We start from the raw sequence: 115343 nt of genomic DNA on the forward strand, positions 1-115343 counted from the left end.
GCAACGTAACCAATGCCAGAGCTAAGCCTTCGGAGCTCGTCCATTTCTATCCCAGAGGTCAAAAAAAACTGCATTCGCTATTCAAAAGATTCACAACCGCCGACATGGTTGAGTGGTTAGAGAAACGAAGGGTGAAAACCAAAGCAGAAGAAGATCTTCGCCTGTTTCCAATCACCGATTCATCTCAAACGGTGATTGATTGTTTTGAAAAAGAAGCCAAAAAACACGGGGTAAATGTTATTAACAACTGTGCATTAAAATCTCTAAAATTTACAGCAGGAAAATGGAATCTTGAAACAACTCAATCAACCATGGATGCTAATAAAGTAGTCGTTGCAACAGGTTCTTCTTCAGCCATGTGGAATCTGTTGAAGGAAACAGGGCTTGAAATTACAGATATAGTTCCTTCCCTTTTTACATTCAATATCAAAGACGAACGAATCAAAGATCTTCAAGGAATTTCCTTTACCGAAGCTCAAGTAAAAATCGCTGGAAGCAAATTAGATGAAAGTGGTCCTTTGCTGATTACACATTGGGGACTCAGTGGACCAGCAATACTGAAGCTCTCATCTTGGGGTGCCTATGAATTGGGCGCGAACAATTATCATTTTGATATTCTAGTGAACTTCACTGGAACCTTAAAGCCAGATGAATTCAGCATGCATCTTTCTCAATACAAAGAAGCAAACCCCAAAAGAAAGGTGGTCAACTATCCTCTCTTCGATCTACCCAAACGTTTTTGGGAACGGATAACAGCCTATTGCGAGATAGGCCCAGGAACGCCATTTGGCGAACTGTCTAAAAAACAGGCCAACAAGCTTGTGGAAGAATTATGCCAGGGCAAGTACGAAGTTACAGGCAAGAGTACCTTCAAAGATGAATTTGTAACCGCTGGTGGCGTTGACCTCAATGAAATAAACCTTGACACATTTGAATGTAAACGGTTTCCAGGACTGTACCTTGCTGGAGAGGTGTTGAACATTGATGCACTTACAGGTGGATTTAACTTTCAGGCCTGCTGGAGTGGTGGCTGGGTTATTTCCGAGAACATAAACGAATAAGAACACTTGACGCTAGAATCAGCTCCCTGTGGGTTGATTCATCAACAAAAAGGAGTCATTCTTCAGTACGTAAGTTTTTGGTGATCTTGATGCATCTTCAGGGTACGAGATTGTGACATAAACCTCCTCACCTTGCTCTTTTACATTCATCTTCGCTCCCTCTCTCACCTCTTTTCGCGATAGCACCAGCGAATTGGTATAAGGAATACGTTGCTTAGGAGTCACCAAGTCGCCATGGAAGACAGGAGAATTCTCAATCATTTCTCTCTTTCCAATATGATAAATACGAACCCAGGAACTTGGAACATATGGTCTGTATCGAACCAATAAATAGTTACCTGCTGAATATGAGCTAACATAATCATCATACTCTTCAAACATGAAATCGACCGTTTTTCCGGCTGTTCGATAGACCATAGTTCCATCATAGGTTGGCTCAAGATCACCGTCTATCACTACTTTTATGGTAATGAGTCCTGTCATGTCATCATAATCTAACGAGAGGCTTGCGTCCCTGGAAACAGAATCTCCATATTGGAAAATAGTGGTTAAACCCTTTTTCTTGTATTGCTCTGCATAGTCTACCTCTTCTCTTTCAAATCCACCACCAAAGAGATCCAAATAGTATTCAATAGGCTCTGGTCTTTCCAAAAATAGGCTTAAGGCTCCTTCGGGAACCCACCCTGATAAAGAAGAGCTATCAGACTTCACCTTGTACCAAGTCTTAGATTCCACAAAAACCTGATCAATTACTTCCAGGGTCTCCCCATAATCAAGATTATCAACAAACGCAGTTGACGTCACTGGATCTTCACGAAGTACAACATGATCATCTTCTACAATGGCAAATTGAAATGCAAATGGCTCTGGAGCTAACTCCTCTTGTTGCTCTTGAGTGTCCTTTTCTGAAGGTTTATCTTCTGTCTTTTCGGCACTCTTCTCGACCATCTCCACTGGTTCGGTTCCAGATTCATTTGATACGTTAGATTGACATGCACTGAACAAAAGTAACAGTGCGACGGTTGGTGAGATTTTATTCATATCACTTATAAAAATAAATCATTCCTCGTTTATTTGACATCACTAGATTGACACGCTGAACAAATCAACAATAATAGGCGAGAGTATCTTTAAAGAAGAGTTTGTAGCTGCCGGTTGATTCTACTTACAGGTCTGCTGGATCGGAGGTTGGGGGTTTTCAGAAAACATTTTATTAAATACTTATAGTCGACTATAAGTATTTAATAAAATGGATAATAATCACAAAGTAAATCAAGCAAAAGCCCCGTACGGCACCAGAATAAGCAAAAGAGGTATATTTGAAAGGTAGATAAACGACATACGTTGTTTACATTAATGTTGTACTTAATTGGAAACCATATATGAAATCCATTTTTGATCGGAACGGAAAAACGATAGCTTGGCTAAAAGAGAGTGAAATCTTCAACCTCGGTGGGACTAACATTGGATTTCTTGACAAGGAAGCAGTCCATAACTTACGAGCTAACTATAAAGGGACATTTACTAATGGGTTTTTCAGAGATAAAAGAGGCAACTCAGTAGCCTTTGTAGATGGCGCATCTAACGGACCAATCCCTCCAATACCAAACATTCCTCCGATACCACCAATACCAAGTATCCCGCCAATTCACCCTATACCACCAATTCCACCGATTGCACCAATACCAAGCTTTAGTTGGTCAAATATTGATTGGAACGAATTCATATCTTAACACAGAAAATCAAATGGCAAGAATCAAAGTAGAAGACATAGTTGATCACCTAGACAGGGAATTTAGAAAAGCTCTTGAAAACACGCTTGAAGAACACTTCCCCAATGAAAATTTTGATGCTAGAGATGTATTCAGAACTTTCAAAAGAAAGATAAGACGGAAATGTAACACTTGGGAAAACGTACCAGATCGATTTGTAGAAGATTAAACTAAGTACAACAAACTGTATGAAGGCATGTGCTTGAGTGCTTTCTACAAACTGCATCGGGACTCGCCCGTTTCGTCTGCCGCCGAGAGAGTTTTGAGCTGTTTGATGACTTTAGTTTGCGGGAGTTTTTCACTTCAGAACGCAGTGCTTTCTACAAACTTTGGATGCACCGGCAGACTTCACTATTTTAGTGCAGTCCACAAAGTGAGAGCACACGCCTCATACATGGACGTTAGAGCCTATTAACCGTTACACATGGCAACTCAAGAACAATTAGAACAAATAATCACCCAAATCAACGATAAACTTGAACAGTTGACGGGACTAGACATTAACGAACTGACGAAAGAGCAAGAACTTGGAAGCCAACTTTCATTCAAGGATTACGAACCGTGGTTTATAAAAACAATTGAACTTTTCAAAAGAGTAAAATCAATCAACCTAGAACAGGTTCCTCATAATCTTTTGCAAGCGTTCAATGGGCAGTTGACTAATGCAATGAGTCATCTTGATCAGGTAAAAACTTTCCAGCCAAATCAGAATAATCCAGCAAGCGTAAGAGACCAGCTTGGTAATCAAGTTCGAGATCAATATGATTCATATTATCAGGGGACTTTACCGGTTCTAACTGTTGGTTTACTTCTTGGGAACGACTTGTCAATCCAACAGGCAAAAGTTGCAGAACTATTGGACGAAATCAAAACGAACCAAGAGGAAGCAAAAAAAGAAAGTGATTTAACCCTGAGTGAACTACAGGACACGTTAAAAACAGCTGAAGAAGCGGCTGCCAAAGTTGGTGTTTCTAAACACTCTAAGGTTTTTCAACTTGAACATACCGATCAAGAGAAGAAAGCAAAAACATGGCTGACAACAACGTTTATCATTTTAGGTGCGATAGCCGTGGCGGCAGGTCTTTTAATTTTGTTTATGCCAGAAGCGAAGGATACTTACTCCATTGTTCAGTACACAATAACAAAACTTATAATACTGTCTGCTCTGTTTTATGCCCTTTCTATCAGCAACCGAAATTACAAGGCATATATGCACAACTCAGTTGTTAACAAGCACCGACAAAATGCCTTAACAACTTTCGAAACGTTCTCGAACGCTTCTGGTTCTGATGTACAAACTAAGAATGCCGTCTTACTGGAAGCAACCAGAACAATTTTTTCGAACCAACAAACTGGCTATTTAAATGCTGATAAGGAGCAAGAATCATCAAACAAAATAATTGAGATTATAAAAGGTGCTGCAACTGTTAAGAAAGATTAAAACAGGCTCTAACAGGCACTAGCGAGAATATGCCTGATTGCTTTCTTCCAGTTTCAGTACAACTTGACCGCAAAACTTCCCATTCTGATACTTTATCGCTCGTAGAAATTTCTGCGGTTCTGGATTTTGATTTTCAGAATGCACTTCTTCGTAGATACTGTTGTAGTGGTTGGACAGTTTCGCTAGTTTAGTGCTCTTTATAACTAGTGGGCATACTCTCGCTAGTTAGTCGTTAGAAGCCATAATCCCCAGAACCATTTGAGAAGCATTCGAACATTCATCCTTCTAACTCTTCTAGGCCTAACTAATGTATCCATTGGTCAACAGGAATTCTTGAATGAACTGGGAACTGAAAAAGCAGAAAGTTTCCGGAAACTAATAGATTCCTACCAAAGATTTTTGAGTTTAAATTATCCCAACGCTTCTAGTTTAGGCGAACAAACAAGGTCATTCATGATGCAAATGGTGAACGGTGAAAAACCTCTTAATTATGATAGCCTTGATGCAATTAATGTTATTAGTTCACTTGAACAGTCAGGATTAAGAAAGGAAATTTATTTGTACAATGAAGAAGAGTACGAAGGTAATTATGAGCTTCGAGAGTTTCTTTCAGAGGTAGAAGCAGATGAAATTGATGAAAGTATAGCTTTTGATAATCGAGAAATTATTGTCAATGATTCTCTTAAGAAAAAATGGGACGCAATCTTTCAAGAGCGTTTTGAACAACTATCACCAGAACAGAAAAAGATAGAAGAAGAACTAGAAAAAAGACGCAAAGAAAGAAAAATATGGGGCTCAACTCCAACTCCTAAAGGTTTGTTTCATTATACTCTGCTTAAGACTGATACTTCATTTTACGCATACTGTCTCATTAGATCAATGGATAACTCTCCAGCCATAACTCCAGCTTTGACCGAACTGTCAAATGATGAACTTGAACTTTGGAACATACAGATCATATTCATGATTGACTACTATCTCAGAGATATTCTTTTTCGATACCGTAGACATATGAAACCGGCTACTAACAAACGCTAAAATGCATATGTCAAACTGCATCTAACCACTCTCCTGCTACCCGTCGCAAAACTTCGCCTCTGCTGCTGGCGTCATATTTTCAGACCGCATGTTTCATAGAAGCCGCCCGCCTGGATAACGCCTGTGGGACAGGTTGTAGGTGTTGGACAGGTCCATTATTTTAGTGCTATCCATAAAGTGGGAGCACCCTTTTCATACATGGACGCTATGCCCCACAGACCCAAAACTATCACCCATGAACTACGAAACTTTTGCCCCCCATCCAAACTTAGACGCCATTGTAAAATGCCATTGGATTTTGGAGGTCCCTGGTGACATGGAAGCTCCTAAACAACGAGTGATTCCTGATGGATGCATAGAAATGTGTTTCATTCTAGGCGATGATGTTAAAAGATTCAACTCCGAAAATGAATTCATTATTCAACCCCGAGCCATGGTCTTTGGGCAAATCACAAAACCCTATTTTGTGAAACCGACTGGTTATGTTAATACTTTTGCTGTTCGATTCTATCCCTATGGCTTTGCTAATTTCATAACCCAGCCAATTCATGAATTGGCTGACAAGGAAACACCCCTCACGTCTTTATTTGAAGAGAGTTCGATCAAAGAACTGGAACAAAAAATAATCGAAGCAGCATCCACTAAATCAAGAATAGCAATCATTGAAAGTTTCTTGCTCAGCAGGTTAACCGATAAATCAATTATTGACAATATTGTCACGTCCACCATCGACTCCTTGTCCCAAACCAAAGGCAGTGCATCGATTAACTCAATCCTGAAAGACGACCTTTCTAAAAGACGAAATCTTGAGAGGAAATTCTCAAAACAAGTTGGAATTAGCCCCAAACAACTGGGTAGAATCATAAGGTTACAGGCAGCTCTAAAAATGATGCTGAACAAACCAGGAGAAAACCTAACTCAGGTTGCGTATGAAAACGAATACTATGATCAAGCTCATTTCACCAAGGATTTCAAAGAATTTACTGGAGTCAATCCAAAACAATACTTGGATAACGATCAAATGATGCTTTCGTCTCTAATCTATTCTAAGGATTAAGGTTGTCGCACTTTTACAATTTATGTCGTTAAAACTGATGTAATTATGCATCACATCAGAGACTATAAAAATGAAAGGCAGAATACTCAAATCGGTGATGGCACTCACAATAGCTATAGCCTGTATTTACCCAAACAACGCGAAAGCTCAAACAGAAAACTTAACGAACCAAAATAAAGAAAGCATGAAAAGTTTTATTTCCATTTTTGAAATTCCCGCAACGGAAATTTCACGAGCAGTCAACTTTTATCAGGCAATTTTGGATATTGACATTGAGAAAATGAAAATGCCAGGTATGGAAATGGGTATACTGCCCTACGAAGGACAGATGGTTACCGGCGTTATCGTGAAGGGCGAAGGATATCAACCTTCGGCAAATGGTGTCACTATATACCTGAATGGAGGAGACAACCTTCAAATTATTTTGGATAAGATTGAGAAAAACGGAGGCAAAATAATCGTTCCAAAAACACCTCATGCTGATGAGAGTGGCTATTTCGCTATGTTTCTTGATTCCGAAGGGAATAGAATGGGGTTGCATTCCCCTCATTAAAGCCCAGGTAACCAACACTAACATCACTCAACTTACTCAGTTGTTTGCAGAGGATTCTATGATAAGATTCTTTTTAACTTTAAACATTGGATTGCTAGTTAAAAGGAAATGGACAGAAGAGAATTTAATAAAGGACTTTTGGCAACAGTCGCCAACTTTGCGCTAATAGACTCTCTCTTTGCTTACAATGCTTTTGGGAGTAACATTAAACCTATTGCAACCCATTGGGCAATTAAGTTAAATGAGTTTTGTTCAGATTTGAAAACCGAATCCATCACCGCAAACCAGTGGCAGAAGCATATCGAGGAACTTTATGCAAAAATCGAATTAAACGAAATTTTGAAATTCATAGATTTCAACAAACTATACAAAGGATTTGAATATCCGGATCTTGGAGTCAATACTAGACTTGTAAAATTTCCAACACTAACTGATCTCCCAGAGAAAACTGCTTTTGTCAAAAAGGTTTTCGGAATGAAAAAAGATCGAGCAATTATTCCTCACGGACATAGCAATATGGCTTCTGCACATTTGATTTTGAATGGAGAGATGCACCTACGCCATTATGAGAAAGTAAGACAAGATCAAGACAACTTAATCATAAAACCGACCATTGACAGAATTGCTAAAATTGGAGATAGTTCTTCAATTTCTGACGAAAAAGACAATGTTCATTGGTTTATTGCCAATACCGAGACATCCTTCACTTTTGATGTAATAATGCTAGATCTAAACAATAAGTCTTATGATATCCATAATTTGGATATTCACGAAAAACAAGATCTAAGTGACGGGACATTGAGAGTGCCGATTTTAGACGTTGAAAAAGCGTTAAAGAAATATGGAAAAGAAACACACCATTAGAGTAGAGCTGATCAATTCTACGATATTTGGGATACATTAGAGAAATATCAATCAAGGCTTAAGAAAAAAGCTGAGAATTAACTGTAAACGATCCTATGAACATCAAGTCAATAAGAGCTTTTATCGGAGCGAAAGATTATCAGCTTTCCAGAGAATTCTATAAAGACTGGGGATTTGAAGAGCTTCAAATCTCTGAAAAAATGTCTTTTTTCAGAATGGATCAATTCGGATTCTATTTACAAAACTATTATGCCAAAGAATGGGTAGACAACACGATGCTTTTTCTAGAAGTAGACGATCTAGGAAGCTATTGGAAGGAACTTACTCAAAAAGGTTTGGACAAGAAATATGGAGTCAAGTTCGTAGATCCCAAAAATCTAGATTGGGGAAGTGAAGGGTTTATTTACGACCCCTCAGGCATATTGTGGCATGTAGGAGAGTTTAATCAATAAGTTATTTAATTTCCACCTCCTGCTCTTCGAATTTCACCTTATCTCCTTTTCTCAGCTTCTTTCTACGCTGTGTTTCTACTTCCCCGTTTACCTGCACCAGACCTTCATCAATAAATTGCTTGGCCTCCCCTCCCGACCCCACTAACTGCATGATTTTCAGCAGTTTGTTCAGCTCGATGAAATCGTGCCCTTCCAGTTTAAATGCTTCCATTCAGCAAATCTAATCAAGTAGTTTTATTATTTATTCTTAAAAATAGAAACATATTAGATATACTTGCCGTATGATTAATTCTTAAAAGTAGAAAGTAATACATATTTTCACTTTAAAGCCATTCTGAATTTATTTTAGAATCTAGACTCTGAAACAAATTCAGGGTGACTTGAACTCATCAAATACGAAATTATGAAAGGATACATTGGAGAATTTGAAGAGTTGGTGCTTCTCACCATAGCCAATCTGGCCAAAGATGCCTATGGGGTTGCCATACTCAATGATATCTCAGAAAGAGCCAATAGAAAGCTCAGCATCGGAGCACTACACTCTACGCTTACCCGGTTGGAGGAAAAAGCCTACATCTCTTCCTATCTGGGAGAGCCAACCAACGAACGTGGTGGCCGGCGTAAGCGATACTTTGAATTGACTGACAGTGCAATTACAGAACTGAATAATATGAAAGCACTCAGAGATCAGTTGTGGTCTGGTTCAAAAATCAACCTTTCACTTAAGTGAAAAGTAATCCACATCCCCCAAGGTTTGCTGAGCGGCTACTCAAATGGTATGCAGGCAGAGCGGATATGGAAGATATTCAAGGAGACCTGGATGAAGTCTATAGGTTAAACCTAAATCAGAACGGGGGACTAAAAGCTGACATTATCTATTGGCAACAGGTGCTTTCCCTTTTATTTTCTTATGGACTAAAGAAGCGTAGAAAGGGTGCATCATACTCTTTCCATTATCATAAAAACTCAGCGGCTATGTTTAAAAATTACTTCAAAATAGCAATACGCAGTTTCTCGAAACACAGGCTATTCACGACCCTCAACGTATTTGGACTTGCGCTTGGGATGAGTGTATGTCTAGTTGTACTTTCAATTGTCGTAGCTATCTATCAATCTGATGGATTTCATACGCATAAAGATCATATTTATCAGCTCAACACCAACATAGCTAATGAATCTGAAGAAAAGACCTATGGCTCCTCTTTTCATGCAACAGGGAACTACCTTAAAGAAAATTACCCTTTCATTGAAGAGGTGGTTAGCATACAGTCTGATTTTAGGCCAATCGTTAATCATCATGGAAATGATCTAAACTTCACAGGATACTTTGCAAGTGAGGCTTTCTTTGACGTCTTCAGTTTCAAATTGATTAGTGGTGATCCACACTCTATATTGAAAAAGCCTTTTAGCGTAGTACTAACAGAAAAGACTGCTAACAAGCTTTTTCGAGATGAAAATCCAATTGGAAAAACGGTAGAAACAGACATGGGAACTTTCACTGTGACTGGTGTTATGGAAGATTTGAAGCAGACCCATTTCTTTTTTGAGATGCTTGCCTCTTATGAAACGTTTAAGGAGATGGGATCCTCCGACCTCAATAATGATTGGGTGAATTACAAGAACAACTATGCCTACATTTTATTGCAAGAAGGCACTAAACAAAGTCAACTGGATTTTGCTCTTTCTGAGATAGCTGAACATGCTTCCATTTTTCATCTAAACAAAAAAATCGATCTGGAATCTATCGAACTGCCCCGTGTAGTTCCCAGATGGAATATCAACAATCCAATAGGCATAACCTGGGATAAACCCTCACTCATTTTCTTTCTTGCAATTGGAATTTTAATGCTGATGCCTGCCATATTTAATCACACCAACTTATCCATTGCCAGGGCATTGAAGCGGGCAAAAGAGATTGGTATTCGAAAAGTGGTTGGTGCAGAAAAAGTACAGATTAAAATTCAGTTCATTGTAGAGACTGTACTCATGGCACTATTAGCGCTTGGGGCTTCTTTCCTGATAATGAAACCAATGAAACGAGGCTTTCTGGATATGGTCTATTTTTCAGAGGTCCTTGACACTGACCTAAACATCTATCAAGCTTCTATTTTCCTTCTATTCTCTTTATTGGTAGGCTTATTTGCAGGAATCTTCCCTGCTCAATATTTTGCCAGATTAAATCCGATTCAGATATTGAAAGGTGAAATAACTAAAGGGAAGAATGGCGCATCAGGATTCAAAAAAGGGCTCTTCGTCTTTCAATTTTTCATGTCACTGGTATTCATTATTGGAGTAGCGGCAATCAGCAAACAGTACAGCTATGTGTTGAACAATAATCATGGGTTTGAGTCGGACAATATTCTTACTCTTCCTTTCAATGGAATTGACAAACAAGTTGCTATCAATGAGCTTGGCAATCATCCGGATGTAAAAGCCATCACAGCGTCATCTAATCTACCAGGAGTATTCTTACCCGATAGAATTCAAATCACATCAAATGATGTAGATACAATAGAAGCAATACAGGTATACATATCAGATGATTTTGTTAAAAACATGAAAATGGAGCTGAGTTGGGGTGAAAGTGAGTCCATCAGTCGGTCCCATCAGAATGAAGAGTTAGTACTGGTCAATCAACAGTTTATCAACTTATTGAAAGTGTTTAATACGCAAAAAGATACGCTCCGATTCAACTTGTCAGATGGTACTCATTGTAGAGTTGTTGGGATACTAAAAGATTTCAATTTTGAGCCGCTGAGTGAGTTAATTAGTCCACTAATGATGCGCTACTCATTAGCAGAAAGCAACTATGCTTTACTTACTATCAATTCACCTAATATCAAACGAACTATTTCAGAGTTGGATGATATCTGGAAAGCCATTGATCAAGACGAGGGTTTTCAGGCCTCTTTCCTGGATGATGAAATCGAAGAAGCTTATTACATCATGGTTGCTCAGATCAAATTCTTTAGTGTATTGAGTCTATTGGCTATCACCATTTCTTGCTTAGGATTGCTAGGAATGGTCTCATATACCACAGAGAATCGCACAAAAGAAATTGCTGTTCGGAAAATTATGGGTGCAACGAATGGAAGCCTTTACTATTTACTCACCAAAGATTTTATCAAGCTCATTGGGATCTCCTCATTAATCGCTATCCCTTTTTCTTATCTTTTTTATGACAAGGTATTTCTTCATTTCCTTATCAGATATGGAACTGGATTGGGAGTGATTGAAGTGATTGCAAGTATTGTGTTTTTGTTCATTGTAGGTGCAGCATCTATTTACTGGCAGACATCCAAAGTAACTAAGGCCAATCCAGCAACAAAGCTGAGGTATGAATAATCATTTAGCTAAAAAGGACAAAATGACTAAGCAGAACTACCCTCCCATTCTTGCCGAAAAACTACTCAAATGGTATGCTGGCAGAGCAGAAATGGAAGATATTGAAGGAGATCTGGATGAGGTTTATCAAAACCAATACCAACAAAAAGGAAAACTAAAAGCCGATCTCAAATATTGGCATCAAATATTCTCACTACTCTTTTCCTACGGACTAAGGAAAAGAAAATCAAAAGCAGACTATTCTTCATACTACTTTAAAAACTCAATGACTATGTTCAAGAATTACTTCAAAATCTCCATCCGAAATCTTAAAAAGCAAAAGGCATTCACCATCATCAATGTCCTTGGTTTATCCATAGGAATGTCTATAGCCCTACTTGCATTAGCAATGTACTTAGAGCTCAATCAGTTCGACACTTACCATGAAGATGCTGAAAATATTTATCGCGTGACTACTGAATTAACATACAGTGGAGATAGAGAAAAGTATGCTTCTGCACCACCAGCGCTCACTTATCGAATGGATGAAGAAATACCTTCAATCTATAAATCCGTTCATATAGATGAGAATTTCTCTGCTCTAATTGATCACAATGGAAACAATATTCGAACATACGGATATCATACCGAACCTTCTTTTTTTGATGTATTTGCCTTTGAACTGGAGTCTGGAGACCCATCCGTTCTAAATGAACCAGGAGTTGTTATACTCACAAAAGAATTAGCGACAAAACTATTTGGTGAGCAGTCTGCTCTGAATCAAATCATCGAAACTGAAGAGTGGGGGCAGTTGCGTGTGGCAGGTATTTTGAAAGAATTTCCAAAGCTTACTCATCTAGCTTTTGACCTTCTTGCAGGCTTTCCTGTTTCTAAGAAATTTAATGCCAATTACAAAACATCTCAATGGACAGATTTTACTGATAGCTATTATTATTTCGCTATACCAAATGAGTTTAAAAGTCAGTTAATAAGTCGAATGAATGAAATAGGTCAAGCTGGCACACTTGATTTTCAGGCAGAAGATGAAACGGTAACCTATGACTTACAAGCACTATTAGACATTACACCGGGAGAACTTATCAATGATGGAATTGGAGTGCAGTTTGATATGCCTACTATGCTTCTATTTTTTGGAATCTCATTACTTATTCTAGTTCCCGCATGTCTTAATTATTCTAATATGTCCATTGCTATTGCACTAAAGCGAGCAAAAGAAGTAGGGATAAGAAAGGTAATGGGTAGCTATAGAAAGCACATCATCAATCAGTTTTTAGTCGAAACGATACTCATATGCTTGGCTTCACTCTTAATCTCTAGCCTCGCTTTCATTCAGCTCAAAAAGGAGTTTTCAAGTATGCTCGCGGGCGGTACATCTCTCCTGTTCGAAGTGACTCCTGTCTTGATCCTCGTGTTTATTGGTTTTGCCATTCTAACGGGCATTTTAACAGGCATAGGACCGGCACTCTATTTTGCGAAAATATCCCCCATTCAAGCTTTGAAATCAGATTCCTCCAAGAAAGTCACCATCTCAGGCATCAGAAAAGGATTGCTCGTATTTCAATTCGCCATGACGTTGAGCTTCATGATTGGAACGGGAGTATTACTTAAACAATACCAGGAAAGCAGGTCTTTCAAGCTTCCATTTACCACAGAAAACACATTCATTGTTTATACTCAAAAAACAGATGTCCAACTTCTGAAAAACGACCTCTCGAATCAGTCCAACATCTCGGCGTTAAGTTTCAGTTCCAGTATTCCAGGCACTTCACTCACGAAAAGCACATTCGTCTTTAATGACGATTTGCAAGATTCAGTAAGAATCAGAGAAGTATTTGTAGACGATCAATTCATAAATAACATGAATCTCAGCATGATTTGGGGAGATAAATTAAGCGAAAGTGGACAACAAGTCGATGAGGTAGTTGTCAATCGGGAGATGATGAGAAGACTGGATCAATTAAACTTTAAAGACACCACATTCATTTCTCTGAAAAACGGTCAATATGCAAAGATTGTAGGAGTCATTGAAAATTATAATCATGAACCTCTCAATGAAAGCATTGAGCCTATGATGTTAAGAATTGATGATAGCGAGCTCGCTTATGCTATAGTCAGTCTTCAGAATGAAAATCATATTGCTAGTACTCAGTTCTTGCAAAATAGATGGGACGCATTGTTTCCGAATGTCCCGTTCAGAGCTACTCTCTTAGAAACAGAAATAGATAACGCCTATGATTTCTTTATCATTGGCTTAAGAATATTTGGATTTTTAGCGGTTTTAGCGATTACAATATCCTGCTTAGGTTTATTGGGAATGGTTGTGTATGCAACAGAAAACAGAACGAAAGAAGTAGCCGTTAGAAAAATACTTGGGGCTAGTAAGAAAAGCCTTTACAGAACACTCGCCGGACTATTTATTAAACTCTGGTCTATTGCATTACTTATAGCCATACCAGCTTCCTATCTCTTTTATGACAATTTTCTAGTAACCATTTTTAACAAATTCGGAGATGGTGTTGGCCTTGTTGAGATTGCTTTGAGTGTATTAGCCACGCTCCTCCTAGGTGGAAGTGCGATCATATGGCAAGTCAACAAAATAGCCAATGTAAATCCCTCAGATAATTTGAGATATGAATAGGTAATTTCAATCTTATTAATTTTTACTTTTATCAGGAATCTGACAACATTTCAATGAAATTTATATTCCATTTGCAGCGTTAAACTGCACAATGACCAGAACACTAATATCTACTTTCATTCTTTTCGTTATAGTCTTTTCATTGGATGCGCAGCAGACTGTCGTATCTGGAAAAGTAACCGAGGTTGAAACTGGCGCTCCAGTACCTTTCGCCACCGTTGTTTTTCAAGGAACAACGGAAGGTGCTGTGACCGATTTCGATGGAAACTTCACTGCGTCTACAAGTCTAAATGTAGATTCTATTTATGTCACATATGTAGGCTTTCTTAAGCGAGTTAAGGGCTTAAAGCGTGGTGAAAATCAAGTGATAAATTTTCAGCTTGCTGAAGACATCATGACATTAAACGAAGTAGTGGTGACGCCAGGAGAAAACCCAGCTTTTGCTGTAATGCGCAAAGTCATTGAAAACAAAGACAAGCACGATAAACGAAAGTTGGCAGCCTACGATTACGAAAGCTATACACGTACCGAGTTTGATTTAGACAACATCTCCGATGAGATGCGTGATCGCAAACTCATGCAGAAGGTATTGGATGTTATGGATAGTATTGATCAGATTGCAGGAGAAGATGGCAAGCCCATTCTTCCATTGATGATGTCGGAAGCTATTTCACGGTTCTATTTTAGGAAAGCACCTTATGCAAAGCATGAGCAAGTCATACGCACCAAAGTAAGCGGCATTGGAGTTACCGATGGAACCCTCACTTCTCAATTGATTGGAAGCACTTATCAGGAATACAATTTCTACCAAAACTGGTTAAATATCGTAGGCAAAGAGTTTGCAAGCCCAATAGCCAATGGATGGAAACTCATCTATGAATATGAGCTAGTGGATAGTCTCTACATTGGTGATGATTATTGCTATAAGCTGGAGTTCTTCCCAAAACAAGAGCTTGATCTTGCCTTCACAGGCTCCATGTGGATTACGAAAGACGATTATGCGTTAAAACAAATTGATGCTTTCGTTCCTAAAACGGCTAACCTCAATTTTGTTGAAAAAATCAAGATCCAACAAGAGTTAGCACCTACCACTTCCGGGCCGTGGTTACCAGCCAAAATTCGGGTAGTTGTAGATCTGAAACCTGTCACAAAGAAAACAGCAGGTATTTTAGCCAAGTTCTACGTCTCCAACAAGGACTTTGTGGTTGATCAACCAAAAGACAATGAATTCTATATGAATGTCATTTCTCTTGATCCCAATGTGAGAGAGTCTGACGAAGAATACTGGGCAGAAGCACGCCATGATTCACTTACTGCGATTGAAGTGAATGTATTTTCTATGATTGATTCACTAAAGAAGATCCCTGTTGTTCGAAACATTACAGAAATAACGAAATTCATTACGACAGGCTTCATCAAAGCAGGACCGATAGATATAGGACCTTACACTACTTTCTTTGGTAACAATGATATTGAAGGGATAAGGTTGGGAATGGGCCTGAGAACAAATATTAATTTAAGCAACAAATGGACGATCGGTGGCTACACAGGCTATGGCTTTGATGATGAACGATGGAAATACACAGCGTACGTTTCCTTTTTAGCCAATAGGAATCCTTGGACTGAAATAAAATACGAACAGCAGCGTGAAGTTGAGCAAGTCTGGTTGTTGAATGAAGACATTGGTGCGAATAGTTTGTTCTATACTTTCAGTCGTTTCGGCACTCTCATTCAGCCTTTTCTAAAGCAGAAATACAAACTTAGTTTTCAAAGGCAGCTAGGCCAAGGCATTAATAGCACGCTATCCTTCAAACATGTAGAGATTCAGCCTTTGTTTGACTTTAGCTTTTTCACCGATGATGCCAGAACGGTTACTCAAACAGATTATTCCGTAAATGAAGCAACCATCAAAACGCGATACGGAAAAGATGAAATCATCCTCGTAAATGACAATCAACGAATCAACCTGGGGCCGATTAGATTCCCCGTCTACGAATTCACCTACACCTATGGTTCAGATATCGCAGGAGGTGATTTTGAATATCACAAACTGAAACTCTCTTTTCAGAAACAACAAAAAATGGGGCTTTTCGGAGTATCTAACTTTAACCTGACTGGAGGTTACCAATTGGGCACTGTCCCTTATACCTTACTGTTCAATCCCATTGGAAATGAAACTCCTTTCTATGTAGGCTTTGCATATAACCTCATGAACTTTTTCGAGTTCTCGTCAGATCGGTATGTAGAACTAAAATATAGGCACTCATTTGAGGGATTCATTTTTAACCGAATTCCCCTACTGAAGAAATTGAAGTGGCGACTATTTGTAAATGCCAATGGATTATTGGGTGATATTCGAGAAGAAAATATTGCTATTTCAAACTTTGAACGAGACGCAAACGATAATCCTATTCTACCATTTCGTCAATGGGATGGCACACCTTATTTAGAGGCTGGTTATGGCATTGAAAATATTTTTAAAATCCTTTCTGTTCAAGCCTTCCACCGACTGACTTACATAGATGATAACGCATCTAAATTTGGATTGAAATTTAATGTTTCGTTCAGTTTGTAATACCTAATAGCTTCAATGTCCAACGATTACTTTCAATTCAAGCAGTTTCTAATACAGCAGGCCAATTCCGGAATGAAAGTAACTACCGATGGATGCCTGTTTGGAGCCTGGGTGGCGAGTGAGATCAATGCTAATGCCGAACCTAAAAAGATACTGGATATTGGAGCTGGTACTGGACTACTCTCACTTATGCTGGCACAAGCAACGCAGCAAAGTCAAATCGAAGCAGTTGAGATTAATACGTCAGCATTCGAAGAAGCCTTATCAAACTTTTCAGATTCGAAATGGAGTGAGCGACTGAAGATCTACCAATCTCCTATTCAAGATTTCTCTGTTGACTCTACCTATGATTTAATTCTATCCAATCCCCCTTTTTTTACTGATAGTCAGAAAGGAACAATAGATGATAAGAATCAAGCACTGCATTCTTCTGATCTACCTATGCAAGCTCTACTCAAGGCAGTGCTTGCATTGTTGTCCAAAGATGGAACGTTCTATGTACTGTTTCCTGAAAGAGAAATGGATCGGTTCATTGAACTGGCAAATAAGTCACAACTCTGCCTGACCGAATCTCTTGAAGTGAGAAACCAATCGGGTAGTAAGGTTTTTAGGAAAATGGCTGCTTTCAGCTTCAGAGAAAAAGAATTTAATCAAAGAGAGATCATAATCAGGAAGTCAGATGGTAGATACACAGACGAGTTTTGGAGCTTATTGGAAGAATTCTACTTAGAGTACAATGATCCATATTTTAAAACATTCTGAGCGAGTAGAATATTACTCACTCAGAATGTAAGGCATTCGATCTACTCTATCGAAATTGCCATAGGCACTCCTCTCCTTACCTCACGATATTGTTGTTTTGCCTTCTCACTTGTTTTTTGTGCTCTATTGATATCATAGAAGCTTTTGCCATAAAGCTCTTGAGCTTTTTCTTCATAATAGTCATAGTAACCTTGCTTCATTGAATTCAGACTAGTTAAATATTCCTCATATGTATCATCATCTTCATACCTTCCTCTAACTACGAAGGCAGACTTGTCAATCATTGGATCATGAAGGGATTTATAAATAAGCTCTGAATATTGTTCCTGAGTTTTCCCCATATCCACATCAAGAAGTTGAATGCCGTTCTCTTGAACAAACTTATCTGTCAATTCTGGTACTGTGATTCCTGATTTACTATTGGGAGCGGGGGGTAACATCATTGGAATATTCAGAAGCTCACCGGACTCATTTTTTCCAACATAAACGATCATCCTCAGCTCTTTTTCACGAAGCACGTCTTGCACATTTCGCACAAGTTTCATCTGCTGGTTCTTGTCCACCTTTAGAATCATTTGTGCTTTTGGATGAAAATCCCCATCAAAGCTTGAGAGCTCTTTCAACGTCATTAGTTCGTCTTTGAAATAAATTAGATCATTTTTAATGATTATATCAAAACGCACCTCTGAACTGATGTTGAAAACGTACTTAGTATCCTGAATTACCGGGAAGTCAACTGAAAACTCTTCTGTCAATGAAAGATCCTGCTCTTCCAGCTTTGAATTGCATTGGACAATGACCAAACTAAATAGTACTGTCAATGTGATTACTGTGGCTACCTTGAACTTTCCAAGGTTACCGATCTTTTGTATGTTCATCATGGTTATTCTTTTTTTAATGAATGATAAATTGAAATTGTGTACTAACCCGAATGAGTTGTTGCTGATCAATTGTCTCAAAAGCAAAGTTTGATACTCAACCAAGGAATAACCCTTTTTAATCATTTTTCTATCTGCTATATATTCATGTGTAGTTTTTAAAGATTTATTGAGCCACCAGATCACTGGATTAAACCAGAGAATAGCACTCAGAAGTTGAACAATAATCAAATCAAAGGAATGTCTTTGTTGAATATGAGTCTTTTCATGTTCCAGTATATGGGCAAACTCATCACTATCCAACATTTCTATTGAAACAAAGACACTATTCAAAAAGGAAAATGGTGCTATCGGCTGTGGAACCTTCACGATAGTTAGCCCACTCACAATCTCTTTCGAGTTTCCCGACTTCAATTTGAAAATCCACCTCAACATCCAAATGAGTCGAAAAATAGAGACAATCAAACCAATGGCGTAAACAATCAAGAGTATATCAAAAAACAGATTTCTGTGTTTTCCCTCTTTTATAGATGTTATCGAAGATGAGCTAAAATTCTGATCTATTATTCCATAAGACCAGTTCTTCACTATATCCTGATAACCAACACGTGCATCACTCAGCTGCTTAATTGGCTGATCAATTATACCTCCCTTGTCAGAAGTGAAATCAATACTTAAAAGTGGTAAAGTAAATGAGCAAACAAGAACACCTAACAAATAAAATCTGTTGAAATTGAGGGAAGCTTCTTTTCTCAGTAATGCGTGATAAATAAGATACAGAATACCCAGAGTCGCGCTTGATTCTAATAGAAATAAGATAGCTTCATTCATCTTTCTTAGACTTTAGTTCCTTAAGCATTTTCATTACTTCATTTAATTCCTCTTCATCAAGATTTTTACTTTCTGAAAAGAAGTTCACTACCTGCTTCAAGGAGTTATTATAGTAGTCTGAAACCAATCGAGACAACTGCCCCTTGCTATACTCTTCCTTGGATACCATCGGATAATATTGATAAGTCTTGCCATAGGCATTATAGCCTACTATCTCCTTCTGCACCAATACCCTTACAATTGTTGATACAGAGTTGTATGGAGGTTTAGGGTTGGGATATTGCTCAAGGATATCCTTGATAAAACCTTTTTCAATATCCCAGAGAATCTTCATAATCTTCTCTTCTGCCTTGGTTAAAGTAGTCATACTTCTAAGAGTTAAAATTGATCAGCTACACAAACTTACAACTTAATTTTAAGTTAAACAACTTATTATTAAGTTTTATTATTTAAAACTAAGTTGATAATTGCAGTCCACATCTGTAATAAATTGGAGTTTTCAGTAACTCACCTTACATGAAACTTATTCTACCGAAAGACAGATCTTCTCTTACAGAGAAGCAAGACAAAAAATATCAGTCGCTAAACAATCTCATTAATTCACTGAATGAGAAAGAATTAACTACTGATTTTATCTCTATAAGCAACTCTGAATTAGAAGCGCTGAATGAAATTCAAGACTCAGATCAGCACCTTTTAAAATTGACTACAAAAACATATGCTAAAATCTATAATAGGGCCGTGACCAAACTCAAATACACAACCAAAAGCTACTACATGACACTATGGATGTCTCTAGGCATGGCAGTTTTCGGCATTCCTTTCGGAATGATCTTTAGCATGAGTTTAGACAATTTCGCTTTTCTTGGATTGGGTTTACCAATCGGTATGTCCATTGGTCTTGCGATTGGAGCAGGACTGGATAAGAAGGCGGAGACAGAAGGAAGGCAACTTGTCGTTTAGTATATCTTAGACAATCCATCCTAATAAACGTTCTGGAACCTCTTAACTTCTCTTTTCGAGTTGGAGAAATTAAACATAGATCACTTCTTTATCCTTCAAATACATCTTTTCATCGAATCTCAATCCCCTAGCACAGGAATTTAGTCTTTTCATCGTCTAACCTTAAAATTCAAAGACGATTATGACTAAACTGCTGATACCACTCGCTTTCCTTTTTCTATTTTCTTCTTGCGACAGTTCTGAAGAAGAAGTAATTGAAGTTGATATTGAACAAAGCGCAATACTGGTTCAATTCGAAAATCGAATTGATTTAACTAATCTTCCAAATTACGCTAACCAGGAAATTCCATCGTATATATCGAAAGATAATACAACAACAAATCCAATCACGGATAATGGATCTATTCTTGGAAGAGTACTTTTCTATGATAAGAATTTATCCATAGATAACACAGTAGCCTGTGCAAGTTGTCATCAACAATCTTTTGGATTTAGTGATGGGGATATTGCATCTACAGGTGTGAATGGAAGCACTGGCAGACACTCTATGAGGCTGGTGAACGCACGCTTTGCAGATGAAGTGAATTTCTTTTGGGATGAACGCTCAACTAGTCTAGAAAGTCAAACCACTCAGCCCATTCAAGATCACATAGAAATGGGATTTAGTGGAGAAGAAGGAAATGATGACATATCACGTCTTTTCGAAAAGCTAGAGTCCATAGACTACTACAATGAGCTTTTCACATTTATATATGGAGATACTGAAGTGAATGAGCAACGAATGCAAAATGCCTTAGGTCAGTTTATCAGAAGTATTCAATCATTTGACTCAAAGTATGATTTAGGTAGAGCTCAAGTAAATAACGAAAACACAGATTTTCCTAATTTCTCAGAACTTGAAAATGAGGGAAAAGCGCTTTTCATGGATCGGGTTGATTTTAATAATAACGGAGTTAGAGTAGGTGGTGGAATAGGATGTAATGCTTGCCATCGAGCTCCAGAGTTTGACATTGATCCAAGAAGCGGAAACAATGGAATCATCGCGTCTTTAAGTGGTGGAACAGATACAGAAGTAACCAGATCTCCATCGCTAAGGGATCTATTCAATACCTCGGGGGAGGTCAATGGCCCATTTATGCATACAGGGTTTTCTGAAGATTTCGAAGATGTCTTAGATCATTACGATAATATCCCTGCTGCCGGAAATGGTTTGGATAGACGTCTGAATCCAATGGGCAATACTCAAAACTTAAATATGACTCAAGGAGAAAAAGATGCAGTAATTGCTTTTATAAAAACCTTAACGGGATCTGACATCTACTCCAATGATAAATGGTCTGATCCGTTCAATTAAAAGTGAGGGATGAACTTTAAGCGATCTTATAGAGTTGAAGTTTATCAGATTGCTTTTAGTTTTAAAGAAAAAAATCATGCTCGGATTCCTCACCGGAAAGAATAAAAAAGTTCAGCAATACTTAAATGAAGGAGGAATCATCGTAGATGTTCGCTCTAAAACTGAATACGAAGAAGGACACCTCAGAAATTCTACAAATATTCCATTAGACTCTTTGCCAAAATTTATAGGTCAGCTTGATAAGTCTAAACCTATAGTGACATGCTGTGCTTCTGGCATGCGAAGTGGTTCAGCTAAACGCATGTTAAAAGCAAATGGCTTTAGCGTAGTTAATGGTGGTGGCTGGATGAATCTTCAGAAGTACGAGTAAAACCGTGAGCTGCTTGTCCAACGAAATTTTCAGGGAAATTTTCATCGCCTGGAAAACCTAGTTCTATGTCTCTCCCATTTTCAGGTATGTAACTTGTTTTGAAGAGATAATCCCAGATACTCAAAGTCAACCCAAAATTCACACCATAAGATCGATCTTCTGGCAATGCTTTCACATGATGCCAAATGTGCATTTGTGGATTGTTAAAAACATATTTCAACGGACCTAGATTGAGTTTGAAATTGGAGTGGTTAAAATGGCCAACTACTAAGGTGAAAATATGAATTACGAAAAAATCCCTTAATCCAATTCCAATTAATGCAAGTGGGATATATTCAATCGTCCTGTAGATAATTGTCTCCATCCAGTGGTATCTTAAATGTGCAGCAAAGCCCATCTCTTTGACACTGTGATGTACCTTATGAAATTCCCATAAAAAAGCTGACCGGTGCAACAAGCGATGTGTCCACCATTGCACAAAATCCCTCACTATAAAGCCGAGAAGTAAATGAGCCCAAACTGGCCAGTTCATTACTTCAAAAGCCACCAAGTTCGTAATGCCTATTAAAGCCAATACATCATTAAAAAAAACAACCACCACATCAGACGCTGCATTGAATACAATCAGGGAAAAAAGAAAGAAGTTAAAAAACATATAAAAGAGATCAAGCCAAAAATCTTTCCTAAACTTTGCTTGATTTTTCCTCCATGGCTTTATCCATTCTAAAACTAAAAAAAAGGCAGAAACACCCAATAGCCAATAAAAATAGCTATGCCATTGAGGCATAGAAATTTCTTGCCATAGATAGTTAGCATATCCAGAATATGCATTTTTAATAATCTGCCAATAGTTCATGATTTATTAAGCTGGTGATGGACCAAAAAGTTCACAACAATTTTATCAAAGCTAAACTTGTTAAATACTTCGTATGTTACAACATTAGATTACCAATCAGAGAAATAATATATGCCAAATACAGATGGTAGGCTTACGTTAGATATAAATGCTCCTGCCCCACTTTTTAAAATCAATGACATTTTTGATAGAGAAATAGATTTATCCAAATACAAAGGAAAAAAAGTACTCATCGCCTTTTTCAGGCATGCCGGATGTCCTTTTTGCAATACCAGAGTTCACAATCTTCAAAAGCATTACGAAAATTTAAAAGCGAAAGGTCTTGAAATGATTTTCTTTTTCGAGTCAAAAAAAGAATTAATGGTTTCTAGTGATTTTCACAGTAGTATCTCTCCTATTCCCTTAATCTCAGATCCTGAAAAAACTTGGTATGATGCATACGGCGTGGAAAGTTCAGGATTGAAATCTGCAAAAAGTCATTTCAAATCCTTCTTCCAGCAAGTCATTGAAGCAAAAAAAAGCAAAGTTCCAGTACATTGGATGTCAGGAAATGAGTCTATAAAAACAATCCCTGCGGAGTTCCTAATGGATGAAAAAGGGATCATAAGAGCGGTACATTATTCAAAAGGACTAAGAGATCGGATGTCAATTGATGCAATCATCGAATTCGCCGGATAAACTATAATCAGGTTCCTCTTTCGATAGCCAATTCAATAAGCTCATTAATTAAGTCCGAATAGCTCATCCCCTCCTGCTCCCAAAGTTGGGGATACATGCTAATACTTGTAAAACCGGGGATGGTATTTACCTCATTGACCAAGATTTCTCCATTATCCTGAAAAAACATATCTACACGTGACATTCCTTGACAGCCCAATGCTTTATATGCTTTGATTGCTGTTGCTTTTAATTGATCTACATATTTAAGATCAACATCTGCAGGTATCCTAGTCGTTGCTTTTGATGAAGAGGCGTATTTTTCTTCATACGAATAGAAATTACCTGATATCACTTCCCCAACTCCTGAGGCTTTTGGATGATCATTACCTAAAACCGCGCATTCTAATTCCTTACCTTCTACCTTTTTTTCTACGAGTACTTTTCGATCATACTGCAGCGAATCTTTGATAGCAACATTCCATTCGGATTCATTTGTCACTCTATGTACACCTACAGATGACCCCATATTTGCTGGTTTCACAAATACCACAGAACCAAGGAAAGATACCTCAGCATAAGTAGGTATTTCATCACCACGGATGATCAAGATCCAATCCGCTACCTTAATCCCACTATCTCTTAAAAGGCGTTTTGCTACGTCTTTGTCCATTGAAGCTGCAGAGCCAAGCACATCAGAGCCTACAAATGGGATTCCCAATAGACACAGAAGTCCCTGAATAGTACCATCTTCTCCTTTCGGACCATGTAGGATAGGAAACACTACATCAAATCTTCCAATTGATTTATTGTTAGAAACAAAAAAATCTTGACCTCCGGGATGAATAGAAACCAGTTCTCCTTGAGTCGTAATTTCCTCTGCCAGCTCATCCTCTCTCACCAATCTCCAACTGCCTGCTTTAGATATTCCTATTATTGAAAAATTATATCGAGACTTATCAATTTCCTTAATGATGTTTTTTGTAGAACGAATTGATATTACATGTTCTGGTGATTGGCCACCACAAAGGATTAAGATATTTTTCATAAGGGTACGTTAAGTAACATATATTCAATCATAAATCTCTCTCAACTCAAAATCATCTCCTTTTCCATACTGAATAAGCTCGCTCATCAAGTAATTCTCCATTGAAAAAATATCCTTCAAACGGTAATCATTTCTTCCAATTACCTCGAAAAGAATAAACTCGTTCACTTCGCCATAATTGATTAGACGATACTTCTTACCTACACGCATGCTAGAAAATGCCAATCCACTCATATTGATAGCAATATTATTATGCGATTTTTGATTTACTTTTACTTTATGAAAAAAATTCTTCCATTCCTTCTAATTACAGTCTTTTACATCGTTAGTTGCAAGGATGATGATCGCTTAACTGAAGTACTTACTGGTACCTGGATAGGACAAAGAATTGATATTACGAACTGTTCTGACGATGCACGAAATATTTCGGAAGAAGTGGACTGTGGTGATGTCTCTTGTTTTCGTTTAATCCTCAATAGTAATACTTACTCATTTCAGCAAAGAACAAGTGTAACAGAAGGCACATGGAGCGTAGGAGATGTATTAAGCTTATGTGTAGAAGAGGAAAACGAAATTATTTGTGATGAATACCTATTCACATTAACAGGAGCCAGTCTTATACTTTCTGCAGATACCACCTCGGCGAGATGTGTCACCACCTTCACCTTTGATAAGTTGTTCGAACAAGACACAACATCTTCATAAGTCAATAGAATTACTAGCTAAGATTTTTAGGAACCATCACTGATTAGCTCCCCCATATCATACTCATATTCAATCTTTAAATTTCCTTCCTGATCATACCATTTAGCTAATCCATGGATCTTTCCATTTTCATAATTGGACTCCTCCATCGTTTTTCCATCCACATAGAACTTCTGTTGCAATCCACTCAGCACTCCATTACTATAATTTTTGCGTTCTACTATATTTCTACGCTTATAAATAAGGTATTCGCCATTTAGCACATCGTCATTGTAATAGGCTTTGGTTTCTACATACCCAAGATTGTCAAACACAAGCTCAACTCCTTGCTTTTTCCCATTAAGGTATGTTGTAATTGACTGTACCTTACCATGGGTATCATAAGCGGTCCAGGTTCCATGATACAAGCCATCAAGAAAGTCGCCTTCTCCTATGGTGATTTCATCTGATCTTAATGTAACTTTTTGAAGCCCTTGCCTTCCCTGATAGTCAGAAACAATCGCATTGGGTGGAATTTGACTTCCTTCAATAGGTTCAGAATAAGTGTTTGTTGATCCTCCGCAAGCACCAGATATAGTTGCTAAAATCAAAAAAATCTTTTTCATTATCTCTTAAATATTTTGGGTAAAACATCTTTAAAGATTTTATCCTTATTCGTAAAAATAACATACAAACCGCATAGAAAAACGATAAGAGCATAATAGAAAAGCTGCCCTTTATCATTCATAATTTCTATTCCCAATATTGTTAAGTGCATTCCTATAGCACCAATCATTAGCCCAACAGCCAAGACACCCCCTACCCATGCAGTGCGAGGTATTATCAACAAGACAGCAGCTATCAATTCCATTATTCCAATTAACCATCTTCCCCATGGCTCCATTCCCACCATCTTGAAGATGTACATAGATTCTGGAGATCCAGTAAATTTGAAATAAAGCGTTTGTGCCATTATAAAGGCGGCAGCTAGTCTAGCAATGATATAGGCAGTTTTCGTCAGCATAAGAGTGATTTTAGATTGATAATATATAAAGATTTTGAAAAAGCTTAAGAAATTAAATAGAATCTATTGGGTATACGGTGGCATTATGGGCCTCCTAATGATTTCCCTACAAGTCGTGCATTACAAGACAATGGTTAGGGACATTAAGGTGGAATTGTTTGGCGGAATTATAGGAGTTCTTTTTCTTGCATTTGGTATTTGGTTAGGCACATCAAGTTTCAAAACTAAAAAAGCTTCAGATAAATACGATGCTTTGAAGCTTGGTTTAAGCAAACGCGAAGTACAGGTGCTTGAATTATTAGCACAAGGATTTTCAAATCAGGAGATAGCAGATAAGCTATTTGTTTCATTGAATACCGCCAAAACTCACATATCAAATATATACGCCAAACTCAATGTACAACGAAGAACGCAGGCTATTCAAAAAGCGCGGAACCTAGCCTTGATAGATCATTCTTTCGAGGGGAAAGCATAAAATCACCCGAAAGAATGAATAAAAAACGAATCATTTAATCGTGATTTGAAAGAAAAAAGATATGAAAACTAAAATAGCATTGAAGTATGGGTTGATAAGCGGTTGTATGATTGTCAGCTCTTGGTTTATATTATTAGGTTTTGAAGATAATCCAGATTTTGCACTAGCCGAAATACTCGGTTATGCTATTATGATAGCTGCGCTTTCAGCAGTTTTTGTAGGCATCAAACGAATTCGTGATGAAAACGGATCTCTTTCATTTAAAGAAGCTTTCTTAAATGGCTTAGGTATAACGCTCGTTGCTTCCACCATTTATGTAATTGGATGGATGATCTATATGCCTAATTTCGCTCCAGACTTTGTAGATAAGTATACCGCATCACAAGTAGAACTGATAGAGCAGATGGATATTGAGAATGAAGAAAAACTAGAACAAATAAATGACATCAACGAGTGGATGGAAACCTATAAACAACCTCATATAATGGTAGCTATGACATTTGTTGAAATTTTCCCTGTTGGCTTAATAGTCACATTGATTTCGGCTTTAATCTTGAAGAGGAAGTAGATTCTATCTAATTTCACTGAATGATTAAGAAACTAGCTCTTCTTTTTATTTCTGGATACTTTCTTTCCTGCAGCACTACAGAAAAAGAAGAAAATACATCAACAAGTGAAAGACAAGGTTCTCAAAGCAACTACGTCCCATCAGGCTTTCATGCATCAATAAACCATGGTAAGAAAAATCAACCGGTAAGTCTATTATTAGAGGATTCACTTTATCACCTTTATTATACCACTGGTACAGATGAATTGGGTCATTTGAAAAGCGTAAACTTACTTGACTGGGATTATGATCAATCCATCTCTATAGGTGATTCCTATGGGAAAGTACAATACGACCTATTCAATAGTAGTGGTCTCTCTGAGCCTTGGATTAAGTATTGGGTAGATGACAATGAATTAATCATTTCGACAAGTGCGGATGGAAAATCTAATTGGAACGACAGATCTGTTCTCAAAACAGAGGGCTTCAATCCAAGTATATCGTGGGACAGCAATCTGGAACAATGGATTCTTGTATTAACCAATGGAAACAAACTAGAAATACACACTTCTGTAGATTTTCTTAGATGGGAAAGTAGTTCGGAAATAGTTTATGAAACTCCTTTACAAAGTGCCTCATTATCACAAATAGGTAGCCAATGGTTGTTTGTCTTAAATCAGGAAGAGATAAAGTACCAAATAGGTAGCTTTGATGGGGCATCTTTTATTCCCTTAGGTACTCCATCTTCTTTGTTTGAAGGGAGTAATTTTCAATCTGCCAATCTATTTCATACTGGAGATAAAACACTCCTGATTGCGCAAAGTGAAAAAAACACAAACTCAACTTCTCCAACATTCAGTTTGCCTTTAGAAGTTGACATCAAAGATGAAAATATCCTCTTATTTCCTACATCTCACTTTAGATCGAAATTCACAGGAAAGAGAAGAGGAAAGCTTAGTAAGCTCGTAGCTGAAGGTCCTTCATGGTATTCTTTTACCATAGATCAAAAATTTTCAAACTTAAAAATGATCCTAAATGATCCCGCTTCTTCCATGAATATGGAATGGGATACCGAAAGGAAAATCATTAAATTCGATAGATCTAAATCAAGCATTGGTGATCTTGAAATTATTGAATCTAATCTTTCGATTGATCCAGACAATTTAAAAGTTGATATTCTTATTGATCATGATGTTATAGACATTTTCTTCAACGATGGTGAAGCGTATTTTTCCATTTCTGTCAAACCATTTTCATTTTTTAGTGAAGTGCAAATCTATCTGGATGACAAAAAATATGATGCAAGGGGAGTTTTGTTCAATATTGGCATCTAAGTAAATAGATGTTATCACCTATAACATAAAACATAGAAAGACAGAATTTTTAGTCCAAAAAACCTTAAACTTGAATTACGAAGTTATTAAACTAACCCTATGAAGTCACCATATAAAGTCATAATCCTATTAACTCTTGTTTCCTTTTTAGTTGGATGTACATCCAGTACAAATCAAAATGAAAAGTCTAGAGAAGAGCTAAAGGAAGAGAAAACCATACATGATTTAGAGCAACTTTTAGAGGACTTACCACCTCCCTCTTTGGTTCCTTTCACACTCAAATCCATTGAAGCAGAATTCGATAAAGGGCACATCAATTCACTTGAAGGCATAGAATCTTATAAAAGTAATCGTGACAAAATGGCTCTTAATATGGGTGTATATGCTTCAGATATAAGCTACATGGCCGCTTATGGTCATGAAAATGATTGTATTGAGTACCTAAAAGCTTCTCATGAAATGGCTGAATTCCTCGGGGATTCTGCAATCTACAATGAAGATGACTTGAATGAATTTAGAGGTCACATAGCCGCACAAAACGAAGATGAAATCTCCCGGATACTTGGAAAGCTTTTTCTAGAGACAAGCGTAAAAATGGAAGAGGATCACCATTTAACAATGGCAGGTCTTGCACTTACTGGAAGCTTTGTTGAAGGTTTGTATCAAGCAGTCATTACCTTAGAAACTTACCCTGAAACACCGGAAAACGAAAAATTACTTGAGCCATTAGTGAAAATAGTCCTTGGCGAAGAGCAAGCATTGCTAGATATTATTCAAGTATTGGAAGATCTTCCATTCGATGATACCATCGCTGACATGATTGCAGAATTATCAATTCTAGATAGGCTCTATAAAGGAGACATGAAAAACATTGAAGAGAAAATGAAAAACGATCCCAATTTTATTTTGACCAAAGAAGTAATGAGGGATGTTACATTAGAAGTAAAAAGAATCAGAGGAAAAATTACAGTTATGTAATTAGCACTTAATCCCTAATCCTTAGGCACTGACTAGTCAGTGCCTTTTTTGTTTATACATAAAAAAACCTCTCGAAATTTCGAGAAGTTCTGTTTGTCTTAATAAATAAGGATACTTATTTATCCTCTTTTTTCTTAGCAGCTGGCTTTTTAGGAGCAGCTTTCTTCGTTTCTTTTTTTTCTGCCTTTGGCTTTGCTTCTTTTTTCTCAGCAACTTTTGCTTTCGGCTCTGCCTTCTTTTTAGGCGCAGCTTTTTTCACTTCCTTCTTCGGAGCATCAGCTACCTCAGCTTTTGGTGCAGCTTCTTTCTTAGGCGCTATTTCTTTTTTTGGAGCAGCTTTTTCAGCCTTAGGTTCCTCTTTTTTAGACTTAGCCTTGTTTGCAAACTCAGCCTTAATCTCCTCAATATCAACTTGTTTAATAGAAGGAACAGCGTTTAAACGCTTCATTGTGTTCACTCTATTTTTAGCGACATTTTTATTTTTTCTTCCTTTTCTTTCTAATCTTGTTACGGCCATTTTCTTGGTCTTCTTACGTGAAATGAGCCGCAAATTTAGGTTATTATGTAGTTTTGTCCAAAACAATATTTAATGTCTAAAAGTAAGCCTTCACTTCCTCGTGGAACCAGAGATTTTGGTCCTACCATTTCTGCGAAACGTAGCTACATCATTGAAAAAATTAAGAAGAATTTTATAAAATATGGTTTTAGTCAATTAGAAACTCCAGCAATGGAGAACCTATCTACCCTTACAGGAAAATATGGCGATGAAGGTGATCAACTGCTTTACAAAATCTTAAATAGCGGGGATTATCTAAGCAAAGCAACAGAAGACGATTATAAGGAAGGAAGTAAACATTTATCTAGCAAAATTTCAGAAAAAGGTCTTCGATATGACCTGACAGTCCCGTTCGCCAGATTTGTAGTCATGAATCAAAATGAAATCCCTTTTCCATTTAAGCGCTATCAGATTCAACCTGTATGGAGAGCAGATCGACCTCAAAAAGGCAGGTACAGAGAGTTTTATCAGTGTGATGCAGATATTGTTGGGAGTAAAGGAATATGGAACGAAGTAGAACTGACACTTCTATTCCATGATGTATTCAATGATTTAGCCCTTGAAGATTACATAGTTAAAATCAATCATAGAGAGATATTATTCCTTTTAGCTGATTATGTAGGGTTAAAAGAAAAAGCCATTCCTTTTACGGCCGAAATTGATAAGCTGGATAAGATTGGACGAGAGAAGGTTGTAGATAATGTCCTTGCCTTAGGAGGAGATTCCTCTAAAATAGATGAAGTAATGGATCTCATTATTTTAAAAGACAGAGACCAACTTCTGAATAAAGTCAAATCAATAGACGACTCAAATACCGGAGTAATAGAGCTTTTAGGCTTTTTTGAAAGACTCAACCAGTTTAAGGAAAGAAATTTAAGAGTAGAACTAGACCTTTCGCTTGCCAGAGGCCTCTCCTACTATACAGGAATGATCTATGAAGTAAAACCCACTAGTGTGAGAATGGGTAGTATTTGTGGAGGTGGTAGATATGATAACCTTACAGGAATCTTTGGATTAGATGGAGTATCCGGAATAGGAATATCATTTGGATTGGATCGAATCTATGACGTAATGGATGAGCTTAATTTATTTCCTGAAAAAATAACTCAGCAGATTGAAATCCTTATTTTACACTTCAACGAAGAAAACCTGAGACATGGTCAATCCATTGTGATGCAATTGAGAGCTGCTGGAATCAAAGCAGACCTCTATCCCGAATCTGTGAAAATTCAAAAGCAGTTTACTTACGCCGATAAAATTCGGACTCCTTATGCACTCATTATTGGTGATAATGAAATGAGTTCTGGAGAGTACATGATTAAAAACATGCAATCCGGTGAACAGAAACCAATGAGCATTGATAAAATAATCCAGCTCTTTAAAGGTTAACTTTACAGACTTTGTTTGTATTTCTAATTGATGCCGCGCTGGATACATATTGCTTTACTTATTATCCTGCCTGCTACTGCTAGTAGCCAGGCATTCAGCAGTAAAGGACGTTTTTCTGTTGAATTTGATCGTGGCTGCTCGCCAGTTACCATAAATATTACTGAACATGATGGTTTCGGTGACGTAACAAGGCAATATTTTTATTTTGAAGGAGCTGGTATCACAAGTAGTCAGACATTTACCTATCAAGAAACTGGAACGTTTGAAATTGTTCAAGTCATTGGAAGTGATTTACCTGATGATAAAACAGACACTTTAATTGTTAATGTTCTTGAATCAATTAAGCCTCAAATAGAAATCACTAAATGCAGCAATTTAGATATTTCTGTTACTTCCAAAGACTCATATTATGATAGCATCCGAGTTTATTTCACTACAACAGACTCAGTGACTCTTGTAAATAATCAAAAATCAGAGTTCAGTTTTTCATCACCGAATCTGGTCGCCATTGGTCTGAAAGGTTTTTTTGATAATGCAGATGAAGTTTGCTCAACCTATTTTGAAGAATTACTTCCAATTTCATCCATAGAAGCACCTCAAATTCTCTCTGCCTCGATAAAAGAGACTTGTAAAGATATCTTCTCCATGTATCTTGAGCTCGCTGAAGTAGATACATTGGTTCGCTATAGAGTAATCTTAGATCAATCAGGAGAAACGACTCTTTTTGACAACTATCTTTTTCAAAGCACCTTGGTTCTTAGTGATATACCCTTCACAAAATCAAATTATTGTATTCAGGTTGAATCTTATGATCCATGCAATGATGTTACCCAAAGAAGTTCTGCGATTTGCGCTGAACCAAGTCAACTATCCCTATCCCCTTTTGAGACGCTGTATTCCACATACGATTCAGCAGGGATTTTCATCAATTTGGATGAAGTAAATGTTGGAACTTTTGATGTCTACAGACGGATTCAAGGCCAGGAATTTGAATTGAGATCGCAAAACTCTTCCTCTTTTACAGACCCAATTGGGTCATTAAGTCGGCAATATTTTTATAAGATTGATTATATCGATAGTTGTGGACAAGTGCTCTATTCAGCAGAAACCAATCCCCCTCTGATAGAATCAGATGAAATTGAACCCAATCAATACCTTGCAAGATTTACCCAGCCGGTTAATTCCATTGACTTAGGTATTTCAAATGAATACAGAACCGGCACGACATTTTCTCAATCCACGGGTGATATCAATTCCCCAGAGTTTCCCGTTTCCCTCAATGCAAAAGACGGGAGCCCAAGGCAGTTCATAAGCGCTACATCATCATATACAAATGGACTCATATTAACTTCAAACTCAGAGGCGGTCAGATACGAGCTTATTATTTATGTCCCAAAAGCTTTCACTCCGAATGGTGATGGATTAAACGATCACTTAGAATTATTTGGTTTGCCTACAGAAGATGCTGTCACTAATATCTATTCAAGATGGGGACAGCTTGTTTATTCCTCGGATCAACCAAGTCCAGGGTGGGATGGTACAATCAGCGGATCTTTAGCCGATGAAGGAACTTATCTTTATGAAATAATCTTTGAAACAGTGTCAGGTGAAAAACGCAGGCAAAAAGGTACCTTTACATTGATAAAAAAATAGAGAGACATGTTTGATATGATGAAAATGATGGGCAAAGTGAAGGAGATGCAATCCAAGATGAAAGAAGCTCAAGATCAGCTAAAAGACATCACAGTAACAGGTGAATCTGGAGGAGGACTGGTGAAAGCCAGCGCTAATGGAAACAAAGAATTGATTGCATTAGAAATCGATGATTCTCTGGTTAATGGAACCGATAAGGGGATGATGCGGGATTTAATCATCGCTGCTGTAAATAAAGCCGTGAATGAAGCAGATATCAAAGCAAAAGAGCATATCAAAAACTCTACAGAAGGGTTAATGCCTAATATTCCAGGGATGGACCTTTCAGGAATGATATAAATGATTAAAACTTCTGTTGTTATACTTAATTATAATGGGAGAAACTATCTGGAAAAATTTCTCCCTTCCGTTATCGCTCACTCGAAAGATGCAGAAATCATTGTAGCAGACAATCATTCCAGTGATGATTCAATTGAATTTCTTTCTACAAAATTCCCTCATGTACGATTGATCAAACTCCATAAAAATTATGGATTTGCTGGAGGATATAACGAAGCATTAAAAAAAATTGATGCAGAATATTTCTTACTTCTTAATTCGGATGTTGAAGTAACGGAGAACTGGCTTCAACCTATGGTATCCTTTCTGGATAATAATGAGCTCTATGCAGCATGCCAACCTAAAATCAAGGATTATAATCATAAAGCTTTATTTGAGTATGCAGGTGCTGGCGGAGGGTTTCTTGATTTTTTGGGATACCCTTTCTGCAGAGGGCGGATTTTCAATCACTTAGAAATTGACTCAGGACAGTACAATAACCCCATGGATATTTTTTGGTCTTCAGGTGCATGCATGTTGGTAAGATCAAATGTTTTCTTTGAGGCAGGTGGATTCGACTCAGATTTTTTTGCTCATATGGAAGAAATCGACTTGTGTTGGCGTATTAATAGCCTTGACCTCAAGATCAAATCGATTCCAGAATCCACGGTTTATCATGTTGGTGGCGGTACTTTAGATAAATCGAATTCATTCAAAACTTATCTTAACTTCCGTAATGGGCTTTTTCTACTTCTGAAGAATCTTCCACTTAAGAAATTATGGCAAAAAATTCCCGCAAGGGTACTACTCGACTGGGTTGCTGCTATGAAATTCCTTATTGAAGGAAATCCCAAACACAGTCTTTCGGTTTTAAGAGCACATGTATCTGTGATTGCTAACTTCAATAAAACATTAAAAAAACGTCGGTTAACGTCCCCAATTCCTAAGTCTAAATTGATGCTTTTTGAATATTTCTTAAAGGGAAATAAAAAATTTAGTAATCTTTAATAATACCAAAGTGTATTATTTCGCCTTCTGAGGTGTTTTCTGAAATTCATTACAAAAGCTAAGCCCAGATAAATAATGAGTGGCGAACCGAAAGTCAAGAAAGAGGTGTAAATAAAAAATAGTCGTATGCTGGAAGTAGGTATGCCTAGTTTCTCACCTAACCTGGTACAAACACCGAACGCATATTTCTCTAAATACTCTTGCATGATTTACTAATTAGCTCAAAGATATACAATACTAGTTTTAGATAGTTCAATTATTAGTACTCCAAAACAATAAATTCGATTAATTTTGCGTGGATATAACTAAGAATTATACTATTTATTGTTTGTACAATTAAAAAAACAGAATCAAATGAAAAAATTTAACCTAGCCATGGCATTTGCTGCCGGAGCAATTTTGCTTTCCGGTTGTAAGCTTGACAAGATGATAAAATTGGCTCAGGAGAGTGATCTTCAAGTGAATCCTAATCCACTTGAAGTACACGGAGGAAACGTACCATTCGAGGTGAGTGCGGTTACTCCGCCAAAAACTCTTCCACAAAATACAATGCTCACTTTAAATACAATTTACGTATACGGTGATCAGGAAGTAACTGTTGGATCAATAGAAATGAAAGCTTCTGATTTTCCAAATAGTTCTTCAACTACTTCAAGGAGAGCAGAAAACTTCACATTCCCTTATCAGGAAGGAATGAATCCAGGTACGCTTTATATACAGGCTGTTGCAACTGATACACGAAACGGAAAGACAAAAGAGTCTGAGCGTCTTTCAGTTGCTCAAGGCCTAATCATGACTTCTGGATGGGTGAAAGATGTGACAATGGCATCTTACGCAGCTCATGGATATGATGATAGAGAAGAATTAGTTCCAACAAATGTAGATTTCTACTTCGACCAAGGAAGATCTAATTTAAGAACGTCCTTAAAATATGATGGTGTATCTAATGCATCTAAAAGAGATGAGCTAAGTGCATTCATCGCTGAGAAGAATGTTACAAGAACAGTTACCATCACAGGTACTCACTCACCAGAGGGTACTGAAACAATAAACAGTGACTTATCTGAAGATAGAGCTTCAACAATCGAGAAATACTACAGAGCTAGAATGGATCGATATGATTATAAAGGAGCCGCAGATTCAATTGATTTCATCCTTAAGCCAGTTGTTCAGAATTGGGCTTCATTCAAAGCTGCTTTAGCTTCTTATGATGGGATTACTTCTGAGGAAAAGTCTCAGTACAACAACATCATCAATGGATCAGGTTCTTTCGTAGAAAAAGAGAAAGAAATGAAAAAGCTTTCTACCTACAAGAAAGTATTCAAAGATGTATATCCTGGTTTAAGAACAGCACAAACGAATGTTCTTACAGTAAAGCCTAAGAAATCTAATGCTGAGATAGCAGTTTTGGCCAAGTCTATCGTAAATGGAGATGCTAATGCGGATACATTGACTATAGAAGAGCTTATGTTCAGCGCTACCTTGACTCCATCTTTGGAAGAAAAAGCGTCTATCTACAAAGCTGCTGCTGACAAATCAGGAGCATGGGCTGCTCATAACAATCTTGCTGCTGCTCACATTGAGATGGCAAAAAGAGGAGATGCTTCTAAATTAGACGGAGCTGCAACTCAACTTGAAATTGCTATGAACAAAATGGGCGATGCTGCTGAAGTACAAGCTAACATGGCTGCTGTTCAAGTTATGCAAGGTGAGTACGAAGCTGCTTATGAAACACTTAATGGTGTTAGCTCTTCTTCCAATGATATCAATGGAAAAGTAAGTGCTATGAAAGGCGCTGTTGAAGTGAGAATGGCTGAATACGATAAAGCTAAAGCTACATTTGCTTCCGCTACTAACGGAGAGAATGTAATGATCGATAGAGGTCTTGCATACTTGCTAAGTGGTGATTACAAAATGGCAGATGCTGAATTCAATCAAGTAGAAAGAGCTGATGCTTATTACTTGCTTGCAGTTTCAGCAGCTAGACAAAGTAATGCTGCTGGTGTAGGTTCTAATCTTAAGAAAGCTGTTGATGCTGAGCCGTCTTACAAAGACATGGCATTAAATGATCTTGAATTTACCAACTTCGCTGAAGCTGTAAACGAAGCAGTGAAATAATTAATATTCTCACTAGTAATAAAAAAGCCCTACCAGATTGGTAGGGCTTTTTTATTTAATCATATATCTGTAATTCGATCATACTCATCGTTAAAAACCATCCGGAAAACGATCAATAATAAGGCATTCATCATTAATTTAGCAAACCGAAAAATACAACTTTTACAATGAGAGAAATCCAATTCAGAGAAGCACTTGGCGAGGCAATGAGTGAAGAAATGAGAAGAGACGAAGATGTCTTTTTAATGGGTGAGGAAGTAGCTGAGTATAATGGTGCTTATAAAGTAAGTCAGGGTATGCTTGATGAATTTGGAGCAAAACGAATAATAGATACCCCTATTGCTGAGCTAGGCTTTGCTGGAATTGGTGTTGGAGCTGCAGCGAACGGCCTACGTCCTATCATCGAATTCATGACGTTTAACTTTTCACTTGTAGCAATAGATCAAGTTATTAATAGTGCTGCAAAGATGCTTTCCATGTCTGGAGGTCAATATAGTGTTCCAATTGTATTTCGAGGGCCTACAGGAAACGCCGGACAACTAAGTCAACAACATTCTCAAAATTTTGAAAACTGGTATGCAAATACCGCTGGACTAAAAGTAGTCGTTCCTTCCAATCCATATGATGCTAAAGGACTTTTAAAAACGGCCATCAGAGATGATAATCCTGTAATCTTCATGGAATCTGAGTTGATGTATGGAGACAAGGGTGAAGTTCCTGAAGAAGAATACTTATTAGAAATAGGTCAAGCAAATGTCGTAAGAGATGGATCAGATGTTACAATCGTTTCATTTGGTAAAATGATGAAAGTGGCTAATCAGGCTGCTGAAGAATTAACTAAAGAAGGAACCGAAGCTGAAGTGATTGATCTTAGATCAGTGAGACCAATAGACTACCAATCAATTGTTGAGTCTGTCAAAAAAACAAACAGGCTAGTGATTGTAGAAGAAGCATGGCCATTGGCTTCAATCTCCTCTGAGATAAGTCACCATGTACAACGAAATGCATTTGATTGGCTTGACGCTCCTGTACACAGGATCACCAACAAAGATGTATCCCTTCCATATGCTCCAACATTAATTGAAGAAGTTCTTCCTAATGTTGCAAGAACTATTGAAGCAGTAAAGACAGTTACCTATCAGAAGTAATTGACACAAAATATTGTAATCAAAAAGGCAGACAACTCGTTTGCCTTTTTCATTTACGGCTATAAATGTCATAATTCAACTCGTAGACGGAAGCGTATTTACCATGCTTCTGAACATATTCAATTAAGTTGGTAAAGAAAGAATCAGATCCTAGAGTTGCTGAATCTCCGACGATTACCAGCCTGTGTCTGGCTCTTGTCATAGCTACATTCAACCTTCGGTATTCTTTCAAAAAACCTATTTCACCATCCGAATTAGATCTGGTAAGTGAGATGTAAATAGCATCACGTTCTTGCCCCTGAAATGCATCCACACTATTGATATTAATGTGCTCTCGATAAGAAGCTACTTCCTCTGACTCGTTTACCTTCTTGTTTAGCACCTCTACTTGCGCCTTATATGGAGCAATAACTCCAATGGAGAGTCCATCAGGTTTATCATCAGCAATGAGATTGATAAGTAAGTCTGCTTCATCTTCGTTATATGTGCTAAGAGTTTCCTTTTTGACTTTTTCGGTATATCCTGCCCCTGCTGTATCAACGAAATAAATGGCTGGTTCAAACATCTTATCTCTCGAAGTAACAGAGGAAGATGCCTTCAACTTACTATCGTAGAATTGAACACTTGAGAAATTCATAATAGATGCCTCCATCCTATATTGAGTTTCTAACATCACTTTAGCATCAGCTTGATTATCAACTCCTCTGTAGAACAATGTATCTTCCAGTCCTTCTTTAGCAGCCTCTCTGGACTTAATGGTAGGCGGTAGTTGATGATGATCACCAGACATGATAACTCGTTGAACACGATTTAAGGGTATCCAACATGCGGCCTCCAAAGCTTGCGATGATTCATCAATAAATATGGTCTTAAACAGGCGATCTTGGATTAATGAATGGCAAGATCCAGTAAGCGTACATGCAATTACTTGAGCTTTATCTAAAAGGCTTTCTGAAATGTAGTTTTCTAAAAACCTGGACTCTCTCTTTAAACTTTTAGCCTCTTTGTACAACATTTCACGTTGTGTCTTTTCCTGCTTCCCAAAATTTCGTTTGTATTTGCTTGCAAGCGTTCGAAATTCTTCAGATTGCTTTCTCATCTCCTTGAGTCTTCCAAAATCTGCATGCTGACTGATTTTTACATCCAAGCTGTTTTCCACTACTTCTGGAGTCAATCTTGCTGGATGTCCTATCCTCAATACACTTATGCCCTCATTAGCGAGTCTTTCTACAAGGAGGTCTACCGCGGCATTGCTCGGAGCACAAACAAGAGCCTGCCTTTCAATTTCCACAGTTTCTTTAATGCACTTAACTAAAGTGGTTGTTTTACCTGTACCTGGAGGTCCATGAACGAATGCAACATCCTTTGAGCTAGCAATCTTTTCAAAAGCACTATTCTGTCCTTTATTCAATGAAGGGACCTCATACATGTATCCTCCACCAAATTGTGCCTGCCGATTTCCATAAAAAACATCTCGTAGTTCTGATAAGCGATCATTTTTTGCATTTAATACCAGATTCAATGCTTTATTCATTTCCCGATAGGTAGAGTCATCAAACAAGAGATTCAATCCTAATCTATCTTCTTTAATCCAGTCAGGTAAAAATGATTGGTTAAGCACAACTCGCATCGTATACTCTTTTAAGTAGCCTACAACTCCGTTGATTGTCTTTTTCTCATCGCTTCCAGAAAATATTCCAACTACAGATCCTACGTGAAATGAATGTTTTTGCTCCCTATTTTTAGACTTAGATAATTCGAGTGTAAGTCGTTCACCGGTACTAATAAAGTCCTTTTCTATTTGAATAGGATACCATGTAATCCCATTCTTTTCTCTGTCCTGAATGGTAGTAAGAGTCATTCGCTCTTGAAATTGAGTATAGTCAGCTTCCTTTTCTTTTTTAAGTAAAGCTATCTGATGCTCTAACTGATGGGTGATTTCTTCTGAGGTCAAGTGATTCAATTTTATGCAGCAATTAAACACAAATCACTGAGTTTGGTTAATACTATAACAAGAATAAGTTTATGCTATTACAACCTGCTCCTCCCAACTTTCGAAATCATCAACACAAGTTTTCATTTGTCATAAAATCAGATGAATCAAAAGTTTGGCAATGGCTAAATGATCCTAAGACATTTATGAACAATCAAGTTTGGCCATATAAAGTAGAATTCTACAGCCCCCATCCTCCACAAATACAGAATGGATTTCACGAAGGGGTATTAACTAATCACACAGGGCCATTAATCAATTTTGCTGGGCAGTTGGTTTCGATTAAAGAAAACTATCGTGACTTACAGTACTTCTACGGTAGCTATGCTATTCGTTTTAGTTGGATAAGGCCCTACAGACTTGAATTTTGGACAAAGAATATGGAAGGTCATACAGAATTAACCTGTGCAATCAGTTCGTATGTAAAGCCTAGCATGTATTCACTTTGGAATAAAAGCCAGAAATTTTTCTGGAAGCGATTTAAAAAATGGTCTACTCAAAGTATAATGAAAATTTGAGTTATTTCATTCCTCCTAACATATTGGCAAGAGCTCTCTTCCCTCCTGATTTGTTCATCATCTTCATCATCTTCCGCATCTGCTCAAATTGCTTCAAAAGTTGATTTACTTCCTGTATTGAGGTTCCACTTCCTTTTGCTATCCTTTGCTTTCGGGTGCCATTTAATACCTCTGGTTGTGTACGTTCTTTGGGAGTCATGGATTTAATAATCGCCTCGATAGGCTTAAGTGAGTCATCATCTATATCAATATCTTTGATTGCTTTTCCCATTCCAGGGATCATACCCAAGAGATCTTTCATGCTTCCCATTTTTTTCATCTGCTCCATTTGAGCTAGGAAATCATCAAACCCGAATTGATTCTTCCGAATCTTCTTATTTATACGACGAGCTTCGTCCTCATCATAATTCTGTTGCGCCCTTTCAACCAAGCTTACAACATCTCCCATCCCGAGAATTCTGCTAGCCATCCTATCTGGGTGGAACAGATCTATGGCATCCATCTTCTCTCCTGTTGAGATATACTTGATTGGTTTCTGAACTTCTTTACGAATAGAAAGAGCCGCACCACCACGAGTGTCACCATCTAGTTTTGTTAATACAACTCCATCAAAGTCCAATCGCTCATTGAAGGTTGCCGCTGTATTAACTGCATCCTGACCAGTCATTGCATCAACCACAAATAGCGTTTCTGCTGGCTTTACTTCCTTTTTGAGCTCAGATATTTCATTCATCATCTGCTCATCTACTGCCAATCTACCCGCAGTATCAATAATCAGTGTTCGTTTTCCATTATCCTTTGCATGCTTGATTGCATTTTTCGCAATCTTCACTGCATCTTTATTTTCAGGCTCAGCGTACACTTCAACACCTACTTGTTCGCCTAAAACCTTGAGCTGGTCAATTGCCGCAGGACGATAAATATCACAAGCTGCGAGTAAAACAGTACGCCCTTGCTTCTTTAAAAGACTAGCAAGTTTACCTGTAAAGGTGGTTTTACCAGAACCTTGAAGTCCTGAAATAAGGATAATGTTTGGATTGCCATCAAGACTAATCGGAACATTAGTATCTCCCATGAGCTTAGTAAGCTCTTCAGAAACAATCTTCGTTAATAATTGACCAGGAGAAACCGAAATAAGTACATCTCTTCCTAACGCTTCTTCTTTAATGTTATCAGTGACATCTTTTGCTACTTTGTAATTAACATCTGCATCGACTAGAGCTCTTCTGATCTCCTTGATCGTAGTTGCAATATTAATTTCTGTAATCTGCCCTTGGCCTTTCAGGTTCTTGAATGCCCGGTCCAGTTTTACACTTAAATTATCAAACATAATCGTACTTCAGTTTTCAGGATACAAAGGTATAAAATAGTGTTCAGTGAATGATAGCTCTTTTGAAATGAAACCTTTTTTTACAGATAGAGTATAACTAGTACCTTGCATAACAAAATACAACCAACATGAAAAAGACTATTTTAATACTAGCCGTAGCGCTTTGTTTTTCTGTAGTAGGTCAAGCTCAGAAAGTAACGAAAAAGGATATTGTAGGCACATGGAAATTGGTGATTGATATCGAAGAGGAAATGGAAGAAGAAGCTGAAGATGCTGACACTATGCTTGAAGAAGTGTTTATTAAGGCAATTTCTGGTTTCGTTGGAGGAATTATGGAAGATGTTGAGATCTATTTTGACTTTCAGAGTGATAATGATGTAAAGATTACAGTAAATGCTTACGGCGAAACTGAAACTGAACGAGGTTCATGGTACATCAATCGTCGCGGTTACCTGGTAATTGAAGACATAGAAGACGATGACGATAGTTTTCATATCTCTGCGGACGATGACGAATGGAAATTAGTTGATGGGATTCTCGTAAGTGACGAACATGAGAGAGACAGAAATGTGTACATGGCTCGTGTAAACTAAGAACAATTAATCACCACTCTACTGAAAGGGCAATCTTCTAAGACTGCTCTTTTTTATTTATCAATACATCTAAGCTGATTTTACCAGCTCCATTTAGCATCAAAAAAACTGAACCTGCAAGCATAGAAATAGCTGGATAAGTACTCGGGTATGTATCGCCTACATGAACTAAAAGGATGGCTACAATAAAGTTGACAATCATCAAAATACTAGCTGGTCGAATTTTGAATCCCAAAAAGAAAAAAACACCACAAGTGAATTGAATATACACCGACATTATTGCCGAAAAGAGAGGTAATGGCATTCCGTAGGCTTCAAGAAAGTTGCTAAACTCTAGCATTCGCTCCCAAGAAAATATATTATCTATCGTCCCGTAGATAAGGTGAAAACCTACAGTCAGCCTAATGGGTAAGTCTGCGTAACCTTTTAGTTTATTCATTTCCAAAAATCGTATCAATGATAACTTTCGCTGCTAGTCTACTGCCTTTAGGTGAAGGATGAAATCCATCTGATCCATAAAGTGAATAGTCTTTTTGGCTTTCGAAGTAATCTTTCCATACCTCTCCTACCGGGCATAAAATTGCGTCATTTTGAGTAGCTACTTCTCTATGATTTCTAATAACTCCATCAAATGTGTAATAATACGTTTGAGATGGCCAGACCATAAAAAAGACTAATTGAGTGCCGTTCTGCTTGCAAAGCATTTTTAGTGTTTTCCCACTTTCCAAAAGCATTCTTCTCCCTTCTTCTTGTGATGAAGGTCCCTGCTGCACAATTACATAGTCAAATTTTCCATTTCTTATACGCTTTTGTACTTCGCCATCCTTCAGGTGATCAACTAAAGCATAGTTTGGGTAAGCCAACATTGTATTTTTTAACTTAATCCCTCTGATCTTCGCTTCATTGCTGACAAGCTCTGGTAAATTGTTAGTGTAGGTAAGACTATTTCCTACAAAGAGGATTTTTTGAATCCCCTGAGCTAGACATCCTTCAAATAGGAACAAGTAGACTAACGATAAAAAAAAGTGTTTCATCTTTCAACCAAAACAATGGTAAAGTTGATGACCCTACATAACTAAACAGGCAATTGCCTTGACTAATAAGAATGCATCAAATCCATTTATATGATGTGCAAAAAAGATCATTCAAAATTGCATGACCTGACTCTTCAGAATCTATCAATGAATAATCTTTCTTAGCTAAGAGAATGAGTCTTAAATCACAATGCCAATCAAGGACTTACTCGAATAGCATTCCTTTTAAATCTGCTGGGGAGTAATTAATCGACTTTAAAGTTTTATTGTCTCCGACTCGATACACAAGCCACTTACCATCACGTTCTTCATAGAATGCATCTGTATCTTTTTCCGTTTTATAGTGATCCACTGTCTTTTTTGCCTCTTCCTCAGTTTCGCAGGCCTTACTCATATTGGATCGTTGAACCTCATTGAATAGCTTCCCAAATTTTTCACCCATTCCGAATTCTAAGATCGCTCCCGATAAAACATATTGAATATCACAAAGTGCATCTGCAATTTCTACGAGATCTTTATCGTCTATTGCTTCTTGGAGCTCCTTAAGCTCTTCAGCAATTAAGGATATACGCAACTTACACCTGTCTTCTGATGGAATCTGTGGTTCTTCAAGAACTGGATGGCGAAAGGTTTTATGAAATTCAGCTACTTGATTTAGTGGGTCAATCTTATCCATTGATGTCTTTTTCTTTTCTTATTGCTTTAGTTAAAAAATATACAAATCCTCCCATCACCATTGATAGGATTATGATCATACTTATGATTGCTCCAGTGCTCATGACTTTACAAATTTCTTGTATAGATATCCATTTAATATCAATCCAGCAATGATTACGATCCCCCACTGAGTGATCGTGGAAGCATTGCTATAAACTCCAAATAAATCCCATTGCCCTTCCTCATTAAACCATGTAGCACTGTAATCTTGAGACAGCCACCAATATATTAGGAAAACCCCTACAGCAATATTGGTGAATATCGCAAATCTGAAAAAGCTAGATGGAAGAATCATATCAGATCCTACATCGATATTTTGTTCTTTGAATTTCACAGGGTTATTCATAGCTACAGCAATCAATATGAATAGTCCAGTAACTATCAATCCTACACCCCAAACCCAATCCTGATTTGAGAAAAAATCCAAAGACCAGGCTGATGGGAATCCAAATACTACAAAGCAGACAATGACAATAACCAATGTATTCTTTTTGGTGATATTGAGATCCGCAACATTTTGAAGAAATAGCTCAATCATAGGAAGTAAAGAACTAAAAGCCGCAACAAACAAGGCTAGAAAAAATAACACAGACAAGTAGTCCCCTCCAGGAACATTTGCGAAGAGCATTGGGATAATGGTAAATGTTAATGCCTGATTACCTGTTTGTAAGAAGGTAATCGCTTCTGTATCTGATGCAGATAAAGCGAAAACAGCTGGGATTATCGCCATACCTGAAAGTAATGAAGCTGTATTATTTCCAAACGCTCCAATAAAAGTATTGAGTGTTACGTCTTCATTGTCTCGTGAAAATGCAGAAAGTGTCATCATTAATCCCCAACCAGCTCCCGTACTCCAAGCTGACTGAGAGAGTGCTTCGATCCAAATAGTAGGATTACTAAAAAGCGACCAATCAATTGCGAACATATACTCGAGACCTCTTATTCCTCCCTCCATATTCAACGAAACAAACACGATAACCACTAGAAGGATAAACAAGCTTGGTATCAGTAATTTATTGGCTTTTTCAAGTCCATTTTTAACCCCTCTAATAAGAATTATAACAGCTAAAAAAATCACACATATGTAGACAATGACGGTAGTCCAATCACGGTTTGATATTCCATTCCAAAAATTTGTTAAGTAGTCAGGGTTTGACTGAAGTGTTTCAAGAAGTGTCTCTGTCTTAAAGATGTTACCAACTGAAAATGTGAGATATCTAAAAGACCAGGCTGTAACAATTGCATAGTAGAAGGCAATTCCTAATGTGCAAATAGTAATAAAGAACCCCATCCAGGTATACTTCTTACCTGCAAATCGCGCGAAACTTCCTATAACTCCACTTTTAAATTTCTTACCAATTGCAAACTCAGAGAGTAATAAAGGAATTGACCAAATAAATAGGAAAAGTATCCAAAGGAGAATGAAGGATCCACCATACTGACCTGCCAGCCTGGGAAATCGCCAAAGGTTGCCCGCGCCAATAGCCATACCTAATGCAGCTAAAACAATACCCCAGCGATTACTAAACTGTTCTTTACTCATAAATGACTTTTTGCGAATTGCGAATCTGTCAAATATATGTAAAGTTTATCACGTCGTTTATACCCTTTTTCATAAAGGGTATATCCCGTGGAAGAGCTCTATATAGGATGAACCGAAAAACTGAATTATTCGTCCTTCAAAGTAGTGGCTGGATTGATTAACGCTGTAGATATTGTACGGTGACTGACCGTTATGACAGCAACAACTAACGTAGCTATAAAGGCTAATGCAAAGAAACCAGCCCCCATTTCTATTCTAAATTCATAATCATTTAGCCACTCATTCAGTACCAGATATGCTGCCGGTGCAGCAATAACAAAAGCAACAATTACCAGTATTAAAACTTCGAATGTAAACTTGCTAATAATGCTCATCACGGATGCTCCCAATACTTTTCTGATGCCCACCTCCTTAGTTCTATTAGCTGAAATGAATGCAATCAGTCCGTAGAGTCCTAAGCAGCCGATAATGATAGAAACTGCTGAGAAAGTAGTCATTAGGGTTGCTATGCTCTTCTCTCTCTCATAGTTTTCTGCCAGTTCTTCATCAAAAAACTGCCAGTTCTTCACAAACTCAGGATACACTTGCTCCCACACATTTTCAAAGTGCGTAATTGCTGTTTTAACATTTGCTCCTTCTCTTGTCTTATATGCTACTTCATAGAATACATCAGGATCATTTAATATGACGATATATTGAAATCCTTCGCTTAGATTTTGTGAATGAAAATCTTTCATTACTCCTACAATATTCAGTTCCAACCCTCTCCAACCAGAAGTCAATTTTTCTTCCAATGCTGCATTATAATTATCATTAAAGCCCATCAGGTTAGCAATTTGTTCATTGATAACCACATCAATTATACGCTTTCCATTTGCAGTCTCCTTAATAGTGTCACTTCTACGAATATTTCTTCCTTCAAGTAACTCCAAGCCATATAAACTCACATAGTCTTCATCGGCTACTTTAAAACTTGCATTGTAGGAATCCTCAGATTCAAGTGGCGGATAGTTGAAATTGGAATGAGAGTTAGAATTTCCTGTTGGAGAGCTTAGTGAAAATGATACCAACTGTATGGAAGGGTCTTCTAACATCATTCTTTTGAAGCGTTCATTCTTAGTTTGATTTCGTTCTGGTAAATAACTCTTGATAATCGCTTCTTTTTCGAAACCTAAATCTTTATCTAAGAAATAGTTCATCTGCGCAGAAATGATCACTGTTCCAATGATCAAAAATTGAGAGATGGTAAATTGAGCAACTACGAGTGCTTTCCTTAAATTCAATCCTCCAGAATGATTCTTTGCGGTAATCTTACTTTTCAATGCCTTCACCGTATTCATATTACTTAAAAGAATAGATGGGTAAAAGCCTGAAAGGAAGCTCACAAGAACAAGTAATAAAGCCAAAAATCCTATGGTCTCAAATCCATTAAAAAGATCGAGCGATAAGCGACTACCGACTACATCTTCCAATCGGATAAACAAAAATTCTGCAATCGCCAGTGAGCAGAATAAAGCTATTAAGGTTATAAGAGTGATTTCAGTAAAAAACTGAACTACCAATTGAGTGGAATAACCACCAATTGCCTTTCGTATTCCAATTTCTTTCGATCGATTCGCAGCTTGGGCTGTGGCCAGGTTAATAAAATTGATACATGCCGTTAATACAAGAAACAAAGCAATAACTGCCAAAGCTTTCGTTAATGCTGCAGGTGTAGAATATGCGTAGCTACCATAGTCTTCATCATAATGAATATCTGACAATGGCTGAACCACAAATCTGGTTTTTTCTGAAGCTCCTTCATCATAGTATTTCTCAACAAAGTCAATAAGTTTTGTATTCATTGCCTCTGGATCAAAGGTGTCACCCACAAGAAAGTAGGTGTTTGTACTTGAACTGGTTGAGTTCCATTCTTTGCCTTCGTTGTAGTAAGGATTAGACTTTGCTTGCCCGCTGTATTCACACAAAATCGTGAATGGGAAGTTCGTGGCTTCAACAGGATCTTCAATCACTCCTACCACTTTCACATCTAATAGATTCCCTAGATTAAAATCCATTCCCATGGCCTCCGCCTCATTTCCTTCTTCTAATCCGAACAATTTTCTAGCCTCCGACCCTGAAATAACACCGGTGTTTGGTTCTGTTAATGCTGTTTTTTTATCTCCCGCAATAAAATCCACAGAAAAAATGTTGAAAAAAGCATTTTCTGTGTAGACAATTCCTTCCTCCAAAAGGAATTTATTCAGGTTATCACCATCTCGCACATTCACTTGATCACCATAAACATAATGAGTACGAACCACCTCTAAGATATCTGGGTAGTCCTCCTGGAGCGCAGGACCTACTGGATGCGGGTTACCTGCTCCTTTACTTATGTCATTAGGTCTAATATTGTTACGAACTACTCGATAGATATTCGAATAATTTTCTTGATGCTCATCAAAGCTATTCTCGAACGATATCACTTTAAAAATCACAAGAGCACATCCAATACCAAGGGCAAGTCCAACAATGTTGAGAATGGTATAAACCTTATTTCTTGACAGGTTTCTAAGTGCGGTTTTAAAATAGTTCTTGAACATGGATCTATCTGTTTTGTGTTACTAGCGGCAAAATCATGCCATTTTAGTTAACTCCTTGATAGACAAAAAAATACACCTGACTTAACACTATGAAGTGAAGCCAGGTGTACACCTAATTCGTTCGTAATTGAACAGTTTAATCTTTTTCTTTGGATACTTTTACTACTGATCTATAAATGAAAAATATGATCGCTGCGAAGATGATTAACCCTGGCCAACTAGAGGATTCTTCAAGAATTCTCATGGAGTTTGGATCACCTCCGGACTTCATTATTCCTACAGTCAATCCAGCACCAAGAATTCCCATTAGTGCTTCTCCAGTGATTAACCCAGAAGCTAGTAGTAATCCTGCATTATTTCCTCTTTCTACATTTTTATTACCCTTAGTAGCTTTGGTTAGAAAGTATGCCAGTACTCCTCCTACAAAGATTGATGAATCCAGCTCAAATGGAAGATATAGTCCTACGGCTACTGCCAAAACTGGCATTCTGAAATTAGATTCCTTAGATTTTAAGTACTGATCAATTAAGATGATAGCAACAGCAATTCCCGCTCCAACATATATGATATTCCATGGTAAGCCACCGCTAAAAATCCCTTGAGCAACACTCATCATCAATGTTGCCTGAGGAGCGGCAAGTGATTCTGGATGCTCAGGCGTAGGCGCTCCAATGCCGTTTCCAATTAATAGAATGTTTAGTACAAGTGGAATTACCAATGCTCCGGCTACCACTCCCACTACTTGCATTATTTGTTGCTTATATGGAGTAGCTCCCAATACATGCCCAGCTTTTAAGTCTTGCATATTATCTCCTGCAATAGCAGCCGCACAGCATACAACAGCTCCAATTAAAATCGCTCCAGCTGCACCTGACAACTCATTGCCAGTTCCCATTAAGGTCAGCAATAAAATAGAAGCGAATAGAATCGTTGCGATAGTTACTCCGGAAATTGGATTATTTGAGCTTCCTACTAAACCGGCCATATATCCAGCAACGGCAGCAAAAAGGAAACCAGCTACGACCATGATAAGTGTCATGGTGATACTTACGGTAACATCGCTAATTGCTGATAAGTAAATCATGAAAATGGGAACAACGAGTACTCCGATACCAATAAGTACCCAAGACATAGGCGTATCCATTTCTGTTCTTATCTGATCTCTCATTGAAGTCCCACCAGATTTGAATGCTTGAAGACCCGCCTTAAATGCTGTACCCAGTGAGTTTGCAAGGCTCATTAGAGCCCAAAGTCCTCCTACTACCATTGCTCCAACACCTAAGTATCTCATCTTAGCACTCCAGAGTGCTCCACCAATGTTATCTGCATTTACATCACTTACGCTCGTGAATTTACCCAACTCAACAAGTTCAGCAGCAACTGATTCAAACCCATTCGTACCTATATAAATAGGCATTCCAATCCACCATGTGATCACGCCTCCAAGGAATACTAAAAATGCAATATTAAGGCCTACAATGTAGCCTACTGCCACCAGAGCAGGTGATAGATTTAAACTGAAGTATCCATAAAATTTCTGGCCTACAAGAGTTGCTTTTTCAAAAAGTCCACTCCACAAATTGAATGTAGAATCTGCTAGTTTGAAAAGGCCTCCAAGTAACGAGCCCCAAACTAAATATTTCACGGACTTGCCTCCCTCTTCTCCTGTCTTTAATACTTCAGCTGTAGCAACTCCTTCTGGAAACTTCAAATTTTCCTCTACAATTAATGCTTTTCTAAGAGGTATGGTAAAGAGTATCCCTAAAACGCCTCCGCAAAGTGCGATTGCCATTGTTTCGAAATAATTAAACTCTTCCCAGTATCCCATAATAACAAGAGCCGGAATAGTGAAAATAACACCTGCTGCTAGAGATTCTCCAGCGGATGCTGCTGTCTGTACAAGGTTGTTCTCAAGTATGTTAGAGTTTTTGAATACTTTCAATAGCGCCATTGAAATTACTGCTGCAGGAATTGAGGCTGACACAGTTAGTCCTGCAAACAATCCGAAATAAGCATTGGCAGCAGAAAGCACCATTGATAAGACAGCACCAAGTAGTACAGCCTTAACAGTAATCTCTGGTAAACTTGTATTTGAATCAATATATGGTTTTTCCATTATGATAATTTTGGGTTAGGTTTTTAGTTGATCACTAACAAAAATGTCTATTTGCATCCATAAAACAAAAAAGGGTAGCTATTAGCTACCCTTATCTATTTCCATAGTTATTTGAAATCAATCATACTCTTGATCGCCACTGGACGTTGTACCTGTAACCTTGATACCTCCTCGACTAAGTACCAGTCGCTTTTCTCCAGATTTACTTCCTACTTCTAAGTCTCCTGAAGTTGCCGTTAGATCGAAGCTCAAATCATTCAGATCATTGACAAAATCAATTTCAATATTTCCTGAAGTAGCATTAAAATATGAGTTATCAGTTAACTCAATACCATAACCATCGATTTCGCCAGATGAAGTACGTGCTCTAAGGGCTCCAATTCCTTTTCTAAACTCTACATCACCTGAAGTTGCCTGAACTTCAATTTTTCCCTTAAATCCTGAAATAGTGATATCGCCAGAGCTGGCTCTTGTCTCAATATTTCCTTCGGTATTGTATAGTTTTTGATCGCCACTGGTTGATTCGATATCTGAATCACCTGTCAATCCATCTATTTCTATATCACCGCTGGAGGTCTCTACTTTCAGATTAGCAACGATACTTTTAAGTGTAATATCTCCGCTTGATGCTTCAATTCTTGACTCATTCGCACGCAGGTTTGCCACATTAACATCTCCCGACGAATTATCGATATCTAATTTCACTCCATCTGTAATAGTCAAATCAATTCTGGATTCGGTTATCCGATAGTTCTTCCAACCACGATCAGTTTTTCTGTCTACTTTAATTACTAAAGTAGATCCAACAATGTCTGTTTCAAACCTATAATCTCCTTCATCGCCATTACCTGTGATCTCTCCTTTAAAGTATACACGATCTCCAGTATTGACGTATACATCTACAAAAGATCCTTCGATTCTAACTTCGTTAACGTTTTCAGCTTCTAATTCAGCCTTGGCTAAAACATTTTGTGCGACTGACTCTAGAGAGATGAGTGCGAGAATTACAGCAATTGATTTCTTCATACAAATAATATGTTTTTATTAAAGATGAAGATTTTTCCAAATAGTTGCCTAGCCAATCTTGAATTTTTTCATAGCAGCTAACAAACGTAACCCTTCTTTCAGGTAAGGATCGTTTTTCAATTTTTCATCAATCTTATCTTTCTCCACTACTTCAGAATTATCAACAGCTGTTGCTAAATCATCTTCATCCGTACTTGTCGCAGCTTTACGAGTTTCCAGATTTAGAGAAACTGATTTTCTATTTCTACTTTCTTTCGCTTTTTCAATATCGCGAACTAGCTTTTGTAAATCAGGATCAGAGTTAAGATCACTTCTGTACAGGTCATTCAAATGATCTAAAAGTCCTTCCGTAATTGAGTTGGTTGGTGTAAAATTAGCACTGGCTATTTCATCCCATGGAAGTGCATTCTCCCTGCTTGCTTCGCCATAATCCTCCTGTGAATAAATAGATGGAAACTGAACATCCGGTGCTATGCCTACTCTTTGGTTACTGCTACCTGTAACCCTGTAAAATTTAGCCAGGGTCATCTTAATTTGTCCCAAGTTGAGTTCCGGATTTCTTATATACCTACTTAAATCAATCACATTCTGAACTGTCCCTTTCCCAAAAGTACTTTCACCAATGATCACACCTCTTTTATAATCTTGAATGGCTCCAGAAAATATCTCAGATGCAGATGCACTCCCTCTATTTACCATAACGGCAAGTGGTCCATCATAGAAAACTTTTCCGCCATCTTCATCATCCATCTTATCTACGGATTGATCATAATTTCTTACTTGAACCACTGGTCCATCTGGAATAAATAATCCGCTAAGCTCAATAGCTTCTTGGAGGGATCCTCCTCCATTAAATCTTAAGTCTATCATCAAACCGTCCATTCCCTGCTCCTCAAGCTCTTTGATCAATTTTTTAACATCTCTTGTTGTACTGCGATAGTCTTCCTTACCCGCTCTCAATTCTTCAAAATCTAAATAAAAACTTGGAACGGTAATTACCCCAAGGTTATAGGTTGTATTTCCCTCACTGATTGGAATCATCTCAGCTTTAGCAGCTTGCTGCTCTAAATTGATTTTATCTCGTACAAGTCTAAGCGTGTCTGGAAGCGCATTTACCCCTTCACTTGCCTTTAAAATTTGAAGCCTTACAACTGACCCTTTTGATCCTCGTATTTTTGCGACTACATCATCTAATCTCCAACCAATTACATCCAAGAATTCACCATCATCTCCTTGAGCAACACCAATTATTTTATCGTCTTTCTTAAGTCGCTTACTCTTATATGCCGGCCCTCCAGGGATGATGTCAGCCACTTGTGTGTAGTCGAGATTCTGCATTAGCCTTGCGCCAATTCCCTCCAAAGATAGGCTCATATCTATTTGAAAATTCTCTGCATCGGGTGGTGAGAAATAATCAGTATGTGGGTCATAGGCATTGGTATATGCATTCATATAACTCTGAAATACATCTTCACTATTATATTGATATATCGCTTTTTGAATTCGTTGATATCGTTTTTTTAAGCTTGTGGCAATATCATCCCATTCGCGTCCTGCGAGCTTATAGCTCAAAGCTTGGTTTTTGATTGTTTTCCTCCATATGTCCTCTTGTTCTTCACTTGAGGTTAACCAACCAGCATCTTCTCGATCAAAAACAAATATTTCTTCCTTCGAAAAATCAAATTCAGTCTCTAGTAAAATGAAGTAATAGTCTATTTGCGAAAGAACTCTTTTACGATAAATATCAAATACATCAAAAGCTAATTGCAAATCTCCTTCAGGTATTTTCTCATCTAGTTGATACCTATATTTTTCAAATTTCTCAACATCGGAAGCATAGAAATATGCTTTATTGGGATCAAGGGATTCGAAATAGTTATCGAAAATGACTGAAGAAATTGAATCAGAGAGTGGAAGTTTTCGGTAGTGAATTCTTTTTAAAAGATTTGTAATCACATAAGCCTCACTAGGGTGTTCTTCTTTAGGTTTCAATGTTTTGAGTGTATCCCCTTGAAATAAGGATTGAATTTCTTCACTATATCCACTAGAAACTCCGAAGGAAGTAAGTAGCACAAACCCTGCTATCAACAGAAACTTATTCATATGTATTATTTTAGACGTATTCTTTCAACGCAATATTTAATAGATTGATTTAAAAATAGTCGATTTTTTATGAGTGGTTCAAAGAGCAGGCCAAATCGTGTGTATTTAATAAAATTTAACAGGAATGAGAAAGTATGGTTATGGAATTCTAATGGTACTGATTGCCTTTGTACTTCTAGCCTTAATATTCTTTGCTTTCATCAAATCTGCGGATTTTGAAAATCGCTTAAATCAATCAGAAGTGGTTGCCAACAAATTAAAAGAAGAGGTGATCCGACTACAAGAAGTCGCTATCAATGCAGAGGCTAGTGCAAAAACTGCTGAGATGGAGACTTTAAGATGTACCAATGAAGCCAATCAGCTTCTAGAAGAACTTGCAAAATGTAAGAGTAAATAAAACCTAATATGAAAAAGAACATTGCAATATTTATCCTATTAGTGCTAACAGTAGTTTCATTTATATATGCCTCTATAAAAGCGGATGAAGCAGAAAAGGCTGCAGTAGCAGCTATAGTGGCTCAAGCTCAAGCAGAGAAGGAAAAAGAACGAGCTGACCACCAAGCAAGAATAGCATTGGATAATGCTGCTGACGCAAGATCAGTTCAAGCGGAACTGGAACAATGTAAAGCTAAGTAGCTCACCCTTTCAGGTGATTTTCGTTTTTCATTTCTTACGTCAGGTTTTTTCTTATTTATTTGAGATCAAATAAAATTGAATATGAAAAAGCGAGTGACTGGAATTGGTGGCATCTTTTTTAAAACTGAAGATCCTGAAAAAATGAAAACTTGGTATCATAAACATCTCGGAATTGAGTCTGATCAATATGGAGGTTTATTCAAGTGGCGTGATCATGATGATAAAGAGAAGGAATGTACTACAGCCTGGAGTCCATTTACAAAAGATACAAAATACTTTGGCCCAAGTACAAAAGAATACATGTTTAACTATCGTGTAGAGAATCTAGTAGAGCTTTTAGAAGAGTTGAAAAAGGAAGGAGTTGAAGTTGTGGGAAAAATAGAAGAATACGAATACGGAAAATTTGGTTGGATCATGGATCCAGAGGGAAGAAAAATTGAACTATGGGAACCCATAGATGGCCCGTTTTTGTAAACTACAAATGGAGCTTTTTATTCTTTATCAATCGGCTGTCCAAAACTTGAATAATCGTTATTAGCACTCCGATTAACACGGCCATAGGCACTACTTGATTCGTTAGATTTTGAACACCTTTAAGGTTTTCTAGTGCTGATGGTAAAAAGTAAGCGAATGTTGCATACCCAAATCCAAACATTATAACTATGCCTAGGGTCATCCATAAGTAAAGTCTTTTCTGACTTACTCTTTCCCTATTTCGTACAGCTTTTATTACTCGATCTTTAAAATCAGTCCCCAACTGAAATGATGGTTCTGTTTTTAAAGCCTGATCTACAATATCTTCAATGTTTTTCATGCCTGTAATCTGTTTTCAAATGGTCACATGGAATCACATACATTTTTATTCATCCTTAGTTTAAAATATTAAGGAAGAATAAAATTATACCTATTTCATGGCAATAGTGCTACCTCCTTTATAGCTTGTTCTTCAACAATTTTTTTCAACTTAAGCCTAGCTCGATGAATATAATTTTTCACCGTTCCTTCAGGCATACCTGTAACGTCAACTATCTCAGGGTATGAAAAGCCTTCTAAATAGAACAGCGTCAAAACAGTTTTATAATTGACTGGAAGCTGATCAACTAATTTGAGAATAAAAAGCTTCATATCATGTTCTTCAGTTATTGACTTTTGATCATCAATTGCAAATGCAATTTGATCAATATCTACCTGAACGATTTTTTTCTTTTTAGCAAAATTTAAAGCTGCTCTAAATGCGATTGTTGCAATCCATGTGGATAATTTAGAATCAAATTTAAATGTACTCAGTTTATCAAAAATTTTAACAAACACGTCTTGACAAAGCTCTTCCCTATCCATATCATCAGAAACTACACGCGCGATCATATGAACAACTAATCTTTCATACTTACTTATTAATAGTCTCATCGCAGAATCACTTCCACTTAAAACTTGCCGCGCCAGTTCCTTTTCATCCATTCAATACTATTAGTCAACTCAAGTCAACAAAATGTTGCAATAAAAAAATATTTTAATTTTCTGCAACATCTCAACAGATCAGTGCTGTCACACGAGTAAAGATGTTCAATTTTAAAATTTACGAATTATGGATGATTTTATACCAATAGTAGCCATTGTATCTGTTTTTGGTTCAACAATACTTTTCGTTTCAATACTTACGAACTATTCGCTTAAGAGAAAATTAATAGATAAGAATATGGTTAATCCAGAAGCAGCTAATCTATTTGGAAAGCACGAAAACAGGCAGAGTGCACTTAAATGGGGCTTAATAGTGCTGTTTGGAGGGCTAGGATTAATTATTATTGATGTAATGGGTCTTGATAATGACGATGCAATGCCTTACGGAATAGAAGCCGTGTGTATCGCAATAGGTTTCTTAATCTACTATGCACTTGTGAAAAAAGACTCTGATAGCTAGAAAGTAATGGCGCAACTCAAAGGTCAAAAACTCAAAATCTAATGCGTTGCGTCATTTTTTCAGATTTGAAAAAGTGAATCTCTTTTATTTACAGCTTATTATTTTTCATTTGTTCTTTAAACCTTTACTATACATCCTGTGTCAAAAGAAGCATGAAGTGGAAAATACTCATCAAACTTCTTTATTTAGTTGTCCTGTTTGCGGTAGCAGCATATAAATGGGATAAAGAATCTCAGCTTATAGATTCGGATCCTACTATAGACACCACTACGATCCAGCAAGCTTACCACGAAGCTTAATCAACTCATTTTCTTTCCGTATTGTAGAAGTTATATTTGCAGACCAAAATTCTGTTTAATAACTCACAAACTTTTACAAAAATGAAATTCAGACCTGGTGTATTGACTGGACAAGAGGTAACGGATCTTCTTGATTATGCCAATAAAAACGACTTTGCCATCCCTGCGGTAAATGTTACAAGTTCGAGTACTGTAAACGCTGTTATAGAAGCAGCAAGAGATATCCAATCACCAGTGATCATTCAGTTCTCCAATGGAGGGGCTGCTTTCATGGCTGGAAAAGGGCTTTCTAATGAAGGTCAAGCTGCAGCGATAGCTGGCGGAGTTGCTGGAGCTCATCATGTACACCAAATAGCTGAAGCTTATGGGGTAACAGTAATACTACATACCGACCATGCTGCAAGAAAATTACTCCCTTGGATTGATGGCCTCTTAGATGCCGGAGAAAAACATTTTCAGCAAACAGGAAAATCTCTTTATTCTTCTCATATGTTGGATCTTTCAGAAGAACCAATTGAGGATAATATTGGTACATGTGTTGAATACTTCAAGCGCATGGACAAAATGGGTATGACGCTGGAGATAGAACTAGGAGTTACTGGAGGTGAAGAAGATGGTGTTGACAATTCAGATATTGACAATTCTATGCTCTATACACAGCCAGAAGAAGTAGCGTATGCTTACGAAAAATTGAAAGAGGTAAGTGACAATTTCACAATTGCTGCTGCTTTTGGAAACGTTCACGGCGTATACAAACCAGGTAATGTGAAATTGACTCCTATAATCTTGAAAAACTCGCAGGATCATATTCAACAAAAACACAGCACTTCTGAAAACCCTGTAAACTTCGTTTTCCATGGTGGATCAGGCTCTTCCAGAGATGAAATTAGAGAAGCTATCACCTATGGGGCGATCAAAATGAACATTGATACAGATTTGCAATGGGCATACTGGGATGGTGTAAAAGGATATTACCAGAAGAATGAAGGGTATCTTCAAGGGCAGATTGGAAATCCAGAAGGAGATGATAAGCCTAATAAGAAGAACTATGATCCTCGTGTATGGATCAGAGAAGCTGAGAAAACATTTACTGAGCGATTGAAGTTGGCATTCGAAGATTTGAATTGTATAAACAGAAACGCTTAAGATAAAATGAAGAATATTTCAGTAATCGGCAGTGGCACAATGGGCAATGGTATTGCCCATGTATTTGCTCAAAGTGGCTATAATGTAGCGCTGATTGACATCAATGAAGCGGCTTTAGAAAAAGCTATAGCAACTGTTTCAAAGAATCTGGATCGAATGGTCCAGAAAGAGAAAATTTCATCTTCAGATAAAGAATCGACTCTCAATAACATTACAACTTTTACTTCTACAGAAGAAGGCATTAAGAATGCAGATTTAGTAGTAGAAGCGGCTACTGAGAACTTTGAGATAAAGAAGAAGATCTTTGAGGTGATGGATGCGAATGCTCCGGCCAATGCTATCTTATCAACCAATACTTCTTCCATTTCGATCACTAAGATTGCTGCCGCAACCAAGCGACCTGACAAGGTAATAGGAATGCACTTTATGAACCCTGTTCCAGTCATGAAGCTCATAGAAGTCATTCGAGGGTATGCTACTTCCAATGAAACTACTTCTACTATCATGGAAATGAGTAAGAATCTAGGAAAGGTTCCTGTGGAAGTCAATGACTACCCTGGGTTTGTAGCTAATAGAATTCTTATGCCTATGATCAACGAGGCGATCATTACACTACATGAGGGAGTTGCAGGTGTAGAAGAAATTGATACTGTCATGAAGCTAGGAATGGCCCACCCTATGGGACCACTTCATCTAGCTGATTTCATAGGTTTGGATGTATGTCTTTCAATCATGCATGTTCTGCATGAAGGATTCGGTAATCCAAAATACGCACCATGTCCTTTGTTAGTCAACATGGTTACAGCCGGGTATCTGGGAGCTAAGACAGGAGAAGGTTTTTACAAATACACTCCAGGTTCAAAAGAACTGATTGTGAGCAGTATGTTTAGCTAACAGAACTTAAAAGAAAAGAAAGGCAGCCCATGTAGCTGCCTTTTTTATTTAATCATCATCCTAAACCAATTAGGATATCTTTAAGCGAATTTGGAACTTACACTCCCTAAACTCACTTAAGATGAAAAATTTCAAATCATTGGTATGGCTAGCAGGAATGATGCTACTGATAGCTTGTACAAATCAAACAACAGAAGAAAAACCTATGAGACCGGATGCACCCGTTGCAGCAAAGGCTGATACCTTATTAAAAGAACATGGTCAAACACGAGTAGATCCATATTTTTGGATGAGATTGACAGATGATCAGAAAAACGCAGAAAAACCAGATGATCATACCAAAGAGGTGTTGGCATACTTAAATGCAGAAAATGACTATACAGAAAAGGTTCTCTCTCATACGGAGGGTCTTCAATCAAAACTCTATGATGAGATTATTGGACGAATAAAAAAAACCGATGAATCAGTACCCTATTTATCTAATGGTTATTGGTATTACACTCGCTATGAGGAAGGCGGGGAATATCCTATCTATTGTCGAAAGAAAGGGAGCCTGGATGCCCCCGAAGAGGTGATGATAAATGTCAACGAAATGGCCGAGGGATATGGATATTACGCCGCTTATCCTGCAGGTATATCAACAGACAATAAAATTTTGGCTATCGCTGAGGATACTTTAAGTAGAAGAATATATACCATAAGGTTTAAAAACTTAGAAACAGGAAAATTCCTTGAGGATCAAATTGAAAATACCTATGGAGGTGGCGCTTGGGCTAATGATAATGAAACCTTTTTCTATGGAACAAAAAACCCTGTGACACTGCTTCCTGAAAAAATCTACAAGCACAAATTGGGTGATGATACGAAGAATGACCCATTAATCTATCAGGAAGAGGATGATACATTTTATACTTATGTGTACAAAACAAAGTCAGACAAGTACATTGTTATTGGTAATTCCAGTACTCTGATAAATGATTATCAAATTCTGAAAGCCGACAATCCTAACGGAGACTTTAAGCAATTTATCCCAAGAGATCCTAAGGCACATGAATACAGTATTTCACATTTTCAAGACAAATTTTATGTGATGACCAACCGAGATGCTCCCAACTTTAAATTAATGGAAGTATCAGAAAACAATACTGCAGAGAAAAATTGGAAAGAGGTCATTCCTCACAGAAGTGATGTATTACTGGAAGGTTTAGAACTTTTCAATAATCATATGGTAGTCGATGAACGAAAAAATGGGCTAACCAATCTAAGAATCATTAACCAGACAACAGGAGATGAACATTATCTCGATTTTGGAGAACAAGCGTATAATACTTACACTTCCGTTAATGCTGAGTTTAATACAAACATTCTACGTTTTGGATATACATCCATGACTACTCCAAATTCTACCTTTGACTACAACATGGAGTCTCGTGAGAAGATCCTCCTGAAGCAACAAGAAGTAGTTGGAGGTCATAATCCAGAAGATTACGTTACAGAACGTCTTTGGGCGACAGCAAGAGATGGCGTTAAAGTTCCAATCTCATTGGTGTATAAAAAAGGCTTTGAGAAAAATGGAAAAGGTCCGCTACTTCAATATGGTTACGGTTCGTACGGATCTACCATAGATGCCAGTTTTAGTTCTGTTAGGTTAAGTCTTCTTGATCGTGGCTATGCTTTTGCAATAGCACATATCAGGGGCGGCCAATTGATGGGACGTCAGTGGTATGAAGATGGGAAAATGTTCAAGAAAATGAACACGTTTAATGATTTCATTGACTGTTCCAAATTTCTCATAGAAGAGAAGTACACGTCAGCTGACCACCTCTATGCTCAAGGTGGAAGTGCAGGCGGTCTTTTAATGGGTGCGGTTGTTAATCTTGCTCCAGAATTGTACAATGGTATACTGGCTGCAGTTCCTTTCGTGGATGTGGTTTCTACCATGTGGGATGAAAGTATACCGCTAACCACTGGAGAGTTTGACGAATGGGGTAACCCTAAGAATCTCGAATCTTATGAATATATGATGTCTTACTCACCATATGATCAAGTAAGTGCACAGGATTATCCTAATATGCTTGTGACTACTGGACTATTTGATTCTCAAGTACAATATTGGGAACCTGCTAAATGGGTTGCCAAGCTTAGAGACATGAAGACAGATCAGAATTTATTAATCCTTGATACCGATATGGAGGCGGGACATGGAGGAGCTTCAGGAAGATTTAAGAGATATAAGACAACTGCACTTCAGTATGCATTCCTGATGGATTTGGAAGGAATTAAAGAATAGTTTTTAAAGCGATATTCCTAAAAAAGCCTCGAAGTATTCGAGGCTTTTTTGTTTTATACTTTCTAAGTTTCACATCACTATTTATCTTACCAGTCAAACCTAACCTTATTTATTCATGAAATTAGAAATCAAGTATCAAAAGCGATACTCTCGAGGAGAGCTTTTGCTTAGATCAATTTTTGGAGGTATCTACATTGTACTACCTCATCTTTTCTTGTTAATTTTTGTCTCACTCTGGGGTTCAATACTCTCGGTTATTTCATTCTGGATAGTCCTGTTTACTGGCAAGTATCCACAGAGTTTTTTCGAGTTTCAGGAAGGGCTTTATCGCTGGAACCTTCGCTTAAATGCTAGAATCAGTAATTTATCTGATGACTATCCTGCTTTTGGTATCAATGGTAAAGATGAATACACCAGTTTGGAAATCCCATATCCTGAGCGTCTTAGCAGAGGCACTCTTCTATTGCGCTTTTTCTTGGGAGCCTTCTACGTAATACTACCTCATGCTTTTATGCTTTTCTTTAGAACCATTGCTTCTTCTGTATTACAATTTTTAGCCTGGTGGGTAGTCTTGTTTACAGCAGAATATCCTCAAAGTTGGCATGAATTCAATGTTGGAACCATTCGATGGGGAATGCGAGTTAATATCTACATGTCATTCATGACAGACGAATATCCTCCATTTTCTGGAAAACCATGAAAGAACAATATCATCCAATACCACAGCCAAGTGAGCTAAGTGACAGGGAAAAAGATGATGCAATGGGATCATACCTTATGATGTTTGCATCAATCGCTGTTGGGCTTCCTTTGCCTATCATTAACCTCATTGCGGCAGTTGTTTATTATTTCACAAACAGGTCGAAAGGTCTGTTTGTGCATTTTCATTCTTTGCAATCATTGATTAGTCAGCTCCCAACAACCGTCATCAATGCTATTGGAGTGTTTTGGGCCGTTCGTATTTATTTCTTTGACTGGGACCTTACTGATAATTTCAGAGGCTATGTAATCATGGCAATCATTTTTAATCTTGCTTATTTCGCATTTAGCATATTAGGTGCAGTGAAGGCACGAAAAGGACGCATGTATTACTTCCTTTTCTTTGGTAGACTCTCTTATGAGGCTGTATTTAAGATAAAGGAAATAGACGAAGGCAAGAATCAAAACTTACCTCCTAAATGAAAATATGGCGTGAGTTACTCATACTAGTTTTAGTCTTTGGATTAATCTGGTTAGCATTTACATGGCGACCACTTAGTCTTCCAGGAACAGATTTGAGACTTAGCAAAGATCGAGAAAAAGATTTGGCTGAGCTTATCATGGATGACCTGGAAGATGCTTATGAGTTCTATGACGATTCAGTCGTCAACAAGTTCATCACGCCTATTACGACCCGGCTCTTGGATTCTTTGAAGGATCAACAGTATGTATACAAGTTTCATCTCATAGAGAGTCCAGAAATCAATGCTTTCGCCACGATAGATGGGCATGTTTATGTTTTTTCGGGTCTTGTCAAGTTTGTAGATAACCCTGAACAACTTGCTGGTATTCTGGCTCATGAAATAGGCCATCATGAAAATGGGGACCTAGTGGATCGATTGATGAAGGAACTTGGACTCAGCGTGCTTGCAGCGGTGCTTACAGGTGGAGATGCTGTCATGATCTCTGAAATAAGCAAGCTATTGATCTCAAGCGGCTTTGATCGTAAACAAGAAAGAGAAGCGGATGATTTCGCCTACGAATTAATGGTAAAGTCCCAAATCAACCCGTCAAGGTTAGCACATTTCTTTACTAAACTTAAGGCTGAGGAAAAAACCTATCCAGATGATCTTGAAATTATCATGACTCATCCCAATTCTAAAAATCGAATTGAAGGAGCACTCTCATACCCTCTACCTGTAGAATTTGAGGAACGGAAATTTGATTTGGACTGGGAGCAGTTAATTGAGACCAATCTTTAATTACTTAAAAATACATTCCGCATTATCTATGGAAATCTGTACAACAGCTTCAGGAATCTTCTGATCACTGAATGTATTTTTCATGTCTTTGATGCGAATAAAAACAATGCCCGATTCTGTGATATCCTTCATGTTTTGTTCAGACATTTGATACGTGATATCATAACGTGTAATCTTACTTCCAAAATCTTTGATAATCTCAGGAGAAGAGCTTTCTATGGCATTCATACGGATTACTTCTCCATTTCCTGCACGCATCACCAATTCACTTCCTTTAGGGATTACTGTGTCAAGTTCACCATAGTCACCTACCTCGACCTGAAACTTGAAATCACTACCATTTCTAATGTATGAGAAGTAGTAGTAAGGTGTAGGCCCTGTTAATCGAGTCTTTACTGTTCGAATAATATCATCTGTGATCGGATCTTTTTCATTAACCACATACTTACAGATTTGAGCCGTGGAGCCAAGTCCCATTACAAATAGGGCAAAGAGTAATATTAATTTTAATCTCATAAATGGATGCTTAACACATTTGAACTACAACAATTCAAAAGTAGAAATCAAGTATCTTAATAAAAAAGCCTGAGAAACTTTGTGTGCTAACTTAATTTAAAAACTCTGGCCAGCCTATATCAAACCTCTTATTAGAAGGATTATGAATCAGTCAGCACCGTCAATGATCCCCGTGAAGGGCGTGATTTAATGCACTGAACAAACCCATTTATTGTTACATTCTCAGATTTGTATACTGCTATGCCAGAGCAATGTAAAAGTAATTCACTCAATTGAATGAACCTTTAATTACCGCTTCAAAATTCTCAAGTTGAACCTTATAAACGGAATTAATCACTACCATCAATCACTCTCTTGAAGAATAGACGTGTTATAAAAATGCCTTTACCATCATTTTGCCCTCCGCCAAGTCCTTTTGAGACACCAGCATCGCTTTCCACTCCGCTAGTTACAAAAGCAAGATCCCATCCCTCATCAATCAATTTGTTAATTTTTGATGTTATCAATGCATCATTAGAGGCGATGTTTTGAAAGTTAATCCCTGTTATACTGTAAAAATTTAGCAGTTTAGCTTCATTAAATTCATCAACCTTTAAATCCTTTCTATCTGCATCTAATTTGCTTTTCTTTCCGTCAGTTCTGTCAGCAGAAAAATCATCCACATTCAATTCAGAGCCTGTTTCGATAATTCTGGATCTACCAACCCCTCCTGGAACAATGGATTCAACAATTGTTACAACTTTAAATTCGATCCTATTTTGACCAAATGAAAAATTGACACATATCATAGATATGATAAAGAATTGAATAAGTGCTTTCATTTTGTACTTTTTAAATTATCTCTTATTCAATTTAATTCATAAAAAATGGTTTTGGTAATAAGTTGATTTAAAGCATTAAATAAAAAGCCACTCTAGTGCCTGATTGGAAGGCTCTATAGGTGAGTAATCTCCAATTGGACTACACTAATCTCAATACACATAATCCCTCTGAAACCTTCGATCTATTTATCTCATACTTCACAAGCATTACATACAATCCCTCGTGAAGCTGCGCTTTCAAACCAACTTCGTTGACTGTCAGTTGCTGTGGTTCTCAACCAAAAAAAACATAAAAAAACCCTGACATGTCTGTCAGGGTTTGAGAGCCTCCAGTCGGATTCGAACCAACGACCCGCGCATTACAAGTGCGCTGCTCTGGCCAACTGAGCTATGGAGGCTTAGCTTCTGCTTTTTTGCCTTGTTTGTGAGAAAGTTTGACTTCCAAGTGTGCTGCTCTGGTCGAAACGTCGAACCGCAACTAAACTATGGAGGCCTAGCTTCATCCTCTTACAAGGCTGAAAATCGGTTTGCAAAAATAGCAGTGTAGAGTTATTTCGCAAATCTATTTTTCAATTTTGTGCAGAAATTGCTACAAGTTGTAATTTCAGGTCTTCTAATTCACCTTTAGCCTTATCAATTCTTTCCTGCATATCCGCCTTTAACTTATCAGCAGTGGCAGATTTTGCGAAAAATTCCATGTTTGTGTTCCAAGTGGAAATATCATTCTCAATAGAAGAAATTTTTCGCTTGATAGAATGTTCCTTACGATTAAGTTTTTGCGCTCCACCTGGAGAATTTCTTAAACGTCCCATCGAGATATGATTTCTTAGATCTGTACGATCATCTTCATGAATTGCTTCATTAGAGAGTATCGCCTCTTTCACTTTATCAAATCGATTGTGAATTTTTTTGATGGTATTCTTAGGAACAAATCCTATCGCAGTATAATTATCAATCAAATCATACACATCATCTAGGTTAACCTCATCCCCCGCTCCTGCGGCCTCTAACTGATCACAAATCTTAAGTTTCAACTGAAGATTGTCTTCATATTCTTTGAATTGCTCTTTATTCTGATCCCTCCGTTTATTAAAAAAATGATCGCAAGCAGTTTTAAATTTCTTGTACGTTTCATTTCGAACCTTCTCAGGCACAGGACCTACATCTTTCCACTGAGCTTGCAAATGTTTAAACTTATCAGCGGTAGAGTTCCATTCTTCGTTATCCTTCAAAGCTTCAGCTTTTTCAATGAGCCCGTGCTTTTTAGCAAGGTTTTCTTCTCGTTTTGATTCTAGTTCTTTGAAAAACTGATTCTTATTGGCAAAGAATCCTTTGAATGCATTCCAAAATGCTTTATTGGTAGCTTTGGCATTCTCTCTTGGCACCCCTCCTATTGCTTCCCATTGCTTTTGCAATTCAAGAAGCCCTCTAGTTTGATCATTCCACTCCGTAATTCTATCCGAGCTAAACTTTGTAAACTCTTCCACTTGCTTGATCAGCTCTTCCTTCTTCAAGAGGTTGGCTTCAAACTCAACTTTGAGCCCTTCAAAATACTCCTTGCGACGTGAGTAAATCGCATCTGAAGCAGCCTTAAATCTTTGCCATAATGGCTCCTGATGCTCCTTAGGTACCGGACCTAGGTGCTTATATTCATCATGCAGCTCGTTCAACTGAATGATCGCCGTTTTCATGTCCTCAGTTTCACTCAGCGCTTCAGCCTTTTCACAAAGCTCCTCCTTCAACTTCAAGTTCTTCTTTCGATCCAGATCTTTCAGCTCGAAGTAAATACTTCGATTATCATAATATCTGTCAAGTAACGCATTGTAATTCGCCCAAAGCGTCTTATTCTGCGCTCCGGGAACAGGGCCCACTTTTTTCCATTCTGACTGAAGGTCCCGAACGGAATTGATGCTATTGGAAGATTCCTCACCATCTACGATCTGTCGCAATTCTTCGAGCAATCGCTCCTTCTTCTTGAGGTTATCTTCCTTTTGATTTTCTAAATCCTTATAATGCTTATTTCGCTTCGTTCTAAGCTGACCGAAAAGAGTGAAAAACTCCTTATCTATTTCATCTCCGTGATATTCAAATGAATCTGCTTCGTTTCCTTCGGAAACAAATTTCTGCAACGCTTCATTTTTAGAGATTTCATATAGCTCATCAAAGCGTGGTTTAATGGCTTTTAGCACTCGGTCGAGTGACCGAATGTTTTCTTCGTTTTTTATTTCTCGAATCTTCGAGACAATCTCATCTTTGGAAGCATGATCAAAATCGAGTTCTTCTTCTTGTGTATCTTCTTCGCTCGAACTGTCACTTTCTTCTTCTACTGAGTCATTTTCATCAGCCTCATTAACTCCTTCACTTGTTTCAACAGTAGCTTCTTGAGTTTCTTCAACTTTCTGTTTTTCAACAGTCTCAACAGCTACCGTCTCAGTCGTCACCTCCTCCTCAGTTTCACTTGGTTTGGGCTTCTCAGAAATGGCCTCTTGAGCAACTTCAATGTTATCCATTTCAGCCTTCTCATCAATCACTACCTCGGCTTCTATCTCCTCGACTTTTTCTACTTCCTCTACCTCACTTGATTCAGCAACAGTCTCTGGAGTTTCTTCTACTTTCTCTACTTCAGGACTCTCTTCAGATGCTACTTCAACAGGAGCTTCTTCTGATTTCGTTTCCACGATCTCCTCAGTGGCCTCTTCCCTATGTTCTTCTACTACTTCGGGTTGATTTTCATTACTTAATTCAGATTGGCTCTGAACTTCATCAGGAGTTTCGTTTTTGGTTTGATCCGAAACATCCTGCAATTTCTCTGCATTATCCATTATGGAAACTTTACTTTTCTCTAAGACACAAAACTAACCAAATACCCTAATTCAATCGGGGATCTTTTGGATAGTTAGACATGAGCCGGTATTTCCCACCCATGATTTTTAGACACGCTTTCCATAGGTCTTGGTTGTCCCAATCAAAAATCATTTCCGGCGTAGTGTTTTTTAAGACAATCCACGACTTAGCTTTCATCTCATCCATTAACTGACCTGGACCCCAACCAGAGTAGCCTATAAAAAATCTAACATCCGTTGGCTGAACACTTCGAGTATTCATCATTTCCGTAAGTTTATTGAAATCTCCACCCCAATAAACCCCATTAACCACTTCTCTGGATGAATCAATCAGCTTTTGTTCGCGATGGACGAAATGTAGAGTATCATGCTCTACCGGACCTCCTACAAATAGTTTTGCGGGATAGCTACCCACTTCATCTACTACTTCCTTCAAGCCCACATTTGCCTGATTATTGAGTACAAATCCAAATGTTCCATTTTCATCATGTTCACAAAGGAACACGACTGTACGTTCAAAGTTTGGATCAGGCAAATAGGGTTCAGAGATTAAAAGGTCTCCTTTCTCTGGCTTTATAAGTTTATCTGACGAAAAAAAATCCATACTAATGCAATGCGGGTCTTATGGGAAGTTCATCCAGAATGACTCCCTCCAATTGTTTCATTTCCTCCAACCGATCATACACCTCCTGTTCATCAAAGTAATTAAGCGCCATCTTCACAAATACCTCTCCATGTCTAGCCTCTGATGCCCAAAGTCGATGATAAAACTGTTTCAAACCTCCTTCCTCTAATGCTTCGTACACTAATCTAAAACGTTCTGCACCTCGTGTTTCTACCAATGATGCTAATAACAATCGATCCATGAAACGTTCTTCTCTTCCATCTCTACAGATTTTAATCAGCTTTTGCATATACATGTCTTTGGGTATTTCATGATTGAGTTGTAAGCCTCTCTGCTGCATGATATCATATACATCTCTAAAATGCTCCAGTTCTTCAACGGATGTATCAATGAGTTCAGGGATAATTTCTGTACGATTGGGATATTTAGCGACAAGACTCAATGCCATCCCTGAAGCTTTCCTTTCGCAATCGGCATGATCCTGAAGAAAGGAATCAAAATCTGCCATCACTGCTTCTACCCATTCTTTTTTTGAGTCTACTGTCAAGTCAATTCTAAACTTCATCTACCTTTGGATTACTAACTTTTAAATTCAACATAAGTTGTGTTTCAAAAGTAAACGGAAAGCTGAACATGAGAGAGGATATTGCTTCTATACGTAAAGAATACACTCAGGCAGAACTGGATGAACAATCTGTTTTGCAGAACCCGTTCGAACAATTTGAAAAATGGTTTCAGGAAGCATTAAATAGTGAGATAGTAGAACCTACAGCAATGATCCTTTCTACAGTCAACCCAGAAGGACAACCTTATCAGCGGACTGTACTACTTAAAACATTTAATGAAGATGGCTTTGTATTTTATACAAATTATGAAAGTAGAAAAGCAAGTCACTTGAATGAAAATCCGAAAGTATCACTACTGTTTCCCTGGTATTCTTTAGAGCGCCAAGTCGCCATTACTGGTGAAGTAAAAAAAGTATCTACTAAAGAATCTCTCAATTATTTCTTATCCAGACCTTCAGGAAGCCAGTTAGGCGCCTGGGTATCCAACCAAAGCGAGGTGATTACTTCCCGGAATATTTTAGAAACGAAGTTGGCTCAGATGAAACAAAAATTCAAGGATGGAAAGATTCCGCTTCCAGATCATTGGGGTGGATACCGCGTCATTCCCGATTCCATTGAGTTTTGGCAAGGGCGATCGAGTCGATTGCATGATCGCATCCTATTCGAACAAAGTGAAGGTAATTGGAACATTAGCCGACTTTCTCCCTGATGTCTATCTACCTAGAGCGGTATGCCTGGCCGCACAAACTCTTTCCTGATTATCAACCACCTGGTAACCTGTCTCTGATTGTGGTCATCCCCTGTTTTAAAGAACCAGATTTAATTGGCGCGCTAAACGCATTAAATGCATGCGATGAAACACATGGCCAGGTGCTTGTAATCGTTGTAGTGAATGAATCAGAAAATGCTACCAAGAAGGATCAAGCTGCCAATAAGAAAACACTGGATGATCTAAAAAACTATCAAAGCAAACTACCACTATTGATTTCACATCAAAAGCTGCCAAACAAAAAAGCAGGTGTAGGACTTGCTCGAAAAATAGGAATGGATGAGGCTGTACGAATCTTTCGAAGATCAGGCAATGACGGAGGAATCGTCTGCTTTGATGCAGACTGCCGTTGTGATGCAAACTATCTCGATGAAATAGAGCTTGCCTTTGCAAATCCTGGAACTCAAGCAGGAGTTGTTTTTTATGAGCATCAACTTCATGGTGTGAATCACGAATCAATCGTTGATTATGAATTGTATCTGCGATACTACATTGACGGGTTGAGACATACCGAGTTTCCATATGCTCATCAAACGTTAGGTTCATGTATTACCGTACGAACGTCAATGTATGAAAAAGTAGGCGGCATGAATACCCGAAAGGCTGGCGAAGATTTTTACTTTCTCAACAAAACTATTCCACATGGGAAGTTTGTAGAGATCAATAGCACCACAGTACGCCCTTCTGATAGGGTTTCTGATCGGGTTCCTTTCGGAACTGGAAAAGCCATAAATGATATGATCCATGCAACGGAAGACTATTCCGTCTATCACCCGAATATTTTTGAAGACCTTAAACTCTTCTTCAGTAAAGTGGAGTCTTTTTGGGAAGAAGATATCTGGAAAATCCCCATGACGCTCACTTCTTTTTTGGGTGATGATTGGGTAGATCAAATTAATGAGGTCAAGAAGCAGGTAAGCTCAAAGGAAGCATTTGTTAGACGTTTCTTTCACTGGTTTGACGCATTCAAGATCTTAAAGTTTGTTCATCTGGCTAGAGATGAATTCTATCAGAATGTAGAACTAGAGGAAGCTATTGAATGGCTGAGAGCAAAACATTTATTCCTGAAAGGCTCCAAAGAATCACTTTTGATCCAATTGCGGTATTTGGATAGAGAGACTGTTAGTTGGTAGTTCACAAGCACAAGCAGTTTTTGATTTTCCTTTTGAGACTCTCTCAAAAATGGTTTAGAATCCTCTATCTTAATCGGTTGAATCAAGTTGATAAAATATTATGGCTCCCTCCATTTCAAACATCCGTATCTATCCGATCAAATCATTGGATCCTGTGGAGCTGCAAGAAGTAGAAATTGGAGTGCACTCGCTAAAAAATGATCGCATCTTCGCCATGATTGCTGAAGATGGTAGGTATGTGAATGGCAAGCGTACAGGTAGAGTCAACCAATTGCATTCCAAGTTTGACCTAGACAATAAGTCTATCCAACTGACGGAAAGAGGTTTGAATAGCTGGGAGGTATTTGAACTTCGGGCTGATAATCTTGAACTCCAGTCATACCTGCAGGATTTCTTTGACATGAAACTTCGCCTGGAACATAATGAACAAGGAGAACTCCTGGATATCCCTCGAAATAGCAGCGTTACTGTTGTAAGTGAGGCTTCCCTCCTTTCTTTGCAGAAAGACTTTCCAACGTTAAGCATAGAAGACTTACGCTTACGTTTTCGAACGAACATTGAATTAACAGATGTAGATGCCTATTGGGAAGAACAGCTTTTCAATACTCCACAATCCGGCATTCGCTTTAGAATGGGTGAAGTAGAATGCATCGGCATGTCTCCCAGAGCAAGATGCAACGTCCCTCCTCGCAATCCTATGACAGGCGAAACCGACAAATCCTTTGTGAAAACCTTGATAAAAAGTAGGGCAGAAAACCTCCCCGAAGAAAGTACACTCGGTCAATTTGGTAATTTCTACCACCTTACCGTGGACACCTATCTTCCTCCCACCGAAACAGGAAAGATTTTGAAGACAGGCGACAAGGTTGAAATATTGGAGACTGTCCAATTTCAATAGGAGCTCACATAAAACGATGAACGGAAATTTTATAGATGCTTTTAGAGTTGCTTTCAAAAGCAGATTAGGTGATAAGAACCTGAAAACTCAATGGATTGAAACTGATTTTGGGAAAATCAGAGCGCTTGATACACAAGGGAATAAACCAGTAATCATTAATGTTCCAGATGGTCCAAATGTTATTGAACATCATGAGTATTTAATTGAGAAACTTTCTAAAGACTTTCGAGTAATTTGTTTTGAGTTTCCTGGGTTTGGCTTTTCATACCCTACATTAAAATATGACTACTCACTCGAAAAATCAGTCAGTCTGGTTTTAAATTTAATGAATATTTTAAGAGTGGAAGAAGCTGCTCTCTCATTTTCTTGTGGCAATGGGTTTTATGCAATTAAAGCCGCCCAAGTAGCCCCAGAACGATTCACTCATCTGTTTTTAGCTCAAACACCTTCCATACATTTAATGGAAAGCTGGGTATCTAACACCGTTCCTAAGATTTTAACAAAACCAATTCTAGGACAGTTGGCTAATGCATTTTTAGAAAAAAAATTCGCGAAAAACTGGTATAAGTATGCACTCCCCAAGGGTTCTGATATATCAGGTTATCAAAGTAAGGCTTTGAATTCTTTAAAAAAAGGCGGGTGTTTTTGCTTATCAGGGCTAGTTCAAGGATTGACTAAGGATAAGAATTCAGCACTCAAAACATTAGAAGTACCAGCAACTTTGGTATGGGGAAATAAGGACTTTACCCATCAGAAAACGAACAATAAGTCTATCCTTGAGCACTTACCTAATTGTGAGATAATAGAATTTAATGACTGTGGACATTTTCCTGAATTGGAAAATTCACACCATTATGTAAAACTTGTAAAAGAACGACTGTAAAACTGATGAGGATTTCTGAAGATTTCCAGTTTGAATAGTTGTTGATTAATGAAATCTCTTTTATTGGAAACATCACAAAATAACAACATAGCATCAACCCAGTTAACTCATCGGATCACCATTGCCTGGTCCATATCTGAGTGTGCATTGGGGGGTATCATGCATACTGTCCAGTCTCCCTTTACAGGATTGATCGTGGGGGGACTTTCTGTATTATTCATTGCACTGATCGCTTTTCATGCTGAGAAGCCTGCTACTGAAATCTTGAAATCTGTTGTATTCGTACTCGGCATAAAACTAGCCATCAGTCCACATGCACCTATAGGTGCTTTTTTCGCTGTTGCATTACAAGCTTCATTAGGAGCATTATTCTTTCATGTCATTCGAAACTTCACTATTGCAGCTTTGTTCACAGCCATTTTGAGTCTTGTCCTATCAGCAATTCAGAAGATCATCATCCTGACCATCTTGTTTGGTGTCAATTTTTGGGAGGCAATCGATCAATTTTCCAAAAGTCTGATAACCAGATTATCAATTTCAGAGATTGACTTTTCACTATCCAATTGGCTCATTTTCTCCTATATTGGTTTATATACCATCGGAGGATTGATCGTTGGCATCATCTCAACCAAACTCCCCTCTCTATTCCATCGCAATGCTAAACAGCTGGATGAACGCATTGCTTCATTTCCATCATTGAATCTTGAGCAGAAAACCACTCATTCTCCAAAGCGAAAATGGATCATGCTTCTTCTCATCATATTGGTTGTACTATTTATTCAAGTCCTATTCTTAAGCTATGAATCTGCGATCACACAACTAGTTAGAACTATCATCATCATTAGCGTTTGGTTGATCATTGCCCGTCCAGTCTTGGCTTGGGGTATGAAAAGAATCTTCCATGAAAAACAAGCCTCTTTGACCTCTGAAATTGAAGCAGTGCAAGTTCGCATACCTATATTGATCGGCTTTGGGCAGTTTGCATGGAAACATCGAAAACAAGGAAGCGGCTATCCATTTACCAACTTCATGACTCTTTATCTCTACTATGCCATCTACAAACTGTAGCATTTATATTCTCACTGGAGAAATCCAATCGGGAAAGTCTACCGCATTGTCTGAGTGGATTGATGACATAGAAAAGCAAGGAATGCGTGTAGGTGGGTTACTCAATCTTGTCATTGATTCTAAAAAATGGTTTCTGGACATTGCTTCCAAAGAACGTTGGTCCATGGAAAGGCTTCAAGAAAATGATAGTCCCATTAATGTAGGCAGATATATCTTTTCTGAAAAGGCCTTTGATCAAGCTAGAAAGACATTAAATGAAAGTAATGCACCTTACGATTACTTTATTGTGGATGAAATTGGGAAGCTAGAACTGAAAAACTTGGGACTTGAACCTGCGTTAAGTCATTTTCTTGAACATATCCAATCAGTATCTATTCAAAATCTTATTTTGGTCGTGCGAGATTCCCTAGTTGATGAGGTATTGGAAAAATATAAGCTACCAATAAAAGCAATTCTGGAAAAAGAAGATGTACCCAGTTTATAATTAGAAAATCTTGACCTTTTCAAAATTGATTGGCGGAACATCAGGGTTCGACAATCGTTTATCTGGTTTTACAAATAATCCATAATATTTATGAAGCATTCTATTATCCTCATACTGGGTCTATTTTTTGGATCTACATCTTATATCAACGCTCAAACCTCACAAGACTCTTTGGACATTAAGCAAGTCGCCCTAGACTACATTGAATCACAACATAATGTGAAACCTGAACAATTTGAGCGGGCAGCTCACCCAAGAATGGTCAAAAGAACTTTTTGGACAAATAAAAAGGCTAAAAAAGAATACCTAAGAGAGACATTTAAAGATGGTATGGTTCTTTTAGCAGCGACTTACAATGAGAATGGAGACAAGTTTCCAGAGAACCCGAAGAAGGACGTAATCATACTTGATGTTTATGATAAAGTAGCTTCTGTGAAGCTCATAGCCGATGATTGGATCGACTATATGCACATCGTGAAATTGAATGGCAAATGGCAAATCGTAAATGTGCTTTGGCAGTTTAATGATTCAGAAGATCATTAATTTAAAGTCAAATCAAACAAACTCTTCAATCAAAGTAATAGTAGTTCGCACTAGAGTTCAGTAATTGGAAACGTTTATTGCATAATTATTATTAAAATTTTTGCGCAAATCATTTTCACGAAAAAATCTTCTCTACTATTTTGGAACAAATGAACAGTAAGCGCAATTAACGGATATACCTGAATTTCCGAGCAAACCAACTATGAGAAATAATATTTTTATTCTAAGTGTAATCTTACTTATCAGTACTTCTTGCACAAAGAAACAAGACAAATTCGCCAATTTAAAAACCTTTACTAAGGCATATGGCTATGTAAAGTATTTTCATCCTAGTGATGAAGCTTCTAATATTGATTGGAATAGTTTTTCTGCTTATGGAGCTGAAGAGATTTCGAAATGTAAAAATCAAGAAGAAGTAATTAATACACTCAATCGCTTATTCCAACCTATCGCTCCAAGTGTTTCGTTTTCAAAGAAAAGAAAAGATTATAATTTAGAAACAATTACACCTGAAAACATAGAAAATTATCAAACCTCTCATTGGCAACATTTAGGAGTATCCTTTGACATGAATCCGGGTCGTCTCTATAAAAGTGTCCGGGTAAATCGACTCATGAAAATTGATGAAACTAGTCGTTTTGGGAATCTCTTAATGTCAATTGATCCCGAGAAATATAAAGGAAAGAAAATAAAATATTCAGGTTGGGTAAAACTTAAAGAAGGAAGTACAGGAACAGGGCGTTTATGGTTAAGGGTTGATAAATCTGACAAAACGAGGGGTTTTTTCGATAATATGGGCAATAATCCTATTCAAAGTAACAGGTGGACAGAATATGAAATCATGGGAGACATTGATTCCTTAGCTTCTAATCTGGTTTTTGGTTGTCTTATTTCTGGAAAAGGAACTTTATATCTGGATGATGTCCATCTTTATTATCAGGAAGACGATCAATGGATAGAGATACCCATTAAAAATGGTGACTTTGAGGCTGAAGAGGTCGGTGAAAAAAATGAACAAACAGAATGGATTGGAAAAGGTGATGGATACTCCCATGAAGTTTCAAATACGGAGTATGTTCAAGGTCAAAGAGGTGCGGCCATCAAATATGAAGGGAAGATAAAAAGGATAAAAGGAGAATCCATTTTTGAAGCATACCCAGAATTTGGAGAATTCATTCAAGAAGAAATAGGTGAGGGTGTCTTTTGCCAAATACCGTTAAGTTTATATGGTAATGAAGAAAACACTTATCCTAAAAGCAATTCTATAAAGGAACTACAAGAAAGGTTAAAGGACATTCCTAATAATCCGAATAATATAAATGTGCGCCTAGGTAATATCATAACCACCTATAATGTATTCCAACACTTTTATCCATACTTCCAGGAAGTAGGTGTGAACTGGGTGGAAGAATTAGAAACTGCTTTGGAAAGAAGTTTTATTGACTCAACACCTCATGAACACCTTATAACACTACAAAAATTTACAGCTTCGTTAAAAGATGGACATATCACAGTACGTGGCGTTTCTTTAGACTATGTCCCTCCGATAAGATGGGAATGGATAGAAGGCAAACTTGTCATCACAAAAATCTATGATGAAAACAAGGATTTACAAGTAGGCGATATTGTAACCAAAGTAAATAATCTTTCCGCGGAAAATTACTTTAATGAAGTTCACACTAGAATTTCAGCGGGAACAAAAGGATGGTTGGATTATAAGGCTCGAACTAAAAGTTTAATGGGTGAAAAAGACCAAGAGTTAATATTGGAAGTGAACCAGAAAAACATTGTGCTAAAACACAGTGAAAAATATCTATATGGCAATGATAGTAATATTGAGATTCAAGAAAACAACTATAAACTATTAGATAAAAACATTATTTATCTCAATCTTGATATGATTGAAATAGACACCATCAGGAATATTTTACCAAAACTTAAAGAAGCAAAAGGCATCATTTGTGATTTAAGAGGTTATCCAAACGGAAATCATGATTTCATTTCATACTTATTACCAAGAAACGATACTTCTAAGGCCTGGATGAGGGTGCCGAATATCATCTATCCCAATCAAGCAAAAATTACTGGTTATGACAAATATGGATGGGAATTGCAAGCAAAAGAGCCCTACCTGGGCGATAAAAAAATTATTTTCCTAATTGATGGTAGTGCGATAAGTTATGCAGAAAGCTATATGGGTTTCATAGAAGGTTATGAATTAGCAACTATTGTAGGTCAGCCAACTGCGGGTACTAATGGTAACGTGAATTCATTCGATCTTCCGGGAAATTATAATATAAGCTGGACAGGAATGAAGGTTTTCAAACATGATGGTTCTCAGCATCATGCTATCGGGGTATTACCAGACATATATGTTAACAAAACAATTGAGGGGTTCAATTCAAACAAGGATGAATTTTTAGAAACTGCTATTAATGTGATTTTAAAATAATTCACTAAAACACTGAAGAACCAAATCAAACAAGCTCTTCACTCCCGGAAAGTGCTTCACTTTAAAGCTTCGGTGTATTCAATTACAATGCGTTGATCCCATTCATGATTGTGTTCAATCAAACAAAAAGATTATCAAAAGTTAATTTCTGATTTTGTGAAAAATAATAAAACGGTTAATTGTTAGTTATATTTAAACTTAGGTTCAAGCAAATACTTACCAAAGTTATTGAGATGAAAAAATTATTACTCGGTCTAGTTGTTCTAGTTGGATGTACACAAGTTGAAGTAGAACCAGAGTTAAATCCAGAGATTGTTTCCCCTGCTAGTTCAGTTAATAAGACCATAAATGATATTGATCCAGCATACAATAATGCCATCAATATTACTGATTATATGAGTCTGGGATTGACAGCAACACAGGCTATTGATTCAGCCATTTCAGACAATAAATCAATCTATTTCCCTAACGGAACTTACTCAATAGATAAAACAATAGAATTCTTGAGCACTGCAAAGAATTCCCACTATTTAGGTGAAACAAAACACGGTGTTGTCTGGGAATATAATGTTACCGACCCAACATTAAGAATGGCAGATATTCGAGCTGATTCTGTGAAATTTGAAAATATAACATTCTCTGGAAATAATCGAGATGTAGGAACAGCGTTATTAGAAGTTGGTGCTTTCTGGGATACAGTTGATAACATTGATAATGTTCACTTTTCAAACTGTATAATTAAAGATATCAAAAGCCCTCTAAATGTCGATACTTATGATGATGAAGATAATAATTACGGTATGCGGATAACCTTAGGTGAAGTATGGGATTTCAGCCTAGATGGAATAGAATTTAAAAATATAACGGCAGTAAATACGGATACAGCTGCAGGTGCAGGATTTGCTGGAGGACTTCTTCTTTGGTCAAATGTTGGAGCAGAAACTTTTAATCGTCCACTAAATGGATATATCCAAAATTGCAAATTCTCAAATATTTATACAGAGCAGACTGGGGGTAATATAAATTACTCAGATGCAGATGGCATCAGAGTATTTGCTAGCAACTCTCAAAGTGAGAACATTACTGTTCCATTTAATCTCAATTTTATTGACAATACTTTTGAAGGGGTTGAAAAATCTGCAATAAAAATTTCCGCGGGAAAAGGAATTAATATCACCAATACCATAATCAAAAGTACTAGCCCCAATCCAAATGATTCACTTCCAGATATGATTTCTGGAATACGTATTCAGCCAGCTATAGATGTTGACATTACAAACACACAAGTTGAGGGTAGCTTCAAATTTGTAGTTAATCTTATTGGTCAGGATATTACAGTGGATGGAATTAGTAAATACAATAACAATTATGAAGCAACTGCATTATTTGATGGAGGTAGTGCAATAGTTCAAATTCAAAAAGACTATGGTATCGATAACAAAAACATTGTTGTCAAAAATATAGAAGATGGATATGTACGAAAGGTCTTTAAATTGAGATCGGATACGTTAGGCCGATTGGATGAGAGCATAACATTGAGTAACGTTAATCTTAATGGAGACATGACATACTATAACAATCTCGGTGGCGGTAATGGAAGAATAGATATCGTACAAGCGAAAGATGTGTTGTTAGAGAACGTAGACATAATTGATTGGAGTACAGGAACGAGACCAATTGTTATTATTGATTCTGAAGACATCAATATCTCGGGTGGTCATTATTACGCCAAGGAAGTAGGAATTGAAACCAGATTTACGAGCGATCCACAGGCTGTGAAAAATATAGAGATTGATAATGTAGTTTTTAAAAGAGGCGATCATTCAAGTTCAAATCTAAGATTTGCTTACCTAAGACCCTTAAGTACGGATGGACAGACTTGGGGGGCTATTGATCGAGTTTCGCTAACTAACACTAGCTTTTATGCACACGGGTTTGATGCTCAAGGCAATTTTGGTAAAGGCAATCAGGAAGCCGTTTTCATTGGTGCAGATGAGATTGAGATAGACAATGTTCAGATCTACTATACACCTGAAACTGGGCAATATCTACCCAACTCCGGTATGTATATAAGAGATGCATCTAAAGTTTCGGTAATTGATGTAACCCTCGACACAAATCCAGTATATGCGGGCGGAATCTATGCTTTGTATGCTTTTGGTTGTTCTGATTCAGATGGGTTAATTGATATCAATAATATTACATCAACAAACAATGGTGTTTGGCTGAAACAGTGTGTGACAGTAGGTGTTGCCGAAAATAATATTACTTGCCCCGGTATTAAATTATTAGAGCAATAAGTTGAAGGTTCAATTCTTTAAACTATCAGGTTGACTTTACAGATCACACCAAATCAAACAAGCTCTTTACTCCTAGAAAGTGTTTCACTTTGAAGCCCTCTGCATACTCGACTCCTATACGTTGACCCCATTCTCTGGTTCGAGATTCAAGCATACTCATGAATCCCCTTGAACTGATGAATGTTTCAGGCTCTTCACTATTGGGATCGTAGAATTGAGATTTAAATGCATTGATCGCATCACGTCTTTCTTCGATCACATCAGAGATATCTACGAGTAGATCTGGCTCATGTGCAGTACTTTGAATAGAGTAATACAGTCGTTCTGGTCTGGATGCCTCTTGAATGTCACCCTCCCATTCTGTTTCCACGGCTTTCAGTCCTGCAATGAAACAAGCAGTTTCTACCAATTGTGCTCCTCGCGTATGATCGGGATGGCGATCATAGATGGAATTGGTAATGACAACTTTTGGTTGGTATCTTCTGATTTGCTGCGCTACTTTCAATTGATTCTCTTTATTGTTTTCAAAGAATCCATCTGCCAAACCAAGATTTTTTCGAACGGATAGCTTCAAAATTTTACTTGCTTCGGCAGCTTCTTGCGCCCTGATTTCTGGTGTACCTCTTGTTCCTAGTTCTCCTTGTGTGAGATCGAGAATCCCTGTTTTATAACCTTGTTTTTGGTGAGACAATAATGTCCCTCCAAAGGAAAGTTCTACATCATCAGGGTGTGCGACTATCGCAAGTATATCCAATTTCATTAGTTCTTCATATTTAGGTCAGCGAAGGCTGTAAGCTGCAAAGTAACACCACTCATATAATATTGGTTTTCTTGCCCTCTAAATTTCTTAAATTCCCTATCCATTTTATTAAACCTAAAGTAAATAACCTATGCGAAAACGTGACAGCTTATTCAGAAGCGTCATCCTGATTTTGCTGATGGGCTTAGTGCCTTTTATCAGTATATCTCAGGATAGCGATCTGAGGCCTGTAACCAACAAGTACGTAATAAAGAATGCTACGATTGTACAGGCACCAGGCAAAATCATTAAAAATGGTACCGTCCTGATTGAAAACGGAATTATCAAAGCAGTAGGATCAAGTGTTGCTATACCGGCAGATGCCTGGGTAGTGAATGCTGATTCTATGTTTGTTTATGCCGGATTTATCAGTGGTCTATCCAACATTGGTGTAGAGAAACCAAAAGATAAAGATCGAAAAGACGACAGAAAATTGACTGGAACGCCTTCTTATGAACGAGCAGGAATCACTCCTGGTAACACCGTGAGAGATATGCTCAAGCCCAGCGATAAGTCTGTTGCAGATTTCAGAAAGCTAGGATTCACGGCTTCTCACAGTGTTCCTCATACAGGAATGCTTCCGGGAACAGGATCAATCGTGCTATTGGGAGGATCTAACGGAGACAACATGGTCATTAAGGATCAAATCTCTATGTATTCTCAGCTTTCCGGAGCAGATGGCGTATACCCAAACACTGTAATCGGTGTGATGGCGAAGTACCGAGACCTCTACAGAAAAGCAAACCAGGCAAGAGGTTATCAAAGCAAATACAATAGCAATTCCAATGGCATGGAGCGTCCTACTCCAGATGCGACCATTGAGGCCTTGTACCCAGTTGTTTCGAAACAATTGACGGTAGCTTTCAAAGCAGAAAGTGTAAAAGATGTGATGCGTGTAATTTCACTTCAACGTGACCTTGGATTCAAAATGATGCTTGGCGAAGTGAAGCAAGGGTGGGATGCAATTCCAGCCATCAAGGGGACAGGCGCTCCAGTATTCCTTTCGTTAGACCTTCCTGAATGGAAGGAAGAAGAAAAAAAAGAGGCGAAAGAAGGAGATGATGAGGAAAAAGAAGAGAAAGAACCAACAGCAGCAGAACTGGAGAAAAAGGCATTAGAAGCTCGCAAGATGGAGATGATCAAGAACTACTATACGCAAGCTGGAAAATTCAGCAGCAATGGTGTCAAGTTTGGATTCTCTACCATGGAAGTGAAATCAAAAGACTTTAAAACAAATCTTCTGAAAGTGATTGAAAATGGCCTTTCTGAGGATAAAGCGCTTGCAGCACTAACTACAGAGCCAGCAAGTATTCTGGGAGTATCCAGTTTGATGGGAACGGTAGAGGCTGGCAAAATGGCTAACCTGATTATTTCAGATACGGCTTACTTCTCAAAAGATGCCAACGTGAGGTACGTTTTTGTAGACGGCATGAAGTATGATTATGAAGTGAAAAAGAAGAAAAAGAAGAAAAGCAGCGGTGAAAGTGGTGAAGAAGCTGTTGATGCAGCCGGTGTTTGGAACTACACGACTGAGACCCCACAAGGAAATGGAAGTGGCGTAATCACTATTAAGGGTACTCCTGGAGATTACAGCGGAACGATCACGGTCAGCTTTAATGGAAGCACAAACGACATTCAGGATGTAGAGGTAGATGGTACCAATGTTGCCTTCAGTTTCAAACTGAATATGGGTGAAGAAATCAATGTAGATATCACGATGGATATAGACGGTGATTCTTTTGAAGGAACTTTATCTGTAGCAGCATTTGGCAGCTTCCCTATGGAAGGGTCACGTGATCCTAAATGAATGAGCATAGCTCACCTTTAATATTGAGATAATGAATTGTTTCAACTACAATCTGAAGCAAACAGCTTAATAAAAACATATTAAAATGAAGAAAATAAATATAATCATAGCCCTACTCCTCACTGTCACTTTTGTGATGGCACAGGAAAAAGGCAGTGTGCTTATTAAAAACGGAACGGTATTGACTGTAACGAATGGCACACTCGAAAACACGGACGTTTTGATCCGAGATGGAAAGATCTCTAAAATTGGAACAGGACTGAGCGCTCCAAGCGGAGCAAAAACCATTGATGCCAATGGAATGTATGTGATGCCTGGCATCATTGATGCGCACTCTCACCTTGCACTTGATGCAGTGAACGAAGCGACTAATCCAGTTACTGCTGAAGTATGGGTAGGTGATGCTCTTAATCCTTTAGATGTTGGAATCTACCAGGCGTTGGCCGGTGGAGTTACTTCAGCTCACTCCATGCATGGATCTGCCAATGCGATTGGTGGGCAGTGCGAGACTGTGAAGTTTCGATATGGGGAAATTGATCCAGACAAAATGCGAATGGCGGGTGCACCTCGTACCATTAAGTTTGCATTGGGAGAAAATCCAACCAGAGTTCATGGAAGTGGAAACGGCATTTTGCCGCGTACACGTATGGGCGTTGAGCATGTTATAAGAAGTTCATTTCAGCAAGCCAAAGAATACATGCAGGCGATGGATAAATACAATGCTGGAAAAGGAAAGAAAGGCTTTAAAGGAAAAGCTCCAGCTTATGATCTAAGAATGGAGACTTTAGCTGATATTCTTCGAGGTGATATCATCATTCACTGTCACTCCTATCGGGCTGATGAAATTTACATGCTGATGAAAGTATGTGAAGATTTTGGAATCAAAAGATTGGTTTTCCAGCATGTAAATGAGGGGTTCAAAGTAGCTCCTGAGCTCGCTAAATGGGGAGCAGGTGCTTCGATTTTTGCTGATTGGTGGGCTTACAAATTTGAAGTTTATTATAGCACGGCGTACAATGCTGCTATATTGACTAAGAATGGTGTGACTACTTCTATCAACTCTGATTCTGGTGAACTTATTCGTCACCTGTACCACGAAGCTGCTAAGTCTCAACGGTATGGTGGACTAACAGATGATGAAGCTCTTTCACTGATTACGATCAACCCAGCGAAACAGCTAGGTATTGCTAGCAGAGTAGGATCATTGGAAGAAGGAAAAGAAGGTGATGTAGCGATTTTCAAGAATCACCCATTATCCATTTATGGTGTTCCAATGATGACTATTGTTGATGGTATCGTTCGATTTGACAGAGAGAATGATGCCGACGATATGCGTATCTATCCAGATCCGGAAGAAAAAATTGATGTGACTCACTGGCAAGCAGAAGATCACGATCGATGCATGCAGAACACAGAATTTTTATTTCATGAATAGTTACGAGTAATTAGATACGAGTCACGAGCATGAAGAATTTTAAGCAACTATTGATTTGGCAAAAAGGAATGGAGATTTGGAAAGAAGTGTATGTTCTCTCCAAAGATTTTGCAAGATTCCTTCAAATTGCATTAGGTTCTTCATTCGAATTAGAAACTTTTCTAGTTGGTATAAAAATGCTTGAATTGAATATTTCGGAAAATGAAGTTGATCACATTCTTCAATTAGTTGATGAAGAACAAAAAATGATTATGAGCTTCAAAAAGAAAATAGTAACAGACTCGTAGCTCAAAACTCAAGACTCAAAACTTTAAGAAAATGAAAAATATAAAAAATATACTGACCCTGTTTTTACTAGCTCTAACCGGAATCACTTTCGGGCAGATCCCTAGCGCAGAAACAGGCACGTTTGCATTGACCAATGCAACAATAGAAACCGTTACAAACGGAACCATTCAAAATGGTACGTTGATTATTTCAGATGGTAAGATTGCGGAGGTAGGAACGAATGTTTCTATTCCGCAAGGCGCAAAAACGATTGATTGTTCTGGTATGACCATCTATCCAGGAATGATTGATGGCGGTACACAAATTGGTTTGGTAGAAGTAAGCTCCGATCCAAGAACACGAGATAACAGTGAGATTGGAGACGTGATTCCCCATATTCAAGCTTTAACGGCTGTAAATCCAAGTTCTGCTATTCATCCGGTAACCCGTGTGAATGGGGTAACTACAGCACTTACTATGCCTTCAGGTGGATTATTCCCCGGAACGGCAGCATTGATTAATCTGCATGGATATACTCCAGATCAGATGTATGCTGGGTTCAAAGGAGTAGTCTTGAACTTCCCTGCTACAGGCAGAAGAGGTCGCTGGGATAGAAGATCAGATGAGGACATCAAGAAAGCTGCTGAGAAGAACCTCAAGAAGCTCAATGATGTTTGGGCAAAAGCAATGCAGTATCATAAGATTGACTCAGCATCAGGAGGAAAAGATCAACCTTACTATCCTGAAATGGAAGCTCTGCTCCCTGTAGTTAGAGGTGAAATGAAGCTTTTGGTGAATGTAAATGCAGCCAATGATATCAAAGCAGCTTTGAAGTGGATTGACGAAAAAGGTGCTGATGCCATTCTTTGCGGCGTATCAGAAGGCTGGAGAATGGCTGAGGAAATAGCTAAAGCTGGAATTCCGGTTGTTACAGGACCAGTATTAAGCAATCCAACCAGAAGCTATGACCGATATGACAGGCCATATGCCAATGCCGGAGCTATGCAAAAAGCCGGTGTGAAAGTAGCACTCAGAACAAATGAAGTAGAAAATGTGAGGAATCTCCCTTTCCATGCTGGATTTGCTGCTGCTTATGGAATGGGGAAAGAAGAAGCTTTAAAAGCGATCACTATCATTCCTGCTGAAATTTTTGGGGTGTCTGACATGTATGGGTCGCTTGAGAAAGGAAAAGTAGCTAACCTATTGGTTGCCAATGGTGATCCATTTGAGACGAGCACCATGATAAAATATGTATTCATCGATGGATGGAACATTCCAATGGTGAGTAGACATACTCAGCTCTACGAAGAATATCTGAATAGAGCACCAGGGGTGAAGAAGTAAATTCTTTTTTACAATCAAAAGCCCTTGTCTTTGAATCCCATTCAAGACAAGGGCTTTTTGATACACCATTTGATCTTAAACAATGTTAGTTCGGCTATTCATAAGTTATCAAACTTTCCTGTTGTTATACAGGTTGATTCTAAAAACCCAATTATTTTACACCCATGATCAGTTTTGGAAAGAAAAAATATAATCTAGGTATTGCCATGGGAGGCGGTGGTGCTAGAGGATTTGCTCACTTAGGAGTCATGGAAGCACTGGCGGAAAAAGGTATTAAACCGGATATCATTTCTGGCGTAAGTGCAGGGGCCATAGCAGGTGCATTCATTGCTTCAGGTCAAAGCCCTCGAGATGCTTTCGATCTTATGAAGAAATACAACTTTACTGGGCTTGCTAAACTCACAGGTTTCAAACAAGGTCTCTTAAGTTTAACGAAGATGAAAGAAGATCTAGAAAAGAAGATTAAAGCCAAAAATCTTGAGGATTTGGATATACCTCTTATAGTCACGGTAAGCAACATGCTAGAGGGCAAAGTCGAATACCTATCAGAAGGACCTCTTTCAACCATTGTACAAGCATCTGCATCTATTCCTATCATCTTCAGTCCAGTTGAATACCAGGGGAAACTTTATAATGATGGAGGTTTATTTGATAATCTACCTATCAAACCTCTCCAAGACAACTGCAAAAAAATCATTTCTATTAGCATAAGTCCTATTCAGAAGCTTGATGAGTTGAAAAATCTAAAAGAAGTCGTCTTCAGAATGTTTCAGTTGGCTATCAATACATCATCAGAGGAAATTGCAGCAAACTCTGACCTATGCATAGAACCGCTAGAACTAGCTAACTATGATATCATGGATACAAAAAATGCCGAAAAAATATTTGAGATTGGCTATAATTATGCAAAGAATCTAGACATTAAGTTGTAAAATCTAGTTTCTGAGATTGTATCTGATCCCTGTTTTTAAGGACCACTGTTGATTCACAAAGACATCACTAAACTCATCAAAATCAGATTTAGTATCTCTAAAAATAGCGTTGGCTCCTATCCCTATTGTTTGTGTTATGCTTAGCTTATCACTTAAATTCAAAAGAACACCAGCACTGGCACTAAGAAACACGTTATTATCGATCTGCTCTATCTCGTTGCTCACAAATGAGTTACTATTCGTATCAAAAATCTGTGAATTCTGAACATCTTTAATACGCTGTGATATAAAATCAAATGAATGAAACATGTTCCATTTTGCTGATTTACCATGTGGGAAATTTTCATAACCCACGGCAATTCCAGTCAATTTTAAAGCGTCCCTTTCTTCAATTTGATCACCAAAAGAAAACAATAATGCAGGCCCGATGCTCCATGCATGATTATCAAAATCAAACCTTACGGATGGAGAAATAATGAAAGCGTCTTCCTTATCTAACTTATTGAAACTAACGTCTATTGATGATATTTCCTGTGAAAAAACATAACTGACCATTGCAAAAAGCATAAAAACACCTACTACCATTTTTTTCATACTCAAATGTATCATATGCAAATTGATCTAGCGAGTCCTAAAGGTGACATTCAATTAATCCATAACAGAATATCTTTGACCAATGAGAATTACTTTCCTGATCATTGTTTCCTTACTATTCAGCTGCAAAGAAAACTATGAGGTACCCAATCATACCCCAGGTGTGGTGAAAGTATTTGATGATCTACTGATGGTGGCATATGGAGAAGGTGGGTTAGTTATTTCGAGTGAAAATTCCGGCCAAATACTCACTCAAATTTTTCCTCCTAACGGAATGAATAGTATTGATGATTTTGATGTAGATGGAGACTTGATTTTTGTGTTAGATTCAAGAGGAAGAGACTTTATGGCTGTCTTTTCATTTGATGGGAATAATGTCAGTCTCGTGTCAGATCCAGTAACGGTAGAGGGCGGGCCATTCAATGGGATCTCTGCTGTTTCAGGAAATCTTGTAGTTTCTGGTGGTACTACGTTCCTCAATAGATTTACTTACTCTGAAAAAGGAGATGTCCAAGGGCCCATCTCATTTGGTCGAGATAGAGGTCACCCTGATGTGCTTTTATCAACCAATGGACAAGCTGCTTTTATTTCCACTGATTTTGGTATAGGGTTAGATATTGAGAGGTTTGGAGTTACGTCACTTTTTATTGGTGACGAATTAGACATACCGTACGTCATTTCCGAATTGGGTATTGCTGAATCAGGGCTTACCGAAGGGCTTACATCACCAGTAGGTTTCCCTATACAGTCAGTCATATATAACGACAATCTCCTAGTCGCACATGGGGGTGGATTGACAATTATTGATTTGATAGAAGACTATGTATTTGGATCCAATAATATGATTGATATTGGCATCAATGCTATTTCAGTAGATGTAGATTCAGATATTGCGTACGTTATTGGGTATCAAGAGACAATACCTTCACTGGTTAGAGTTGATATAACAGACCTGAGTGCTCCAACAATCATTAGTACCGAAGCTCTTCCAACCAATGGTAGCATTCCAACATCCGTTGCTGTAGGAACTAGCAATGTTTATATAGCAGCTGGTAAGGCTGGATTAATTACACTCCCAAAGAATTAATTCATACGCATGGAAGATTAAATTCTCAATTGAGATATCAGAAGGGTTGACTAAATTTAGATATGAGTTCTACATTAATCTTCACAAATCTTGTTGTTGGGCCCCTTCTACTAGTGTTTGCATTGATATTCAAAATGTATCCTCCTAAGAAGATCAATCACATTTACGGGTACCGCACAAAACGTTCAATGAAATCTCAGGAAGCATGGGACGCTTCAAATAAATATGGTAATGATTTAATGTTATGGACCGCTATCATTACGGTCGTATCTCAAATCATATTGTATTTAGTATTTGACCCAACAACTGCTTTGCTTACTGCTTGTGTAATCATGTGTATCCTATTAGTAGTGATGGTCTTTGTAGTAGAAAATTATCTAAAAAAGAACTTCAATTCCAACGGGGAGTGGAAAACATAGGTAGGTAGAATTGTTTTTAAAAAGTGCAGAATAGGAAGGAAAAATGAAAGTCAGAAAGAAAGTCAGAAAAGTAGCATTAGGAATCATCATTCTGTTGATTATACTGCATGTTTCTCTTCCATTTATTTTAGTTAGATATGTTAATAACACGCTTAATGAAATACCCGACTACAAAGGTTCAGTCGAGTGGATTCATGTCAATTTATTTAGAGGGGCATACCAAGTACATTCATTGGAATTACTTGTTGAAAGCGAAGACTCTTACGAGCCTTTTTTCAAAACAAAGACAATTGATCTATCTATTGAATGGAGGGCTCTTCTTAGGGGCCGTATAGTTGGCGAACTTATTTTCACCCAACCTGAATTAGTATTCATTGCTCTTAGTTCTGACAGTGCTGAGTCTAACAAAGAGAGTTCTTCCAATCAAAATGAGAAGAATGTCGATTGGACCAAACCACTTAAAGATTTGATGCCATTAGCTATCAATAGATTTGAGATAATTAGCGGTTCCATACATTATAAGGATTTAAATAGTGATCCTGAAGTTGATATTTTTCTTGACCAACTCAATGGTCTCGCAACTAACTTAAGTAATGCGGAAACTTCATCAAAAGAACTTCCCTCTGAGCTAAAATTAAGCGGTAAGTCCATTGGCAATGGTCAATTGGAGATCGATGGCTATCTAAATGTTTTACTCCCTACCCCTAACTTTGATTTCAATCTATCCTTCGAAGAAGTAGATATGACGTCTCTCAATGATTTCACAAAAGCTTACACAAATATTGACTTTGAAAGAGGAACCCTAAATGTCTATGGTGAATTTGCAGGACAGGACGGACAATTTGATGGTTATATCAAACCATTAATTAAAGATTTGAAATTGGTTGATTTCAAAAAAGATAAAAAGAAGCCATTCAAATTAATTTGGGAGTCTATTGTAGGGACATTAGCTGAGATATTTGAAAACCAAGGCGAAGATCAATTTGCGACGAAAGTCCCTTTAAAAGGAAGCTATGAAAATATCAATTCTAAAACATGGCCTGCTGTAAGAGGTGTATTGAAAAATGCTTTTATTGAGGCTTTTAAAACGAAACATGATGATAGCATCAATTTGAAAAAGAAAGACGAAAAAGACTAAACTATAGTTTGGTAAATAAATTAATCTTCCTTAGGAAAGATAATCTTTACTGTCGTTCCTTTGTTTAACTCGCTATGGAGTTCTATATCTCCTCCTAAAGATTCAATTTGCTTTTTAGCAACAAACAGACCTAATCCATTTTCCATACCGCTTTCTGTGTGAAACCTTGAACCTACCTCGAAAATACGATCTCCATATCTGCTTAAATCAATTCCTTTTCCATAATCAACAAAAGAAATCACTGTCCTGTTTTTATAATTTTTTGACTTTATGACTATCTTTTTTGACTCATCATTCACTCCATATTTTATGCAATTCGTCAAAAGCTGATAAAAGACATTGTCTAAATAACCTGGAAATACATTTATAACCAGGTCATCAGGAATTCTATTTTCTATATCAATTTCATTTTCGCTAATTACTTCTGACAATGCGACTATAAGTCTATTCAATAGGCGAGAAATCTTACACTCTGATCTCTTCAAAAGTTCATTGTGGTCTTCATTTAGAATCTCATTTACATTGAGTAAACTAGTATTGAGCTTACTGACTGTATCTTGAAGCATCTTCATGTAGCTCTCAGAGTACCCATTATTTAAGAGATCTGTGATTGCGACTAGATTAGCAACGGAAGCTCGAATGTTGTGTGATGTAATGAATGAAAAATCAGTGTGCCTCTTGTTTTGTACAGTTGTTTTTTCTATGAGTTTTTCCAACCGAATTCGATCCTTACTTTGAACCAAGAAGTTGGCAACCATATTTGCAAATAGCTCGATTGATGCTAACTCATAATTTTCATAAACATCTCTTGTCTTCTTTACAGATTCTACCGAGATGAATCCTATGTATTTACCTTTCAACTGTACTGGGACAAAAAGAATGCTTTTGATTTGTTGAGATTTCAATTCTGACTTCACAGAATCCAGAGGAAGTTGATCTACATCTGATATGAAGGAAGATAGATTAGTAACATCAGAAATCATTCTGTAGACAAGTTCAAATGAAAGCGTCTTTGCCTCACAGATAGAAGGCTCATTTTTTTTATACCACTGATGCAGTAAAATGCATAATTCATTTTCCTCATGGTATTCATGTATTCGCATCCTATCGGCTCCTAATTGCAAACACATCTCCTTTAACGAATCATTAATTGAAACCTTAATGTTGTCTAATTCATCATTGAGAAAACGAGAAGAAATTTTAGTCAAAATAGAATAATAAGACGCACCAGCATATTGGGATTCAATAGAGATTGATCCCTTTTTAACAGACGAGAGTAAAGAGGACATTCGCTTAATTTTACCTAAATAAAAAGGAATACTTGCCAAGGTCACAGAAAAGTGGGTATACAAATAGTCTACAAATAGTCAAAAACAAAAAAGCCATGCTTAGCATGGCTTTAACTCTTGTTTTCTGGGGAAATTAGACTTCAGATAATTCTACTTCTTTCTCAGCTATCCATTTTTCTGCATCCAGAGCTCCCATACATCCACTACCTGCGGCAGTTACGGCCTGACGGTAAATTTTATCTTGAGCATCTCCGGTCGCAAACACTCCTGGAATATTCGTTTTGGAAGTTCCGGGAATTGTTTTGATATAGCCCTGTTCATCCATATCTAACCATCCTTTGAAGATATCTGTATTGGGCTTGTGCCCTATAGCTACAAAGAATCCTTGTGCTTCCAACACCGTTTCTTCACTTGTCTTTCTATTAACAACTTTTACTCCATTAACCTCTTCATCTCCAAGTACTTCTTTCGTCTCAGTATTGAAAAGAATTTCAATGTTTGGAGCGTTTTGTACTCGCTGTTGCATGATTTTAGATGCGCGCATCTCATCACGACGAACAAGCATGTAAACTTTGTTCACAATCTTAGAAAGGTAGCTAGCTTCTTCTGCAGCTGTATCTCCAGCTCCTACGATCACCACATCCTGGCCTCTGAAGAAAAAACCATCACATACCGCACATGCAGAAACGCCTTTCCCGTTCAATCTTTGTTCACTTTCCAAGCCCAACCATTTTGCTGATGCTCCAGTAGAAATAATTACTGATTCTGCTTCAATCTCTGTTTTCTCATCAACAGTCACTTTGTGTGGCCACCCGCTAAAATCGACGGCTGTAATCATGCCACTTCGTACATCAGTACCGAATCTTTCTGCCTGCTTTTGGAAATCAACCATCATTTGTGGTCCCATCACTCCATCAGGGTATCCAGGATAGTTTTCTACGTCATTTGTGATCGTTAACTGTCCTCCTGGTTGTCCTCCTTGATATAACACAGGTTTCATACCTGCTCTAGCAGCATAAACAGCCGCTGTAAATCCTGCAGGACCTGATCCTACAATTAGTACTTTTACTCTCTCTGTTGACATATATTAAGATATTCTTTTACAAAAAAATGGTGTCCTCTCCAGAACACCATCTCATTCGCTTTTGTGCCACAAGTGCACTGTAATAATTTAAAGTGTCTTGAAGATTACTCTTCAGTTTTTTCTTCTGCCTTCTCCTCCTTTGGGGGGCGTGGTAAAAGAACTTTTCTTGAAAGCTTGAATTTACCCGTTCGTTTATCGATATCTATAAGTTTTACTTTTATTTCTTCTCCTTCTTCCATCACATCGGCTACATTCTCTACCCGCTCCCATTTGATTTCAGAGATGTGAAGTAATCCATCTTTACCAGGAATGAACTCAACGAAAGCTCCAAATGGCATAATAGACTTCACTTTCCCATCATACACTTCTCCAATTTCTGGCTGCTGAACAATCGCCTTAATTCGGGCCATTGCGTTATCTAGTGAATCACCGTCCACAGCAAAGATACTTACTTTACCGCCTTTTTCATCTTCTTCAATATTAACAGTTGCTCCAGATTCTTTTTGAATTTCCTGAATGATCTTTCCTCCAGGTCCAATCACAGCTCCAATAAGCTCACGATCTATTCTCAACTGCTCCATTCTAGGAGCATGAGATTTAAGGTTTTGTCTGGGCTCTGTAATAGCCTTAGCCATCTCTCCTAATATATGTAACCTACCTTTCTTAGCTTGTTCTAACGCCTGCGAAAGAACATCATAGGAAAGTCCGTCTACTTTAATATCCATCTGACATGCAGTGATACCCTCGGTAGTTCCTGTCACTTTGAAATCCATATCTCCAAGATGATCTTCATCTCCCAAGATATCGGAAAGTATAGCATACTTACCTGATTCGCTATCAGAAATCATTCCCATTGCAATACCAGACACAGGTCGTTTAACTTTAATACCAGCATCCATCAATGCCATCGTTCCTGCACATACTGTAGCCATAGAAGACGAACCATTAGATTCAAGAATATCAGAAACGACTCTTATCGTGTAAGGATTCCCTTCGTCTTCTGTTGGTATCATCGGCTTCAGAGCTCTCATTGCAAGATTGCCATGTCCCACTTCTCTTCGTCCCGGGCCTCTATTAGGCCTTACTTCACCGGTTGAAAACCCTGGGAAATTGTAGTGAAGGATGAACTTATTGAATCCAGAGAACATCGCTCCATCGATCATCTGCTCATCAAGTTTTGTACCTAATGTCACAGATGTCAATGATTGTGTTTCACCTCTTGTAAATACAGCAGAACCGTGTGCAGACGGCAGGTAATCTACCTCAGACCAAATAGGTCTAATTTCATCTGGCTTCCTTCCGTCGATTCTTTCTTGAGAATCAAGTACGAAGTTTCTAATTGCCTCTTTCTCAACATCATGAAAATACTTTCCAAGAAGAAAGTCATTCATTTCTTCAAGTTGTTCATCAGAAAATTGTCCGATGTATTCTTCATAAACAGCTTTAAAAGCTTCTTTACGTTCTGATTTATTTGGATTCTTCTTCGAAGCTACATCATAAAGCTTTTGATAGACAGCTTTGTGCATTGACGCTTTCAACTCCTCATCTTTTGGCTCATGATCAAACTCACGCTTCTCAGTAGCTCCAGCTTCTTTCGCAAGTTCCTCTTGAGCAGCACATTGAATTTTGATTTCTTCGTGAGCTTTTTTGATTCCCTCCAACATTTCAGACTCATCTACTTCTTGGCATTCGCCTTCCACCATCATGATGTTGTCTGAAGTTCCTGCAACGATTAAGTCAAGTGTAGCTTTTTCTCTTTCCTCTGGCGATGGATTCACTTTATATTCTCCATCCAATTTAATCACTCTGACTTCTGAAATAGGGCCGCCGAATGGGATGTCCGAAACAGAAATAGCAGCAGACGCAGCAAGTGCAGCAAGTGCGTCTGGCATTACATCTTTATCAGCAGAGATCAGCTGAATGAATACCTGAGTATCAGCATGATAATCAGATGGAAATAATGGTCTAAGTGCACGATCAACTAATCGACAAATTAATACTTCGTAATCTGAGAGTCTTGACTCTCTCTTTAAAAAGCCACCTGGTATTTTACCAGCGGACGCAAATTTTTCTTGATAGTCTACTGAAAGTGGTAAGAAATCCACTCCTTCTTTGGCTTCCTTTGATGAAACCACTGTCGCCAAGAGTTTGGCATTTCCCATACTAACAACAACAGATCCATTTGCTTGCTTTGCAAGCTTTCCTGTTTCAATGGATACTTCCCTGCCGTCCGATAGTTGGAAGGTTTTAGTAATTACGTTCATAATAAATAGATAATTAGGGCACGTTTTGCCCTAGCGGGTTAATAATTAAAAAAGGGAATCAGAAATATGATCCCCTTTAATTTTCTTACTTTCTGATATTTAGCTTAGCAATGATGCTACGATACCTCTCAATATCATTTTTGTGTAGGTAGTCAAGAAGTCTTCTTCTTTTACCTACTAATCTCAAAAGACCTAGTCTTGATGCATGGTCTTTCTTTTGTGTCTTTAAGTGGTCAGTCAAATGATTGATTCTGTAAGTAAACAATGCAATTTGTGACTCTGGAGAACCCGTGTCTGTATCTGACTTTCCGTGTTCTTTAAAAATTTCTACCTTTTTTTCTTTTGCTAGATACATCCTATAAATCTTCTACCTCTATTATTTAAAGCGCAAAGTTACGCTTTGTTCTTATTCCTAGCAAATCTTCGCCTAAGCTTTTCAATAGCTATACGATAAGCATCTAGTTCAAATATTCTAGCATCCACTCTTGCTTGTTTCAAAAAGAATAATCCAAAGGGTAAAAGGATCATGTCTGACATCCAGACTGCCAAGTAGGGATTCATCGCCCCTACTTTTGCTTGTTTCTCCCCAATACTTGTGAAAATGTAATAAATGATAAAAAAGAATATAGCAATAATGGTAGGCACTCCCAATCCGCCTTTCTTAATAATTGCGCCTAGAGGAGCCCCAATAAGAAACATCAATATACAAGCTAAAGCTTGTGCGTATTTCTTATATTTTTCAATGGTATACAGATTTGCATCTTTTTGAAATTGAAAAATTCTTGACTTTACTGAATTGAGATTCACCTTTATGTTCCTTGCTTTATTTAGAGCATCAGCTACTAGTGGTTTATTCTTATTTGCCCCCTTATTTAAATAGGCATCAAGGTGTGTCCATGTCAAAGTATCTATTTTACCAGCATAAAGCTTATTGCCATTACTTTTTTTCTTCTTATTTTTTTTGACATCAGTAACTAATTCTTCTGATATAAAAAGCTTATCAGATTTTTGATTTAATGGTTTTTTTTTCGGGACAACCTCGACAAAAGCAACAGAACTTGATGTATCCACCCAATTAAACATATTAACATACAGTGTGTCTTCTCTCGGCCAAACATTGGTATCGTCCTGTTCAACTGTCTTTTGTTGCTCTGATTTCTGCACAAATAAATTTAGAGGAAACATCGAAGCTTCAACCTCATCAATCTTGTCTTCTTTTTGCTCACCATCTTCTTGCTTTAAGTCTGCTTTATTGATAATAAGATTTTTATTGCTCAGATGAAAATCAAAATATCTTCGAGTATTCTCAATTAGACCAGCTTTTTGCTTTACTATCATATTTCTAAATGAATCAATATCATCGGTTAGTTCATCGATATTCTTCATTTGCCGGTTATTTTGGAATAACTCTTCTTTTCTCCTTTTTAAATCAAATGATGAGAGACTGAAAACCATATCCATTTTATAATACTCTGTGCGATAAAATCTATCAATTGAGTTTTTGGATACTGTCTCTTCTGAATAATAATGGCCATTGTATAGTTCCAGCTTAAGATATCTGTCATCCAAAATGGTATACATCAAACTTGAGTCTGCTAGTATGACTGTTTTGTTACCTCGTCCTTGTGAGTGATCGTAGATTATAACGTCGATCAGTGTCTTTCCATCTGGAAGTTTATCTTTTGCCTTTATACTGTAATTGGGTATTCCATTATAAAAGAGTCCTGGTTTTATGTCTAATGCGGGTTTCGTATGTTTTATATCATACAATAGGCTATAAGCCTTAAGGTTAGCAGCAGGAATTGCATAATTATTAAAGAAATAGGCCCCAATAGACAACACAAATACAAAAAGAAATATAGGTCTGAGTGTACGTATAATTGAGATACCTGAACTTTTAATTGCAGTTAGTTCGAAATTTTCCCCAAGATTTCCGAATGCCATCAGTGAGGCAAGTAATACTCCAAGAGGAAGTGCTATTTGCAGCATATTGAGAGAAAAGTAAAATAACAATTCGGCGAAAACTGTAAAGCCAAGATTCTTTCCGACAAAATCATCAAAGTACTTTAGCAAGTATTGTATAAGTAATATAAAGTTGGAAACTGCTGTGGTTAGCAGAAATGGTCCAATGAAGGATTTAAGCATTAATACATCCAACTTTTTCACGTGCAGGTATATTAGTTTTTAACAGCACACATGAAATTCGCGTAAATAAAACCACTCAATTATAGAGTAGATTTTATGCTCATTTCATAGCGGCGCAAAATTAGAGATTTGGATGATAGCAAGAAAGGTACCAGAGATTAGCCTCCAACTATTTCTTTTAAATCGTGAATAAGTGATCCCCAAAGCTCATGTGCTTCTTCGTCATCCATATCAGAATAATCTGTAATTCTAACATACACAGACTGGGTAAGTTCATTCATATCAATGGTGAATTCAAAATAGTTGCTGTCATCATCCTCATCATCCACCACGTCAAATCTTACATGATGATTAGTTCTATTGGAAGTCAACTTGGCTTTTGTTTCATCCCCGTCCCAAATGAATGTATAGACCTTATCTTCATTATTGATGTTTACATCGTCAGCAAACCACTGAGACAATCCCGATGCAGTACTAAAGTACGGGTACAACATTTTCTTAGATGCATTGAATTCAAACTCTCCTACATATTGATGCTTTGCCATACTTCTGAAATTTTCGATAAGGTAAAAAAAAAATCTATTTCGACAAGGCCATGGCTAAAAAGAAATCTTTTATAGATTTGCGTTCCTTTTTGAGATCGACATCTGAAAGGATGCAAAAAATCTCAAATTTTTCTTTTAATGGCGTGGTAGCTCAGTTGGTTAGAGCGTCGGATTCATAACCCGGAGGTCGGGAGTTCAAATCTCCCCCACGCTACTGGAGGGGATTTCTGAAAATGATTTTCAGAAATCCCTTTTTTTATGTTTGTAAGTTGGTGGTAGCCTGCTGGTTAAAATGGGAATCGTACTCACTAGCATGTTAAATTCAAAATAGTGCACCCTAATCTTTAGATAATTTTGTCTCTTTTTTATGATATTCGGAGATAATACCCACAAAAATTCAATCTCACCTAAAAAAGCGTTTTTCAATCTTCTTTATTAGCTTAATTCAATTGCTTCTTAGCTAAGTCATGATTCTGGAAATTAAATCTAGATAAGTGCTACTTAATAAAACTTTATCACAAGCTTGTCGAATTTCTTCTGGATGTTTACCGAGGTGATTTTGATAAATATTCTGTTCATTGTCAAACTTCTGCTTTTCCTAAAACCTACTATAGTATAACCATAAGGTACGACTTCCATCCAAACTCTTTTTTGGAAATGTTCTTTAATCACATTTCATACAGTTAGTTGGAACAAATCTGAATCAAGTGCAATAAACAAGCAATTATTAATAACAAAACATTTTAACTTATGAAAATCAACTTGCTATTTGCAGTATTTCTCATCGCTATTTTCGTGGCTTGTGATGAAGCACAGAACGAACTTGAGCTTGAAGCACCAAGTTCAAGTTCAATAAACGGGCCTCAAACAAGTTGTTCTAATAACAAGTGGGCACTTCAATTGAAAAAAGACGACAATACATTCTCTAATGTAGAAGGATCAACCATTGACATTTGTAATGACAGATTAACCTCTTTCAGATACTATTATGATTCCTCTTCTCCAGGCGGACCTAACGTAGCTGAACCTTTTAAAATCTGGCATCCAGATCCAAATGCCTCAGCAGCAGAAACAAAAAACTATTTTCAATATTTAAAAAATTTAGGTGTGAAAATAAGAACGTATGCTTTTCATTTAATCCCTACACCAGAGAATTGGATAAAGATCCATACAGAAAGACAAGACCATGCTCTAATAGCCGATTTCGTACCTTTATATCCCGAAAATATCTGCACTGCATATAATGTTACAGATGAATTTGAAGTATTCATATACAATCCTACTTCTTTTGAGATCCGTATAGGACTTAAAAAAAACACAATCACTCCAATTGATCCTGTTTGGGGAACTACAGTTCCTTCAAACGAGTCTTTTGCCGTATTAAATGTAAAACCAGCTACCGAGTTCAGTACTGGTCCTTGGGATGTTGAATATGTAGAAACTACAGATTATAATTTTGGAGATTGGCAACAAGTACACATGAAAGCAGTATATAAAGGTTGTGGAAATCCCTCAGACGCTTCATTCTATTTAGACGGAGGACTTCTTACTGGTATTATTGGAGGTCCAATTATAAATCATTCATGTGTTCAGGGGGACATTCAGTTCGGGCTTGCTCCAAACACTATATCTTATTCTAAATCTGAAATGGATGGCGAATTAGATTTTAGTTTGTTAGTTGGGTGTCATTCATGTCTTCCAGATGGTTGCATCATGCCCTGCTGGAGGATAGAGCCAATACTAAGTACAAGTCCTCCAATTAGCAATGGACCACAAATAGTGCAAGGCATTAGTGAAATCGTATCAAACGTTAGCCTTGGACATTGGGTGGACAATCAGGTTGGGAAAATTTGGGCACTCAGTTGTTATTAATGTAGACTAATTAATAAGTAAACGATGCTATAAAGGAGGCTTCATGCCTCCTTTCTTTTGTAACATGGATCGGTACTAGTTTTTTTCTTGACTTCAATCATCTTTTGCATTAATCACGTCTAAATGGAACGAGGAGAAACTTGGAATGCTCTACCAACACAAGATCTCAGATTAGAACTCTTTTAAATAAGCTCCATCCTTCAGTTTTTGCAAATGATACTGGTCTACCTCTGTCACTGCTCTCTGATTCAACTTCTGAAATAAATGATGTTCCTCTGCGATTCCTCTTAAGTCGGAATTTTTAGCAATGAGAATCATGTAATAGAAATGAATCAACACTTCTTGTTCTGTGAAGTGAGACTTTAGAATATTATAATAGAAGGCGGGATCCTCACTTTTATTTTTTATGAATAGAAGCAGCGTTTTATAGTTTTCGAGATAATGCTGAAAGGTATTTTTGTATCCCTCGTAAACAGCAACAAAGCAATGCTCAAAAGACTCGTCTGATGGTTTGGTTGCTCCGGCATCTGACTTCCTTCTTTTCTTCAGCGCATTGGCATCTTTTTGAAAATCCGCAAAAAGTGCATCAAAAGGATTCATCGTCTTTCGTGAACCACTTGTAGGTGTTAAACGAATTTGACTTGCAGCATTTATATGAAAATTGAGGAGCTGGAAAAAGGTGTTTTCGAATTGTTGGATTGCAATAGTTCTCGACTGAGACTCCATGATTTTTCTACTTTCATGAAGCTCCATACGCTGCAGTACTAATTCTCTCTTTTGATAAATCAAAGCAAGAAAGAAGAGAATCACACCTGCTAGCGCCCATATGGATCCTACAGTTCCTCCTAAAAACTCACCAGCCATTCCCATCATGGTATGATTTCCCCAGATAGGTTCTTCGAGGTTGTTAATTTCTTGTAGGAAGACATAACACACATACAAGCCAAGCCCTATGGCTATAAGTGCACATATGGCTAAAGTATTTGCAAAGACATCACCAAAATTGATGTTAGGTTTCTTCATAGGGTACAATTAGTTCCCTAAAATATGAAATTTTTGGTGTATTAGAAGATGATCAAGACTCGAAATCTATTTTCTTGTGACTACCATCGCAATATGGCTTATTTGATGAAGCTCCACATCTGCAAAAAGCAGTTACTCGATGTTTTGAGGTTTCAGAACCATCGTGATGCTTTACTTTAATATTTCCGTAAACCATTAAAGGACCTCCTTTAACTACCTCTACGATTTGTTCATCTTGGATATCACTAGTATTCTCCATAGTTTCATTGTTTAATTTATATGAAAGAGCCTCTGATGGGCACTTATCTATTTGTTCTTTTATTGTTTGGTCAGATGCTCCATTTACGTTCACCCATGGACGAGCCTTTGGATCGAAGACCTCCGACAGTCCTTTGAAGCACCTCTCTGAATGGATGCATTTTTCAGGTTTCCAGACTACTGTCAAATCTTCGCTTTCGTATTCTTTTACTTTTTCTGACATAGCTACAATTTAACTCCATCTGCTAACAAATGCTCATAGTCATCTTTATGCTTTTTTATAAAAACTTTAATGAAAGGACAAATTGGGATTATTTTTTCTCCTCTTTGATCTAATATATTAAGTGCTTCTCTGACAATCTTATAGCCTGCTCCCAGTCCCTCCCAGTTTTCAGGAACTTCCGTATGAACTAGGTACCACTTTCCAGTTTTCCCAATTTTGTAATCGATAACGGCTATTCCATCATCACCTTCAAGTTCAAATCTCTGCTTCGAAGGGTTATCAATTGTCTTATGATTTGCCAGATTCATTAACTAAGCTTTTTATATAGTCTGGAAGTGGCGTATTACTATCTAATTGATGATCGATTTCCGGCTCACCATAGCTTTGTTTGATCGGAATTACACCGCACCAAGCTGCATCGGGTTTTATAGAGACATTGACATCCCCAGCTCTTACTTTAGCAGCTGTATTCATTAGTGACAATCGTGCAATCTTCGTAATTGCTACTTGCTCAGGCGTAGGTTCTCCTACATCTGCAATACGGCTAGGAATATATCTGTCTGTGAACAGGTTGAAAAATTTTAGCTTCTCGATTGGATCCGTTATTTCTTCAACTTCCGCAAAGCCTATTGCTGATCGATAATTAAACGAGTGATCAAAAGCTGTTGGTGATAAAATGAGAGCATCTAGGTGTGTAACAGAAAAACTGACCTGTTGCCCTAAAATACTATCCATGAAACCACTTTTAGCCGATGCATGGATATAAATATAATCATCCACTCTAGCGAATCCCGTAGGTATCTGATGTGGTATGCCATCTCGATTAAATGCTATGGTACAAAAAAGACCTTTATCAATAATTTGATATAAGGTCTTTCTGTCCTCGGTACCTCTACTTGGATACCTCGATGGTATTGTATGGGCCATTAAGTAAGGATAATGAGAAGCAATAAAATAATAATGATAGCCCCTATGGAAATGGAAACTTTGCTATCCAACCCTGCCTGCTTCAATTCTTTTTTAATGTTCTTAACCTCCTTTTTTAATTCAATCTTTTGTTCTTTCTCCATATCAGAAAAGTCCATCTCCCAAATTTGGTGAACGCGATTTTCTAACTTCTCAACCTGTGCTTGAGGATCTGTTTCTTTCTTAGTGTTTGTATCAGATGCCGAGGCGATCAATGAAGTAGCCATAAAAGCAAAAACGAACGTTAGGTATTTGATTTTTCTCATGCTTAGATTGTTTAATGTTTAACTCTAAAAATAATCAAAGTTGAAATACGATCCAGCAAAATTTATTAAAACAAGCTAGAATAGATCGACTTTTTAAAAGTGAGAAAAAAAATTAATTCAATGCTAAAATTTAAGAATTGAATTTCTACATTTGCGTTCCGTTTTTGAGACGGAGATTATCGGGGTATAGCGCAGTCCGGTTAGCGTACCTGCTTTGGGAGCAGGGGGTCGTAGGTTCGAATCCTACTACCCCGACATTTAAAAAAGCCTTTAGGTAAAACCTGAGGGCTTTTTGCATTTGATCAAAGGCGGTAACTACCTTGAATTCATACCTCGAACTACCGCCTCAATACTATCCAAATAAGGACATTATTCATTTCTTTGAGGGCAGATTGCTACCGCAGCAGTCGCAAACATGTTTCTTAGATCATAAAACCTTCTATTTACTATCAGAAACATGGCTTCATTAATCAATATTAAAATGACCTTATATCTATACTACATAAAATCTACCTTCCAATGCAGCTTGTATTATAGAAGGAAATAATTCCTTAACGATAAAGCTTCAACTAGAATAGAGTTTAAAGCGAGGCTAGACGATTCACAAGATTCGTGAAAAATTAAAGGATGTAATTGAGGCGGATTCAATAACTGAAGATAAAGTACTATGAGAGCTTCTCTGAAAAATCTCACTTCACAAAATAGCTCTCGGAAATAAGGCAGTTAGGAGTGTATGAAATGCAAGTGAGTATAGTCGTCGTTCTCATCTTATGTTCTGGATGTAGTCACAAAAAAATCAATCTAATTTAGATTGGTTCGGTATGATTTCTTATGAGATTTAAAACTTTCATCAGTCCTCCCAAGTCATTGTACAGGACTCACATCCACCTGCAATACACTTATGACCAATAGTGGCGCCAAATTTCTTTATAGCTTCATAAGTGCAGCCACCCACTCCTGAAGTGCAATCACATGAAACTTCATCTCCTCCGATTATTTCATTTTCTGTTCTAGCTGATGTAAAGCCTTCTGGAACCTTTAAACTAATATAAGTTCCGAAAATGCTAACAACTACTACCTCTGAAGTCTCAATATTAATATCTGTATCTCCCCAAATCTCATTAATAAAAGAATCAAGTTCCTCACTCACTTTAGGATGCTTTATTAAGACTTCCCATTCTGGAGCTCTCAGTGATGGCTTCTTATCATTTTTTAAAACAAAGGATATTCCTGAATTTAAATCAATGAAACCTCCACCTATTCCTGCACCTAGCGCTGGAAAGATACCTTCGTCATCATCAGATGACTTTCCTACACACTTTTCTGTGCTTTCTTCTGGACATCTTGAACAACCTACTTCATCTCCAAGCTTAACAACATCACATCCGCCGCTACATGTACTAGTACATGTATATCCGCCCTCATCAGCATCGCCTGTATCGCCATTAAGATCTTGAGCAATGTAAACTATCCCTTCTGGTAAGTAAACTTTTAGAGAGGAGCCGTCTTCGGACAATTCGGATCTTGTTCCTTTTGGAAGTACAACCCCACCAAAATTAATTCCCCCCATATCCGCAGGTATCTTGGTGTCAAATACTTCACTATTTATGACTGGTGAGTGGGCTTTATCTTCACTACATGCAAAGCAGATGAGTGTGATAAGAATTAGAATATAGCTTTTTGTTCTCATGATTTGAAAAATTTGCAATTAAAGGTAGGATCAAAAACCATGATTAACAATACAATAGATATTATTTATTAAACAACTGTTCCACGTAGATATCAAGTAAATTATCAGTTGATAACTGATAATACTTTTAATAAAAGATTAGTTAAAAATTTACATAGTTATGCAATAACCAGTTTGGAATTGGTAGTTTCTTAATTACTAAGCAAGTCCAACAAAGAATAGCCAGACCATTCCTAGAAAGTGCCAAAACAAGAAGACATTATATGCATATTGTCTTGATTTAGAATGCACTCTATATTCTCTTATTTTTCTAAAAACTGATGCCAGTAGTATTAGCCCTATTGAGACATGAATGAAATGGATAAGCGAAAACGGAAAAAGTATATTCCTGAAAGTCAGGTTGGAATCAATTAATTCATTCCATCCTATCACTTGTAACGCAGAAAAGAGTAAGCCGAAGAACAAACCTAATCCAGCGAATCGAAAGGCTTTTTCGATTTCATCTTCTTTTATTTTGATTTGGGACATGACTAGAAGCGCACTACTAACGAGAATAAACCATGTAGCGACTTGATAAATAGTAGGGATATTCAAACTTGGTAACTTCTGAAAAAACCATACGATTAAGAGTGTGAAAAAAATTAGAGAGCTAGTAATTATGAATAAGTGAGTCATATGCTTACTTGCAGTGACCATTCTTTGCTTTTCCATCAGTCTTTCCTGTACTATTTCTCTTTCACTCATATTATAACTTCTTACGTTACTTTAACTATTCAAATTTTTCAATGTTTCGAATTTATTCTTAAATCTTAACGCCAAAATCCATCTTTCATTTTGCTACTCAATAGCGTAATTTGGGGCTATGAGAAAAAAGATAAAACCGATTGATTTAGTCCGCCCGGATAAACTTTTATTTACTGGTTTAAAAACACTCACAGAGTTTACCCTTACTCCCCTTAATATGTATGCTGATCTCAAAGCACAGTCAAAAGGTAAAGCGGAGATTACTTTTATCGGTGAAAAAAAATTAGAGGAAGTAAAAGTTCAGCTTTTTTCTTTCAATGAAAAAGAGGTTGAAGAATCGATTGAAAAGAATTTTCAATCGATGAAAAGCCTTGCCAGTTCACACATTTATTGGTTGAATATTCACGGATTACATGAGGTTGAATTGATTCAAGAATTAGCCTCTATTATGGATTTAGATAGACTTTCTGTACGCCAACTTTTGGATACAACTCAAAGGCCAAAAGTTGAAGAATTTGATAACTATTTATTCTTCAATCTCAAATCGATTCTTTTGGATAATGAAAATCGACTTGACGTAGAACAGCTTTCTTTTGTACTAGGTAAAAACTATGTAATCTCCTTTCAGGAGAAAGAAAGTGATCACTTTGATGACATAAGGTCTAAAATTCGTGAAGGGATTGGGTTCGTCAGGAAGCGAACAAGCGATTATCTTCTTATCCAACTATTGGATGCCATTCTTGATAACTACTTCGAAACGATAGAAGATATCAATGAGGATATTGCCAAACTCGAAAAAGAGGTCTATAATGATCCTAGAAAAGAAACGCTTTTTGAACTTGAAAAGAGCAAAAAAAGGGCAGACTTGATCAAAAAGTCATTGACACCAATGATTGAATCGATTAACTACATTCTTAACAACAGGACTTCTTTCTTTCAGAAGCCTAACATAAAATACATTAACGATTTGCGAATGAGCTGTGCGAATGCATTGGAAGAGGTTGACTCAACAGCACGTGCGCTCGAAAGCTTAACAAATATCTATTACGCATCATTGAGTCAGAAAATGAATGAGACCATGAAGGTTTTGACTACTGTTGCTACCATATTTATACCATTGACATTTATAGCTGGTATTTATGGAATGAACTTTGAATATATGCCTGAATTACAATACAAGTATGGTTATTTCACCATTTGGGGGGTGATGATCTTGATATTTATCGCAATGGTGGTGTACTTCAAACGCAAGAAATGGCTATAGGCTAATCTTCAAAACTGGTCAGGTTATCTTCAGCTTCCTCCTATCCGTCGAACTAAATTGGAAGTGGTTATTGAAATGTCTTATTTCAAACTCATAACCAATGAATTCGCCATGTACACGTTCCGATTAACCATCAAACAAAAGAGTATCATTAATAAGGGTTTAATGATTTGCACAACAGGTTTAGCTATATCACTTCTACTTGTTAGTATCCTTATAGGATAGGCAATCAAAACTTTACTATTGTCAAACAATAACTTTACTTTTTAGAATCGAAAAGGCTGTTCATTTTGAGCAGCCTTTTTTTATTTCCAATGATTCTAGACTTGGTGGTATAACTTTACGATTATGGATAAAATAGTCGATTTCTTTGACCGATTACAAAACTTCTATTTTGTACAAGCGGCTCTAACCATTATTATTCTTTTCCTCTTTTTTTCAGCCAGATGGCTCATAAGGAAAAGTGTAAATCGTCTTGGGAAAGAATTTTCTTATGATCCCAATAGAACCGCAGCTACTAAGCGTATTCTCTACCTCTCTCTTTATGTTGTTGTTGGATTAATATTAGTCGTAATCTGGGGCGGAGATCTAAATAACCTTTGGGTTTCAATTGGAAGTATCCTCGGTGTAATCGCTATCGGGTTCTTTGCCATATGGAGTATACTAAGTAACATTGTTGCTGGAATTATCATCTATTCCATAAATCCATTCAAAATTACCGATACGCTTGTGTTGGTAGAGAAAAATGTGACCGGAAAAGTCAAAGACATTGGGCTGATTTACACTACACTTGAAGATGAGGACGGCATATTTACCGTCCCTAATAATTTATTCTTTCAGCAAGTCGTAAAAGTGAAAAAATAACTAATCTGTTCTTAAAGATTCAACAGGATTTACCTTCGATGCTCTTATGGTATGATAGCTTATTACCATCATCGCCAATAAGATTGAGATTACACCGCTAATGATAAATAATTCAATACCAATCTCTGTTCTATAAGCAAAGTTTTCTAGCCATTTATTAATTAGCAATAATGTTATTGGAACTGAAAGAGCTATAGATATAACTATCTGTAAATAGAATCCTTTCGCTAATAATCTGAATATCGAAAGTGCAGAAGCACCCATCACTTTTCTGATCCCGATCTCTTTCACTTTACTATTCACTACCAGTAATGATAGACCTAGTAATCCAAGAATTGCTATGATGATCGAAAGAAATGTAGCTACAGAAATAAGTCTATTCATACGAGCTTCATTTTCATATTGTAATTTGATTTGCTCATCTATAAAGTTGAAATTCCAATTCTCGTTTGGAAACACCGCTTCCCATTCTTTCTTTAGAATTTTCGTCGCTTCTGTTAGATCAGATCCAGTATAGGTAAATACTAATTTAGGATCCAAAGAATCCGAGAAATCAGCATCTGAAACTCCTTTAAAAACAGGGACGGGGTTTTGTACGATAACCAAAGGTTCCACTACACTATGTAGAGAAGAATAGTGAAAGTCTTTTGCTACTCCGATGATCTGATGATCTCCAAAATCATCACCAGGAAGCTTCTTACCTAGAGGATCTTCCAAGTTAAAATAATCAACTGCAGTCTGGTTGAGAATGATTGATTGACGATCATCTAATCCATTTCCTACTTCAAAGCTTCTGCCCTCAGTTATCTTAATATTGAAAGCGGAGAGATAGTAAGAATCGACAGTTAGTATTCTAAACTTTCTAAAGTTTCCATCTTTGTCTTCGAATCCTAGTTGAGCCCAGCCGTTGCGTCCAAATATATGTGTTGCCATCGCTATATTCTTTATGTCTAGATACTTGGATAGCCCTGCTTTTAGAATTTCGCCATTATTCATTCCAGAAGTGATAGACTTACTCAATCCTTGAGCTGCAGGATCTGTGGGTAGTCTTGTAGAAATAACGGCCTCATAATTGTATCCTAAATCTTTGCCTTGAAGAAAGTTGATTTGTTTTTTCATAATCAAAGTAGTACTTATCAAGAATACAGTGATTAAGAATTGAAATACTACCAAACTCTTTCTTGCAGTGAGTTTCCCCAATGATAGATTACCCTGAAGTATTTTAATTGTTTTAAATCCAGAGAGAATAAAAGAAGGATAAATACCTGAAATTATGCCAATTGTAACGCCAATTGCAATAAAAATAAGCAAGTGCCAGGCTTGAAAATCATACAGTATAGAAGTTCCTGTGAGTGTGTTAAAAGTGGGTATAAGCAAAATAGCTATAGCGCTACCAATAGACATTGCTATTAGTGATAACAACAAACTTTCGCTGAGGTATTGATAAATCAAAGTTCTTTTGTGAGCTCCTAACACCTTCCTCATACCGACTTCCTTCTTGCGCTTAAGTGATTGCCCCATAGCCAAAGTAGTGTAATTCACGCATGCTATAATCAAAACAAGCAAGCCAATTGCACCTAGTATATACACATATTCTGGATTTGCTACGGGTGCATATCCCAGCGGGATATTTGGGTTTAAATGAATGTCTGTCAAAAGCTGAAGTCCTATATTGTACTCTCCTCGGTTTACTTCTTCACCCAGAAAACTCATCACAACATCTTGCATCTTTTCATCAATCATATCTACAGTTGCTCCCTCTTTAAGCAAGACATACGTTTCTGTCACAATAGTAAACCAACCACTCAATGCTCCTTCTGAATACAACTCTCTATTATTACCAGTAGATATAGCTAGATTAAATCGAATACTAGATTCATCTGGTATATCTTTCATTATAGCAGACACGGTAAAATCCCTAATGTTTTCATCAATCTGCAGCGCAAGCTTCTGCCCTATTGGATCACGATCTCCAAAGTATTTACCAGCATACAACTCGGATATCACAATATCATTGCGCGTAGGTAGTGGTGATTTCTCGTTTCCCTCTATTATTTTGAAGTCAAAAACATTAAATAAATCTGGACTTACAACGGATACACGTTCATCGATTCTATTTTCCCCTCTTCCAACCAAATGATTTTGTTCGATGTACTGAATTGCCCGCTCTACTTCTGGGAAATTCTCTTCCAACAGAGCTTCAAATCTCAATGGTGTAATTGAATTAAAAAACTCTTTCCCATCTCCATAATCCTCCTTAAGCCATGTTCTATAAATACGATCTTTCTTTTTATGAAATTGATCATAGCTGAATTCTTGCTTAACATACAATCCAAGAAGAATGAAACAGGTTATTCCTATAGTTAGCCCTAATAAATTGATAGAGCTATTGAATTTATCTCGCCATAGTACTCGCCCTGCGATTTTGAAGTTGTTTTTAGTCATCATAAGTCCTGAATTTTTGAATTTTTGATTCTTTTTGAGAGCAGACCACCTGAATGATCGAATTACTAACCACCAATAAATCAGGTCTGCATTTTTCCTACTTTTCTGATATTTATCCTCGTAAACTTCATACAGGTCTCCTTGCAAATCCTCCAATAAATAGGGATCACAAAACCATTCTAGTAATCGATCTGCAAGTTTTGGAGGTTGGTTCATCTTATGCCAGAGAAGGTGAATTTGGGTAGTTTTTGATATAGTGAATAGCGAAGTTCCATGGACTGATCCAAGACACTTCTACCAGCTTTTGTCAACGTGAAAAAACGCTTTCTTCGACCGCCTCTTTCATTAGATGCACCGCCCATTTCTGAACATACATATCCCTTCTTCTCCAACCGTCTAAGCACGGAATGAATAGCTGTCACATCCATGTTCCTTTTGGTATTGTTCTTTATTTCTTCAAGGATGATTACTGCATATGCTTCACTTAATAATGATCCTACGGTAAGTAGAACAAGCTCCTCTAGCTCACCTATGTGCTCTCCTTTCATTTCTAATCAAAGTTATTTGTTGTACAAACGTACATGTTATCAATTAGTTGTACAAATAACCATATAATAGATTTGGATGTATTGATTAAAAGCCCTCAACAACATTTTTAATTATTTTTTTCATAAAAACTGCAATTACGAATAATATTTGTAACTATTTTTACTGCAATTACGAATAATATTAAGCGTGCCGCTTGACCCAATTATCAATCGATATCTATTTGCGAGTCATTTTTGGGAGTTTAAAATGGCATCATGGCTTGGAAAATCATTAAAAATGAAGAAAACAAAACTTGGCGAATTTGAGGAATTAGTATTACTATCTGTGATCGTTTTACGCGAAGACGCTTATGGCGTGGAGATTAAGAAAGAATTGGAAAAACGGATGGAAGATCGACTGAGCGTAGGATCTATTCAATCTGCACTAAAGCGTATGGAAGAAAAGGGGTTCTTGACATCAGAGTTCGGTGAGGCTACCCAAAAGCGTGGAGGAAAGAGAAAACGGATTTACAATGCTACACCGTACGCTGAAAAAGTCTTAAATGAAATTAGGGCTATCCGGGAAGGTTTTTGGACACAAATAGCTTCTCAAGGACTAAGAACTATCTAAAATGAATAGCGCACAGCTACCTAAATGGTCTCGAAGGCTTCTTAGGCTTTTCATTCATGGAGAGTATTTGGAAGAGATAGAAGGGGATCTTGAAGAAGTCTTCTATGATGATTTAGAAGTCTATTCGGTAAAAGAAGCACGAAGAAAATATTCATTCGGTGTTTTGAAGCTCTTCAGGGTTAGCTTATTAAAAAACTTAAAATGGATTTACAAACTAGGACTAATTATATCAATTATGAGGACTTTAAAAATCGCTTTCAGAAATCTGATTAAATTCAAAACTCACTCAGCTATCAATTTGGTTGGGCTTTCACTTGGGCTTGCTATTGGGGGGCTCATACTCTTGTATGTAACTGATGAGCTTTCCTTTGATGATTTTCATACGAATGGAGATCGCATCTACAAGGTAGTTACTACTTCTCCAGAAGGTGGAATGGAAACCAATGCACATCCTATTGGGTATCAACTTAGGACTAAATATCCTGAAGTAGAGTCTGTTTTATATACTCGATGGGCATCTCCGAGTTTTAAGATAAACTATGAGGGAAAAAGGTATGATCACAAAGTGTACTACGCAAGTGAAGAATTTTTTCATATTTTCTCATTTCCTCTAAAATCAGGTGACCCAAAGACTGCTTTAAAAGATCCTTACTCAATCGTAATCACTGAGGCTCTGGAAGAGACCTACTTTGATGGGTCAGCATTAGGTCAAGCCATTACGCTGAGAGATTCCGTGAATTTTACAGTCACCGGAGTTGTGGAAGACCTCCCAAAAAACTCACACATCCAATTTGAGATGCTCATGTCCTTTTCCACCTTCCCTGATTTCAGATGGTTTAGTTATACTGATGGTTGGGGGAATTTTGATGTTAGAAATTATATTTTGCTCAAGGAAGGTGAAGATTCTGAAGAATTTCAAGCTAAAATCTCTAACATTTATGATGAGAATGTTGGAGATTGGTTAGACGAAATGGGCATGAAGTTTACTACAACTCTAATGCCATTGAAGGAAGTCTATCTAGGAGATGTCTTTTGGAACGGTTTTGGGCCAAATAGTTCTGGAAAACGAGTAAAGACTGTAACCATCATTGCAGCATTCTTACTAATTCTTGCCTGCATTAACTATATCAATTTAAGCACTGCAAGATCAGCTTATAGAGCAAAAGAAGTTGGGATGAAGAAGGTGGTTGGATCATCAAGAGGTTCAATCATTGCGCAATTCATGACTGAATCTTTTCTACTAACTATGATTTCTCTGATCTTCGGCATGTTGCTGATTATGATTACTCTACCATTCTTTAATGATTTGATGAGTAAAAGTTACACACTTAGTTCCTTTCTCACACCTTCATTTACCTCTGGAATTCTTGTGCTTGTCTTCGCAATCACTTTTCTATCGGGGTACTATCCTGCTCTTGTTATTTCTGGATTGAGACCCCTGAACGCTCTTAGTGGTAAATTAGATAAGGCCTATCAAGGGTTAAACCTTCGCAAAACACTAATCACTTTCCAGTTTTTCATTTCCTCTGGGCTGGTCCTCTCCACTCTATTGGTCATCAATCAATTAGCGTATATGCAAACCCAAGATCTGGGATTCGATAAAGAACAAGTACTCGTTATTAATGCAACGGATCTTCCCAAATCAACTACACGAAAAGTACTCAAAAACGAATTGGAGGCATTGGTTGGGGTGCATAAAGTAACACATACGAATGCACTACCTGGAAGGCCGGGGTGGCAAGGGCAATGGGCTTACCCCGGAAAACAAGAAGGTGAGCAGGTAGACACTGAATATATGGCCATCGATGAAAATTATATAGAAGCTCTTGGGTTGAAAATAGTTGCTGGAAGGAATTTTGAAACCAGTAGGCCTTCAGAACTTAAAGATGGCCTGATCATCAATGAGTCCTGCGTTATAGCGATGGGTTGGGAGAATTCAGAAAATGCCATTGGAAAGCGGATTGTCTCTCCTTCGGGAACTCCTGAAGGTAATGTGATTGGCGTAGTAAAGGATTATCACGGACTGGGTCTTCAAGAGCAAATCTGGCCGAAGGCAATGGATTATACAGGAGATACGTATGGGAGGTATTATGCAGTTAAGTATGACGCTAAACAAACCTATGATTTAATCAAGGGCATTGAAAAAACATGGAGTTCTACATTTGGCGATTATTCACTAGAGTACTTCTTCCTTGATGAAGACTTTGATAGGCAATATAGAGAAGAGAATCAGCTCGCTCAGGTATTATCAATCTTTGCTATCATCATCATCATCGTTTCAGCTATTGGGTTATTTGGATTGATCTCGTTCGTTGCTCTAAGCAGAACTAAAGAAGTGGGAATTAGAAAAACACTAGGTGCAAGTATTGGACAAATCGTTTTCATACTATCGAAGGAATTTGTTTTACTCGTCATCCTAGGCAATTTTATGGCTGTTCCATTGACTTGGTATTTTGGTAATCAATGGCTCAATGACTTTGCTTATCACACACGTATTGATCCTACTATTTTCATCATCACTATTGCAGCTACAGTTGTCATTGCATTTTTGACAGTAAGTATCCAAACAATGAAGACAGCACGGATGAATCCGGTAAAAGCGTTAAGGTATGAGTAGCTATCTTCCATAATAGAGTAACATGGGCTGCACTATTTCTTTATGAAATTTGTATCATAGTCATGGAAGAGATTCAAAAGTTGGAAGTTGAAACCAGCCTTCATTGCCAAGGATGTATTGATAAGGTAAAACCTCTGCTTGATTCAAATGACAAAATCAGTGAGTGGAAGGCTGATATGAATGGTCAAATCAAGCTCATTGTAGAAGGGTCAATTTCAAAAAAAGAATTGGATTCTCTTCTGGGTCAGAAAGGCTATCATATAAAATCAACTGAAGGTTTTTGGAAAGACAAGGTAAAATGGAATCGTGCTTCATTCAACACGTTGAATTGCTTGATTGGCTGTTCAATAGGAGATTTTGGTATGGTCTTTTTCCTTCAAGCATTTTACCCTTCCACTCCTATCATATGGCAAATGACGCTGGCTATCATAGCAGGATTATGCACTTCTATATTATTAGAAACTATCATTCTAAAAACCAGAGAGCATTTTTCTTGGTCTTTTGCACTAAAGACAGCTTTTGGTATGTCCTTCATCTCTATGGTAGCCATGGAACTAGCCATGACTTCAACAGACTTTATGATCACAGGTGGCAAAGCTGCATTTGATGATCCCATGTACTGGTTAGCCTTGGTTCCTGCCCTGATAGTAGGATTCATAACACCCCTTCCCTATAATTATTACAAGTTAAAGAAGTTCAATCAAGCTTGTCACTAAACCTAAAAAGTTAATATCCGTATCTTTGCATCAGTGCGCATTTTTAAAAACATAGCGAATACTTTTTTGGCAATCACATTGTTGGTTGCTACTACAGGTATCACTCTCAATAAACACTATTGTATGGGTAGGCTAAAGTCCATGGCTGTGAATGTGCATTCAGAACACTGTTTTGAAGGTGAAGAAGAGCAGATGCCTTGTTGTAAGGACATCAGCGAAGAGCTTAAAGTTGAAGAAATCACAACGGTGTTTTTTGATTTTGACGCAACTCCGGATTTGTTTCAGCTTGCTATTATCAACTATGTATTGTTGCAAGACATAGACTATAACAATGGATCTGAAAAATCCCCGTTCCAACATTACTCGCCACCCCTCCCAGATCAAGATATCCCAGTTCTCATACAGTCTTTCCTTATATAAAACCTGATTGTTTTTTAGGCGAATCTATTCGCGCAATTCGATTTTCTAATTGAAAAAAATTCAATCATGTTAAAACATATATATATATCAACATCAATAATTCTATTGACGCTATCAGCTCAGTCACAAACTATACGAGGCATGGTAGCAGATCAAAATCATGCGCCGCTTATTGGTGCTACAGTAATGGAACTGGGCACTCGAAATGGTATCGTTACGGGCACAAATGGCGGTTTTACTCTGAAATTATCTTCGAGAGACAGCAGGTTAATAGTCTCATATTCAGGCTTTTTAGCTGATACTATCAATGCTGACTTGTCGCAAAAGATGCACATTATGCTAAAAGAAAATACGGCAGAACTCGATGAAGTAGTAGTGCAAGCCAGTAGCACTTTTATGGATGATCTGGAGTCTAAACATGTAGAAGTTATTACAGAAGCAGAGCTTACTAAAGCAGCTTGTTGCAATCTCTCCGAAAGCTTTGAGACCAATGCCTCCGTGGATGTCTCATTTACTGATGCGGTAAGCGGAGCAAAAACCATCCGAATGCTTGGACTGGATGGTCGATATGTTCAGATAAATCGAGAGAATATTCCAAATGTTAGGGGACTTTCAGGCCGCTACGGTCTCTCTTATGTTCCTGGCACCTGGGTACAGTCGATCGATGTGGGAAAGGGAGCTGGAACAGTAGTAAATGGATATGAATCCATGACAGGTCAAATCAATGTAGAATTGAAGAAGCCTGAGAATAGTGAGAAAATTTACCTTAATGGCTATGCAAACTCATTTGGGAGGTTTGAGTTGAATGCAAATCATGCAAGAAATATTGATGACCAATGGAGTACTGCACTCCTTCTGCACTCAAACTATTTCAATAATGAGATCGATCAAAATAATGATGGGTTTATGGATCTCCCAAAATCCCGACAGTTCAATGTAATGAACCGATATAAATATCGTGGAGAAAAAATGGTATCTCAAATTGGATTTACAGTTATGCGAGATGAAAAAGCCGGCGGACAGCTTGGTTTTGACTTTGGAGACGACTTCAGCACTTCTTCTCAGTATGGTTTTGAAAATCAGACAACCCGAGCTGAAGTGTTTGGGAAAGTAGGCCTTCTGTTTCCACACAAACCATACAAAGGGTGGGGATTTATTTACTCTGCTTCTTACTTGGATATTGATGGAGGTTTTGGAAGAGATAATTATAAAGGAACTGAAAAAACTCTCTATGGGAATATCATTTTTCAGAATATCATTGGTAACTCCTTCCACCAATATAAAACTGGCGTAAGTATTCTATATGATGATTTTGATGAAGTATATGCCGATTCTGCTTTTTCAAGACAAGAAGTTGTTCCGGGCATTTACTATGAGTACACCTATAGCCCTAGAGATAAATTCACCCTATTGCTAGGCGCAAGAACGGACTTTCATAATTTGTATGGAACGTACTTTACCCCTCGCTTACATACGCGCTATCAGTTTTCAAAAAACACGACATTAAGAGCAGCCATCGGTAGAGGATATAGAACACCTAATGTTATTGTAGAAAACAGTAACATTCTCGTTTCTTCCCGGCAAGTGATTATTGAGGAGAACCCTAAGCCAGAAGTATCCTGGAACATTGGAGGAAGTTTAGTGACAGCAATAAATGTGAGAGATAAGAAATTAAATCTTATTGTGGATTATTTCTATACGACATTTGAAAATCAACTTATTTATGATGTAGATGCCAATTCCAGTCAACTGAGTGTTTACAATTTAAGAGGTGATTCATATGCTCATAGTTTTCAGTTAGAAGGAAACTACCAGTTTTCAGAACGATTAAGTACAAAAGCAGCTTATAAGTTTTATGATGTTAGAGCCACAATCAATGAAAGAGTAAGAGAAGTACCCTTCAATTCGCGAGATAGATTCTTCTTAAACACATCGTACTCAACACGATTTGACAAATGGGAAACAGACGCTACACTGCAGTGGTTCGGATCTAAACGCCTTCCAAACACTTTAGACAAGCCAGTCGAATTTCAACGTGGATCGTCATCTCCAGATTTTTTTCTTCTCAATGCGCAAGTAAGTCGGGGATTCAGGTGGGGCAACATCTATCTGGGTTCCGAAAACCTACTTGGCTATACGCAGAGCAACCCGATCATTGATGCGGAAAATCCGTTTGGCAATAATTTTGATGCATCTATTGTATGGGCGCCAATAGCTGGCCGTATGGTATATGCTGGATTTAGATATAAAATTAGACGTTAGATTTAAGACATTAGATTTCGAGATATGAAAAATTCAATTACAATAATCTCCTTATTTTTATCAATCGTGGTTTTTGCTCAGAAAGAACCCTTAGAGGTAAATGGAGGGTTTAAAGTAGAGATTAAGACCTCAGCGATTTGTGCGATGTGTCAGTATGCGCTTGAGAAGGATTTAGCTTTTGAAAAAGGCGTGAAGGAAGCAACACTCAATCTTGATGATAAAGTGATGACCATATTCTACAATCCGAAGAAAACGAATGCAAAGACACTCAGGGAACGAATTACACTGGTAGGTTATCATGCAGATACATTAGCTCGGAACCCCGTTTCTTATGATAAGCTTCCTATGTGTTGTAAAGATGGAGCACACGGGACTCCTATTCCTCAGGTACCATTAAAAAAGAATAATTGAAAGAAGTTAGGCTAGTTATTTCGCTCGATGCTTAGCGAAAGTCCTTGCAGCACTGCAATAGTCCAGAAATGATCGGTTTAATGATTCATCATTGAGTCTGGAGATGTAACTCGCTACCGATTCTGCGTTATCCGCCAAATGATCATTGAGATCATTCGTTGAGTTGTCGAGATCTGAAACGAGTTGTTTGATCGAATTTTTCAGTTGCAATCGGTGAGATTGATTCTTTAGGTATAACATTTTTGTAGCTGGTTATCTAAGAATCAAAAGAAGTATAAATCTGGAAGAATAACCACCGGATTTACACCTATTTTTTAAACGGTTTGTTTTCTTTATCAATCATTAACATTTATTTAAACTCTGCTACGGAGGAGTTTAAATGAAAATGATTATTTACTCACCTCCTCTTTTCGGTCTTTTAGGCCTCATTTTCCTGAATTTTTCAAGTTGATCCTCAGTCAATGTTGCTTCCAACTCCTCTTCCATCTTCTTTCTTGTCTCCTCTGCTTTTTGCTGTTCTTTCATAGCATCTTTATACTTTTCGTGAATAGCTTCCCATTGTTTTATCTGATCTCCAGTTAAGCTCAATTCTTTTGTAGCCTTTTTGATCATTTGTTCAGCAGATGGTGGTGCTTTGCGTTCAGGTCT

Annotated in this window: 115 protein-coding genes, 3 tRNA genes and 1 pseudogene (2 of these 119 running past the window's edge); 70 read left to right on the plus strand and 49 right to left on the minus strand. The window is 37.6% G+C overall.

Annotated elements, in window-relative coordinates:
* Positions 1-1061 carry the 3' portion of an NAD(P)/FAD-dependent oxidoreductase gene (locus ABJQ32_06785; protein MEP5289339.1) on the plus strand. The gene continues 145 nt to the left of window position 1, outside the view, so only the last 1061 of its 1206 coding nucleotides appear in the window; its start codon lies off the left edge, out of view; the stop codon is at positions 1059-1061.
* 18 nt (positions 1062-1079) lie between these two features.
* Here ABJQ32_06785 and ABJQ32_06790 read toward each other — a convergent pair whose 3' ends face one another.
* Complete coding sequence (locus ABJQ32_06790; protein MEP5289340.1) at positions 1080-2102, minus strand: SH3 domain-containing protein; 1023 nt, start codon at positions 2100-2102, stop codon at positions 1080-1082.
* 341 nt (positions 2103-2443) lie between these two features.
* On the opposite strand from ABJQ32_06790, the gene ABJQ32_06795 reads away from it, so the two are divergent.
* The 8 genes from ABJQ32_06795 to ABJQ32_06830 all read left to right on the plus strand — a co-directional run bounded on the left by ABJQ32_06795 (position 2444) and on the right by ABJQ32_06830 (position 8238).
* A complete protein-coding gene (locus ABJQ32_06795) occupies positions 2444-2794 on the plus strand; it encodes a 4-fold beta flower protein (GenBank protein MEP5289341.1) in 351 nt (116 codons plus the stop codon).
* Positions 2795-2807: 13 nt separating this feature from the next.
* On the plus strand, positions 2808-3002 hold the full coding sequence (locus tag ABJQ32_06800) for a hypothetical protein (GenBank protein ID MEP5289342.1): 195 nt from the start codon (positions 2808-2810) through the stop codon (positions 3000-3002).
* 255 nt (positions 3003-3257) lie between these two features.
* The gene (locus ABJQ32_06805) at positions 3258-4274 is read left to right on the plus strand and encodes a hypothetical protein (GenBank protein ID MEP5289343.1); all 1017 of its coding nucleotides are present in this window, start codon (positions 3258-3260) and stop codon (positions 4272-4274) included.
* Between the two features lie 258 nt (positions 4275-4532).
* Entirely contained in the window at positions 4533-5312 is a 780-nt protein-coding gene (locus ABJQ32_06810; protein ID MEP5289344.1) for a hypothetical protein, read from the plus strand.
* A 235-nt stretch (positions 5313-5547) separates the two neighbouring features.
* The gene (locus ABJQ32_06815) at positions 5548-6369 is read left to right on the plus strand and encodes a helix-turn-helix domain-containing protein (protein ID MEP5289345.1); all 822 of its coding nucleotides are present in this window, start codon (positions 5548-5550) and stop codon (positions 6367-6369) included.
* A gap of 70 nt (positions 6370-6439) precedes the next feature.
* The gene (locus ABJQ32_06820) at positions 6440-6922 is read left to right on the plus strand and encodes a VOC family protein (protein ID MEP5289346.1); all 483 of its coding nucleotides are present in this window, start codon (positions 6440-6442) and stop codon (positions 6920-6922) included.
* Between the two features lie 108 nt (positions 6923-7030).
* Positions 7031-7786: a hypothetical protein gene (locus ABJQ32_06825; protein ID MEP5289347.1), complete on the plus strand. Its 756-nt coding sequence runs from the start codon at positions 7031-7033 to the stop codon at positions 7784-7786.
* Positions 7787-7881: 95 nt separating this feature from the next.
* Positions 7882-8238, plus strand: a complete 357-nt coding sequence (locus tag ABJQ32_06830; protein ID MEP5289348.1) for a VOC family protein — start codon at positions 7882-7884, stop codon at positions 8236-8238.
* Between the two features lies 1 nt (position 8239).
* Here ABJQ32_06830 and ABJQ32_06835 read toward each other — a convergent pair whose 3' ends face one another.
* Entirely contained in the window at positions 8240-8449 is a 210-nt protein-coding gene (locus ABJQ32_06835; protein ID MEP5289349.1) for an RNA-binding S4 domain-containing protein, read from the minus strand.
* Positions 8450-8641: 192 nt separating this feature from the next.
* Here ABJQ32_06835 and ABJQ32_06840 point away from each other — a divergent pair, with 192 nt between their 5' ends.
* The 5 genes from ABJQ32_06840 (at position 8642) to ABJQ32_06860 (ending at position 17558) form a co-directional block, all read left to right on the plus strand.
* Entirely contained in the window at positions 8642-8968 is a 327-nt protein-coding gene (locus ABJQ32_06840) for a helix-turn-helix transcriptional regulator (protein ID MEP5289350.1), read from the plus strand.
* Complete coding sequence (locus ABJQ32_06845; protein MEP5289351.1) at positions 8965-11583, plus strand: ABC transporter permease; 2619 nt, start codon at positions 8965-8967, stop codon at positions 11581-11583. Before ABJQ32_06840 ends, ABJQ32_06845 begins: the two co-directional genes overlap by 4 nt.
* Positions 11584-11605: 22 nt before the next feature.
* Positions 11606-14221: an FtsX-like permease family protein gene (locus ABJQ32_06850; protein ID MEP5289352.1), complete on the plus strand. Its 2616-nt coding sequence runs from the start codon at positions 11606-11608 to the stop codon at positions 14219-14221.
* Positions 14222-14312: 91 nt separating this feature from the next.
* On the plus strand, positions 14313-16796 hold the full coding sequence (locus ABJQ32_06855; GenBank protein MEP5289353.1) for a DUF5686 family protein: 2484 nt from the start codon (positions 14313-14315) through the stop codon (positions 16794-16796).
* Between the two features lie 15 nt (positions 16797-16811).
* Positions 16812-17558, plus strand: a complete 747-nt coding sequence (locus ABJQ32_06860) for a methyltransferase (GenBank protein ID MEP5289354.1) — start codon at positions 16812-16814, stop codon at positions 17556-17558.
* A gap of 41 nt (positions 17559-17599) precedes the next feature.
* Here the strand turns inward: ABJQ32_06860 and ABJQ32_06865 are convergent, their stop codons facing one another.
* Together ABJQ32_06865 and ABJQ32_06870 are read right to left on the minus strand one after the other, a co-directional pair.
* On the minus strand, positions 17600-19267 hold the full coding sequence (locus ABJQ32_06865; GenBank protein MEP5289355.1) for a M56 family metallopeptidase: 1668 nt from the start codon (positions 19265-19267) through the stop codon (positions 17600-17602).
* Positions 19260-19634 (minus strand): BlaI/MecI/CopY family transcriptional regulator, encoded by a 375-nt coding sequence (locus ABJQ32_06870; protein ID MEP5289356.1) that lies wholly within the window; start codon positions 19632-19634, stop codon positions 19260-19262. Before ABJQ32_06870 ends, ABJQ32_06865 begins: the two co-directional genes overlap by 8 nt.
* Before the next feature lie 149 nt (positions 19635-19783).
* Between ABJQ32_06870 and ABJQ32_06875 the strand changes: the two genes are divergently transcribed.
* The 3 genes from ABJQ32_06875 (at position 19784) to ABJQ32_06885 (ending at position 21954) form a co-directional block, all read left to right on the plus strand.
* Positions 19784-20230, plus strand: coding sequence for a hypothetical protein (locus ABJQ32_06875; protein MEP5289357.1), 447 nt, complete (start codon positions 19784-19786; stop codon positions 20228-20230).
* Between the two features lie 181 nt (positions 20231-20411).
* A complete protein-coding gene (locus tag ABJQ32_06880; GenBank protein ID MEP5289358.1) occupies positions 20412-21584 on the plus strand; it encodes a cytochrome c peroxidase in 1173 nt (390 codons plus the stop codon).
* Between the two features lie 76 nt (positions 21585-21660).
* Positions 21661-21954 (plus strand): rhodanese-like domain-containing protein, encoded by a 294-nt coding sequence (locus ABJQ32_06885; protein MEP5289359.1) that lies wholly within the window; start codon positions 21661-21663, stop codon positions 21952-21954.
* Here ABJQ32_06885 and ABJQ32_06890 read toward each other — a convergent pair.
* Positions 21914-22810 (minus strand): sterol desaturase family protein, encoded by an 897-nt coding sequence (locus ABJQ32_06890; protein MEP5289360.1) that lies wholly within the window; start codon positions 22808-22810, stop codon positions 21914-21916. The genes ABJQ32_06885 and ABJQ32_06890 overlap by 41 nt on opposite strands.
* 111 nt (positions 22811-22921) lie before the next feature.
* Here ABJQ32_06890 and ABJQ32_06895 point away from each other — a divergent pair, with 111 nt between their 5' ends.
* Entirely contained in the window at positions 22922-23488 is a 567-nt protein-coding gene (locus ABJQ32_06895) for a redoxin domain-containing protein (GenBank protein ID MEP5289361.1), read from the plus strand.
* A gap of 7 nt (positions 23489-23495) precedes the next feature.
* Here ABJQ32_06895 and ABJQ32_06900 read toward each other — a convergent pair whose 3' ends face one another.
* Both ABJQ32_06900 and ABJQ32_06905 read right to left on the minus strand, forming a co-directional pair.
* Positions 23496-24515 (minus strand): D-alanine--D-alanine ligase family protein, encoded by a 1020-nt coding sequence (locus ABJQ32_06900; protein MEP5289362.1) that lies wholly within the window; start codon positions 24513-24515, stop codon positions 23496-23498.
* Between the two features lie 24 nt (positions 24516-24539).
* On the minus strand, positions 24540-24749 hold the full coding sequence (locus ABJQ32_06905; GenBank protein MEP5289363.1) for a hypothetical protein: 210 nt from the start codon (positions 24747-24749) through the stop codon (positions 24540-24542).
* Positions 24750-24794: 45 nt separating this feature from the next.
* Here ABJQ32_06905 and ABJQ32_06910 point away from each other — a divergent pair, with 45 nt between their 5' ends.
* Positions 24795-25220 (plus strand): hypothetical protein, encoded by a 426-nt coding sequence (locus ABJQ32_06910; GenBank protein MEP5289364.1) that lies wholly within the window; start codon positions 24795-24797, stop codon positions 25218-25220.
* 26 nt (positions 25221-25246) lie between these two features.
* Here ABJQ32_06910 and ABJQ32_06915 read toward each other — a convergent pair whose 3' ends face one another.
* Both ABJQ32_06915 and ABJQ32_06920 read right to left on the minus strand, forming a co-directional pair.
* A complete protein-coding gene (locus ABJQ32_06915; GenBank protein ID MEP5289365.1) occupies positions 25247-25825 on the minus strand; it encodes a hypothetical protein in 579 nt (192 codons plus the stop codon).
* Positions 25825-26223 (minus strand): DoxX family protein, encoded by a 399-nt coding sequence (locus tag ABJQ32_06920; GenBank protein MEP5289366.1) that lies wholly within the window; start codon positions 26221-26223, stop codon positions 25825-25827. Before ABJQ32_06920 ends, ABJQ32_06915 begins: the two co-directional genes overlap by 1 nt.
* A 265-nt stretch (positions 26224-26488) precedes the next feature.
* Between ABJQ32_06920 and ABJQ32_06925 the strand changes: the two are divergent.
* The 4 genes and pseudogenes from ABJQ32_06925 (at position 26489) to ABJQ32_06940 (ending at position 29557) form a co-directional block, all read left to right on the plus strand.
* Positions 26489-26698: pseudogene (locus ABJQ32_06925) on the plus strand (response regulator transcription factor).
* Between the two features lie 61 nt (positions 26699-26759).
* Positions 26760-27266 carry a DUF4199 domain-containing protein gene (locus ABJQ32_06930; GenBank protein ID MEP5289367.1) on the plus strand — a complete coding sequence of 169 codons (507 nt, stop codon included), beginning with the start codon at positions 26760-26762 and terminating at the stop codon, positions 27264-27266.
* Positions 27267-27286: 20 nt separating this feature from the next.
* The gene (locus tag ABJQ32_06935) at positions 27287-28579 is read left to right on the plus strand and encodes a GH32 C-terminal domain-containing protein (protein ID MEP5289368.1); all 1293 of its coding nucleotides are present in this window, start codon (positions 27287-27289) and stop codon (positions 28577-28579) included.
* Between the two features lie 99 nt (positions 28580-28678).
* Complete coding sequence (locus ABJQ32_06940) at positions 28679-29557, plus strand: hypothetical protein (GenBank protein MEP5289369.1); 879 nt, start codon at positions 28679-28681, stop codon at positions 29555-29557.
* A gap of 115 nt (positions 29558-29672) precedes the next feature.
* On the opposite strand, the gene ABJQ32_06945 is transcribed toward ABJQ32_06940, so the two are convergent.
* Entirely contained in the window at positions 29673-30005 is a 333-nt protein-coding gene (locus tag ABJQ32_06945) for a hypothetical protein (GenBank protein MEP5289370.1), read from the minus strand.
* A gap of 141 nt (positions 30006-30146) precedes the next feature.
* Between ABJQ32_06945 and hisS the strand changes: the two genes are divergently transcribed.
* Genes hisS through ABJQ32_06965 form a run of 4 tightly spaced genes read left to right on the plus strand, consistent with a single transcriptional unit; the run spans position 30147 to position 34481 of the window.
* Positions 30147-31502 carry a histidine--tRNA ligase gene (gene hisS, locus ABJQ32_06950; protein MEP5289371.1) on the plus strand — a complete coding sequence of 452 codons (1356 nt, stop codon included), beginning with the start codon at positions 30147-30149 and terminating at the stop codon, positions 31500-31502.
* A gap of 30 nt (positions 31503-31532) precedes the next feature.
* The gene (locus ABJQ32_06955) at positions 31533-33155 is read left to right on the plus strand and encodes a gliding motility-associated C-terminal domain-containing protein (GenBank protein ID MEP5289372.1); all 1623 of its coding nucleotides are present in this window, start codon (positions 31533-31535) and stop codon (positions 33153-33155) included.
* 6 nt (positions 33156-33161) lie between these two features.
* The gene (locus ABJQ32_06960; protein MEP5289373.1) at positions 33162-33494 is read left to right on the plus strand and encodes a YbaB/EbfC family nucleoid-associated protein; all 333 of its coding nucleotides are present in this window, start codon (positions 33162-33164) and stop codon (positions 33492-33494) included.
* Positions 33495-34481, plus strand: coding sequence for a glycosyltransferase family 2 protein (locus tag ABJQ32_06965; protein ID MEP5289374.1), 987 nt, complete (start codon positions 33495-33497; stop codon positions 34479-34481).
* Here the strand turns inward: ABJQ32_06965 and ABJQ32_06970 are convergent.
* On the minus strand, positions 34478-34687 hold the full coding sequence (locus ABJQ32_06970) for a PspC domain-containing protein (GenBank protein MEP5289375.1): 210 nt from the start codon (positions 34685-34687) through the stop codon (positions 34478-34480). The two genes, ABJQ32_06965 and ABJQ32_06970, sit on opposite strands and share 4 nt — an antisense overlap.
* Before the next feature lie 148 nt (positions 34688-34835).
* On the opposite strand from ABJQ32_06970, the gene ABJQ32_06975 reads away from it, so the two are divergent.
* Together ABJQ32_06975 and ABJQ32_06980 are read left to right on the plus strand one after the other, a co-directional pair.
* A complete protein-coding gene (locus tag ABJQ32_06975) occupies positions 34836-36599 on the plus strand; it encodes a hypothetical protein (GenBank protein ID MEP5289376.1) in 1764 nt (587 codons plus the stop codon).
* Between the two features lie 167 nt (positions 36600-36766).
* Positions 36767-37747 carry a pyruvate dehydrogenase complex E1 component subunit beta gene (locus ABJQ32_06980; GenBank protein ID MEP5289377.1) on the plus strand — a complete coding sequence of 327 codons (981 nt, stop codon included), beginning with the start codon at positions 36767-36769 and terminating at the stop codon, positions 37745-37747.
* Positions 37748-37796: 49 nt separating this feature from the next.
* Here the strand turns inward: ABJQ32_06980 and ABJQ32_06985 are convergent, their stop codons facing one another.
* Entirely contained in the window at positions 37797-39701 is a 1905-nt protein-coding gene (locus ABJQ32_06985; protein ID MEP5289378.1) for an AAA domain-containing protein, read from the minus strand.
* Positions 39702-39772: 71 nt separating this feature from the next.
* Between ABJQ32_06985 and ABJQ32_06990 the strand changes: the two genes are divergently transcribed.
* Entirely contained in the window at positions 39773-40258 is a 486-nt protein-coding gene (locus ABJQ32_06990; GenBank protein ID MEP5289379.1) for a hypothetical protein, read from the plus strand.
* 1 nt (position 40259) lies between these two features.
* Here the strand turns inward: ABJQ32_06990 and ffh are convergent, their stop codons facing one another.
* Complete coding sequence (ffh, locus tag ABJQ32_06995) at positions 40260-41588, minus strand: signal recognition particle protein (protein MEP5289380.1); 1329 nt, start codon at positions 41586-41588, stop codon at positions 40260-40262.
* Between the two features lie 128 nt (positions 41589-41716).
* Here ffh and ABJQ32_07000 point away from each other — a divergent pair, with 128 nt between their 5' ends.
* Positions 41717-42181, plus strand: a complete 465-nt coding sequence (locus tag ABJQ32_07000; protein MEP5289381.1) for a hypothetical protein — start codon at positions 41717-41719, stop codon at positions 42179-42181.
* Between the two features lie 37 nt (positions 42182-42218).
* On the opposite strand, the gene ABJQ32_07005 is transcribed toward ABJQ32_07000, so the two are convergent.
* The 9 genes from ABJQ32_07005 to ABJQ32_07045 form a co-directional block, all read right to left on the minus strand.
* The gene (locus ABJQ32_07005; GenBank protein ID MEP5289382.1) at positions 42219-42620 is read right to left on the minus strand and encodes a DoxX family protein; all 402 of its coding nucleotides are present in this window, start codon (positions 42618-42620) and stop codon (positions 42219-42221) included.
* Positions 42613-43215, minus strand: a complete 603-nt coding sequence (locus ABJQ32_07010; protein ID MEP5289383.1) for an SGNH/GDSL hydrolase family protein — start codon at positions 43213-43215, stop codon at positions 42613-42615. Before ABJQ32_07010 ends, ABJQ32_07005 begins: the two co-directional genes overlap by 8 nt.
* Before the next feature lie 205 nt (positions 43216-43420).
* On the minus strand, positions 43421-43891 hold the full coding sequence (locus ABJQ32_07015; GenBank protein ID MEP5289384.1) for a nucleoside triphosphate pyrophosphohydrolase family protein: 471 nt from the start codon (positions 43889-43891) through the stop codon (positions 43421-43423).
* Positions 43884-43994, minus strand: coding sequence for a MetS family NSS transporter small subunit (locus tag ABJQ32_07020; protein MEP5289385.1), 111 nt, complete (start codon positions 43992-43994; stop codon positions 43884-43886). The genes ABJQ32_07015 and ABJQ32_07020 overlap by 8 nt, the downstream gene beginning before the upstream one ends.
* The gene (locus ABJQ32_07025; GenBank protein ID MEP5289386.1) at positions 43991-45475 is read right to left on the minus strand and encodes a sodium-dependent transporter; all 1485 of its coding nucleotides are present in this window, start codon (positions 45473-45475) and stop codon (positions 43991-43993) included. Before ABJQ32_07025 ends, ABJQ32_07020 begins: the two co-directional genes overlap by 4 nt.
* 125 nt (positions 45476-45600) lie before the next feature.
* Positions 45601-48057, minus strand: a complete 2457-nt coding sequence (locus tag ABJQ32_07030; protein MEP5289387.1) for an FtsX-like permease family protein — start codon at positions 48055-48057, stop codon at positions 45601-45603.
* Between the two features lie 136 nt (positions 48058-48193).
* Entirely contained in the window at positions 48194-50173 is a 1980-nt protein-coding gene (locus ABJQ32_07035; GenBank protein MEP5289388.1) for an oligopeptide transporter, OPT family, read from the minus strand.
* Positions 50174-50290: 117 nt separating this feature from the next.
* Positions 50291-51199, minus strand: coding sequence for a DUF4097 family beta strand repeat-containing protein (locus ABJQ32_07040; GenBank protein ID MEP5289389.1), 909 nt, complete (start codon positions 51197-51199; stop codon positions 50291-50293).
* 48 nt (positions 51200-51247) lie between these two features.
* On the minus strand, positions 51248-53302 hold the full coding sequence (locus ABJQ32_07045) for a carboxy terminal-processing peptidase (protein ID MEP5289390.1): 2055 nt from the start codon (positions 53300-53302) through the stop codon (positions 51248-51250).
* Between the two features lie 124 nt (positions 53303-53426).
* Between ABJQ32_07045 and ABJQ32_07050 the strand changes: the two genes are divergently transcribed.
* The 3 genes from ABJQ32_07050 to ABJQ32_07060 all read left to right on the plus strand — a co-directional run bounded on the left by ABJQ32_07050 (position 53427) and on the right by ABJQ32_07060 (position 54412).
* Positions 53427-53699 (plus strand): hypothetical protein, encoded by a 273-nt coding sequence (locus ABJQ32_07050; GenBank protein MEP5289391.1) that lies wholly within the window; start codon positions 53427-53429, stop codon positions 53697-53699.
* Between the two features lie 8 nt (positions 53700-53707).
* Positions 53708-53938: a hypothetical protein gene (locus ABJQ32_07055; GenBank protein ID MEP5289392.1), complete on the plus strand. Its 231-nt coding sequence runs from the start codon at positions 53708-53710 to the stop codon at positions 53936-53938.
* A gap of 81 nt (positions 53939-54019) precedes the next feature.
* Positions 54020-54412, plus strand: a complete 393-nt coding sequence (locus ABJQ32_07060) for a VOC family protein (GenBank protein MEP5289393.1) — start codon at positions 54020-54022, stop codon at positions 54410-54412.
* 1 nt (position 54413) lies between these two features.
* Here ABJQ32_07060 and ABJQ32_07065 read toward each other — a convergent pair whose 3' ends face one another.
* Both ABJQ32_07065 and ABJQ32_07070 read right to left on the minus strand, forming a co-directional pair.
* Entirely contained in the window at positions 54414-54752 is a 339-nt protein-coding gene (locus ABJQ32_07065; protein MEP5289394.1) for a hypothetical protein, read from the minus strand.
* Between the two features lie 95 nt (positions 54753-54847).
* Positions 54848-55396: a sigma-70 family RNA polymerase sigma factor gene (locus ABJQ32_07070; protein ID MEP5289395.1), complete on the minus strand. Its 549-nt coding sequence runs from the start codon at positions 55394-55396 to the stop codon at positions 54848-54850.
* Between the two features lie 127 nt (positions 55397-55523).
* On the opposite strand from ABJQ32_07070, the gene ABJQ32_07075 reads away from it, so the two are divergent.
* From ABJQ32_07075 to ABJQ32_07110, 8 genes are all read left to right on the plus strand, one after another.
* On the plus strand, positions 55524-55856 hold the full coding sequence (locus tag ABJQ32_07075) for a DUF6249 domain-containing protein (protein MEP5289396.1): 333 nt from the start codon (positions 55524-55526) through the stop codon (positions 55854-55856).
* 152 nt (positions 55857-56008) lie between these two features.
* Complete coding sequence (locus ABJQ32_07080) at positions 56009-56155, plus strand: hypothetical protein (protein ID MEP5289397.1); 147 nt, start codon at positions 56009-56011, stop codon at positions 56153-56155.
* A gap of 81 nt (positions 56156-56236) precedes the next feature.
* Entirely contained in the window at positions 56237-57301 is a 1065-nt protein-coding gene (gene fbaA, locus ABJQ32_07085) for a class II fructose-bisphosphate aldolase (protein MEP5289398.1), read from the plus strand.
* Positions 57302-57307: 6 nt separating this feature from the next.
* Complete coding sequence (locus ABJQ32_07090; GenBank protein ID MEP5289399.1) at positions 57308-58195, plus strand: 3-hydroxybutyryl-CoA dehydrogenase; 888 nt, start codon at positions 57308-57310, stop codon at positions 58193-58195.
* 121 nt (positions 58196-58316) lie between these two features.
* Positions 58317-60485, plus strand: a complete 2169-nt coding sequence (locus ABJQ32_07095; GenBank protein ID MEP5289400.1) for a S9 family peptidase — start codon at positions 58317-58319, stop codon at positions 60483-60485.
* A 115-nt stretch (positions 60486-60600) separates the two neighbouring features.
* Positions 60601-61185 (plus strand): DUF4389 domain-containing protein, encoded by a 585-nt coding sequence (locus tag ABJQ32_07100; GenBank protein MEP5289401.1) that lies wholly within the window; start codon positions 60601-60603, stop codon positions 61183-61185.
* Complete coding sequence (locus tag ABJQ32_07105) at positions 61182-61667, plus strand: DUF4870 domain-containing protein (GenBank protein ID MEP5289402.1); 486 nt, start codon at positions 61182-61184, stop codon at positions 61665-61667. Before ABJQ32_07100 ends, ABJQ32_07105 begins: the two co-directional genes overlap by 4 nt.
* Positions 61664-62446: a M48 family metallopeptidase gene (locus ABJQ32_07110; protein ID MEP5289403.1), complete on the plus strand. Its 783-nt coding sequence runs from the start codon at positions 61664-61666 to the stop codon at positions 62444-62446. Before ABJQ32_07105 ends, ABJQ32_07110 begins: the two co-directional genes overlap by 4 nt.
* Here the strand turns inward: ABJQ32_07110 and ABJQ32_07115 are convergent, their stop codons facing one another.
* The 6 genes from ABJQ32_07115 to ABJQ32_07140 all read right to left on the minus strand — a co-directional run bounded on the left by ABJQ32_07115 (position 62447) and on the right by ABJQ32_07140 (position 67816).
* Positions 62447-62962: a hypothetical protein gene (locus ABJQ32_07115; protein ID MEP5289404.1), complete on the minus strand. Its 516-nt coding sequence runs from the start codon at positions 62960-62962 to the stop codon at positions 62447-62449.
* Positions 62963-63291: 329 nt separating this feature from the next.
* Positions 63292-63783, minus strand: a complete 492-nt coding sequence (locus ABJQ32_07120) for a hypothetical protein (protein ID MEP5289405.1) — start codon at positions 63781-63783, stop codon at positions 63292-63294.
* A gap of 324 nt (positions 63784-64107) precedes the next feature.
* A tRNA-Thr gene (locus ABJQ32_07125) sits at positions 64108-64181 on the minus strand.
* A 171-nt stretch (positions 64182-64352) separates the two neighbouring features.
* On the minus strand, positions 64353-66605 hold the full coding sequence (locus ABJQ32_07130; GenBank protein MEP5289406.1) for a DUF349 domain-containing protein: 2253 nt from the start codon (positions 66603-66605) through the stop codon (positions 64353-64355).
* Between the two features lie 46 nt (positions 66606-66651).
* A complete protein-coding gene (locus tag ABJQ32_07135; protein MEP5289407.1) occupies positions 66652-67230 on the minus strand; it encodes a YqgE/AlgH family protein in 579 nt (192 codons plus the stop codon).
* A 1-nt stretch (position 67231) separates the two neighbouring features.
* On the minus strand, positions 67232-67816 hold the full coding sequence (locus ABJQ32_07140) for a tRNA-(ms[2]io[6]A)-hydroxylase (protein ID MEP5289408.1): 585 nt from the start codon (positions 67814-67816) through the stop codon (positions 67232-67234).
* A 68-nt stretch (positions 67817-67884) separates the two neighbouring features.
* On the opposite strand from ABJQ32_07140, the gene pdxH reads away from it, so the two are divergent.
* The 9 genes from pdxH to ABJQ32_07185 all read left to right on the plus strand — a co-directional run bounded on the left by pdxH (position 67885) and on the right by ABJQ32_07185 (position 78347).
* Entirely contained in the window at positions 67885-68526 is a 642-nt protein-coding gene (gene pdxH, locus ABJQ32_07145) for a pyridoxamine 5'-phosphate oxidase (GenBank protein MEP5289409.1), read from the plus strand.
* Positions 68526-69719 carry a hypothetical protein gene (locus ABJQ32_07150; protein ID MEP5289410.1) on the plus strand — a complete coding sequence of 398 codons (1194 nt, stop codon included), beginning with the start codon at positions 68526-68528 and terminating at the stop codon, positions 69717-69719. The genes pdxH and ABJQ32_07150 overlap by 1 nt, the downstream gene beginning before the upstream one ends.
* Positions 69720-69819: 100 nt before the next feature.
* Positions 69820-70617: an MOSC N-terminal beta barrel domain-containing protein gene (locus ABJQ32_07155; GenBank protein ID MEP5289411.1), complete on the plus strand. Its 798-nt coding sequence runs from the start codon at positions 69820-69822 to the stop codon at positions 70615-70617.
* Between the two features lie 16 nt (positions 70618-70633).
* Positions 70634-71500 carry an alpha/beta hydrolase gene (locus ABJQ32_07160; GenBank protein MEP5289412.1) on the plus strand — a complete coding sequence of 289 codons (867 nt, stop codon included), beginning with the start codon at positions 70634-70636 and terminating at the stop codon, positions 71498-71500.
* Positions 71501-71548: 48 nt separating this feature from the next.
* Positions 71549-72568, plus strand: coding sequence for a hypothetical protein (locus tag ABJQ32_07165; protein ID MEP5289413.1), 1020 nt, complete (start codon positions 71549-71551; stop codon positions 72566-72568).
* Positions 72549-73052, plus strand: coding sequence for a nucleoside-triphosphatase (locus tag ABJQ32_07170; GenBank protein MEP5289414.1), 504 nt, complete (start codon positions 72549-72551; stop codon positions 73050-73052). Before ABJQ32_07165 ends, ABJQ32_07170 begins: the two co-directional genes overlap by 20 nt.
* Before the next feature lie 90 nt (positions 73053-73142).
* Entirely contained in the window at positions 73143-73595 is a 453-nt protein-coding gene (locus ABJQ32_07175; GenBank protein MEP5289415.1) for a nuclear transport factor 2 family protein, read from the plus strand.
* 202 nt (positions 73596-73797) lie between these two features.
* The gene (locus tag ABJQ32_07180; protein MEP5289416.1) at positions 73798-76047 is read left to right on the plus strand and encodes a S41 family peptidase; all 2250 of its coding nucleotides are present in this window, start codon (positions 73798-73800) and stop codon (positions 76045-76047) included.
* Positions 76048-76280: 233 nt separating this feature from the next.
* Positions 76281-78347: a hypothetical protein gene (locus ABJQ32_07185; GenBank protein MEP5289417.1), complete on the plus strand. Its 2067-nt coding sequence runs from the start codon at positions 76281-76283 to the stop codon at positions 78345-78347.
* A gap of 43 nt (positions 78348-78390) precedes the next feature.
* On the opposite strand, the gene bshB1 is transcribed toward ABJQ32_07185, so the two are convergent.
* Positions 78391-79107, minus strand: a complete 717-nt coding sequence (gene bshB1 / locus ABJQ32_07190) for a bacillithiol biosynthesis deacetylase BshB1 (protein MEP5289418.1) — start codon at positions 79105-79107, stop codon at positions 78391-78393.
* 130 nt (positions 79108-79237) lie between these two features.
* On the opposite strand from bshB1, the gene ABJQ32_07195 reads away from it, so the two are divergent.
* The 5 genes from ABJQ32_07195 (at position 79238) to ABJQ32_07215 (ending at position 84931) form a co-directional block, all read left to right on the plus strand.
* On the plus strand, positions 79238-80953 hold the full coding sequence (locus ABJQ32_07195) for an amidohydrolase family protein (protein MEP5289419.1): 1716 nt from the start codon (positions 79238-79240) through the stop codon (positions 80951-80953).
* Between the two features lie 85 nt (positions 80954-81038).
* Positions 81039-82388 (plus strand): amidohydrolase family protein, encoded by a 1350-nt coding sequence (locus ABJQ32_07200; GenBank protein MEP5289420.1) that lies wholly within the window; start codon positions 81039-81041, stop codon positions 82386-82388.
* 29 nt (positions 82389-82417) lie between these two features.
* Positions 82418-82675 carry a four helix bundle protein gene (locus ABJQ32_07205; GenBank protein ID MEP5289421.1) on the plus strand — a complete coding sequence of 86 codons (258 nt, stop codon included), beginning with the start codon at positions 82418-82420 and terminating at the stop codon, positions 82673-82675.
* A gap of 31 nt (positions 82676-82706) precedes the next feature.
* Entirely contained in the window at positions 82707-83999 is a 1293-nt protein-coding gene (locus ABJQ32_07210; GenBank protein MEP5289422.1) for an amidohydrolase family protein, read from the plus strand.
* Between the two features lie 164 nt (positions 84000-84163).
* A complete protein-coding gene (locus ABJQ32_07215) occupies positions 84164-84931 on the plus strand; it encodes a patatin-like phospholipase family protein (protein MEP5289423.1) in 768 nt (255 codons plus the stop codon).
* Between the two features lie 3 nt (positions 84932-84934).
* Here the strand turns inward: ABJQ32_07215 and ABJQ32_07220 are convergent, their stop codons facing one another.
* The gene (locus ABJQ32_07220; GenBank protein MEP5289424.1) at positions 84935-85525 is read right to left on the minus strand and encodes a hypothetical protein; all 591 of its coding nucleotides are present in this window, start codon (positions 85523-85525) and stop codon (positions 84935-84937) included.
* Between the two features lie 82 nt (positions 85526-85607).
* Between ABJQ32_07220 and ABJQ32_07225 the strand changes: the two genes are divergently transcribed.
* The 3 genes from ABJQ32_07225 to ABJQ32_07235 all read left to right on the plus strand — a co-directional run bounded on the left by ABJQ32_07225 (position 85608) and on the right by ABJQ32_07235 (position 88169).
* Positions 85608-86612, plus strand: a complete 1005-nt coding sequence (locus ABJQ32_07225; protein MEP5289425.1) for a hypothetical protein — start codon at positions 85608-85610, stop codon at positions 86610-86612.
* 62 nt (positions 86613-86674) lie between these two features.
* A complete protein-coding gene (locus ABJQ32_07230) occupies positions 86675-87031 on the plus strand; it encodes an SdpI family protein (GenBank protein MEP5289426.1) in 357 nt (118 codons plus the stop codon).
* 43 nt (positions 87032-87074) lie between these two features.
* The gene (locus ABJQ32_07235; protein MEP5289427.1) at positions 87075-88169 is read left to right on the plus strand and encodes a DUF748 domain-containing protein; all 1095 of its coding nucleotides are present in this window, start codon (positions 87075-87077) and stop codon (positions 88167-88169) included.
* Between the two features lie 20 nt (positions 88170-88189).
* On the opposite strand, the gene ABJQ32_07240 is transcribed toward ABJQ32_07235, so the two are convergent.
* From ABJQ32_07240 to ABJQ32_07265, 6 genes are all read right to left on the minus strand, one after another.
* Positions 88190-89458, minus strand: coding sequence for a HAMP domain-containing sensor histidine kinase (locus ABJQ32_07240; GenBank protein MEP5289428.1), 1269 nt, complete (start codon positions 89456-89458; stop codon positions 88190-88192).
* Between the two features lie 133 nt (positions 89459-89591).
* Complete coding sequence (gene trxB / locus ABJQ32_07245; GenBank protein MEP5289429.1) at positions 89592-90542, minus strand: thioredoxin-disulfide reductase; 951 nt, start codon at positions 90540-90542, stop codon at positions 89592-89594.
* Between the two features lie 104 nt (positions 90543-90646).
* On the minus strand, positions 90647-92806 hold the full coding sequence (gene pnp / locus ABJQ32_07250) for a polyribonucleotide nucleotidyltransferase (protein MEP5289430.1): 2160 nt from the start codon (positions 92804-92806) through the stop codon (positions 90647-90649).
* An 85-nt stretch (positions 92807-92891) separates the two neighbouring features.
* Positions 92892-93161: a 30S ribosomal protein S15 gene (gene rpsO / locus ABJQ32_07255; protein MEP5289431.1), complete on the minus strand. Its 270-nt coding sequence runs from the start codon at positions 93159-93161 to the stop codon at positions 92892-92894.
* A gap of 38 nt (positions 93162-93199) precedes the next feature.
* Positions 93200-94972, minus strand: coding sequence for an LptF/LptG family permease (locus ABJQ32_07260; protein ID MEP5289432.1), 1773 nt, complete (start codon positions 94970-94972; stop codon positions 93200-93202).
* A gap of 137 nt (positions 94973-95109) precedes the next feature.
* Positions 95110-95496 (minus strand): START-like domain-containing protein, encoded by a 387-nt coding sequence (locus tag ABJQ32_07265; protein ID MEP5289433.1) that lies wholly within the window; start codon positions 95494-95496, stop codon positions 95110-95112.
* Between the two features lie 140 nt (positions 95497-95636).
* On the opposite strand from ABJQ32_07265, the gene ABJQ32_07270 reads away from it, so the two are divergent.
* Both ABJQ32_07270 and ABJQ32_07275 read left to right on the plus strand, forming a co-directional pair.
* Positions 95637-95710, plus strand: a tRNA-Met gene (locus tag ABJQ32_07270).
* A gap of 536 nt (positions 95711-96246) precedes the next feature.
* Positions 96247-97368: a hypothetical protein gene (locus ABJQ32_07275; GenBank protein ID MEP5289434.1), complete on the plus strand. Its 1122-nt coding sequence runs from the start codon at positions 96247-96249 to the stop codon at positions 97366-97368.
* 171 nt (positions 97369-97539) lie between these two features.
* On the opposite strand, the gene ABJQ32_07280 is transcribed toward ABJQ32_07275, so the two are convergent.
* Genes ABJQ32_07280 through ABJQ32_07300 form a run of 5 tightly spaced genes read right to left on the minus strand, consistent with a single transcriptional unit; the run spans position 97540 to position 100104 of the window.
* Positions 97540-98391: a putative phage abortive infection protein gene (locus ABJQ32_07280; GenBank protein MEP5289435.1), complete on the minus strand. Its 852-nt coding sequence runs from the start codon at positions 98389-98391 to the stop codon at positions 97540-97542.
* A gap of 52 nt (positions 98392-98443) precedes the next feature.
* A complete protein-coding gene (locus ABJQ32_07285) occupies positions 98444-98872 on the minus strand; it encodes a (4Fe-4S)-binding protein (protein MEP5289436.1) in 429 nt (142 codons plus the stop codon).
* Positions 98873-98874: 2 nt separating this feature from the next.
* Positions 98875-99180: a GNAT family N-acetyltransferase gene (locus ABJQ32_07290; GenBank protein MEP5289437.1), complete on the minus strand. Its 306-nt coding sequence runs from the start codon at positions 99178-99180 to the stop codon at positions 98875-98877.
* Complete coding sequence (locus ABJQ32_07295) at positions 99161-99799, minus strand: pyridoxamine 5'-phosphate oxidase family protein (GenBank protein MEP5289438.1); 639 nt, start codon at positions 99797-99799, stop codon at positions 99161-99163. Before ABJQ32_07295 ends, ABJQ32_07290 begins: the two co-directional genes overlap by 20 nt.
* Entirely contained in the window at positions 99799-100104 is a 306-nt protein-coding gene (locus ABJQ32_07300) for a hypothetical protein (protein ID MEP5289439.1), read from the minus strand. Before ABJQ32_07300 ends, ABJQ32_07295 begins: the two co-directional genes overlap by 1 nt.
* Positions 100105-100284: 180 nt before the next feature.
* On the opposite strand from ABJQ32_07300, the gene ABJQ32_07305 reads away from it, so the two are divergent.
* A tRNA-Pro gene (locus ABJQ32_07305) sits at positions 100285-100359 on the plus strand.
* A gap of 595 nt (positions 100360-100954) precedes the next feature.
* Here ABJQ32_07305 and ABJQ32_07310 read toward each other — a convergent pair.
* Together ABJQ32_07310 and ABJQ32_07315 are read right to left on the minus strand one after the other, a co-directional pair.
* On the minus strand, positions 100955-101794 hold the full coding sequence (locus ABJQ32_07310) for a hypothetical protein (protein ID MEP5289440.1): 840 nt from the start codon (positions 101792-101794) through the stop codon (positions 100955-100957).
* Between the two features lie 198 nt (positions 101795-101992).
* The gene (locus ABJQ32_07315) at positions 101993-102538 is read right to left on the minus strand and encodes a hypothetical protein (protein ID MEP5289441.1); all 546 of its coding nucleotides are present in this window, start codon (positions 102536-102538) and stop codon (positions 101993-101995) included.
* A 118-nt stretch (positions 102539-102656) separates the two neighbouring features.
* On the opposite strand from ABJQ32_07315, the gene corA reads away from it, so the two are divergent.
* Entirely contained in the window at positions 102657-103802 is a 1146-nt protein-coding gene (gene corA, locus ABJQ32_07320) for a magnesium/cobalt transporter CorA (GenBank protein ID MEP5289442.1), read from the plus strand.
* A gap of 348 nt (positions 103803-104150) precedes the next feature.
* Positions 104151-104666 carry a mechanosensitive ion channel domain-containing protein gene (locus ABJQ32_07325; protein MEP5289443.1) on the plus strand — a complete coding sequence of 172 codons (516 nt, stop codon included), beginning with the start codon at positions 104151-104153 and terminating at the stop codon, positions 104664-104666.
* On the opposite strand, the gene ABJQ32_07330 is transcribed toward ABJQ32_07325, so the two are convergent.
* Both ABJQ32_07330 and ABJQ32_07335 read right to left on the minus strand, forming a co-directional pair.
* Positions 104667-107327 (minus strand): ABC transporter permease, encoded by a 2661-nt coding sequence (locus tag ABJQ32_07330; protein ID MEP5289444.1) that lies wholly within the window; start codon positions 107325-107327, stop codon positions 104667-104669.
* Positions 107324-107659, minus strand: coding sequence for a PadR family transcriptional regulator (locus ABJQ32_07335; protein MEP5289445.1), 336 nt, complete (start codon positions 107657-107659; stop codon positions 107324-107326). The genes ABJQ32_07330 and ABJQ32_07335 overlap by 4 nt, the downstream gene beginning before the upstream one ends.
* A gap of 277 nt (positions 107660-107936) precedes the next feature.
* Between ABJQ32_07335 and ABJQ32_07340 the strand changes: the two genes are divergently transcribed.
* The 6 genes from ABJQ32_07340 to ABJQ32_07365 all read left to right on the plus strand — a co-directional run bounded on the left by ABJQ32_07340 (position 107937) and on the right by ABJQ32_07365 (position 114695).
* Complete coding sequence (locus ABJQ32_07340) at positions 107937-108269, plus strand: helix-turn-helix transcriptional regulator (GenBank protein ID MEP5289446.1); 333 nt, start codon at positions 107937-107939, stop codon at positions 108267-108269.
* Position 108270: 1 nt separating this feature from the next.
* On the plus strand, positions 108271-110886 hold the full coding sequence (locus tag ABJQ32_07345) for an FtsX-like permease family protein (protein ID MEP5289447.1): 2616 nt from the start codon (positions 108271-108273) through the stop codon (positions 110884-110886).
* Between the two features lie 62 nt (positions 110887-110948).
* Positions 110949-111602 carry a DUF4396 domain-containing protein gene (locus ABJQ32_07350; protein ID MEP5289448.1) on the plus strand — a complete coding sequence of 218 codons (654 nt, stop codon included), beginning with the start codon at positions 110949-110951 and terminating at the stop codon, positions 111600-111602.
* Positions 111603-111725: 123 nt separating this feature from the next.
* Positions 111726-112022: a hypothetical protein gene (locus tag ABJQ32_07355; protein ID MEP5289449.1), complete on the plus strand. Its 297-nt coding sequence runs from the start codon at positions 111726-111728 to the stop codon at positions 112020-112022.
* A 66-nt stretch (positions 112023-112088) separates the two neighbouring features.
* Entirely contained in the window at positions 112089-114284 is a 2196-nt protein-coding gene (locus tag ABJQ32_07360; GenBank protein ID MEP5289450.1) for a TonB-dependent receptor, read from the plus strand.
* A gap of 24 nt (positions 114285-114308) precedes the next feature.
* On the plus strand, positions 114309-114695 hold the full coding sequence (locus ABJQ32_07365) for a heavy metal-associated domain-containing protein (protein ID MEP5289451.1): 387 nt from the start codon (positions 114309-114311) through the stop codon (positions 114693-114695).
* A 15-nt stretch (positions 114696-114710) separates the two neighbouring features.
* Here ABJQ32_07365 and ABJQ32_07370 read toward each other — a convergent pair whose 3' ends face one another.
* Both ABJQ32_07370 and ABJQ32_07375 read right to left on the minus strand, forming a co-directional pair.
* On the minus strand, positions 114711-114935 hold the full coding sequence (locus ABJQ32_07370) for a hypothetical protein (GenBank protein ID MEP5289452.1): 225 nt from the start codon (positions 114933-114935) through the stop codon (positions 114711-114713).
* Between the two features lie 153 nt (positions 114936-115088).
* Positions 115089-115343: the 3' portion of a Spy/CpxP family protein refolding chaperone gene (locus tag ABJQ32_07375; GenBank protein MEP5289453.1), read on the minus strand. The gene runs 66 nt beyond the window's last position; 255 of the gene's 321 nt are visible here — the last part of the coding sequence; its start codon lies off the right edge, out of view; the stop codon is at positions 115089-115091.

It is taken from the genome of Marinobacter alexandrii (genome assembly GCA_039984955.1).
Classification (GTDB): Bacteria; Bacteroidota; Bacteroidia; order Cytophagales; family Cyclobacteriaceae; genus Ekhidna.

Excerpts from the sequence above, each read along its gene's own strand:
- ABJQ32_06790 (MEP5289340.1), bottom strand. The coding sequence starts at position 2,102 with ATGAATAAAATCTCACCAACCGTCGCACTGTTACTTTTGTTCAGTGCA.
- ABJQ32_06795 (MEP5289341.1), top strand. The coding sequence starts at position 2,444 with ATGAAATCCATTTTTGATCGGAACGGAAAAACGATAGCTTGGCTAAAA.
- ABJQ32_06800 (MEP5289342.1), top strand. The coding sequence starts at position 2,808 with ATGGCAAGAATCAAAGTAGAAGACATAGTTGATCACCTAGACAGGGAA.
- ABJQ32_06805 (MEP5289343.1), top strand. The coding sequence starts at position 3,258 with ATGGCAACTCAAGAACAATTAGAACAAATAATCACCCAAATCAACGAT.
- ABJQ32_06815 (MEP5289345.1), top strand. The coding sequence starts at position 5,548 with ATGAACTACGAAACTTTTGCCCCCCATCCAAACTTAGACGCCATTGTA.
- ABJQ32_06820 (MEP5289346.1), top strand. The coding sequence starts at position 6,440 with ATGAAAGGCAGAATACTCAAATCGGTGATGGCACTCACAATAGCTATA.
- ABJQ32_06825 (MEP5289347.1), top strand. The coding sequence starts at position 7,031 with ATGGACAGAAGAGAATTTAATAAAGGACTTTTGGCAACAGTCGCCAAC.
- ABJQ32_06830 (MEP5289348.1), top strand. The coding sequence starts at position 7,882 with ATGAACATCAAGTCAATAAGAGCTTTTATCGGAGCGAAAGATTATCAG.
- ABJQ32_06835 (MEP5289349.1), bottom strand. The coding sequence starts at position 8,449 with ATGGAAGCATTTAAACTGGAAGGGCACGATTTCATCGAGCTGAACAAA.
- ABJQ32_06840 (MEP5289350.1), top strand. The coding sequence starts at position 8,642 with ATGAAAGGATACATTGGAGAATTTGAAGAGTTGGTGCTTCTCACCATA.
- ABJQ32_06850 (MEP5289352.1), top strand. The coding sequence starts at position 11,606 with ATGACTAAGCAGAACTACCCTCCCATTCTTGCCGAAAAACTACTCAAA.
- ABJQ32_06855 (MEP5289353.1), top strand. The coding sequence starts at position 14,313 with ATGACCAGAACACTAATATCTACTTTCATTCTTTTCGTTATAGTCTTT.
- ABJQ32_06860 (MEP5289354.1), top strand. The coding sequence starts at position 16,812 with ATGTCCAACGATTACTTTCAATTCAAGCAGTTTCTAATACAGCAGGCC.
- ABJQ32_06865 (MEP5289355.1), bottom strand. The coding sequence starts at position 19,267 with ATGAATGAAGCTATCTTATTTCTATTAGAATCAAGCGCGACTCTGGGT.
- ABJQ32_06870 (MEP5289356.1), bottom strand. The coding sequence starts at position 19,634 with ATGACTACTTTAACCAAGGCAGAAGAGAAGATTATGAAGATTCTCTGG.
- ABJQ32_06875 (MEP5289357.1), top strand. The coding sequence starts at position 19,784 with ATGAAACTTATTCTACCGAAAGACAGATCTTCTCTTACAGAGAAGCAA.
- ABJQ32_06880 (MEP5289358.1), top strand. The coding sequence starts at position 20,412 with ATGACTAAACTGCTGATACCACTCGCTTTCCTTTTTCTATTTTCTTCT.
- ABJQ32_06885 (MEP5289359.1), top strand. The coding sequence starts at position 21,661 with ATGCTCGGATTCCTCACCGGAAAGAATAAAAAAGTTCAGCAATACTTA.
- ABJQ32_06890 (MEP5289360.1), bottom strand. The coding sequence starts at position 22,810 with ATGAACTATTGGCAGATTATTAAAAATGCATATTCTGGATATGCTAAC.
- ABJQ32_06895 (MEP5289361.1), top strand. The coding sequence starts at position 22,922 with ATGCCAAATACAGATGGTAGGCTTACGTTAGATATAAATGCTCCTGCC.
- ABJQ32_06900 (MEP5289362.1), bottom strand. The coding sequence starts at position 24,515 with ATGAAAAATATCTTAATCCTTTGTGGTGGCCAATCACCAGAACATGTA.
- ABJQ32_06905 (MEP5289363.1), bottom strand. The coding sequence starts at position 24,749 with ATGAGTGGATTGGCATTTTCTAGCATGCGTGTAGGTAAGAAGTATCGT.
- ABJQ32_06910 (MEP5289364.1), top strand. The coding sequence starts at position 24,795 with ATGAAAAAAATTCTTCCATTCCTTCTAATTACAGTCTTTTACATCGTT.
- ABJQ32_06915 (MEP5289365.1), bottom strand. The coding sequence starts at position 25,825 with ATGAAAAAGATTTTTTTGATTTTAGCAACTATATCTGGTGCTTGCGGA.
- ABJQ32_06920 (MEP5289366.1), bottom strand. The coding sequence starts at position 26,223 with ATGCTGACGAAAACTGCCTATATCATTGCTAGACTAGCTGCCGCCTTT.
- ABJQ32_06930 (MEP5289367.1), top strand. The coding sequence starts at position 26,760 with ATGAAAACTAAAATAGCATTGAAGTATGGGTTGATAAGCGGTTGTATG.
- ABJQ32_06935 (MEP5289368.1), top strand. The coding sequence starts at position 27,287 with ATGATTAAGAAACTAGCTCTTCTTTTTATTTCTGGATACTTTCTTTCC.
- ABJQ32_06940 (MEP5289369.1), top strand. The coding sequence starts at position 28,679 with ATGAAGTCACCATATAAAGTCATAATCCTATTAACTCTTGTTTCCTTT.
- ABJQ32_06945 (MEP5289370.1), bottom strand. The coding sequence starts at position 30,005 with ATGAAGCGTTTAAACGCTGTTCCTTCTATTAAACAAGTTGATATTGAG.
- hisS (MEP5289371.1), top strand. The coding sequence starts at position 30,147 with ATGTCTAAAAGTAAGCCTTCACTTCCTCGTGGAACCAGAGATTTTGGT.
- ABJQ32_06955 (MEP5289372.1), top strand. The coding sequence starts at position 31,533 with ATGCCGCGCTGGATACATATTGCTTTACTTATTATCCTGCCTGCTACT.
- ABJQ32_06960 (MEP5289373.1), top strand. The coding sequence starts at position 33,162 with ATGTTTGATATGATGAAAATGATGGGCAAAGTGAAGGAGATGCAATCC.
- ABJQ32_06965 (MEP5289374.1), top strand. The coding sequence starts at position 33,495 with ATGATTAAAACTTCTGTTGTTATACTTAATTATAATGGGAGAAACTAT.
- ABJQ32_06970 (MEP5289375.1), bottom strand. The coding sequence starts at position 34,687 with ATGCAAGAGTATTTAGAGAAATATGCGTTCGGTGTTTGTACCAGGTTA.
- ABJQ32_06975 (MEP5289376.1), top strand. The coding sequence starts at position 34,836 with ATGAAAAAATTTAACCTAGCCATGGCATTTGCTGCCGGAGCAATTTTG.
- ABJQ32_06980 (MEP5289377.1), top strand. The coding sequence starts at position 36,767 with ATGAGAGAAATCCAATTCAGAGAAGCACTTGGCGAGGCAATGAGTGAA.
- ABJQ32_06990 (MEP5289379.1), top strand. The coding sequence starts at position 39,773 with ATGCTATTACAACCTGCTCCTCCCAACTTTCGAAATCATCAACACAAG.
- ffh (MEP5289380.1), bottom strand. The coding sequence starts at position 41,588 with ATGTTTGATAATTTAAGTGTAAAACTGGACCGGGCATTCAAGAACCTG.
- ABJQ32_07000 (MEP5289381.1), top strand. The coding sequence starts at position 41,717 with ATGAAAAAGACTATTTTAATACTAGCCGTAGCGCTTTGTTTTTCTGTA.
- ABJQ32_07005 (MEP5289382.1), bottom strand. The coding sequence starts at position 42,620 with ATGAATAAACTAAAAGGTTACGCAGACTTACCCATTAGGCTGACTGTA.
- ABJQ32_07010 (MEP5289383.1), bottom strand. The coding sequence starts at position 43,215 with ATGAAACACTTTTTTTTATCGTTAGTCTACTTGTTCCTATTTGAAGGA.
- ABJQ32_07015 (MEP5289384.1), bottom strand. The coding sequence starts at position 43,891 with ATGGATAAGATTGACCCACTAAATCAAGTAGCTGAATTTCATAAAACC.
- ABJQ32_07020 (MEP5289385.1), bottom strand. The coding sequence starts at position 43,994 with ATGAGCACTGGAGCAATCATAAGTATGATCATAATCCTATCAATGGTG.
- ABJQ32_07025 (MEP5289386.1), bottom strand. The coding sequence starts at position 45,475 with ATGAGTAAAGAACAGTTTAGTAATCGCTGGGGTATTGTTTTAGCTGCA.
- ABJQ32_07030 (MEP5289387.1), bottom strand. The coding sequence starts at position 48,057 with ATGTTCAAGAACTATTTTAAAACCGCACTTAGAAACCTGTCAAGAAAT.
- ABJQ32_07035 (MEP5289388.1), bottom strand. The coding sequence starts at position 50,173 with ATGGAAAAACCATATATTGATTCAAATACAAGTTTACCAGAGATTACT.
- ABJQ32_07040 (MEP5289389.1), bottom strand. The coding sequence starts at position 51,199 with ATGAAGAAATCAATTGCTGTAATTCTCGCACTCATCTCTCTAGAGTCA.
- ABJQ32_07045 (MEP5289390.1), bottom strand. The coding sequence starts at position 53,302 with ATGAATAAGTTTCTGTTGATAGCAGGGTTTGTGCTACTTACTTCCTTC.
- ABJQ32_07050 (MEP5289391.1), top strand. The coding sequence starts at position 53,427 with ATGAGAAAGTATGGTTATGGAATTCTAATGGTACTGATTGCCTTTGTA.
- ABJQ32_07055 (MEP5289392.1), top strand. The coding sequence starts at position 53,708 with ATGAAAAAGAACATTGCAATATTTATCCTATTAGTGCTAACAGTAGTT.
- ABJQ32_07060 (MEP5289393.1), top strand. The coding sequence starts at position 54,020 with ATGAAAAAGCGAGTGACTGGAATTGGTGGCATCTTTTTTAAAACTGAA.
- ABJQ32_07065 (MEP5289394.1), bottom strand. The coding sequence starts at position 54,752 with ATGAAAAACATTGAAGATATTGTAGATCAGGCTTTAAAAACAGAACCA.
- ABJQ32_07070 (MEP5289395.1), bottom strand. The coding sequence starts at position 55,396 with ATGGATGAAAAGGAACTGGCGCGGCAAGTTTTAAGTGGAAGTGATTCT.
- ABJQ32_07075 (MEP5289396.1), top strand. The coding sequence starts at position 55,524 with ATGGATGATTTTATACCAATAGTAGCCATTGTATCTGTTTTTGGTTCA.
- ABJQ32_07080 (MEP5289397.1), top strand. The coding sequence starts at position 56,009 with ATGAAGTGGAAAATACTCATCAAACTTCTTTATTTAGTTGTCCTGTTT.
- fbaA (MEP5289398.1), top strand. The coding sequence starts at position 56,237 with ATGAAATTCAGACCTGGTGTATTGACTGGACAAGAGGTAACGGATCTT.
- ABJQ32_07090 (MEP5289399.1), top strand. The coding sequence starts at position 57,308 with ATGAAGAATATTTCAGTAATCGGCAGTGGCACAATGGGCAATGGTATT.
- ABJQ32_07095 (MEP5289400.1), top strand. The coding sequence starts at position 58,317 with ATGAAAAATTTCAAATCATTGGTATGGCTAGCAGGAATGATGCTACTG.
- ABJQ32_07100 (MEP5289401.1), top strand. The coding sequence starts at position 60,601 with ATGAAATTAGAAATCAAGTATCAAAAGCGATACTCTCGAGGAGAGCTT.
- ABJQ32_07105 (MEP5289402.1), top strand. The coding sequence starts at position 61,182 with ATGAAAGAACAATATCATCCAATACCACAGCCAAGTGAGCTAAGTGAC.
- ABJQ32_07110 (MEP5289403.1), top strand. The coding sequence starts at position 61,664 with ATGAAAATATGGCGTGAGTTACTCATACTAGTTTTAGTCTTTGGATTA.
- ABJQ32_07115 (MEP5289404.1), bottom strand. The coding sequence starts at position 62,962 with ATGAGATTAAAATTAATATTACTCTTTGCCCTATTTGTAATGGGACTT.
- ABJQ32_07120 (MEP5289405.1), bottom strand. The coding sequence starts at position 63,783 with ATGAAAGCACTTATTCAATTCTTTATCATATCTATGATATGTGTCAAT.
- ABJQ32_07130 (MEP5289406.1), bottom strand. The coding sequence starts at position 66,605 with ATGGATAATGCAGAGAAATTGCAGGATGTTTCGGATCAAACCAAAAAC.
- ABJQ32_07135 (MEP5289407.1), bottom strand. The coding sequence starts at position 67,230 with ATGGATTTTTTTTCGTCAGATAAACTTATAAAGCCAGAGAAAGGAGAC.
- ABJQ32_07140 (MEP5289408.1), bottom strand. The coding sequence starts at position 67,816 with ATGAAGTTTAGAATTGACTTGACAGTAGACTCAAAAAAAGAATGGGTA.
- pdxH (MEP5289409.1), top strand. The coding sequence starts at position 67,885 with ATGAGAGAGGATATTGCTTCTATACGTAAAGAATACACTCAGGCAGAA.
- ABJQ32_07150 (MEP5289410.1), top strand. The coding sequence starts at position 68,526 with ATGTCTATCTACCTAGAGCGGTATGCCTGGCCGCACAAACTCTTTCCT.
- ABJQ32_07155 (MEP5289411.1), top strand. The coding sequence starts at position 69,820 with ATGGCTCCCTCCATTTCAAACATCCGTATCTATCCGATCAAATCATTG.
- ABJQ32_07160 (MEP5289412.1), top strand. The coding sequence starts at position 70,634 with ATGAACGGAAATTTTATAGATGCTTTTAGAGTTGCTTTCAAAAGCAGA.
- ABJQ32_07165 (MEP5289413.1), top strand. The coding sequence starts at position 71,549 with ATGAAATCTCTTTTATTGGAAACATCACAAAATAACAACATAGCATCA.
- ABJQ32_07170 (MEP5289414.1), top strand. The coding sequence starts at position 72,549 with ATGCCATCTACAAACTGTAGCATTTATATTCTCACTGGAGAAATCCAA.
- ABJQ32_07175 (MEP5289415.1), top strand. The coding sequence starts at position 73,143 with ATGAAGCATTCTATTATCCTCATACTGGGTCTATTTTTTGGATCTACA.
- ABJQ32_07180 (MEP5289416.1), top strand. The coding sequence starts at position 73,798 with ATGAGAAATAATATTTTTATTCTAAGTGTAATCTTACTTATCAGTACT.
- ABJQ32_07185 (MEP5289417.1), top strand. The coding sequence starts at position 76,281 with ATGAAAAAATTATTACTCGGTCTAGTTGTTCTAGTTGGATGTACACAA.
- bshB1 (MEP5289418.1), bottom strand. The coding sequence starts at position 79,107 with ATGAAATTGGATATACTTGCGATAGTCGCACACCCTGATGATGTAGAA.
- ABJQ32_07195 (MEP5289419.1), top strand. The coding sequence starts at position 79,238 with ATGCGAAAACGTGACAGCTTATTCAGAAGCGTCATCCTGATTTTGCTG.
- ABJQ32_07200 (MEP5289420.1), top strand. The coding sequence starts at position 81,039 with ATGAAGAAAATAAATATAATCATAGCCCTACTCCTCACTGTCACTTTT.
- ABJQ32_07205 (MEP5289421.1), top strand. The coding sequence starts at position 82,418 with ATGAAGAATTTTAAGCAACTATTGATTTGGCAAAAAGGAATGGAGATT.
- ABJQ32_07210 (MEP5289422.1), top strand. The coding sequence starts at position 82,707 with ATGAAAAATATAAAAAATATACTGACCCTGTTTTTACTAGCTCTAACC.
- ABJQ32_07215 (MEP5289423.1), top strand. The coding sequence starts at position 84,164 with ATGATCAGTTTTGGAAAGAAAAAATATAATCTAGGTATTGCCATGGGA.
- ABJQ32_07220 (MEP5289424.1), bottom strand. The coding sequence starts at position 85,525 with ATGAAAAAAATGGTAGTAGGTGTTTTTATGCTTTTTGCAATGGTCAGT.
- ABJQ32_07225 (MEP5289425.1), top strand. The coding sequence starts at position 85,608 with ATGAGAATTACTTTCCTGATCATTGTTTCCTTACTATTCAGCTGCAAA.
- ABJQ32_07230 (MEP5289426.1), top strand. The coding sequence starts at position 86,675 with ATGAGTTCTACATTAATCTTCACAAATCTTGTTGTTGGGCCCCTTCTA.
- ABJQ32_07235 (MEP5289427.1), top strand. The coding sequence starts at position 87,075 with ATGAAAGTCAGAAAGAAAGTCAGAAAAGTAGCATTAGGAATCATCATT.
- ABJQ32_07240 (MEP5289428.1), bottom strand. The coding sequence starts at position 89,458 with ATGTCCTCTTTACTCTCGTCTGTTAAAAAGGGATCAATCTCTATTGAA.
- trxB (MEP5289429.1), bottom strand. The coding sequence starts at position 90,542 with ATGTCAACAGAGAGAGTAAAAGTACTAATTGTAGGATCAGGTCCTGCA.
- pnp (MEP5289430.1), bottom strand. The coding sequence starts at position 92,806 with ATGAACGTAATTACTAAAACCTTCCAACTATCGGACGGCAGGGAAGTA.
- rpsO (MEP5289431.1), bottom strand. The coding sequence starts at position 93,161 with ATGTATCTAGCAAAAGAAAAAAAGGTAGAAATTTTTAAAGAACACGGA.
- ABJQ32_07265 (MEP5289433.1), bottom strand. The coding sequence starts at position 95,496 with ATGGCAAAGCATCAATATGTAGGAGAGTTTGAATTCAATGCATCTAAG.
- ABJQ32_07275 (MEP5289434.1), top strand. The coding sequence starts at position 96,247 with ATGAAAATCAACTTGCTATTTGCAGTATTTCTCATCGCTATTTTCGTG.
- ABJQ32_07280 (MEP5289435.1), bottom strand. The coding sequence starts at position 98,391 with ATGAAGAAACCTAACATCAATTTTGGTGATGTCTTTGCAAATACTTTA.
- ABJQ32_07285 (MEP5289436.1), bottom strand. The coding sequence starts at position 98,872 with ATGTCAGAAAAAGTAAAAGAATACGAAAGCGAAGATTTGACAGTAGTC.
- ABJQ32_07290 (MEP5289437.1), bottom strand. The coding sequence starts at position 99,180 with ATGAATCTGGCAAATCATAAGACAATTGATAACCCTTCGAAGCAGAGA.
- ABJQ32_07295 (MEP5289438.1), bottom strand. The coding sequence starts at position 99,799 with ATGGCCCATACAATACCATCGAGGTATCCAAGTAGAGGTACCGAGGAC.
- ABJQ32_07300 (MEP5289439.1), bottom strand. The coding sequence starts at position 100,104 with ATGAGAAAAATCAAATACCTAACGTTCGTTTTTGCTTTTATGGCTACT.
- ABJQ32_07310 (MEP5289440.1), bottom strand. The coding sequence starts at position 101,794 with ATGAGAACAAAAAGCTATATTCTAATTCTTATCACACTCATCTGCTTT.
- ABJQ32_07315 (MEP5289441.1), bottom strand. The coding sequence starts at position 102,538 with ATGAGTGAAAGAGAAATAGTACAGGAAAGACTGATGGAAAAGCAAAGA.
- corA (MEP5289442.1), top strand. The coding sequence starts at position 102,657 with ATGAGAAAAAAGATAAAACCGATTGATTTAGTCCGCCCGGATAAACTT.
- ABJQ32_07325 (MEP5289443.1), top strand. The coding sequence starts at position 104,151 with ATGGATAAAATAGTCGATTTCTTTGACCGATTACAAAACTTCTATTTT.
- ABJQ32_07330 (MEP5289444.1), bottom strand. The coding sequence starts at position 107,327 with ATGAACCAACCTCCAAAACTTGCAGATCGATTACTAGAATGGTTTTGT.
- ABJQ32_07335 (MEP5289445.1), bottom strand. The coding sequence starts at position 107,659 with ATGAAAGGAGAGCACATAGGTGAGCTAGAGGAGCTTGTTCTACTTACC.
- ABJQ32_07340 (MEP5289446.1), top strand. The coding sequence starts at position 107,937 with ATGAAGAAAACAAAACTTGGCGAATTTGAGGAATTAGTATTACTATCT.
- ABJQ32_07345 (MEP5289447.1), top strand. The coding sequence starts at position 108,271 with ATGAATAGCGCACAGCTACCTAAATGGTCTCGAAGGCTTCTTAGGCTT.
- ABJQ32_07350 (MEP5289448.1), top strand. The coding sequence starts at position 110,949 with ATGGAAGAGATTCAAAAGTTGGAAGTTGAAACCAGCCTTCATTGCCAA.
- ABJQ32_07355 (MEP5289449.1), top strand. The coding sequence starts at position 111,726 with ATGGGTAGGCTAAAGTCCATGGCTGTGAATGTGCATTCAGAACACTGT.
- ABJQ32_07360 (MEP5289450.1), top strand. The coding sequence starts at position 112,089 with ATGTTAAAACATATATATATATCAACATCAATAATTCTATTGACGCTA.
- ABJQ32_07365 (MEP5289451.1), top strand. The coding sequence starts at position 114,309 with ATGAAAAATTCAATTACAATAATCTCCTTATTTTTATCAATCGTGGTT.
- ABJQ32_07370 (MEP5289452.1), bottom strand. The coding sequence starts at position 114,935 with ATGTTATACCTAAAGAATCAATCTCACCGATTGCAACTGAAAAATTCG.